Raw genomic sequence first — 99770 nt, 5'->3', positions numbered from 1 at the left:
AGGGCGACAGCGCGCTGTCGCACATCCTGGAGAACGTCATCTCCGAGAACTTCAGCACCGCCATCGACTGAAACCGGAGCACGTCTCCAGCGGAATGACCCCAGGGGCGGGTCCGGCAGCCGAAGCAACGGCTGCGGGGCCCGCCCCCGTCGTACCGCTCGGCCCCCTCGCTCCGTCATGGCACGGCCCCGGCTGCCGCGTCTCACTTCGCGTCGGCGTAGCACTCCACCGTCGCCGTCGTGAACGGGAACCGCACCGGGGTGTCCCCGAACGCGATCCGGCCCGCCGCGTCCCCGGCCGCACGGATGGCCTCGGCGACGGCCGGCGCCTCCTCGGCGGGGCAGTGCACGATCACCTCGTCGTGCTGGAAGAACACCAGCTCCGCCCGCATCCCCGTCAGCGCCCGCCGCAGCGCGGCCAGCACCAGAAGGGCCCAGTCCGCGGCGCTGCCCTGCACCACGAAGTTCCGTGTGAAACGGCCCCGCGCACGGGAGTTCACCGACGCGTACCCCGGCGTGAACTCCCCCTCGGCCACCGCTTCTTCGGGGCCCTCCTGGGGGATCCCCGCCTCGTCCGCCTCCGCAGCGCCCGCCGCCCGCGGGCTCGTCCGGCCCAGCCAGGTGCGCACCAGCAGCCCCTCCTCGCCCGCCTTCGCCGCATCGTCGACGTACGCCACCGCCCGGGGGAAGCGACGGCGCAGCGCCGCCAGGTTCTTCAGGCCGTCACCGCTGGTCTGCCCGTAGATCGCACCCAGCAGGGCGAGCTTGGCATGCGCCCGGTCGCCGGAGAACGCCCGGTCGGACAAGCGCGTGTACAGGTCGTCGTCATGGGCCGCCACCTCCATCAGGCCCGGGTCGCGGGAGATCGCCGCCAGTACGCGCGGCTCCATCTGGTCCGCGTCCGCCACCACCAGCCGCCAGCCCTCGTCGGCGACGACCGCGCGGCGGATCACCTTCGGGATCTGCAGCGCTCCGCCGCCGTTGGTGGTCCAGCGTCCGCTGACCGTGCCGCCCGGCAGGTACTCGGGCCGGAAGCGCCCGTCCCGCACCCAGTCCTGGAGCCAGCCCCAGCCGTGCGCCGTCCAGATCCGGTACAGCTTCTTGTACGCGATCAGCGGCTCGACCGCCGGATGGTCGATCCCGGCGAGCTCCCAGCGGCGCGTCGAGCGCACCTTGATGCCGGCTTGCGCGAACGCCTTCACCACGTCGGCGGGCAGGTCGGGCCGCACCCGGCGCCCGAACGCCGACGACACCTCGTCCGCCAGCTCCGCGAGCCGCCGCGGTTCGCCCCCGCCCGCGTACCGCTCGCCCAGCAGCTCGTGCAGCACCGCCCGGTGGACGTCCGCCCGCCACGGCAGCCCGGCGCGGGTCATCTCGGCGGACACCAGCATCCCCGCCGACTCCGCCGCCGTCAGCAGCCGCATCCTGCCGGGGTGCTCGGCGGCGCCGTGCCGTCGCTGCTGGTCCGCGTACACCTCCAGCAGGCCCTCGAAGGGCACCTCCAGGCCGGACCGCGGCTCGAAGAGCGGTGACTGCGCGCCCGGCTCCGCCCCTCTGAGCGGCGGATCGGGCGGTACGGGCCGGTCGTGCAGCCGGGCCCAGGCGGCCGCCGCCGAGCGGGGCTCGCCCAGGCGTCCCTCGTGCCCGAGCAGCAGCTGCTCGGCGGCCTCGAGGTCGTAGCACCGCTCCACCCGCACCCCCGACGCGAGCAGCCGCGGGTACACCCCGGACGTGGCGCGCCACACCCACCGGTCGACGTGCGGCCGCGACCGCACGGCCTCGACGAGGTCGGGCTCGGTCAGCACGGGACCGGCGGGCAGCCCGTCCCCGCCGAGGGGGACGAGGCGCGCCCCGCCGCCCTCGGTGCCGTCCAGGAACCAGCGTTCGCTCACCCGAGCGAGTCTGGCACCCACCACTGACAACGGGCGGGATCAGCCCCTCACGCCGCGGCGTGGAACAGTGCCGCCGCCTCGCCCCGCGAGCCGACGCCGAGCTTGGTCAGGATGTTGGCCACGTGGAACTTCACCGTGGACTCGCTGATGTGCAGCTCCTGGGCGATCGCCCGGTTGCGGTGCCCGAGTGCGAGGTGCGTCAGCACCTCCAGCTCGCGTTCGCCCAGCGAGGTCAGGGGGTGCGGGGCCGGTTCCTGGGCCGCACGCAGCGGGACGGTGGCGGTGACGGTCGTGCCCCAGCCGGGCACGGCGTCCACGTCCAGGCGCCCGTCGAGGACGTCGAGCCGCTCCCGGACCCGGCCGGGGCTCAGGGTGCAGAGCGAGAGCGTGCCGGGTCCGTCGTCGCGCACCGCGGCCCGCAGCTCGTCGTCGGTGATCTGCCAGCCGATGTGGACCCGGCTCACCGCCTCCTGCTCCAGCACCTTCATCAGCACCGCCAGGACGACCGCGCGGGCCGTGTGCGCCACGTCCGCGGCCAGCGGCCGGGTGGACCCCGGCCCGCCCAGCTCCAGGCGCACCGGGCTGTAGCGCACGAGCGGACGCAGCGAATCCGCGAGCCGGGCGAACGCCTGGTCGGCCGGCTCCTCGGCGATCCGCTGGTCCCGCTCGGCCGTGGCCCGCAGTTCGACGAGCGCCGAGACGGCCAGGTCGGTGGCGGCGGCGCGGGCGGCCGCGTCGTCCAGGGTGCGGCTGCGCAGCACCCCGAGCAGGCTCGTCAGGGCCGCCGCGTGGGCCTCGCCCAGCTCGGCGATCACCCGGGCCCGCGTCCCGGCTGCGGTGCGCGAGCGGGCGAGCGCCCCGGGCACCGCCTCGGCGGCCAGCCGGTCGAAGTGGCTGGTCACCAGGTCCCACAGGGCTTGCACGAGGGCGACGGCGGCCTCGTCGGAACCGGGCTGCCCGGCCGCCCCGGGGCCCAAGGGTTCCCCGGGGTCTCCCGCTTCCCCGGCTGCTCCGGTTCCCCCGGCTTCCCCGTGAGCGGTGCTCTCGTCGCGGATCACCAGCAGCACCGCGCCGCGGGGCGTCGCGTCGCTGCGTACCGCGAGCACCGGTCGGTCCGCGCCCGCGAGGTGCAGCGTGCCCTGCCACGGGCGGCCCGCGACACCGGAGGCCAGCAGCGGGGCGAGGTCGGCGGTGGTGAGCCGGTCGGTGATCTCCGCCTCGCCGTACGTCTTGAACGGCGAGTGCGCGCAGTGCGTCGACAGCTCGGCGACCGCCCGGTGCGGGACGACGTCGGCCAGCACCCGGGACAGCCGGGGCAGGATCTGCCCGAGCGGCTGCCGGATCACGTCGTACGCGGAGGACAGGGCGGTGAGGGCCGTCATCGCTTCCATGCGCCTCAGCCTAGAGAGCCGGACGGAGCCCCGCCCTGTCCTTTCGGACAGGTCCGACTGTCCCGAGGACCGGCCCGGTCCGGCGGCCGGCTCCCCGAGGCTTGAGTCGTCAACACGACGAGTCCTACGGGGAGAAGACATGAAGGCGATCATCTACAACGAGTTCGGCGGCCCGGACGTCCTCACCTTCGGGGAGGCCGGCAAGCCCGTCCCGGGCACGGGGGAGGTGCGGGTCCGGGTGGTGGCGGTCGGCGTCAACCCGCTCGACTACAAGCGCCGTTACGGGTGGGTGGAGGAGTTCTACCCGACGACCTTCCCCGCGGTGCCCGGCCTGGAGTTCGCCGGCGTCGTGGACGCGCTCGGCGACGGTGTCACCGAATTCGCCGTCGGCGACGAGGTGTTCGGCTGGACCAGGACCGGCGCGTACGCCGAGTACGCCATCGCCGGCGACATCGTGCACAAGCCCGCCGGGCTCTCCTTCGAGTCCGCCGCCACGCTGCCCGTCGCGGGGGAGACCACCCAGCGCGTCTTCGGCCTGCTCGGGCTCAAGGCCGGCGAGACCCTGTTGCTGCACGGCGCGGCCGGTGCGGTCGGGCAGGTCGCGGTGCAACTGGCGGTCGCGCTCGGCGCGACCGTGATCGGCACCGCGTCGCCCGCCAACCACGACTTCCTGCGCGGCCTCGGCGCGATCCCGGTGGCGTACGGGGACGGGCTGGCCGACCGTGTCCGCGCGGCCGCGCCGCAGGGCGTCGACGCGGTGTTCGACGCGGCCGGGCACGGCACCCTGCCCGCCTCGATCGAGCTGCTCGGCGGCCGGACCGACCGGATCATCACCATCGCGGCGACGGACGCCGCATCCCACGGGGTGGTCTTCTCGGGCGGCGGCACCCCGCCGGAGGCCGTCCGGGCGGGTCTCGCCGAGCACGGCCGCCTCGCCGCCGAGGGACGGCTGCACGTGCCGGTCGTCGAGACCTTCCCGCTCGCCGACGCGGCGAAGGCGCAGGAGCTGAGCGAGGCGGGTCACGTGCGCGGCAAGCTGATCATCACCGTGTGAACCGGGTCGCCTCCGGGCGCCCTGCGAGCCGGAGGTGAGGCCGGGTGACCCGGGGGCCGTGACCAGGGGCGGGCCGCGTGGTCCGTGGCGGGGGGCGGGTGACCCGGGGAGGGGCCGGGTGAGCCGTGCAGGGGGCCGGGTGACCCGGGGTGGGTAAGGTGGCCCGGCCCCCGGGAACCCCCGTTCCCGCCCCACCGGCCGGATGAAGGATGAGTCATGGCGCGTGCCGGTCTGACGGCCGACCGACTGACGCAGGCGGCGGCGGATCTGTCGGACGAGGTCGGCCTGGACAAAGTCACCGTGTCCGCGCTGGCGCGGCGCTTCGGCGTCAAGGACGCGAGCCTGTACTCGCACATCAAGAACCTCGCCGATCTGCGCACCCGGGTCGCGGTGCTCGCCGCCCGCGAGTTCGCCGACCGGCTCACCGCGGCGGTGGCCGGCCGCGCGGGGGGTGACGCACTGCGGGCGTTCGCCGACGCGTACCGGCGGTTCGCCGTGGAGCACCCCGGGCGGTACGCGGCGTACCAGCTGCGGCTCGACCCGGAGGTCGTCGCCGCGTCGCCCGGGCACCTGCGCAGCATCCAGGCCACGACCGCCGTGCTCACCGGGTACGGCCTGGCCGAGCCCGACCTCACGGACGCGGTGCGGCTGCTGCGCAGCACGTTCCACGGGTGGGCCGGTATCGAGGGGGCCTCGGGCTTCGCCCACCCGCGGGACGTCGACGCCTCGTGGTCGCGCGCGCTCGACGCGCTCGACCTGGTGCTGCGCAACTGGCCGCGCGACACGTAGGGCCGGGGCGCGGTGCCGCGCCCGTTGGGGGGGCACGGTCGGGAGGGTCGGGTGCGGGGTCGCGGGGTGAGGCTCGTGGGCCGGGGCCCCGGCCACGGCCCGGGCCGTGGCCGGGGCCGGAGCCGCGGGGACGTGACCGGCGGTCAGCGGGCGCGGCGGCACATCAGCAGCGCGGACGGGACCGCGACCAGGGCACAGGCCGCCAGGGCGGCGGCGAGCACCGTCCAGGGGAGCGCGAGGGTCACCGGGGCCGACAGGGCCGCGAGCGCCGCGGCGAGCCCCGACAGGTTGACGGCGGTCACCGCCGCCCCCAGCACGGCCCCGATCCCCACCGCCACCAGCGTCTCGACGGCCACGACCCGCAGGACCTGGGCGCGCGTCGCGCCGGCCAGCCGGAGCGAACGCAGTTCCCGGCCGCGTACCGACGTCGCCATCAGCAGCGTGCTGGCGAGCGAGATCACCGTGTAGAGCAGGGCGATGCCGAGCACCACCAGCAGGCCCAGCCGGGTCTGCGGGCTCGTGGCCGGAGCAGCCCGGGCGTCGGCCGGGGTCACCGTGCCGCCGGTGGCCTCCCGCAGCGCCGCCGTCACGGCTGCCGGGTCGGCGTCCGGTGCGAGGCGTACGTCGATGCGGTCGACCGCCGCCGCGGGGGCGTTCGCGGCGGTGACGTACGGGCCGTTGCCGCCGGTACCGAGCGCCAGGACGGCCGCGATCCGCAGCGACGCCCGCCGTCCGTCGCCGAGCCGCACGTCCACCCGTTCGCCGACCGTCCGCCGCTCCCAGTCCTCGTTGACGATGATCGATCCGTCGTTCAGGTCCCGTACGTCACCCGCCACCACCGGCAGCCGCGCCAGCTCGGCGAAGGCCGCCGGGTCGGCGACCGCCCGCGTCTCGTACCGGACGACGGCCACGTCCCCGTCCCGTACGAAGACGGCGGTGGACGCCGTGGGCGAGAGCGTGGCGCCGGGCACGGGCGCCGGCGTCAGCGCGTCACCGGTCACGACGAGGTCCGCGGCCGTCTGCCCGCGCGCCTCCGCCGCCTCGGACGCCGTCACCGTCTCCGCCGAGCCGATCAGGGACCCGGCCATCGCGACCGTCACCAGGACGGGTGCGGCGACGGCCGCGGTACGGCGCAGAGCGGCGGTGGTGCTCGCGCGCACCAGCATGCCCGTGACGCCGGGGAGCGGCAGGGCGCGGGCCACCGGGCGTACGAGCAGCGGCGCCAGCAGGGCCACCGCGGTGATCAGGATCATCGGCTGGGTCGTGTACGTCTTGCGCTTGAGCAGGTCCGACGGGTCGGTGAGCAGCGTCCAGCCGAGGAGACCGAGGCCCGTCAGCAGCAGGGCCGCGCCCAGCAGACGCCGGCTCACCGGCAGTACGCCCTGATCGACGTCCGCCTCGCGCAGTGCCTCGACGGGGCCCGTCCGCCCGGCCCGGCGCGCCGCCGCCCACGCGCCCGTGACGGCGACCAGCAGCCCGGTCCAGAAGGCGGTGTGGAACGGCCAGCCGGCGTCGCCGATCGCGAACCAGGCGGGCGCGATGCCGCCGTCCACCAGGACCCGGGCCAGGACGGGAGCGCCCCACGCGCCGAGCGCGCACCCCGCGGCCGACGCGGCGATTCCGACGATCGCCGCCTCGGCGAGCAGCGCGCGGCGCACCTGGCCGGGTGTCGCGCCGGCCAGCCGCAGCAGGCCGAACTCCCGGCGGCGCAGCGCGACCGCGAAGGCGGACGTCGAGGCGACCACGAAGACCGACACGAAGGCGGTGACGCCGCCGGCAGTGCCCAGCAGGGCGTTCACCATGACGAGCGCCTCCGCGTCCCGCTCCGGCTCCGGGTCGGCCTGCCGCCGCTCGTCACCGGTCAGCACCCGCCCGCGGTCGCCCACGACACGGCGTACCGCGCCGGGGTCGGCGTCGACCCCCACCGCGTCGACTCCTCTCGCGTCGACCGGCGCGCCGGGGCGCCCGCCGGTCCGCACCTCGCCGAGCGCGCGCAGGTCGCGCAGCAGACCGGCATCCACAGGGTGTGGATGAGCCAGCTCGTGCGTGCGCCCCCCGGCCGTGAAGGTGTCCTGGCCGATGACCACCACCGGCGACGCCGCGAAGCGCTGCGGCGCCCGCTCGGGTGCCTCGAACGTCGAGGCCAGGCCGAGCCCCATCGTCGCAAGCAGTCCCACCCCCAGCGCGAGGGCGATGAAGCCGCCCACGAACGAGGCCCACCGGCTGCGCAGTCCGCTGATCGCGAGCCTCAGCACGAGACACGCTCCGGCCCGGTGCCGTACGGATCGGCTCCGTTCGGCCCGGCTGCATCCAGCCCGGTGCCGTCCGGCGCGGCTCCGTTCCGCCCGGCGCCGCCGCCGTCCGTTTCGGTGCCGTCCGTTTCGGTGCCGTCCGCACCGGCGCCGTTCGCCCCGGCGTGCTCCAGGCGCGCCATCCGGCCGGCGACCTGCTCGGCGGTGGGCGCGGTGAGTTCACCGTTCACCCGCCCGTCGACCAGGAAGACCACCCGGTCCGCGTGGGCCGCCGCCACCGGATCGTGCGTCACCATGATGATCGTCTGGCCGTCCCGGTCCACCAGCTCCCGCAGCATCCCCAGCACCTGACGGCTGGTCGTGGTGTCCAGGGCCCCCGTGGGCTCGTCCCCGAAGAGCACGGCCGGCCGGGTGATCAGCGCCCGCGCGATGGCCACCCGCTGCTGCTGGCCGCCCGACAGCTCACCCGGCCGGTGTCCCGCCCGGCCCTCCAGGCCCACCCGCGCCAGTGCCGCCCGGACCTCCGCCCGCGACGGGCGCCGCCCGGCGAGCCGCAGCGGCAGCGCGACGTTCTGCGCCGCGGTCAGCGACGGCAGCAGGTTGAACGCCTGGAAGACGAAACCGATCCGCTCCCGCCGCAGCAGTGTCAGCCGCCGCTCGCCGAGCCCGCCCAGGTCGACGCCGTCGATCTCCACGCGCCCGCTCGTGGGCCGGTCGAGCCCGGCGGCGCACTGCAGCAACGTCGACTTGCCGGACCCGGAGGGCCCCATCACGGCCGTGAAGGTACCGGTACGGAAGGCGAGGTCCACCCCGTCGAGCGCGCGGACGTCGTGGTGGAGCCGGCGCAGCGCGGTGAGCCGCACGGCCGGTGCGGCGGTCGTCGCCACGGGTGCCGTCGATGCGGTCGATGCCGTGGGCGCGGTGGATGTCGTGGGTGTCCAGGTCATGGAGCAAGCCAACCGCCGCGGGGCGTCCGGGACACGACCACTGCCGGGCGTCCCGGGGGTAGGGCCGGCCCTACCCCCGGACGAGCTCCGCGTACACCTCCAGCGCCGGTCGCGGCTCGCGTCCGAGCAGGCGGCGCAGGTCGCCCTGGAGCCCGGCGCCGTCCAGGAAGCCGTGGGCCACGGCCGAGCAGGTGCCGGTGAGCATCGGTATCCGGAACGGGGCCGCGCCCGACGCGGCGAGGGCGGCACGGGCCGAGGCGAGGCTCACCGGTTCGTACGAGGCGGAGACCGCGTCGGCCAGGTCCGCGCCGCCCAGCGGCCGCTCGCCGACCAGCTCGTAGACGCGGCCCGTGTGCGGCGCCGGGTCCGTGGCGACGCGCACCGCGACCTCGGCGAGGTCCGCGCGGGCCACCGCCGCCAGGCGGCCGTCGCCCAGGGGCGCGGTGATACGGCCGTCCTCACCGGGCGCCGCGAGGCGGGCCAGCAGCTCGGCGTACAGGCCGTTGCGCAGGATCGTCCAGCGGACCGCCGACCGGCGCAGGCGGCGCTCGGTCCAGCGGTGGGCGAGCGCGTACGGAAGGTGGTCGCCGTCCCCGGAGAGGCTCGTGTAGACGATGTGGGCCACACCGGCCTTCTCGGCCGCCGAGATCGCCGCCTCGTGACGGGCGACGACGGTGTCGTCCTCGCCGTACCCCGCCGAGATCAGCAGCAGGGTGTCCACGCCGGCGAAGGCGTCCGGGAGGGAATCCGGGTCGTCGAAGTCGACCCGCCGGCCGGCACCCGGGACGCCGGCCGGGGCCCGGGTGCCGAGGAGGACGTCCGGTCGCCCCTCGAGCCGCTCGGCGATCAGCCGGCCGAGTCCGCCCGAGGCCCCCGTGATCAGCAGCATGGCAAGGTCCTTCCGCTCATGGTCGCAGTCGCTGCCGCGCCCGTTGTCGGAGGCGGCTGCGACCATGGTGTTCGGGTGGCAGGGGTTCGCGTAAGGAGGCACTTCGATGTCAGTCGGGCACACGGAGGTAACCGGGGGCACCACCGGCCCAGTGGTCAGCTGCGCCGAGGAGTGCGGCGTCCGCGACGTCCAGGACCGGCTCGGCGACAAGTGGACGGTGCACGTCGTGGTGGAACTGGCCGCGGGCGTCCGGCGTTTCAAGGAGCTCCAGCGGCTGGTCCCCGGCATCTCGCAGCGCATGCTGACGCTGACCCTGCGCCGGCTGGAGCGGGACGGGCTGGTGACGCGGACCGTGTACGCGACCGTGCCGCCGCAGGTGGAGTACGAGCTGACCGAGACCGGGCACAGCATGACGCACCTGATCAAAGCGCTGGTCGACTGGTCGCTGGAGCACCGCCCGGTGATAGCGCAGGCGCGCCGTGACTTCGACGAGCGGCAGCCGTGAGCGGCACGGTCGAGCGGGCGCTGGCCGCCGCGCTGTACGCCGAGGAGGACACCGCCCTCGACACCGGCGCGTCACTCCTCGCCGCCGATCCGGGCGCCGATGCGGAACTCGCGCGGCGGGGGCGGGAGTTCCTGCGGCGTGCCTGGGAGCGCGGCTGGCAGCCGGCCGATGTCGTCCGGCTGGTCCGGCGCGATCTCGACGAGCACCATGTGCGGCTGGCCGCTGCCCTGATCACCGCCGAGACCCGGGCGTACCGCGAGTTGCCGCCCCGCTGGTCCGCGCAGCTCGCCGAGCTGGACCCGGAGCCCTGGCGCACGGACCGGTTCGGGTACGCCACGGCCGTGCTGGAGCTGTACCGGCTGCTCGCCCGGCTGCCCGCGATCGAGCCGGTCGGCCCGGTCCCGGGCGGTGCAACCCCGCACACGGCGCCCGTGCACGGCGAGCCGCGGACGCTCGCGCGCATCCGGGCCCTGCTGGCCAAGGCGGAGGCGACCGGCTTCCCGGAGGAGGCGGAGGCGTTCACCGCGAAGGCGCAGGAGCTGATGGCCCGGCACAGCCTCGACGAGGCGGCGCTCGCGGCGCGCACGCACAGCACGGACGAGCCCGCGGCGGTGCGGATCGGCGTGGACGCGCCGTACGAGACGGCGAAGGCGATCCTGCTGGACGCGGTCGCCGCGGCGAACCACTGCCGCGCGGTGTGGAACGAGGCGTTCGGCTTCTCGACGGTCGTCGGGTACGAGCCCGACCTGGAGGTCGTGGAGCTGCTCTACACCTCGCTGCTCGTGCAGGGGACGGGCGCGATGACGAAGGCGGAGGCCGCGCAGCGGGCCGGGGGCCGCAAGCGCACGAAGACGTTCCGCCAGTCGTTCCTGCTGGCGTACGCGCAGCGCATCGGCGACCGGCTGGCGTCCACCTCCCGCCGCGTCTTTGCCGGGGAACCGACGCTGCTGCCGGTGCTCGCCGCACGGGACGTGGCGGTGACCTCCCGCGCCGAGACCATGTTCCCGGAGACCACCACGACCCGCGTGCGCGGCGCGACGGACCTCGCGGGCTGGGAGCACGGCACGGACGCCGCCGACCGGGCGCGGACGTCGCCACCGGGTGGTGCGCTGCCCGGCTAGTCGCGTCCGCGACGCACCCCGCGGGCCGGCTGCGGTGACGACCTCGCGGGACGCCCCATCCGGGGCCGCCGCGACGGAACCTTACGGCTGCGTCGGCAGGGACGGCAGCGACGTCGGCAGGTCCTCGCCCAGCGGCGACTTGGCCAGCGTGTCCTTCTTGCCGCTGTCCCACGTGACGACGATCTTCCGGCCGTCGCTCGTCTCGGCCGAGCCGCTCGCCCGGTCCGTGCTGCCGTCGTGGCACTTGAGGGCCAGCACGACCTTGCCGCCGTCCGCGCCCTTCGCGGTGCCCTGGCAGACCCGCGAGTCGGCGAGGACGACGGCGTGCCCCTTCTTGATGGTCAGGTTCACGGCCTTGCCGTCGGTCCTGCCGAGCCAGGCACCCTCCACCTCCGCCGGAGTGCCGGCTCCGGAGCCGGACCCCGTGCCGGAGTCGGTGCCGGAGCCCGGCGACGGGCCGGCCGTGGCCGCGCCGCCGGTGTCCGGGCCGCCCTTGTCCTTGCCCGGGTCGCCGCCCTTGTCGTCGCTCCCGCCCCCGCCGCAGCCGGTCAGCGCGAGTGCGGCGGCGAGACCCGCCACCGCCACGAACCCGTTCCGTACGAACCCGTTGCGTACCAGCTCGTGCACGTCCCTGTCCCCCTTGGTCGGCTTCGATGCCGCGCCAAGCTACCAGGCGGTACCGCCGGTATCACCAGGAGGACTTGGTGACCCCGGGCAGGAATCCGGCGTGTGCCTGCCGACGCACGTTCACCCGGGAGAGGCCGAACTTCCGCAGGTGTCCACGGGGCCGGCCGTCCACACCGTCCCGGTTGCGTACCCGGGTGGCGCTGGCGTCGCGCGGCTGGCGCCGCAGCTCCGCCTGGGCGGCGAGGCGTTCGTCCCGGGACGTCGAAGGGCGCCGGATGATCTCCTTCAGCTCGGCGCGCCGGGCCGCGTACCGCGCGACGACCTCCTTGCGCCGCTCGTTGCGCGCGATCTTGCTCTTCTTCGCCATCAGACCTTCACCCCCCGGGCGCGGATGCGGGCCACCGCGGCCTCGACGCCGATGACGTCGACCGTCTTGACGCCCTTGGCCGACAGCGTGAGGCGGACGTACCGGCCCTCACTCGGCAGCCAGTAGCGCTTGCGCTGGATGTTGGGGTCGAAGCGGCGTGACGTACGCCGGTGGGAGTGGGAGACGCGGTTGCCGAAGCCGGGCTTCGCGCCGGTCAGCTGGCAGTGGGCGGACAAGGGTGACCTACCTCTCGGGAGACTGTCTTGGTAATGGAAACCATTTCCATTTACTCTAACCCCATGGCCCGCAACGAACTCCGACCGGTCATCAAGCTCCGGTCCACCGCCGGCACCGGCTACACCTACGTCACCCGCAAGAACCGCCGTAACGACCCCGACCGCCTGACGCTGCGCAAGTACGACCCGGTCGCCGGGCGGCACGTCGACTTCCGAGAGGAGCGCTGAGCCCCGCGATGAAGCCCGGCATCCACCCCCCTTACGCGCCCGTCGTCTTCCGTGACAAGGCGGGCGGCTTCGCCTTCCTCACCCGCTCCACCGCGACCAGCGACAAGACGGTCGAGTGGGAGGACGGCACCACGTATCCCGTCATCGACGTGGAGATCTCCTCCGCGAGCCACCCCTTCTACACGGGACAGGCACGCGTGCTCGACACGGCCGGGCGCGTGGAGAAGTTCGAGAAGCGATACGGCGGCGGGTCCGGCGGAGCCTCCGGCCGGCGCCGCGAGGGACGCTGATGCTGTCCGTCGCCATCGTCGGCGGGCTGCACTCCGACGCGCGCGCCGCCGCGGTGGCGCGGCTGCTCGCCACCGTCCCCGACAGCGTGGCGCTCCATCACGACCTGTCCACCGCGGCCACGGGCACGGTGCGGCGCACGGTGCGGGACGCCACCGGGGTCCTGTCGTCCGGTGGGACGCCGCTGGTCAACGACTGCGCGTGCTGCGCGCTGCGCGAGGACCTGGTGCCGGAGCTGGAGCGGCTGGCGGACGCCGGGCTGACCCGGCTCGCGGTGGTCGAGCTGTGGGACTCGGTCGAGCCCAGGGCGATGGCCGAGGTCGTCGCGGCTGCCGGTTTCACCGTCACGTCCGTGATCACGGCCGTCGACCCGGCGCTGCTCCTGCCGTACCTCGGAAACGGCGACGACCTGATGGAGGCCGGTCTCGCCGCGGCCGCCACCGACCGGCGCACGGTCGCCGACACCTGGGCCCGTCAGCTGGAGTACGCGCCCGTGCTCGCGGTGCTGGACAGCCCCGAGGCCGACGACGAGGACCGCGCGCTGCTGGCCCAGCTGCACCCGACCGCCCGGCGGGTGCGTCTGGAGGGCGGCGAGCTCGCGGCCGCCGCGCTGGCCGGCTTCGACGTGGAGGCGGCCGCGGCCGCGCAGCACCCGGCGTGCGCGCTGCTGCCGCAGGAGGCGGATGCACACGGCGTCGGCACGTACGTCTGGCACCGGCGCCGCCCGTTCCACCCCGAGCGGCTCTACGCGGCGCTGGAGGACCTGTGCTGCGCGGCCGCCCGCAGCCGGGGCCGGTTCTGGCTGGCGGACCGGCCCGACACGCTGCTGGCCTGGGACGCGGCGGGCGGGGCGCTGTGCGTCGAGCCGGCCGGGCCGTGGCTCGCCTCGCTGCCGGACGCCGCCTGGGAGATGGTTCCACCGGTGCGCCGGGCGGCGGCCGCGATGGACTGGGACCCCGAGCACGGGGACCGCTGCCAGCACCTCGTCTTCACCTCACCGGGCCTGGACCGCGAGCGTCTCGCCGAACTCCTCGACTCCTGTCTGCTCACCGACGCCGAGTACGCCGCGGGCCGCGAGGCCTGGAAGCGGCTGCCGCCCGCCTTCGACACCCTCCTGGAGGTCTGATCCCATGTCCCCCCGCCGCTCCGCGGACCGCAAGCCCGCCAAGAACCGGCCCAACCCGCTGGACCGCGACGGCATCACGTACATCGACTACAAGGACACCGATCTGCTGCGGAAGTTCATCTCGGACCGCGGGAAGATCCGCAGCCGCCGTGTGACGCGTGTCTCCGCCCAGCAGCAGCGGCTGCTCGCGCGCGCCATCAAGAACGCCCGCGAGATGGCCCTGCTGCCCTACGGGTCCACCGCGCGCTGACGGTCCGTAGGCACCTGCCCCGTCCGTCCCGCCCGCCTCACCACAGGCCCCCTGCCCCCTGGGCGGGGGGCCTGTGGCGTACGGAGGAGAGGTACGACCGCAGGTACGGGAGCCGGAAAGGCCTTTCGTGCGTCTTTACTCGTGGACGGGGGGTGTAATCAAGGGACCACCCGGCGTGCACGTGCATCTGCTCATGCAGTTGCATTTGAACGAAGCTATGATCACGCATAGTTGACACCTGCACCATGTATCTCGGGGAGCGTCCTGTGCACCACGTGTACAACGGCATGGCGGCCACAGAGCTTCACGGGGTCGTCTGGCAGAAGAGCAGGCACAGCAATTCGCAGGGCTCCTGCGTGGAGTTCGCCAAGCTGCCGGGCGGCGATGTCGCCATGCGCAATTCACGGCACCCCGACGGGCCGGCCCTGGTCTACACGCCGGCGGAGATAGAGGCGCTGTTGCTCGGCGTGAAGGACGGGGAGTTCGACCACCTGGTCGGCGGCTGACCCGCCGGCCCCCGCGCCGCGAACCGGCCGTACCGGGACGTGCGGCGGGACGTGCGCCGCTCCGCGGGCCGTTGCCACGGCCGCTTGCTCCGGCCCGCGTGCCGCGTGAACCGGGCAGTCACGGGTCGCTCGCCGGCGGGGGGCCGTTCCGCGGCCGGGCGCTCCCGCCCGTTGACGGAAGCCGGCTGCCACCAGCCGCGGATGCCGCTGCCGCCCAGGGTCCCGGCGGGCGGGCGCACGCGGAGGCGGCCCCGGGGGGTGTGCGCGCACGCGGAGGCGACCCCGCGGGAGGTCGCGGGGCGGAGGGCCGTGCGCAGTGAGGGCCGGGCCGCGAGGCTAGGCCGCGGGGCCCGCGGTCGGACGTGCGGGCGCGGGTGGCTCGGGCAGCCGGAACAGCGCCCAGACCACCTTGCCGCGCAGCGTCCCGGCCAGCGGGTGCCAGCCCCAGCTGTCACTGAAGGTCTCGACCAGGAACAGGCCGCGGCCCGACTCCGCGGCGAAGTCCTCCTCGCACTCGCGCGTGGCGGGACTGTCCGGGCTGGGGTCGCGCACCGCGCAGACGAGCCGGCTCGCCCAGCGCATCAGATGCAGGCGCACCGGGGAGTCGTGCGGGTTCTCGCGCGCGGGCGGGTCCGTGGGCAGTGCGTGCCGCAGGGCGTTGGTGACGAGTTCCGAGACGACCAGCGCCACGTCGTCGAACCGCTCGCTCAGGTCCCACTGGGCGAGCGTGGCACTGGTGAACTGGCGGGCACCGCGCACCGCTTCGTACCGGGCGGGCAGCGCGCAGGAGGCGGAGCTGGAGACGGATGTGGCGTCGATCGGCGGAAGCCCCTGCCTTAACGGCTCGAGCATGGTCGATCCATTCGTCCCCATGCGAGGCACTCCCGGGATTCGCGGCTGTGGTGCGACAACACGAACGAGTACGCAGGTGCGCGAGGTCCATGGTTCCGAATGCGACCAGCTGATGCAAGGGCAGATGCACGTGCACGCGCCCGACCTGTCCACCCCCGTGCCGGTTGTGGACCATATCTTCCTGCGACGGATTTCACCCGGTACCGGCCAGGCTTCGGCTATCCGTAATCGTATGAGTACACGCTGAAGCGTTTAGTGGCAGAATCCGGCATCGCGGGGCTCGGGGGTGCTCCTTCGTACACATCAGCGATGGGGAGGGTTGGAAACGTGACCGCAAGCGAATCGAGCGGTTCCGTGGTGCGACGCATCCTGCTGGGCTCACAGCTGCGACGGCTGCGGGAATCGCGTGGCATCACGCGCGAGGCCGCCGGCTACTCGATCCGGGCGTCCGAATCCAAGATCAGCCGTATGGAGTTGGGACGGGTGAGCTTCAAGGCGAGGGACGTCGAGGATCTGCTCACGCTCTACGGCGTCATCGACGAGACCGAGCGCGCCTCGCTCCTCGGGCTCGCCCGCGAAGCCAACATCGCCGGCTGGTGGCACAGTTACGGCGACGTGCTCCCGGGCTGGTTCCAGACGTACATCGGACTGGAGGGCGCCGCCTCCCTCATCCGCATCTACGAGGTCCAGTTCGTGCACGGACTGTTGCAGACCGAGGCGTACGCCCACGCCGTCGTCACCCGCGGCATGCCCGACGCGCCGCGCGCGGAGATCGACCGCCGGGTCGCCCTGCGCCTGGAGCGGCAGAAGATCCTCGTCTCGGAGCGCGCGCCGCACTTCCACGCCGTCCTCGACGAGGCCGCGCTGCGCCGCCCGTACGGCGACCGCGAGGTCATGCGCGACCAGCTCAAGCACCTGATCGAGGTATCCGAGCGTCCCAACGTCACGCTTCAGGTCATGCCGTTCAGCTTCGGCGGCCACGCGGGCGAGAGCGGTGCCTTCACCATGCTGCGCTTTCCCGAGTCCGACCTCTCCGACATCGTCTACCTGGAGCAGCTGACCAGCGCGCTGTACCTGGACAAGCGCGAGGAGGTCGCCCAGTACGAGCGGGTGATGGAGCGGCTGCACCGGGACAGCCCGGGCCCGGAGGAAAGCCGGGATCTCCTCAGGGGACTCCTTCAACTCACGTGACGCGTCAGTACGATGACGTCTCGTCATGAAGACCTCATGAGCGATGAAGCGAAGAAGCGAAGAAGCGATGAGCGCTGCGCGTTGACCAGCCCGCACGCCTGCCGGAAGGGATGGCATGTCCTACTTCACAGACCTGGCCCTGCAGTACATAGACGGTGAGTGGCGGGCCGGAGGCGGCTCGTGGGACATCATCGACTTCAATCCGTACAACGAGGAGAAGCTCGCCTCCATCACCGTGGCCACGGTCGACGAGGTCGACCAGGCCTACCGGGCCGCCGAGCGCGCCCAGCGGGCGTGGGCGGACACCAATCCGTACACGCGCCGCACCGTCTTCGAGCGCGCCGTACGGATCATCGAGGAGCGCGAGGAGGAGATAACCGAGGCGATCATCGCCGAGCTCGGCGGCACGCGCACCAAGGCCGCCTTCGAGCTGCACCTCGCGAAGGAGTTCCTGCGCGAGGCGATCCACCTGGCGCTGCGCCCGGAGGGCCGGATCCTGCCGTCGCCCATCGACGGCAAGGAGAACCGCCTCTACCGCGTCCCGGTCGGCGTGGTGGGCGTGATCAGCCCCTTCAACTTCCCCTTCCTCCTGTCGATCAAGTCGGTCGCGCCGGCGCTCGCCCTCGGCAACGCCGTCGTCCTCAAGCCCCACCAGAACACGCCCATCCTCGGCGGCAGCATGGTCGCGAAGGTCTTCGAGGACGCGGGTCTCCCGCCCGGCCTGCTCAACGTCGTCATCACCGACATCGCGGAGATCGGTGACGCGCTCATCGAGCACCCGGTGCCCAAGGTCATCTCCTTCACCGGATCGGACCGCGTGGGCCGGCACGTCGCCACCGTCTGCGCCGCGAACTTCAAGCGGGCCGTGCTGGAGCTGGGCGGCAACAGCGCACTCATCGTGCTGGACGACGCGGACCTCGATTACGCGGTCGACGCGGCGGTCTTCAGCCGTTTCGTGCACCAGGGGCAGGTCTGCATGGCCGCCAACCGGGTGCTGGTGGACCGCTCGGTCGAGAAGGAGTTCACCGAGAAGTTCGTCGCCAAGGTCCGCACCCTCAAGGCCGGCGACCCGGCCGACCCCGCCACCCATCTGGGGCCGCTCATCAACGCCACGCAGGCGGAGGCCGTCTCCTCGCTCGTCGACCAGACCGTCGAGGCGGGCGCGACCGCACTGGTGCGCGGGAGGACCGAGGGCAACGTGGTGACCCCGACCGTGCTGACCGGCCTTCCGGCCGACTCCCCGGTGCTGGGGCAGGAGATCTTCGGCCCGGTGGCGGTCATCATCCCCTTCGACGGGGAGGACGAGGCGGTACGGATCGCCAACGACACCCCGTACGGGCTGAGCGGCGCCGTCCACACCGGGAACGTGGAGCGCGGCGTGCGGATCGCCCAGCGCATCCACACGGGCATGATCCACATCAATGACGGCACCGTGCACGACGAGCCCATCGTGCCGTTCGGCGGCGAGAAGCACTCGGGCGTCGGGCGGCTGAACGGCGAGTCGACGGTCGACGCGTTCACGACGTACAAGTGGATCTCCATCCAGTACGGCCGGAGCGGCTTCCCCTTCTGATCGCCCTGGTCCCCGGAGTTCCCGGAGTTCCCGGAGTCCCCGGAGCTCCGTCCGGGGTACCCGGATTCTCCCTGTCCTTCCGGTCCTTCCTGCCTTTCCTCGACTTCTCTCCGATTCCCCTGCCGGGGCCGGTGATTGAGGACAGGATCTGACCGCAAGGGTCCGTAGCGTGTGTGGTGTCGGAACGGCGCAGGAACCCCCCTGAAAGGCGGACGGTCATGGTCACTCTCGTACCCGCGGAGGCACACGGCGATGAGCGGGGCGCGCTGCTGTCCTTCATCGAGGCGCAGCGCGGCAGCCTGCGCCGCTCGGTCCTCGGGCTGACGGAGGAGCAGGCGGCGTCGCGGCCGAGCGCCAGCGAGCTGTCGCTGTCCGGGCTGCTCAAGCACGTCGCCGAGGTGGAGCTGAACTGGCTGCGGCTGGCCCAGCAGCGGCCCAACGAGCGGCAGCGGAGCCGGGAGACCTGGGCGGAGGGCTTCCGGCTGACCGACGAGGAGTCGGTCGGCGACGTGCTCGCCTTCTGGGACGGGGTGACGAAGGAGACCGAGGAGTTCCTGCGGTCTGTGCCCAGCCTGGACGACACCTTCCCCTTGCCCGAAGCGCCCTGGTTCCCCAAGGACGGCCGGGTGTCGATGCGCTGGATGGCGATGCATCTGGTGCAGGAGATGGCTCGGCACGCCGGGCACGCGGACGTCATCAGGGAGTCGCTGGACGGGAAGACGTCCTTCGAGCTGGTGGCGATGGAGGGGGAGCAGTCGCCCTGACGCCGCTCGTCCCGCCGCCCGTGCCCGTCACCGCGCGCTGCGCGGGGCGGGCGCCTGCGTAGCCTGGTCGGAATCGACGAGGAGGCACAGGCGATGTCAGCAATCCGGCTGCTGGTCCTCGGGGCCGTGCGCCAGCACGGGCGGGCGCACGGCTACCAGGTGCGCAACGACCTGGAGTACTGGGGCGCGCACGAGTGGTCCACCGCCAAGCCCGGCTCGATCTACCACGCGCTCAAGCAGATGGCCAAGCAAGGGCTGCTGTACGCGTACGAGACCGCGCCGAGCACGGCCGGCGGGCCGCCGCGTACGGAGTACGAGCTCACCGAGAAGGGCACCGAGGAGTTCTTCGCGCTGCTGCGCGAGTCGCTGACCTCGTACGACCAGAAGATGGACGTCCTGTCGGCGGCGGTCGGCTTCCTCGTCTGCCTGTCGCGCGAGGAGGCGGTGGCACTGCTGAAGCAGCGCGTGGCGGGCATCGAGCGGTGGAAGGCCGGTGTCCTGGAGCACTACACCCCGGCCGAGGGGCCGCAGACGCTGGGGCACATCGGAGAGATCATGCACCTGTGGGTGCACTCCGCGGACGCGGGCGCGGAATGGACGCGCGGTCTGATCGAGCGGATCGAGGGCGGCGCCTACACCTTCGCGGGGGAGGGCGAGCCGTTCGTCGGGGTCCTGGGGCCGGACGAGGAGAACCCGTACGCGACGGGCGTGCCGCACCCCGGGGACGCGCGGTAGGGGCTGCTGCCGAGCGGACGACCGGGCCGGAGCGCGAGCCCCGTGGCCTGGCGGGCAGCGTCCTCGCGGGGCCGGCCGGCCGGGGTCCTGAACGCGACCCGACCTTGGGGTTGCACCTCACGTGGCGTGAGGATCCAGGCTGGCATGCGTACCGACAACAGGAGGAGCGGGAAGCCATGAGCTACTCCGTGGGACAGGTCGCCGGCTTCGCCGGAGTGACGGTGCGCACGCTGCACCACTACGACGAGATCGGGCTGCTCTCCCCGAGCGGCCGCAGCCACGCGGGACACCGGCGTTACGACGACGCCGACCTCGAACGGCTGCAGCAGATCCTGTTCTACCGGGAGCTCGGCTTCCCGCTCGAGGAGGTCGCGGCCCTGCTCGACGATCCCGACGCGGATCCGCAGGAACACCTGCGGCGCCAGCACCGGTTGCTGACCGCGCGGATCGCCGACCTGGAGAAGATGGCCGCGGCCGTCGAACACGCCATGGAGGCGAGGAAGATGGGCATCAACCTCACGCCCGAGGAGAGGTTCGAGGTCTTCGGCGACCACGACCCGGAGCAGTACACCGAGGAGGTGGAGCAGCGCTGGGGCGACACGGACGCGTACCGCGAGTCGCAGCGCCGCGCCGCGCGCTACACCAAGGCGGACTGGGAGCGCATGCAGGCGGAGGCCGCGGACTGGGCCGTCCGCTACCAGGAGCTGATGGCAGAGGGTGAGCCGCCGACCGGCGAGCGCGCGATGGACCTGGCGGAGGAGCACCGCTTGCACATCGGCGGCTGGTTCTACGAGTGCGGTCACGAGATGCACCGGTGCCTGGGGGAGATGTACGTCTCCGACGAGCGCTTCACGGCCCACTACGAGGCGATGCGCCCCGGCATGGCGGCCCACCTCCATGCCGCGATCGTCGCCAACGCGGCCCGCCACGGCTGACGTCCCCGCGGCAGCGGGGGGGCCGTGGGGACGGGGGCCGGAGCACCGGGGCCAAGGAACCGGAATGAGGTAGTCCGTTTTGGGCACTTCGTCGCATACGCCATCGAAAGGAGTCGCCATGGTGATCCGGAAGTTGCACGAGATGGGCGTACGCAGCGAGCACGCGTACCTGGCCGCCTTCGCGTCCATCGGTCTCTCCGTGGCCAGCTGGGCCGGGTCCCTGAGGCTGGAGTCCGGTACCGGCCTGGCCCGTGCCGACCGGTGGGGCATCTTCGTGGGCGAATGGGCACCCACGTTCTTCGGCCTCGGACTCGCCCTCTCCCACTACGAGCAGCACGACGGCACCCTGATCGTCGACACCCGGGAGTACCGCGGCGCGTCCGCGTAGCGCGCGTACCGCACGCGACGCGGGGAGCACGCGTACCGCACGAAACGGCGGCTACGGGCCTCCCGGGCCGCCGTAGGGGGCGGTGGAACCGGGACGGCGCACAAAGCGTTGATAGCTTTGGGCAGCCGTCCCGCCCACCGACCCAGGAGCCCCGGAACCGTGAATACGCTTGCGCTCGGACCGAGCTGGCTGGACCCGGACTATCTGATCCAGACCTTCGGTCTGATCGGCGTCCTGGTCATCGTCTTCGCCGAGTCCGGCCTCCTCATCGGGTTCTTCCTGCCCGGTGACTCCTTGCTGTTCACCACCGGCCTGCTGGTGACCACCGGCAAGCTGGACACCCCGCTGTGGCTGGTGTGCACGCTCGTCGTGCTCGCCGCGATCATCGGCGACCAGGTCGGCTACCTCTTCGGCCGGAAGGTCGGCCCCGCGCTCTTCAAGCGCCCGGACTCCCGGCTGTTCAAGCAGGAGAACGTCGAGAAGGCGCACGAGTTCTTCGAGAAGCACGGCCCCAAGTCGCTGATCCTGGCCCGCTTCGTCCCGATCGTGCGGACGTTCACGCCGATCATCGCCGGTGTGAGCCGGATGAACTACCGCTCGTTCATCACGTTCAACATCATCGGTGGTGTTCTGTGGGGCGCCGGGGTGACGCTCCTCGGAGCGTCGCTCGGCAAGATCGACTTCGTGCACCAGCACATCGAGAAGATCCTGGTGCTGATCGTGCTGATCTCGGTCGTCCCGATCGTCATCGAGTACCTGCGGGCCCGTTCCCAGGGCAAGAAGCAGCAGCAGGAGCAGCCGGAGACGGACGAGTCGGACGGCCGCCCGCCGGCCCAGCGCGGGCGCCACGCCAAGCGCTGAGGCGGCGCCCACCCCGCCCGGAGGCTCGTCCCTTGCGCGGCGGGCGTCGGCTGGTCCCGCGGCTGAGGCTCGTCCCTTCCGCCGCGGGCGCCGGCTGCTCCAGTGGCCGAGGCTCTTGCCACCGGGGGGGCGCGCACCCACAGCGCGGCGGACCCCCACGCCTCGCGGCAGGAGCCCGCCCTTCCTGCGGCAGGCGCTCACCGCTCCCCTGCGGATCCCCTCACCGCTCCCGTACCAGCGGGGACAGCATCATCCCCAGGACCGTCGCCGTGGCGATGGCGCCCAGGGCGATGCCCCAGCCCACCGGGCCCAGTGGCGTGCAGCCGAAGAACTGGCTCACTCCGGGCGTCTGGATGACCGCGGCCAGGACAGCCGCCGAGCCCAGGCTCGCCGCCAGCACGTTCCGGTCCAGGCCGCCGGTCGCCAGGGTCTGGGCCAGCTGCGTCCCGACCACCGCGGCGAGGGCGACCGTGCCGGCCCGCCTGCCGCGTCCGGTCAGCCGCGCACCGGTCCACGCCAGCCCCGCGCCGGTCGCGGTGATGGCGCCGCGCAGCAGCATCTCGTTCGTCAGGGCGCTGCCGAGCGAGCGGCTCGGGCCCTCCGCCATCAGCCGTTCGGCGGTCTGGCCCGCCGGCTGGCGCACCGCGATGGCGAGCGACGGCGCCAGGTCCGTCAGCAGGTTGACCAGCATGATCTGCCGGGCGTTGAGCGGCGTGGAGCCGGTCAGGGTGGAGATCAGCACGCTGAAGGTGACCTCGCCGAGGTTGCCCCCGATGAGGATGCCGAGCGCGGCCCGTACCGACGCCCACATGGCGCGGCCCTCCATCAGCGCCGAGACGATGGTCTCCAGCCGGTCGTCGCCGACGACCAGGTCCGCCGCGGCCGTCGCGGCGGGCGTGCCGCGCCGCCCCAGGGCGATGCCGATGTCGGCGAGCCGGATGGCGGGCGCGTCGTTCGCGCCGTCACCGGTCATGGCCACGACCCGGCCCGTCCGCTGGTACGCCTGGACGATGCGGACCTTGTGGTGCGGGCTGCACCGGGCGATCACGTCCACGTCCGGCAGCAGCTCGTCCAGGGCGTCGTCGTCGAGCTCGTCCAGTTCCGCGCCCGTGCAGACCTTCGGGTCGGTGACCTCGCTGATGGTGGAGGCGATGGCGTCCGCGGTGGCCGGGTGGTCCCCGGTCAGCATCACGGTGTGCACCCCGGCCTCCCGCAGGCGCGCCGTCGCGGGCGCCGCCCCGGCCCGTACCGGGTCGGCCAGCGTGAGGAACCCGAGGAACACCAGGTCCCGCACGCTGTCGTCGGTGAGCTCCTCGTCCGCGTCCATCCGGCGCTCCGCGACCGCCAGGACCCGCCGCCCCGCGCCCGCGAGCTGCTCCGCCTCGGCGTTCAGACGTGCCAGGCCCGCCGCGTCCAGGGGCGTGTCGCCGTCCGGTCCGCCGCGGTGCCGGGCGCAGCGGTCCAGCACGTTCTCGGGCGCGCCCTTCACGCTGAGCAGCACCCCGTGCGCCGCCTGGCCGGACGTCGCGTGATAGGCCCGCGACGGCTCGAACGGCAGCGTGTCCCGGCGCCGCCAGCGCGCCGCACCGTGCCGGACGGTCACCTTGGCGCTCCGCGCGCCGGCCGTCACGGCCCGGTCGGTCTGGTGGGCCATGGGCTCCGCCTGCCGGGCGGGCGGGGTGGCCCGTAGCGCCGCCGCCAGGACGTCCTTGCCCGGCCCGTCCAGCCAGCCGGGCGGCAGGACACCGTCCCCGTCGCCGACCCCCACCAGCTGGAGCCTGCCCTCCGTCAGCGTGCCGGTCTTGTCGAAGCACAGCACGTCCGCGCGGCCGAGCGCCTCGATGGTGCGCGGATTGCGCACCAGCGCGCCGACGTCCGCGAGCCTCCGGGCGGCGGCCAGCTGGGCGGCGTTCACCAGGAACGGCAGCCCTTCCGGTACGGAGGCGACGGCCAGGTTCACCGCCGAGGCGAGGTTGTCGGCGAGCGGCCGCCCGTGCACCAGGCCCGACGCGGCCACGGCGCTGGCCGAGCCGATCGCGACGGGCAGGCTGGTGCGGGTGAGCGAGGCGAGCCGTGCCTCCACGCCGGTCTCGGGGGCCGCCTGGCGGGCGGTGGCGAGGCTGCGCCCCACCTCGGTGCTCGAACCGGTGGCGACCACGACCGCCACCCCACGTCCGGAGGACACCGTCGTGCCCTCGTACACCATGGAGCGGCGTTCGGTGAGGTGGGTGGCGACGACCGGCGCCGGGTCCTTGTGGACGGCGAGGGACTCGCCCGTCAGGGACGACTCGTCCACCTCCAGGCCCTCCGCCTCCAGCAGCCGGCAGTCCGCCGGTACGACGTCCTCCGGCCGCAGCAGGATCACGTCGCCCTCGACCAGGTCGCCGGCCGTCACCAGCCGGTCGCGCCCCCCGCGGCGTACCCGCGCGCCGATGGCGGAGCGGCGGAACAGCTCGGCGAGGGCCCGTTCGGTGCGTACCCGCTGGAAGCCGCCGATCAGGGCGGAGGTGCCGGTGATGGCCGCCACCAGCAGGGCATCGGTGCGCGAGCCGACCGCGGTGGCGAGGGCGGCGCCACCGGCGAGGACGGGCGTCAGGGGGTTGGCCAGCTCCTCGACGAAGGCGGACGGCAGGGTGAGGCGGGCCGGTTCGTTGCCGCCGCCCGTGCGGGCGGCGCCGCGGCCGGCCGCCTCCTCGGGGGTGAGGCCGTCGGCGGTGGTGCGCAGCCGCTCCAGCACCCGCTCGGTGGGCATCAGGTGCCACGGCACGCTGGTCACGGGCGGGGCGAGGGGCCGCGCGAGCAGCTGCCTGGTGCGCCAGGCGCCCATGCAGAACGCGACGGTCGCCGCGGTGGTCCCGGCGGCCATGCCGTGGGCGGTCGCCTGCGCGGGCGTGGCCTGGAGCGCGGCGACCGCGCCGACGCCGCTGCCGCCCGCGGCGAGCACGGCGCTGTCCCGGTCCACGCGCGCGGCCACGCCGACGGCGTCCACGACGATGCCCGCCGATTCGAGGTCGGAGCCGACGATCAGGTGCGCGCCCCAGGCGGGCGGCTCGCCGTCCCGGTGCACCCCGACACCGCAGTCCGCCGCGCCGAGCGCCCGCCGGTTGCCGGAGACCAGCAGCACCACCGCGCCGTCGGCCTGCAGGCCGCGGACGGAGGCGACCAGGCGCCGGCCCGCCGGCACCACCGCGTCGGCGAACGTGAACGCCGGCGACTCCCGGTCGGTCGCCAGCACCACCCGGGCGCCCGCGCGCCGGGCCGCCGCCGCGACCGCCTCGGCGCCCGGCGCCGTCTGCGTCCCGAGGCCGGCGACCGCCTGGAGCCGGCGCCCCTTGGCCAGGCCGAGGGTCCGCTCGGCGCCCCGGCGCCGCAGCCGGGAGTCGGCCTGCCGCCCCGTACGTCCGGAGAGCTCCAGTTCGTCCAGCGGGCCGAGGGACCAGCCGTGGTCGTCGCGGGAGGTCCGCAGGGGCGCGTCCGCGTCGAAGAGCGCGAAGAGCCGCCCGGCGGTCGTCTCCGGGTCGGCGCCGGCGAGCAGCTCCAGGTCCACCGGTTCGTAGCGGTCGCTGCGCAGGGCGTCCTCCTCCAGGACGACGGTGTCCACCTGGCCGAGCCGCCGCAGGGCGCCCCGGTCCATGGTCACGACGCCGCGCAGGGCCAGGGCCCGGCCCAGGCTGGTGGCGAAGCCCTCGCGGCCGGCCTCCGGTGCCTTCGGTACGGAGGCGAGGGCGACGGCCAGGCCCCGGCGCAGGCCCGCGAAGGGCGCGGTGAGCGCTCCGGCCGCCAGGCCCGCGGCCATGGCGCGCTCGGCGTAGCGGTCGACCGAGTCCTCGGGCGTCGGCCCGGCACGGTCCACGACGAGCGGTTCGGCTCCGGCGTCCGCGGGCCCGTGGACGAGGTCGGGCTCGGCGTCGGCCCACGCCGTGCGCTCCGCCGTGGCCTCCCGCCACTGGGCGACCCGCTCGAGCACGTCGAGGGCGAGCCCGCCGCCGCGGGTGGCGACGCCCTGGGTGAGGGCGTTGATCACCGGCAGGAGCGACTCGGCCTGCTCGGCGCTGCTGAGGTCGGCGACCAGGTGGCGCAGCCGCGGATGGTGCTGGAGGGCGCCGACGAGGGCCGCCGCCTCGGGCGGCAGCCGGAACCAGGGCGCGAGCTGCCGTACGGCCGTGATGCCGAGGCCGACCGTGTCGGCCGCCAGCGCGGGCACCGACTGGCCGGTCCGGGGGCCCTCGCTCGGGTGGTGCGGCTCGGGGCACCACTCGTCGAACTCGTCCGGACGGCCGCCCAGGTCCTCCTCCGCGCGCTTGACCAGGGCGACGAGCTCCCGCTCGGCGGGCGGCGGCGCGGCGACGGCCACGACCACGCGCTCGGACGGCGCGTTCACGCGGGCCCACAGCACGCCGGGGTGGCCTTCCAGGGCTTGTTCCACGCGTGTGGCGAGCCGCTCACCGCCGGCGCCGTGCACCCCGTGGACCTCGATGTAGCAGCGGCCGGGCCGCCACCACACGCCGCGCTGCGGCATGCCCAGGAGCCGGCCGGCCACATCGGCGGCGCCCCGGACGCCGGCGGCGACGCCGTACGTGACGCCGGACGCCGCCGGCCCGAGCAGTGAGGGCGCCCACAGGCGCACACCTGGCAACGGTGACATGGGCGGGTGCCTCCGTCCGTCTCAGCGACGCGAACGAGGCCCGAGTAGCCGCTCGGGGCCGCTTCAACCGCTCCGCAATGGCTACTCTGAAATGTAGACAAATTGCCCATACGTACACCACATGTGCGGATGTGAGAGCTGTGGCCACATCGTCAACACCTCGTAAGCGCACAGCGTCGAAGGCCGCCCCCCGGAAGGCGGCTGCGAAGCCGGACACGGCGTCCTCGGGTACGGCGTCCTCGGGTACGGCGTCTTCGAGCAGGGCCGCATCGGGCACAGGCACCGCGAAGCGGGACACCACCGCGGCGGCCGCCGAATCGGCGACGGAATCGGCCCCTGCCCAGGGCCCCGGCCCCGTCCCGCGGAGCGGAGGCGGCGGCCGCACCATCACCTTCACCCTCCCCTCCATGGACCGGGTGGCGAGCGGCGCGGCCGAGGCGGCGATGCTGCCGGTGACGGTGGCGCGCCAGGTCATCCCCGGCAACCGCGGCCTGCCGGTCTACCTCGGCCTGGGGGTCCTGGGCGCCGCGGACGTCATCGAATGGCCCCTCGCCATCGGTCTCGGCCTCGGGTACGCGGCCCTGCGCCGCGGCGGCCTCCTCCCGCGGGCATCCACCTCGCCGGCCCGCCCGGCACCCGCGGCCTGACGCCCCGCCGGCACCCGGGCCCACCGGACCTGCTCCGGCCCGGCACCCGCGGCCCCGGCGCCCGCCCGGCCCGCCCGGCGCCTCCACGGCGAAGGGCGGCCCCGTGGCCCCGTGCGGTCCCGTGCGGCGACGTGGCCTCAGAAGCCGCGGGTGCGCTTGGCCGCGCGCCGGGCGGCCGCCGAACCGGGCGCCCGGATGAACAGACGGGCCATCTCGCCGCCCAGGTTGACGCCGATCGCGATCGCCAGCGCCAGCGCCGCCGCCCTGGCCAGCGAGGCGAACCCGGCGTCCAGGTTGTTCTGGGCGATGTTCAGCACACCGAGGTACGTCGCGGAACCCGGCAGCAGCGGCCCGATCGCCGCCGTCACGTACGGCATCGACGAGGTGTGCTCGTACCGGGCCATCAACTGCCCGAACAGGCCCACCAGACCGGCCGCGACCGCGGTCGCCAGCACCGTGGGTCCGTTCGCGGTCACCGCGATCGACGCGTAGACCACCCACGCCACCCCGCCGTTCAGCGCCACGAACAGCACCGTGGAACGTTCCTGCTGGAGCAGCACCGCGAACGTCACCGACAGCAGCACCGCCGCCAGGATCTGGAGCCCGGGCCGCTCCACGGCCTGCAGCGCGCCCTCCGGGTTCAGCTTCGCCTGGAAGAACTGCACGCCCACGTACAGCACGGTCAGCACGCCCACCACGATGGCGACGAAGAAGTACGCCACCTCCAGCAGTCGCGCCGACGCGGTGATGTAGAAGCCGGTGAGGCCGTCCTGGACCGCCGCCACGAGCGCCCGCCCCGGGATCAGCGCGAACAGACCACCGGTGATCACCGCGTTCGGCTGGAGCCCGGCGTGCAGCAGGCTCACCACCACACCCAGCGCCGCCGGCGGCACGGCCGCCACCGCGAACTGGTAGAACTCCGGCAGTCCGCGCCCCGCGCAGAACCACGCCAGCCGGTCGCCGAGCATCGCGCCGGCCGCCGCGACCGCGAACACGGCCATGTCGCCGCCCAGCAGCATCGAGGCCGCGCCGGCCAGCAGACCCGCGGCCAGCGTGAGGACCCACCCCGGGTAGGGGTGCCGGTTGCGCCGGATCTCCGCGAGGCGCCGGTACGCCTCCTCCAGCGTGATCTCGTAGTCCTCGGTGTTGATGTCGGCCACCAGGCTGTAGACCGCCGACAGCCGGGTGTAGTCCGTGCCGCGCCGCCGCACGGTCCGGTTCGCCGTCACCGGGTCGTCCACCAGGGACGGCTGGTACGTGATCGACAGCAGCGTGAACGTCACGGTGGGCTCGCAGCGGTCGAGCCCGTACGAGCGGCAGATCGCGAACATCGCCGCCTCGACGTCCTCCGCGCCCTCGCCGCCCGCGAGCAGCAGCTCCCCGATGCGCAGCGTCAGGTCGAGCACGCGCGGCACGGCCGGGCGCACCTCGTCCTGCCGCTGCACCGGCTCGGGCACCGGGCGCTCGCTCACCGGCATGCGCAGCATGGTGCGCATCCGGTCCTGCCAGGGCGCGTCCTTCGACAGCCGCACCGCGGGGAAGCCTTGCGCGGGTGTGAACGCGGGCGGGGACTGCTTCGCCCCGTACGTGGAGGGCGGGGCGAACGCCGATCCCTCCGGCTCGGCCGGCCCCTCGGGGGCCAGGCCCTCCGGAAGGGCGAATTCCGAGGTCGGCTGGTCCTCCTCGGGCCCGGCGGGCTGGTCCACCCCCGGTGGCGGCGTGAAGGCGCTGTGCGCCTCGTCCGACTGAGGCTTCCGGTCCTCCGGAACGCCCGCTTCCTCCGCCGCCACAGTCCTGTCCCTCACTCCCATCCGGCCCGCCTGCCCAGTATGAGCGCGACCAAGGGCGGCGACGCACGGCGGCCGGGAACGCACGACGGGCGGCGCACCCGCGAAGGTGCGCCGCCCGCCGGACGACGAAGGGGCGTCAGTGAGCGCCGCCCTGCGCCTCCAGGCGCTTGATGGAGGCCTCGATCTCGGCCTCGGCCTCGGCGCGGCCGACCCAGTTGGCACCCTCGACGGACTTGCCGGGCTCCAGGTCCTTGTAGACCTCGAAGAAGTGCTGGATCTCCAGGCGGTCGAACTCGGAGACGTGGTGGATGTCGCGCAGGTGCTCCATGCGCGGGTCGGAGGCCGGCACGCACAGCAGCTTGTCGTCGCCGCCCGCCTCGTCCGTCATCCGGAACATGCCGATGGCGCGGCACTTCACCAGCACGCCCGGGAAGGTCGGCTCGTCCAGGATGACCAGCGCGTCCAGCGGGTCGCCGTCCTCGCCCAGGGTGCCCTCGACGAAGCCGTAATCGGCCGGGTAGACGGTCGACGTGAAGAGGTGGCGGTCCAGCCGGATACGGCCGGTCTCGTGGTCCACCTCGTACTTGTTCCGCGATCCCTTCGGGATCTCGATGGTGACGTCGAACTCCACGGGTGGCTCCTCCAAGATCAACACAAACCGGGGGTGCCGTGTGCACGGCACAGCTCAGTGGTTAAGTGTCCCTCACGCAACTGTGTGCTCGCGAAAGGGGCTGGTCGGCCGTGCCGGAGCCGAAGGTGTTGCAGCTCGCCGCCGGTTCCGCGGTGCTCGGCCTGGTCCTGTCGGCCGGTGTGGTGACCGCGACCGGGCCCTGGGACTCGGGTCAGCGTACGGCGGAGCGCGCCCGCGCCGCCGCCCAGGCCCCCACAGGTGGCGCACATCACGGTTCCGGGGCCCCCGGCGGCCCCGACCGCCCCGAGGCACCCGCCCCCGCGCCCAGTGCCCCCGGGGTGCTCACGGCCCTCGGCAAGGCCGCCGCCCGCCCGCAGAACCCCGCCCTCGCCACCGTCCTGGAGCCGCTGCTCGCCTCGCCGGACCTGGGCCCGCTGCGGACCGGCGCCGTCGTCGACGTCGCCACCGGCGAACAGCTGTACGGCAACGGCGCGGCCGCCCCGATGGTGCCCGCCTCGACCGTCAAGATCGCCACCGCGGCCGCCGCGCTCTCCGCCCTCGGCCCGGACCACCGCATCCCCACCACCGTCGTCGCCTCGCCGGACTTCCGCCGCGTCACGCTGGTCGGCGGCGGCGACCCCACGCTCGACGGGCCGCGGCTGCGCGCCCTCGCCCGCGACACCGCCCGCGCCCTGCGCGACCGCGGTGTCAGCACCGTCCAGCTGGCCTACGACACCTCGCTCTACTCCGGCCCGGAGCGCCACCCCATCGGCGTCAACGACAACATCGCCCCGGTCACGGCCCTGATGACCGACGAGGGCAGGATCGGCGGTGCCGGGGCCGCGGGCCCGCGGGGCGAGCCGGCGAACGGCCCCGCCGCCCGCTCCGCCGACCCGGCCGGCGACACCGCCCGCGCCTTCGGCGACCTGCTCGCCGAGCACGCCGTCACCACCGGCCGGCCGCCCGTCCGCGCCAAGGCGCCCGGCCAGGGGAAGCGACTGGCCCGGACCCGTTCGGCGCCCCTGTCCTCGCTGGTCGAGCGCACCCTGACCCACAGCGACAACGACATCGCCGAGGCGCTCGCCCGCCAGACCGCCCTCGCCACGGGCAAGCCCGCCAGCTTCGACGGCGCCGCCCGTGCCGTGCGCGCCGAACTGGGGAAGCTCGGCGTCCCGCTGGCGGGGGCGCGGTTCGCCGACGGCAGCGGCCTGGACCGCCGCGACCGGCTCTCCGCCGCCTCCCTGGCCGCCCTGCTCGTCCGTGCCGCCGACCCCGCCCGCCCCGAGCTGCGCCCGGTCCTCACCGGCCTGCCCGTCGGCGGCTTCAGCGGCACCCTGCGGGAGCGCTACGCGGCCGGGTCCCCGGGCGCCGGGGTGATCCGCGCCAAGACCGGCACCCTGACCGGCGTGAACACCCTCGCCGGGACGGCGGTGACCGCGAACGGCCGACTGCTGGCGTTCGCGTTTCTCGCCGGTGAGACCCCGTCCCCGTACACCGCCCAGCCCGCCCTCGACCGCCTCGCCGCCGCCCTCACCCGCTGAGCGGCCCGGCGACGAGCGGCGTCCCATCCCTCACCCATCCGCGCGCCGAGCACGTACGGTTGACGCATGACGAGCATCGGTGGTGCGGAGATGGTCGACTGGAGCCTCGCGGTGGCGACCGCGACCCGGCTGGTACGCCCCGGGCCCGAGGTGAGCCGCGACGAGGCCCGCGCGGTCGTGGCCGAGCTGCGGCGGCACGCGAAGGCGTCCGAGGAGCACGTCCGGGCGTACACCCGGATGATCCCCGAGGGCCACGAGCCGGAGGACACCCCGATCCTGGTCGTGGACCGCCCCGGCTGGATCAGGGCGAACGTCGCGGGCTTCCGCGAGCTGCTCAAGCCGCTGCTGGAGAAGATGCAGGAGCGCCGCGCCGCCTCGCCCGGCGGGGCCGTGCTGGGCGCGGTCGGCGGCAAGGTGACCGGCGTCGAGCTGGGCATGCTGCTGTCGTTCCTGGCCTCCCGGGTCCTCGGGCAGTACGAGACGTTCGCCCCGGCCACGCGGGAGCTGCCCGCCGGCGAGCACGGCGGCGGACGCCTGCTGCTCGTCGCGCCGAACATCGTCCACGTGGAGCGCGAGCTGGACGTGGCGCCCCACGACTTCCGGCTGTGGGTGTGCCTGCACGAGGAGACGCACCGTACCCAGTTCACCGGGGTGCCCTGGCTGCGCGACCACCTCCAGGGCGAGATCCAGTCATTCCTGAGCGCGACCGACGTCGACCCCATGACGGTCCTGGAGCGGCTGCGCGAAGCCGCCCAGACGCTGGCCGGCGCCCGCCCGGAGGGCGAGGAGGACGAGGACGGCGGCCGCTCGCTGGTGGAGCTGGTCCAGACGCCGGAGCAGCGCGAGATCCTCGGCCGCCTCACCGCCGTGATGTCGCTCCTGGAAGGGCACGCGGACTACGTGATGGACGGCGTGGGACCGCAGGTCGTGCCGTCGGTGGCGGAGATCCGCGAGAAGTTCCAGCAGCGCCGGGCCCGCGGCGCGTCCCGCCTGGACCTGGCGCTGCGCAAGCTGCTCGGCCTGGACGCCAAGCTGCGCCAGTACCGGGACGGCGAGAAGTTCGTCCGCGCGGTCGTCGACGAGGTCGGCATGGACGGCTTCAACCGCGTGTGGACCTCCCCCAACACGCTGCCCACCAAGGCGGAGATCGCCAAACCGGCGGATTGGGTCGCGCGGGTGCACCGCAAGGCGGAGTGAGCGGCCCGTTCCGGCCCGACGGCGTGAACGGCGCCCCTCCAATCACCCATCCGAGGGACCGTGGGCCGTGGGTGGGCGTGCGATGCTCGGGTATCGGCCGGGTTCTGTCACGATCGATGCACCCTGAGTGACCAAACCCTCCGGTCCGGCCGTTAAGACTCCGACCGAGGCACCCCCTTACTTCACACACGAAGGGCACCGGACATGGGTCCCCATCCTGCGGTCGCGGCGATACGCCTGGCGGTCCGCCGCGTCCTCCACGACGTCCTCACCCAGTACGCCGTCCCCGAGATCAGCACCACGGCACACGGCTCCCCGGGAGTCACCACCGACCCCGGGCCCGGCGCCGGCGCACCGCCGGAGCCGCCGCTCGTGCTGGTCGCCTGCTCCGGCGGCGCCGACTCCATGGCGCTCGCGTCGGCCCTCGCCTTCGAGGCCCGCAAGCTCCCCGTCCGGGCCGGCGGCATCACCGTCGACCACGGCCTCCAGCCCGGCTCCGACCTGCGCGCCACCGAGGTCGCCGCCCGCCTCGCCGTGATGGGGCTGGACCCGGTCGAGGCCGTCACCGTGACCGTCGGCCGCGACGGCGGACCCGAGGCCGCCGCCCGCGACGCCCGGTACGCCGCGCTGGACGAGGCCGCCGACCGGCTGGGCGCCGCCGCCGTGCTGCTCGGCCACACGCGCGACGACCAGGCCGAGACCGTGCTGCTCGGACTCGCCCGGGGCTCCGGCATCCGCTCGCTGTCCGGCATGGCCGCCGTCTCCGGCGCCGAAGGCCGCTACCGCCGCCCGTTCCTCCAGCTCGACCGGCAGACGGCCCGCAAGGCCTGCATGGTCCAGTCCCTGCCCGTCTGGGACGACCCGATGAACGCCGACCCGGCCTACACGCGCTCCCGCCTGCGCCACGAGGGCCTGCCCGCCCTGGAGAAGTCCCTGGGCAAGGGCGTCGTCGAGGCCCTCGCCCGGACGGCCCAGCTGTGCCGGGACGACGCCGACGCGCTGGACGCGTGGGCGGCCGACGTCGAGGCGTCCGTACGGGACGAGACCGGCCACCTGGTGTGCGCCAGGCTCTACGCGCTGCCGCCCGCCGTGCGCCGTCGCGTGCTGCGCCGCGCGGCCATCGCCGAGGGGGCCCCCGCCGGCTCGCTGTTCGCCCGCCACATCGAGGAACTGGACCGGCTGATCACCAGCTGGCGCGGTCAGGGAGCCATCAATCTGCCCGGCCGCGTCGAGGCACGCCGCCAGGGTGGCAGACTGGTCATTCGGCAAGGCTGACGCAGGCTGCAACGAAAGTGACCCGGGTGAACGAGAAAGACATGGGCGCCGACCTCCAGTCGGTGCTCATCACCAAGGAAGAGATCGACGCGAAGCTGGCCGAGCTGGCCGCGAAGATCGACGCGGAGTACGCGGGCAAGGACCTGCTCATCGTCGGTGTCCTCAAGGGCGCCGTGATGGTGATGGCGGACCTGGCGCGCGCGCTGTCCACCCCCGTCACGATGGACTGGATGGCCGTCTCCTCGTACGGAGCGGGCACCCAGTCCTCCGGCGTCGTCCGGATCCTCAAGGACCTGGACACCGACATCAAGGGCAAGCACGTCCTGATCGTCGAGGACATCATCGACTCCGGTCTGACGCTGTCGTGGCTGCTGTCGAACCTCGGCTCGCGGGAGCCGGCCTCCCTGGAGGTCTGCACCCTGCTGCGCAAGCCGGAGGCGGCGAAGGTCGCGATCGACGTCAAGTGGATCGGCTTCGACATCCCCAACGAGTTCGTCGTCGGGTACGGCCTGGATTACGCGGAGAAGTACCGCAATCTCCCCTTCGTCGGGACGCTGGCGCCGCACGTGTACGGCGGCTGATCAGCCGATGCCCCGGCCCGCACGGGAACCCCGGCCTCCTTCCCGCCGTTGAAGCATGGGAAGGCGGTCGCGGGTGACAATGCTGGGGTACCGTCCGAAGAACAGTCTTTTCTCATAGCAGCATTTACCTACGGGCAGGAGGGACGGGGCGTCATCGCTCCGTATGGATGGACGTGAAGCGATACTTCCGTGGGCCGGTCATGTGGATCGTGCTGGCCGTCCTCGCCGTGGTCGTGTTGATGCAGGTCGTCGGCTCGTCGGGCGGCTACAAGACGGTGGACACCGGCAAGGTGATCCAGGCGATCGACAAGAACCAGGTCGAGCAGGCCAAGCTCACCACCGGCGACGAACAGATGATCAAGATCGACCTGAAGGGCAGCTTCAAGGTCGACGGTGCCGACAAGGTCCAGGCGAGCTACATCGGAACGCAGGGCTCCGACCTGGCTGCCACGCTGCAGAAGAAGTACGAAGCGGGCGACATCGAGAAGAGCTACACCGTCTCGCCGTCGAAGCAGTCCCCGTTCGTCTCGGTTCTGCTCTCGCTGCTGCCGTTCGTGCTGATCGTCGTGGTCTTCCTGTTCCTGATGAATCAGATGCAGGGCGGCGGCTCCCGAGTGATGAACTTCGGGAAGTCCAAGGCCAAGCTGATCACCAAGGACACCCCGAAGACGACGTTCGCCGACGTGGCCGGGTCCGACGAGGCCGTCGAGGAGCTCCAGGAGATCAAGGAGTTCCTGCAGGAGCCGGCGAAGTTCCAGGCCGTCGGCGCCAAGATCCCCAAGGGTGTGCTGCTGTACGGCCCGCCCGGTACGGGCAAGACGCTGCTCGCGCGCGCCGTCGCGGGCGAGGCGGGCGTGCCCTTCTACTCCATCTCCGGCTCCGACTTCGTCGAGATGTTCGTGGGTGTCGGCGCCTCCCGCGTCCGTGACCTGTTCGAGCAGGCCAAGGCGAACGCTCCGGCGATCGTCTTCGTCGACGAGATCGACGCCGTCGGCCGGCACCGCGGCGCGGGCCTCGGCGGCGGCCACGACGAGCGCGAGCAGACCCTGAACCAGCTGCTCGTCGAGATGGACGGCTTCGACGTGAAGGGCGGCGTCATCCTGATCGCCGCCACCAACCGGCCGGACATCCTCGACCCGGCGCTGCTGCGCCCGGGCCGCTTCGACCGGCAGATCGCCGTCGACCGCCCCGACATGCAGGGCCGTCTGGAGATCCTCAAGGTCCACCAGAAGGGCAAGCCGGTCGCCCCGGACGTCGACCTGTCCGCGGTGGCGCGCCGTACGCCCGGCTTCACGGGTGCCGATCTGTCGAACGTCCTGAACGAGGCGGCGCTGCTGACCGCCCGCTCGGACAAGAAGCTGATCGACAACCACATGCTGGACGAGGCGATCGACCGTGTGGTCGCGGGCCCGCAGAAGCGGACCCGGATCATGTCGGACAAGGAGAAGAAGATCACCGCGTACCACGAGGGCGGTCACGCCCTGGTCGCGGCGGCCTGCCCCAACTCCGACCCGGTGCACAAGATCACCATCCTGTCGCGGGGCCGGGCCCTGGGCTACACCATGGTCCTGCCGGACGAGGACAAGTACTCGACCACGCGCAACGAGATGCTCGACCAGCTGGCGTACATGCTGGGCGGCCGCGCGGCCGAGGAGCTCGTCTTCCACGACCCGACCACGGGCGCGGCGAACGACATCGAGAAGGCGACCGCGACCGCGCGGGCCATGGTCACGCAGTACGGCATGACCGAGCGGCTCGGCGCGATCAAGTTCGGCGGCGACAACAGCGAGCCCTTCCTGGGCCGCGAGATGGCGCACCAGCGCGACTACTCGGAAGAGGTCGCCGCGCTCGTCGACGAAGAGGTCAAGAAGCTCATCGAGACCGCGCACAACGAGGCCTGGGAGATCCTCGTCGAGAACCGTGACGTCCTCGACAACCTGGTCCTGCGGCTGCTGGAGAAGGAGACGCTCGGCAAGGAGGAGATCGCCGAGATCTTCGCCCCGATCGTCAAGCGCCCGGCCCGCCCGGCGTGGACCGGCTCCTCGCGGCGCACGCCGTCGACGCGGCCTCCGGTGCTCTCGCCGAAGGAGCTGGCGCTGACGAACGGCGCTGCCGGTACGGTCGGGGCGAACGGCTCCGGACCTGCCTCCGACGCCTCTCCGGCGGCGGAGCCGGTGACGGAGGAGCGCCCCGAGGCGTGAGGGACCGCCGTCGGCCTGCGGCCGTCGGCCCCGGAATGAAAGCCGCGCCCCCCAGGTTCTAGCCTGTGGGGGCGCGGCTTTGCGTGTGCTGTGTACGCGCGTACTGAAGGCAAAACGGAACGAGGCACAGAATGACCGACCCGGTGACGCTGGACGGCGAGGGCAGGATCGGCGACTTCGACGAGAAGCGCGCCGAGAACGCCGTACGCGAACTCCTCATCGCGGTCGGGGAGGACCCGGACCGGGAGGGCCTGCGGGAGACTCCGGCCCGGGTGGCGCGGGCCTACCGGGAGATATTCGCCGGTCTGTGGCAGGAGCCCGAGGACGTCCTGACGACGACGTTCGACCTGGGGCACGACGAGATGGTCCTGGTGAAGGACATCGAGGTCACCTCCTGCTGCGAACACCACCTCGTGCCGTTCCGCGGTGTTGCCCACGTCGGGTACATCCCGTCCACCACCGGCAAGATCACCGGTCTGTCGAAGCTGGCGCGGCTCGTGGACGTCTACGCCCGCCGGCCCCAGGTGCAGGAGCGGCTGACCACCCAGATCGCCGACTCGCTGATGAAGATCCTGGAGCCGCGGGGCGTGATCGTGGTCATCGAGTGCGAGCACATGTGCATGTCGATGCGCGGCATCCGCAAGCCGGGCGCCAAGACGATCACCTCGGCCGTGCGTGGTCAGCTGCGCGATGTGGCGACGCGCGCGGAGGCGATGAGCCTCATCATGGCGGACTGACCAACTCCGCTTCTCTGCTTGTCTTTTATGCCGGACAGGCGGTGGACGCGGGCGGGCCATGCCGTGAAGACTCACAGCATGACGATCACGAACAAGCAGGCGAAGTCCTTACCCGCACGCAGCCTCGGCGGCCTGGAGGTGTCCGCGCTCGGCTTCGGCGCGATGGTGCTGTCGCCGGGCGTGTACGGGGAGATCGACGACGAGCGCGGTGAGCGGGCGCTGCTCGCCGCGGTCGAGGCGGGCGCCACCCTGATCGACACGGCGGACGGGTACGGCGCCGACGGCCACAACGAGCGGCTCATCGGCAAGGCGCTGCGCGGGCGGCGGGACGAGGTGGCGATCGCCACCAAGTTCGGCTTCCGGCTGCCCGAGGGCGTGGAGCCGCACCCCTTCCCGGTCGGCTTCGCCTTCGGTGAGCTCGCCGTCAACGCCGACCCCAAGCATGTGCGCGGGTACGCGGAGGCGAGCCTGCGGGAGCTGGGGACGGACCGGATCGACCTCTACTACCCGCACTTCCCCGACCCGCAGGTGCCCCTGGAGGACACCGTGGGTGCGGTGGCCGACCTCATCCAGGACGGGCTGGTCCGGTACCTGGGCCTGTCGAACGTCACCGCCGACCAGCTGCGGGCCGCGCACGCCGTGCACCCCGTGGCGGCCGTGCAGACCGAGTGGTCCATGTGGCGCCCGGCCGACCCGGAGCTGCTCGCCGCCGCCCGGGAGCTGGGCGTCGGGCTGGTGGCGTGGTCGCCGCTGGGGGCGGGCTTCCTCACCGGCACGGTGAGCGAGGTGAAGGAGGGCGACTTCCGGCAGCAGATGCCGCGGTTCGCCGCGGAGAACCGGCAGGCCAACAACGACCGCTTCGCGCCGGTGCGGGGCATCGCCGCCGAGCTGGAGCTGACCCCGGCGCAACTGGCGCTGGCGTGGCTGCTGGCGCAGGACCCGCACGTGGTGCCGATCCCGGGCAGCCGTACCCCCGCGCACATCGAGGAGAACCTCGCCGCCGCGCGGGTGGAGCTGTCGCAGGAGGTGCTGGACCGGCTGTCGGCGATCCTCGCCACGACGGAGGTGGCGGGCGGCACGCTGCTGTAGGCGGCACACGCCCCGGGGCCGCTGTCCGCCGGATGGCGGCCCCGTCCCGTCCGGGGTGTCAGCCCCGGGAAGGGACCTCGTCGTCGTCCTCGGGGAGCTTGCAGACCCGCTCGAGGAAGACCGCCGCCGCGATCACCGCGATGCCCGCCGCCATCGAGAAGCCGGCGTAGATCGCCTGGTCCCGGCGGGGCGGGATGTCGAGCGAGCCGAGCAGGAAGACGCCCACCCCGCCGTACATACCGCTCACCAGCGCGGCGACCAGGGCGCTGGCCTGGCCGAAGACGACCGCGCGGGCGGCCATCAGGGGCTCCACGCCCTTCGCGCCGGGACGGCGCTCGCGCTGGGCGCGCAGCCGGGCCCGCAGCGACAGGGCCGTCGCCATGAGGACCACCGCGATCACGGCGAGGACGATCGGCGCGGCCAGGGGCACGCTCGGCACGGTGCCGAACGCCTCCCACAGCCGGGCGCCTCCCCAGGAGAGGATGCCCGCGACGACGAAAAGACCCGCCAGTACCTTGAGCCTCAGTTGCTTCACCGGGGGTCCTTCGCGCTCGTCGCCGTACGATCTTCGTCGAGGTTAACGACTACTCGGGCAGCCGCAGTTCCAGGTCCTCGCGGGCGAGGACGCCGGACCGGCCCACGCCCGTCAGCAGATCGGCGACCGCACCGACGCCCGGGACCTGGGCCTCCGGGTCGACGTCGTGCCACGGCGCCAGGACGAAGGCCCGCTCGTGGGCGCGCGGGTGCGGCAGGGTGAGGACGGGGTCGTCGGAGACCAGGTCCGCGTACGCCACGATGTCGACGTCCAGGGTGCGGGCGCCCCAGCGCTCGTCGCGGACCCTGTGGAACGCCTCCTCCACGGCGTGCGCCCGCTCCAGCAGCGAGGCGGGCGGCAGGGTGGTCTTCACCACGACCACCGCGTTGAAGTACGAGGGCTGCGAGCCGGGGTCGACGCCCCACGGCTCCGTCTCGTACACCGGGGACACCGCCTTGACCCGGACGCCCGGCGTGTCCTCCAGGGCGTCGATGGCGCCCTGGAGGGTCTCCAGGCGGTTGCCGAGGTTGGCCCCGAGGGCGATCACGGCCCGCTTCGGGTTGGAGAGCGTGATGTCCGCGGCGTCGACCTGCTCCACCACGGAGGCGGGCACCGGCTGTACCGTCGGGTCGCTCTGCGTGCTGTTCATGCGCGCCTCCGTGTGATGGTGATGGTGACGTCGTCGAAGGGCACGGTGATCGGGGCGTCCGGCTTGTGGACGGTCACCTCCACCTCCTGGACCCCGTCGTGCTTGAGGCACTGGTGGGCGATGCGCTCGGCGAGCGTCTCGATCAGGTCGACCGGCTCCCCCTGCACCACGTCCACGACCTCCTCCGCCACGATGCCGTAGTGCACCGTCTTCGCCAGGTCGTCGTCGGCCGCCGCCGGGCGCGTGTCGAGGCCGAGCACCAGGTCCACGATGAAGGTCTGGCCCTCCTCGCGCTCCCGGGGGAAGACGCCATGGTGCCCACGGGCCTTGAGGCCGCGCAGCGCGACACGGTCCACGCGAATCACTCCTGCTGTCGTTGGTCTGGCGGGCACACGGCCGGGTGCGGTCGACGCGCGTTGCCACCACTCGAATCTACCTGCGAGCGCTGACAACGCCCGACCATGGGGCCGGTTCACCGCTCGCCTACCCACTCAGGAGGGGTTCTCGTCGTCCTCGTCGTCACCCGATTCGGCCAGAACGGGTGAACCGTGGTGCGACCAGACCCGCCATCCGTCCGGTGTGCGGCGGAACACGTTCGTCGCGACGACCAGCTGGCCGACGAGCGGTCCCAGCTCGGCGCCGTCCTCGGCCGGGCCGCCGCTGAGGATGTTCTCCGTGCAGGTCACCAGGGCCGTGTCACCGGCGACGGACACCTTCACATCGGTCAGGAAGAACTGGATGTACTCGGTGTTCGCCATGATCAGCGCGTACGAGCGGAGCACCTCGCCCCGGCCCGTCAGCACCGGCCAGCCGGGGTGCACGCAGGAGATCCCGCCGTGCGGTTCGGCCAGCCACAGCTCGGAGATCGCCTCGAAGTCGCCGCGTTCCATCGCCTCGTAGAAGGCGGTGTTGGCCAGCTCGACCGCTTCGGTGTCGCGGGTCCGCGCGTCGCTCACAGGGCACCCTCGACGGCGCGGGCCACGCGGACCGCGTCCGCCGTCGCCCGTACCTCGTGCACGCGCACGGCCCAGGCGCCCGCGTGCGCGGCGATGGCCGAGACGGCGGCGGTGGCCGCGTCCCGCTCCCGCGCGGGCGGTGGCGCCGAGCCCTCGGCGGCCAAGACGTGGCCGAGGAACCGCTTGCGCGAGGCGGCCACCAGCAGCGGGCGGCCGAGCGCCCGCAGGTCGGCGAGGTGGGCGATGAGCGCCAGGTCGTGCGGGGCCTGCTTGGCGAAGCCGAGGCCCGGGTCGACGATGATCCGCTCGGGGTCGACACCCCCGGCGACGACCGCTTCCACGCGCGCGTGGACCTCGGCGACGACCTCCGCCACGACGTCGTCGTACACGGCGAGGCTGTTCATGTTCTCGCTGAAGCCGCGCCAGTGCATGACGACGAACGGCACCTCGGCGGCGGCGACGGACGGCACCATCTCCGGGTCGGCCAGACCGCCGCTCACGTCGTTGACCAGCACCGCGCCGGCCTCCACGGCGCGGCGGGCGACCGAGGCGCGCATGGTGTCGACCGAGACGGTGACGCCCTCGGCCGCCAGGCCGCGCACGACGGGGACGACCCGCCGCAGCTCCTCGTCCTCGTCCACGCGGGTGGCGCCCGGCCGGGTCGACTCGCCGCCGACGTCGACCAGGTCGGCGCCCTGGGCGACGAGTTCCAGACCGTGCTTGACGGCGGCCGTGGTGTCGAACCAGCGACCACCGTCGGAGAAGGAGTCGGGGGTCACGTTGACGACTCCCATGACCGCACAGCGGTCCCACTCCGGCAGGCCCCGGGCCGTGCCACGCGCGCGCAACGTACTCATGCGTCCAGCCTAGGGGGTGCCGCTCCGGCAGGGCGGGTCAGGCCGCGCGGACCTCGTGCTCCCCGTGCGACGGGGAGATGTGCGCACAGGGCCGGGCCGGGCGGGCGGCGCGCCGGCGGCGGAACGGGCGCGGCGGCTCGATGTTCACGAAGCCCTCCGCCTGCATCGCCGCGAAGCCGATGCGCGGCAGGTCGCGGGCGTTGCGGTAGACGACGAAGCGGGGCTCCCAGCGCGGCTGGAACTTCGCGTTGAACTTGTACAGCGACTCGATCTGGAACCAGCGGGAGAGGAACACCAGCAGTCCGCGCCAGATCCGCAGGACCGGGCCGGCGCCGAGCTTCTCGCCGCGGGCCAGGGCCGAGCGGAACATCGCGAAGTTCAGCGAGACCCGCTCGATGCCCAGTTGGGGGGAGGCCTGGAGGGCGGCGACGATCAGCAGTTCGTTCATGCCCGGGTCGGCGGAGCGATCGCGGCGCATCAGCTCCAGCGACATCCCGTCCGTCCCCCACGGCACGAAGTGGATGATCGCCTTCAGGTCCCCGTACGGGGCATCCGGGTCCTCCTTGTGGGCGGTGGCGATCACCGCGTCACCGTCGGCCGGGTCGCCGATGCGGCCCAGCGCCATGGAGAAGCCGCGCTCGGTGTCGGTGCCGCGCCAGTCGGCGGCGGCCTGCCGTATGCGCTCCAGCTCGCCGTCCGAGAGGTCACGGGCGCGCCGGACCCGGGTCGTGTACCCATTGCGCTCGATGCGCTTGACCATCTGGCGCACGTTGCGCATGGCGCGCCCGGTGAGCGAGAAATCCGGGACGTCCACCACCGCCTCGTCGCCGAGCTCCAGCGCGTCCAGACCGGTCTCCCGGGTCCACACCTCGCCGCCGGTCTCGGAGCAGCCCATGACGGCAGGGGTCCAGGAGTGGGCCTTGGCCTCGTCCATGAACCGCTCGATGGCGCCGGGCCAGGCCTCGACGTCGCCGATCGGGTCACCGCTGGCGAGCATCACGCCCGAGACGACGCGGTAGCAGACGGCGGCCTTGCCACTGGGGGAGAACACGACGCCCTTGTCGCGGCGGAGCGCGAAGTGGCCGAGCGAGTCGCGCCCGCCGTGCCGGGCGAGCAGCTCGCGCAGCCGCGTCTCGTCGTCCTCGGTGAGCCGGGCGACCGGGTGCTCGGGGCGGAGGGCGAGGTACACGGTGGTGATGGCGGTCAGCAGACCGAGCGCGCCGAGCGAGTAGCCGACGGTCCAGTCGACGCCACCGCGGTAGCCGATGGGGCCCTCCATGCCGAACAGGCCGTAGAGGACGTGCTCCAGGCGGTCGCTCAGGCCCGGGCTGCCGACCACCCTGCGGGGGTGGGCGCTGACGATGATCAGGCCGAGCCCGATCGAGCCGGCGCCCATCACCACGAAGTTGGCCAGTGCCTTCCAGCGGCTGCGCGGATCGGGCAGCGCCGCGAACTCGCCGCGGTGGCGCAGCAGCAGGGCGAGCAGGGCCAGGGAGAGCAGGGCGCCGATGACGGAGTGGCGGTAGACGAACTGGGCCGCGGCCCCGACGGGCAGCAGGATCACGGCCGCGCGCCAGGCGCGGCGCTTGTGGCGCTTCAGGCCGTGCGCGAGCAGCAGGAGCAGGACGCCGGCGCTGACGGAGAGGGCTGCCGAGAGGGGGCCGAGGGTGCCCGGCAGGACCTCCGCGACGGCGTGCATGCGGCTGGCGCGGAACCGGGGGAAGACCCCGGCGGCGATGTCGATCAGACCGATGACCGTGCAGGCCGTGCCCACCAGCGAGGGAACCGTTTCGGCACGCGGCCCGCGCAGGACGCGGCGCAGCCGGCCAGGAACCGATCCCGACTTATCCCCATCTACCGTGACAGACATTGCTTCCCGTAGCTCCGCGAGAGATTGACCTGTGTCCCCTGGGGCCGGAAACGGCTCGGCCGGACAGCGTGCGCTCTCTAGGACGGCACACGGGGGAGACGGGTTCATTCCGCCCCCGGGAAAATCTCGACGAAGAGGACTGGCACGACTCATGGGTCTCACCAGCAACAAGGTCCTGGCGCTGGCATCGCTCCTGGCCATCGGCCTGTTCGCGGCGACCGTCCTGCTGTGGCCGCGGCTCGCCCGCCGGGGCCTGCGGCCGGTGCTCGCCCGGGTGGGGCTGCTGCTGGCGACCCAGCTGGCCCTCTTCGCCGCGGTCGGCCTGGCCGCGAACAACCAGTTCCTCTTCTACGGCTCGTGGGCCGACCTGTTCGGACGGGAGCAGGAGATGGGCGTCGTCGTCGACCACTCCGCGGGCGGCGCGGCGGGCATCACGGTGGTCGGCGAGCGCAAGCCCGAGGGCGTGCCGGGCGCCGCCCGCCCGGCGCTGGCCGGCCAGGTCCAGAAGGTCGTCGTCTCCGGCGGGAGATCGAAGATCCGGAGCACGGCCTACGTCTACCTGCCGCCGGAGTACTTCCAGCCGCGGTACGCCGGGAAGACCTTCCCGGCGGCCGTCGTGCTGACCGGCTACCCGGGCACCGCCGAGAACCTGCTCAAAGGGCTCAAGTACCCGCGCACCGCCCACGAGCAGGTGAAGCAGGGGAAGATGCGCCCCATGATCCTGGTGATGCTGCGCCCCACCGTGGCGCCGCCCAGGGACACCGAGTGCGTCGACGTCCCCGGCGGCCCGCAGACCGAGACCTTCTTCGCCGAGGACCTGCCCGAGGCCGTCTCCGGGACGTACCGGGTCGGCACGCACGCCCGGAACTGGGGCTTCATCGGCAACTCCACCGGCGGCTACTGCGCGCTGAAGATCGCCCTGCACCACCCCGGGCGGTACGCGGCGGCCGCCGGCCTGTCCGCGTACTACAAGGCGGCCGAGGACGTCACGACCGGGGACCTGTTCCACGGCGACCAGCGCCGCCGCGACCGGGCCGATCTGCTGTGGAGCCTGGACCACCTGCCGCAGGGCCGGTCGTCCTTCCTGGTCACCACCTCCCGGCAGGGCGAGGGCAACCGCCGGGGGACGCTCGACTTCATCAGCAAGGTGAAGGCGCCCGCCCGCGTCTCGTCGATCACCCTCGACAGCGGCGGGCACAACTTCAGCACCTGGAACCGGGAGATCCCGCCGGCCCTGGTGTGGCTGAGCGGCCGGCTCAGCGCCGGCTGACGGTCTCCAGGTCGACGTCGCCGCGCGCTACGTCCCGCGCATCGGCGGCGGTGGAGCGGCGCAGCGCCTCGTGCAGCCGCGCCGGGGTGAGCACGCCGAGGAAGCGGCCCTTCTCCTCGCGGTCGACGACCGCGATCCAGCCCGCGTCGTACTGGAGCATCGTGGCGAACGCCTGCTTCAGCGAGGCGCCGACGGGCAGCCACGCCTCCATCCGGCGGGCGTGGTCGCGCACCAGGCCGCTGCCGGCGCCGGCCTGTTCGGCGGAGATCCAGCCGTGCAGGCCGCCCTCCGCGTCCAGCACGACGGCCCAGTGCGCGCCCAGGTCGCGGGGCAGCGGGTCGTCGAGGCGGACGACCGGGGGCTGTTCGAGGTCGCCGGGCTCGATCGGGGTGACCGACAGGCGCTTCAGTCCGCGGTCGGCGCCGACGAACTCGGCGACGTACGGCGTGGCCGGGGCGCCCAGGACCGTGGCGGGCGCGTCCAGCTGCTCGATCCGGCCCTGCCCGAAGACCGCGATGCGGTCGCCCAGCCGGACCGCCTCCTCGATGTCGTGCGTGACGAACAGGACCGTCTTGCGCATCCGGGACTGGAGCTTGAGGAACTCGCTCTGCAGACGCTCGCGGACGACCGGGTCGACCGCACCGAACGGTTCGTCCATCAGCAGCACGGGCGGGTCGGCGGCCAGCGCGCGGGCCACGCCGACACGCTGGCGCTGGCCGCCGGAGAGCTGTTCGGGATAGCGGTCGCCGTACACGGCCGGGTCGAGGCCGACGAGGTCGAGGAGTTCGGCGGCGCGGTCACGGGCCGCGGACCGCTTGACGCCGAGGAGGTGGGGGACGGTCGCGGTGTTCTCCAGCACGGTCCGGTGCGGGAAGAGGCCGACCTGCTGGATGACGTAGCCGATGCCGCGGCGCAGCCGTACGGGGTCGGTGCCGGCGATGTCGTGGCCGTCGACGAACACCCGGCCCGAGGTCGGTTCGACGAGCCGGTTGACCATCTTCATCGTGGTGGTCTTGCCGCAGCCGGACGGTCCGACGAGCGTGACGAGTTCGCCCTCGGCGACCTCGAACGACAGGTCGTCGACGGCGGTCGTGCCGTCCGGGTACCGCTTCGTGACGTGCTCGAATCGGATCATGGTTCCCCATTGTGGCCGGTGCCGTGTGAAGGCGGTGTTGCCGTGGTGTGGCGGACCCCGGTGATTGTCGGTGGCGGGGGATAGGGTCGTCGGTGACTCGAACGCAGGAGCGGTTGCGGCCGTGGAACGGGGGTGGGGTGCGTGAGCGAGGCGCCGGGTTGTCTGGCGGCCAACGACTGGATCTGCGGGGAGTACGTCCGCTCGCGGGCCCAGGAGCTGACGGACGCGACGGTCCAGCACGTGTGGATCACGGTCGTGTCGGTGCTCATCGGGCTGGCCGTGGCCTTCCCGCTGGCCCTGCTGGTGCGCACCCGGCCGCGGTTCGCCGGGCCGGTGCTGGGACTGACGACCGTGCTCTACACCGTTCCGTCGCTGGCCATGTTCTCGCTGCTGCTGCCGTTCTTCGGGCTCTCGGCGGCCCTGGTGGTGACGGGCCTCGTGCTGTACTCGCTGACGATCCTCGTACGGAACATCCTGGCGGGGCTCGCGGCGGTGCCCGAGGAGGCGCGGGAGGCCGCGTACGGCATGGGGTACGGGCGCGGGCGGCTGCTGTGGGAGGTCGAACTGCCGCTGGCACTGCCGGCCGTGATGGCGGGCGTGCGGATGGCGACGGTGTCGACGATCGCCCTGACGACGGTCGGTGCGCTCGTCGACCACGGCGGGCTCGGCACGCTCATCACGAGCGGGCTGAAGAGTTTCTTCAAGGCGCAGGTGCTCACGGCGTCGGTGCTGTGCGTGCTGCTGGCGATGGCGGCGGATCTGCTGCTGCTCGGCGTGCAGCGGCTGCTGACCCCGTGGACGCGCATACCGGCACGGGCGGGCGGGGCGGGCTGAGCGATGGGTGCGGTGACCGACGCCTGGACCTGGCTGACGACCGGGGCCAACTGGCAGGGCGAGAGCGGAGTGTGGCACCGGCTCGGCGAGCACGTGTGGTTCAGCGGTGTCTGCCTGCTGATCTCGTGCCTCGTCGCGCTGCCCCTGGCGCTCTGGCTGGGGCACATCGGCAAGGGCGGCGCGCTCGCCGTGAACCTCTCCAACGTGGGCCGGGCGGTGCCCACCCTGGCGGTGCTCGTCCTGCTCACCCTCACTCCTCTCGGGCGCCACGGCGACCTGCCGGTGATCGTCGCCCTGGTGCTGTTCGCGGTGCCTCCGCTGCTCACCAACGCGTACCTCGGGATGCGGGAGGTCGACCGGGCGGTGGTCGAGGCGGCGCGCGGCATGGGGATGTCCGGCGGGCAGCTGTTCCGGAAGGTCGAACTCCCCCTGGCCTACCCGATGGTGATGACCGGGCTGCGGTCGGCGACCGTCCAGGTGATCGCCACCGCGACGCTCGCCGCGATGGCGGGACAGGGCGGGCTCGGCCGGATCATCACCGCGGGTTTCAACACGTACAACACCGCGCAGGTGGTCGCGGGGGCGCTGATCGTCGGGGGGCTCGCCCTGGCGGTCGAGGGTCTGCTGGTGCTCGCCGGCCGGGTGTTCGACCCGACGCGGCGGAAGGAAGTATCGACATCCGGACGGAGAACGTGATGAGCAGGACCTCGCGCAGGGCGGGTGTGGCGCTGGCCGTGGTGGCGCTGGGCGGCGGGCTCGTCGCATGCGGCGGCGACAGCCTGGAGAAGAAGGGCGGCGCGGACACCGCGTCGTCCGGCGGCGGTGCCAAGGGCACCCTGGTCGTCGGCTCGGCCGGCTTCACCGAGGCCAACGTGCTGGCAGAGCTGTACGCCCAGGTGCTGACGGATGCCGGGTACACCACCTCCATCAAGACGGTGGAGAACCGGGAACTGTACGAACCGTCCCTGGAGAAGGGCGAGATCGACGTCGTTCCGGAATACGCGGCTACGCTTGCGGAATTCCTCAACGCGAAGGTGAACGGACCGAAGGCGCCGGAGGAGAAGCCCGTCGCCTCGAGCGATGCCGGCGCCACCGTCGCTGCACTGGAGAAGCTCGCGGCACCGCGCGGACTGAAGGTGCTCCCGGCCGGTGCAGCGGTGGATCAGAACGCGTTCGCCGTGACGGAGGAATTCGCCGCGAAGAACAAGCTGAAGTCCCTTTCCGACCTCGGCGCCGCCAAGCTGAAGGTGAAGATCGCGGCGGGCGACGAGTGCGAGATCCGGCCGTTCTGCGCGCCGGGGCTGAAGAAGACGTACGGAATCGACGTGACGGGCATCGACCCCAAGGGGGTCGGTACGCCGCAGGCCAAGCAGGCGGTCAAGGACGGCATCGACCAGCTGGTGCTGACGACCACGACCGATGCCACGCTCGACCAGTTCGGGCTGGTGCTGCTGGCCGACGACAAGAAGCTCCAGAACGCAGACAATGTGCTGCCGGTCGTCAATGCGAAGGATGCCGGATCGGCGGAGATAGCCACCGCGCTCGGCAAGATCACCAAAGTCCTCACGACCGACGATCTGATCGACCTGAACAGGAAGGTGGACGCCGAGAGGGCAAAGCCGGCGGACGTGGCGAAGGCTTACCTGGAGGCCAAGGGGTTGATCGGCGGGTAACGGGGACGGGGAGAAGAGCGGACCGGCCCGGCGGGAACCGCCGGTCGAAGACTGGCAAAACATTGCCGGGCCGATGCCCCAAACAGCGTCTACGCACGGTAAATTTCAGGCCATGCCACGTGGACGCCACCGCCATTCCCCGCCTCTGCACAGGCTCCTGCCGCCGTCGGCGGTCGCCGGAGCGCCGGTTCTCTGTGCCGGAGGCGCCTGGCTCCTCGCGGATCCCCTGGTGCTGCGCCTGCTGGTCGCGGCCGCCGCGGCGGCCGCCGTCACCGGCGCCGTGCTCATGCGCAGTTGGGACCGTGCGGCAGGCCGTCGCGTCGCCGAGCTCACGCGGGCCCGGGCGGGCGACCAGTGGCGCACGGAGGAGCGGATAGCCGAGCTGGAGACCGACCTGGAGGAGTCGCGCGAGCTGCGCACCAAGCTGGAGGCCAAGCTGCGCGCCAAGCGCGTCGAGCTGGCCGGGCTGCGCAACGAGCACGCCGAGCTGCTGCGCCGGTACGCCACCGCCGAGACCGAGCGCGCCAGCGCCCTGGAGGGCCGCCGGCAGCTCGCCCTGGAGGCCGCCGTCCCCGCCAAGCAGCTGCCCGCCGCCGGATCCACCCCCACCGCGGCCGCCTACCTCCAGGCCGCCAAGGCCCTGGACGACCTCACGCGCAACGCCGCCGTGCAGGAGGCGAAGCGCACCGCCGAGGAGGCACGCCGCCGCGACCTGGCCGAGCGGGCCAGGGAAGCGGAGGCCGACGAGCCGCAGGGGAAGCACGCGGCGGCCGCCGGGCAGCCGCAGGGCCACCCGTCGTCCGCCGCCCCCTCCGTCCACGGCGTCTCCGCGATGCGCACGGTCCCGGCGGCGGCCGCGGTGGTGCCGCGCGCCGCGCAGCGCCGCCCGGCCCCCCGCCTGCAGGGCGGCTTCGACTTCTTCGGTACGCAGACGCAGAAGAGTCCCGCCGCCATCGAGGCCGTGCAGCACGAGGACCTGGCGGACGTCGTGGGCGAGGAGGCCCTCGCGGTACGGCGCAGGGAGGAGAACGCGGTCGGCAAGGTCATCGACCTGACGGCGCACGACGAGACCGAGCAGCTCGACGTGGTGGAGCTGCGGCGCGACGCCGTGTCCTAGGGTCTGTCGTTCGGACCAGGCCGGATCGGGGAGTGGTGTCCGCGACGTCCCGTCCGCCCGGCGGCCGAGCCCCGCGGGCGGACGACGCCGCTGCGCGGACACTCCGCAGGTCGTGCCCCGTCCGGGGCCGGCGTCACTTGTCGATGTCGCCCACGACGAAGAAGAACGACCCCAGGATCGCCACCATGTCCGCCACCAGCGTGCCCGGCAGCAGCTCGACCAGCGCCTGGATGTTGTTGTACGACGCCGAGCGCAGCTTGAGGCGGTACGGGGTCTTGTCGCCCTTGGAGACCAGGTAGTAGCCGTTGAGCCCGAGCGGGTTCTCGGTCCAGGCGTACGTGTGGCCCTCCGGCGCCTTGAGGACCTTCGGCAACCGCTGGTTGATCGGACCGGGCGGCAGCTCGGCGATCCGGTCCAGGCAGGCGTCCGCGAGGTCCAGCGAGTTGTGCGTCTGCCCCAGCAGGCACTCGAAGCGCGCCAGGCAGTCGCCGTCCGTGCGGGTGACGACCTCCAGGGTGTCCTGGAGCTCGCCGTACGCCAGGTACGGCTCGTCGCGGCGCAGGTCGAAGTCGACGCCCGAGGCGCGGGCGATGGGACCGCTGACGCCGTACGCGTGCACGATCTCCGGCGACAGCACGCCGACGCCCCGGGTGCGGCCGCGGAAGATCTCGTTGCCGAGGACGAGCCGGTCGTAGACGTCCATCCGGGAGCGGACCTCGGCGACCGCGTTCCGGGCCCGGCCGAGCCAGCCGGCCGGCAGGTCCTCCTTGAGGCCGCCGACCCGGTTGAACATGTAGTGCATCCGGCCGCCGGAAATCTCCTCCATGACGTGCTGGAGGTCCTCCCGCTCGCGGAAGGCGTGGAAGATCGGGGTGATACCGCCCAGTTCGAGAGGGTACGAGCCGAGGAACATCAGATGGTTCAGCACCCGGTTCAGCTCGGCGAGCAGCGTGCGCGTCCAGACGGCACGCTCCGGGACCTCCATGCCGAGCATCCGCTCGACGGCCATCACCACACCGAGCTCGTTGGAGAACGCGGACAGCCAGTCGTGACGGTTGGCCAGCATGATGATCTGGCGGTAGTCGCGCGCCTCGAAGAGCTTCTCCGCGCCGCGGTGCATGTAGCCGACGACCGGCTCGGCGTGCTGGATCAGCTCGCCGTCGAGGACCAGGCGCAGGCGCAGCACGCCGTGGGTGGAGGGGTGCTGGGGGCCGATGTTCAGCACCATGTCGGTGCTCTCCGCCGCACCGCCGATGCCGACCGTGGTCTGCCTGGGCTGCGTCCTGTCCGTCATGGCGGACAGTATCCCTCGCCGGGCACGGGCTGGAGCAGCCAGGTGAAGTCCCCGAGCCCGCCGCGCGCCGTCAGCTCGGCGGCCTCGCCGGCGGCGGCCAGAGCCCGTACGTAGCCGGCGGGATCGGTCCGCGCCGTCTCCAGGGGCGGCCGTGCCCCCGTGATCCCGAGCCGCCGCAGCGCCTCCCGTTGCGTGACCAGCTCGGCCCCGCGATCCGTGCCCGCGGCCGGCCCCGCGGCACCCGCGGCACCCGCCGCCACGGGCGCGCCCGCGGCCGCGCAGGCGTCCAGGGCCACGTGGGCCGTGATGTCGCAGGTGCCGTCCGGCACCGGGGGCACCTCGCGCCCCGCGCGGAAGCCGGTCAGCGTGCCGAAGGGCGGCCGCGCCCCCGCCGCGTGGGCGTAGTCGACCGCCACCGCCAGCCCCGCGGAGAGGGAGCCCACCGCGCCGGCCCACGCCGCGTCGCGGGGCCGGCCGATCTCGGCACGCTCGCCCGGCTCCCGCAGCGGCCACCAGCGCGCCAGCCACCGCGCGTCGGCCCCTGCCACCGGTGCGCCCAGCCGCTCGGTGCCGTCGGGTGCCACCTCGACGTACCGGGGCGTGCCCGACCCGTCGGCCTCGGCCACGTCCACCGGGACGTTGTCCAGCCACTCGTTGGCGAACAACACCCCGCGCACCCCGGCCGGGAGCCGCTCCGCCCAGGAGATCTGCGGGTCCAGCCCCGCCGGCCGGGCGGCCCGCTCGACGGCGTGCGCCCGTACCCGCAGACCGGCGGGTGCCGCCGCCAGCACGCCCGCGAGCAGCTCGCCCCGCCCCGCTCCCACGTCGACCAGGTCCACCTCGTCCGTCCCCAGCTCCTCCGCGACCCGCGCGAGCAGCCGGGCCACCGCCGCGGCGAAGAGCGGCGAGGCGTGCACGGACGTGCGGAAGTGCCCCGCCGGCCCCTCGGGCCGCAGGTAGAAGCCGTCGGGCCCGTACAGAGCGGACTCCGTGGCCGCACGCCAACCACGCCATTGACACGTCTCATCCGTCACGGGCACCAGTCTCCACCTTGGGGAGTAGGCCCTTTCGTTGCGGATGGGACCTCCGGTTGACCCCTGCACCTGTCCGTTTCCCTACGCTGGGTTACGTGCAGCGCCTCTACGACTTCATCCGCAGGCACCCCACGGGCGTCGACAGCTTCTGGGCCGTGATGCTCCTGGGTTTCTCCATGCTGTGGGTGGCCAACGAACCCGTCGGTGCCGACCCCCGAGCGGCGGCGGCCGGCATCGTCCTGCTGCTCTGCCTGGCCGTGGCGCTGCGCCGCCGCTCGCCCGAGAAGACGCTGCTGCTCGTCGCCGGCCTCGGGGTGGCGCAGCTGGCGCTCGACATCCAGACGAACCCGGCCGACTTCGCCATGCTGGTCGTCATCTACACGGTGGCCGCCCACGGCGACGGCGCCCGCTGGGCCTCCCGCCTCGCGCTGCTCGGCGGCGTGGCCGCGGCACCGCTGTCGCAGGTGCGCTGGCCGGCCGAGGAGGTGTCGACGGCCGGGCGGATCTTCTTCACCGTCGTGATGACCGTGCCGTTCGTCCTCGCCTGGGTGCTCGGCGACTCCATGCGCACGCGCCGCGCCTACTTCGCGCAGCTGGAGGAGCGCGCCACGCGCCTGGAGAAGGAGCGCGAGGCGCAGGCCAAGGTGGCCGTCGCCGCCGAGCGGGCCCGGATCGCGCGCGAGCTGCACGACGTGGTGGCCCACAACGTCTCCGTGATGGTCGTCCAGGCCGACGGCGCCGCCTACGTCCTCGACAGCTCGCCCGAGCAGGCCAAGCAGGCGCTGGAGACCATCTCCACCACCGGCCGCCAGGCCCTCGCCGAGATGCGGCGGCTCCTCGGCATCCTGCGCACCGGCGAGCCGCAGGACTCCGAGGACTACGTACCGCAGCCGGACGTCCAGCAGATCGGCGAGCTCGTCGAACAGGTCCGCACCGCGGGCCTGGCCGTGGACTTCCGGATCGAGGGCACCCCGCGCCCGCTGCCGAGCGGTGTCGAGCTCACCGCGTACCGCATCGTCCAGGAGGCCCTGACCAACACCCGCAAGCACGGCGGCCCGGACGTCGGGGCGAGCGTGCGGCTGGTGTACTTCGACGACGGCCTGGGCCTGCTGGTCGAGGACGACGGCCGCGGCGCGACGCAGGAGCTGTACCAGGACGGCGGCGCGGACGGGCGGGGCCACGGCCTGATCGGAATGCGCGAGCGCGTCGGTATGGTCGGCGGCACCCTGGATGCCGGGCCGCGGCCGGGCGGCGGCTTCCGGATCAGCGCCCTGCTCCCCCTCAAGCCCGCTCACTGACCCGTATCCCGAAGGAACCGCATGTCGATCCGTGTGATGCTCGTCGACGACCAGGTGCTGCTGCGCACCGGCTTCCGCATGGTGCTCGCCGCCCAGCCGGACATGGAGGTCGTCGCGGAGGCGGGCGACGGGGCCGAGGCCATCGAGGTCCTGCGCTCCACCGCGGTGGACGTCGTGCTGATGGACGTCCGCATGCCGCGCCTCGACGGCGTGGAGGCGACCCGCCGCATCTGCGGCGAGCCCGGCGCCCCGAAGGTCCTCATCCTCACCACGTTCGACCTGGACGAGTACGCCTTCTCCGGGCTGAAGGCGGGCGCGAGCGGCTTCATGCTCAAGGACGTGCCTCCGGGGGAACTGCTCACCGCCATCCGGTCGGTCCACAGCGGTGACGCGGTCGTCGCGCCGTCCACGACCCGGCGGCTGCTGGACCGCTTCGCCCCGATGCTGCCGTCCACGAGCGCGGAGCCGCGCAACACGACCCTGGAGAAACTGACGGAGCGCGAGCGCGAGGTGATGATGCTCGTCGCGCAGGGCCTGTCGAACGGCGAGATCGCGACCCGGCTGGTGCTGTCCGAGGCCACCGTCAAGACCCATGTCGGCCGCATCCTCACCAAGCTCGCGCTGCGGGACCGGGTGCAGGTGGTGGTCCTCGCGTACGAGACGGGCCTGGTGCGGGCCGGAGGCGGCGGGAAGTGAGCGGGATGCTGCTCTGGCTCAACGGCCCGTACGGGGGAGGCAAGACGCAGACGGCGTACGAGCTGCGGCGCCGCCTGCCGGGAGCGGTCGTCTGCGACCCCGAGCACGTCGGCTTCGGCCTGCACCGCATGACCCCGAAGCCGCTGCGCGGGGACTTCCAGGACCTGGCCGCCTGGCGGCAGGGTGTGTACGAGGTCCTCGACCTGGTGCTGCGGCGCCACGATGACGGGCCGGTCATCGTGCCGATGACGCTGACGCACCCGGCGTACTTCGCCGAGGTGGTCGGCCGGCTGCGCGACGCGGGACACGACGTCCACCACTTCGCGCTGCTGGCGGAGCGCGGCACCGTGCTGCGGCGGCTGAGGGAGCGGGGCCTGGGGCGCGGGCTGAAGCGGGAGAGCTTCGCGGTGCGCAAGCTGGACGAGTGTCTGGAGCGGCTGGCCGCCCCGGAGTTCGCCCGGCACCTGCGGACGGACCGGCTGACCGTGCCCGAGGTCGCGGACCGGGTCGCGGCAGCGGCCGGGCTGCGGCCGCTGCCCGACACGGACGGGCCGCTGCGGCACCGGCTGCGGCGGATCGGCGTGGGCCTGTCGCACATCCGCTTCGACTGAGGACGGCCCACGCACCCCCGGGGACCGTACGTCCAGAGCCTGTCGTGCGGAACAGGCCGCGCGCCCGGCAGGCTCCGTGCGACACGGCTCAGCGCAGCACCGTCTCCAGGAAGTCGCTGCCGATACGGGCCACGGCGGCCACGTCCAGCTGGTGCAGGACGTACCGGCCGCGGCGGCGCGTGGTGACCAGCTGCGCCTTCTTCAGCACCGCGAGGTGGCGGGAGACCTCCGGCGGCGTGATGCCGTACGACTCGGCCAGCTCGCTGGTGGTGTACGCGGCGCGCGCCAGCTGCCGGCACAGGCGCATCCGCATGGGGTGGGCCAGCGCCTCCATGCGCAGGTGGAGCAGTTCGACGGAGGCGGGGCCCGGCAGCTCGGGCGCGGCGATCGGGTAGTGCACCACGGGGCGCCAGCCCGGCGCGTGCAGCACCCACACATGGGGCCAGCCGAAGCTGGAGGGCACGAACGTCACGCCGCTGCCGGTCGCGGTGGTGCGGCCGTCCGACAGCTTGTCGACCGCGATGCGGCGCCGGCCGTCCTCCTCGTCGAGGCTCACGGCGGGCGAGACCGCGTGCAGCACCTCGGACAGGCCCTTGCGCCGCAGCAGCTCCGTCTTGTGGCGGGCGTCCGCGGCGAGCGCGGGCTGGACGCGCCGCCAGGTGTCGGCGAAGAACGCCCGGTCGCAGTCCTCGAAGAGCCGGCGCAGCCAGGCCCGTACCCCGACGGGATCGCTGAGCAGGCGGCGGGTGAAGTCCAGCTGCCGGGGCCCGCGGTTGGCCGCGAGTTCGAGCGCCCGCTCGGGGCGCACGGGCCCGCCGACCGCGTACTGCGCGGAGCAGGTGAACTCCAGGGCGGCCGCCATGAACCGGTCCTCGTCGAGCCGGTCGAGCAGGTCCAGCTCCTCGGCGAGCGTCGCTCCGGTGCGGCCGTCGCCGCCGCGGATGCCGGCGAACGGCGTCAGGACGTCCGAGAACGTCGTCGTCCACAGGAAGTCCGCCTCCAGCAGCCGGTCGGCGAGATCCGGCTTGAGCGCGGCGGCGGTGGCGGTGGCCCAGCCGTGCAGCCCGGGGTGGTGCCCCGGCTCCGACAGGGCGTGCAACGCCACGCCCAGCTCGGCGAGGGGCGAGGTCTCGAAGACGATGCGCTCGGGCGGCAGTCCGGTGATGTCGATGCTTACGCTCACGCCCCCATGGTGCGGGGTAAGGCGCCGGGCCTCCCGTCATTTGACGTCCCCCGTCAATCGGCGCGCCCGGGCGGGCCGGTGCGCCGACCCTGGAGGACATGAACGCCTTTCACCAGCACCTCCTCGACAGCTACCGCTCGGCGCAGCACGGCACCCCGCCGCCACCGCAGCCGGGCGCCCACGACTGGCGCGCGCTGCGGTCGGTCCGGGACCACCGCCGCCTGCTGAAGGTGCTGCGGGGTGTCCCGGTCCGCGCCGCACGCCCGCGGGGCGGAGTGCCGTCCTAGGCGTGCTGCGCCGGGGACAGGCCCCCGTCCCGGCCGGCGCGCCCGCCGGTCACGCGGGCCATGAAGTCCCGTACCGCCTCCACCACGTCCTCCCGCGACCACTCCAGCCCCGGGGCGGTGACCGAGACCTCCGTGACGGCGACGCCCGGCGGGCCCGCGGGACCGGGGGCGAACCAGGTGCGGAAGAGCGTGACGCCCGTGTCCTCGGCCTGGCGGACGGCGGCCTCCGTCAGGACGTCCGCCTCGTACGGCAGCCAGACCGTGAACTGGTGCGTGTGCGGGGGATCGGGGTGCACCCGGAACCAGGGGGCCGTCTCCGCCAGGCCGTCCCGCAGCGCGGCCGCCACCACGCGCGCGTGGGCCGCGTACGACGGCAGCCGCGGCAGCTCCCGCTCCAGGCCCAGCAGGGCCGCCAGCGCCGCCGGGAACTGCTGGAAGACCTGGCCCCCGTAGCGGTGCCGCCACGCCCGTGCCTCCTCGACCAGCTCCTCGGGACCGGCCAGCGCCGCGCCGGACAGGCCGCCGAGGGACTTGTAGAAGGAGACGTACACGCTGTCCGCCAGGCCCGCGATCTCGGGCAGTTCGCGCCCGAACCAGGGGGCGCATTCCCAGAGCCTCGCGCCGTCGACGTGCACCACCGCATCCCGTTCGCGCGCCGCGTCCACCACGTCCACCAGCTCCTCCCAGGACGGCAGGACGAACCCGGCCTCGCGCAGCGGCAGCTCCAGCATCAGCGTGCCGAAAGGCTCGTCCAGGCCCCGGACCTCGTCGGCGGTGGGCAGCCGGGGCGCCTGCGTCGCGTGGACCGTCCGCAGCCCGCTCACCACGGACAGCGCGTCGCGCTCGTGCTGCACCGGATGGGACTGCGGGTGCAGGGCCACGAGCGGGTTGCCCGTGCGCCCCGCCCAGCACCGCAGGGCGACCTGCTGGGCCATGGTCCCGCTGGGGAAGAACGCCGCGGCCGGGAAGCCCAGCAGCCCGGCCACCCGCCGCTCCAGCGCCTCGACGACGCCGTCGCCGTACATGTCCGCCCGGTCGGTGAGGTCGTGGACGGCCCCGGCGTCCCGCGCGAGCGCGGTCAGCCGTTCGCCCAGCGTCGGCTCGGCGGGCGAGCGCCACAGCACCTTCCCGGAGGCCCGCCACGCGGCCACCCTGCGTGCCTTCGCGGCACTCATGCCGCTCCGCCCGCCGCCATGGTCGTCGTCCCGCACGTCGCCCCCCTCGTCGCGCCGGTCCTCGTCACGGCCCTCGCTCCGGTCGTCGTCCCGGGCGCCCTCCCGGTCTTCACCCCTGTCGTCGCCCCCGTCCTCGTCCCGGACACCGTCCCGGTCCCCCTGCCGGACGCCGTCCCAGCCCTCGTGCCTGCCGTCGGTCTCGTCGTCACGCGCGTCGCTCATCGTCCGATCATCACACCGGCAGTCACCCCCTGTGGACAGTCGGCCAGCGGAGCGAAACGCTGGCGTAGCATGACCAGAAATCGTCCGGTACCCCCCGCGGACTGGAACGGAAGGCCGTCGCCCGCGTGAACGCATCACCACCCCGCCCCGCCCGGCTCACCGTCGGCGTCGTCGGCGCCGGCCGGGTCGGACCCGCCCTCGCCGCGTCCCTGCAGCTCGCCGGGCACCACCCGGTCGCCGTCTCCGGCGTGTCCGACGCGTCCGTGCGGCGCGCCGCCGAGCTTCTGCCCGGCGTGCCGCTCGTACCACCCGCCCAGGTGCTGGAGCGCGCCGAGCTCGTCCTGCTCACCGTCCCCGACGACGTCCTGCCCGGCCTCGTCCAGGGCCTCGCGGAGACCGGAGCCGTACGCCCCGGACAGCTCCTGGTGCACACCTCCGGGCGGTACGGCACGGCCGTGCTGGACCCGGCCCGCCGCGCCGGCGCGCTGCCGCTCGCCCTGCACCCCGTCATGACCTTCACCGGCACGCCCGTCGACGTGCAGCGGCTGGCCGGCTGCTCCTTCGGCGTCACCGCCCCCGAGGAGCTGCGCCTCGCCGCCGAGGCGCTGGTCATCGAGATGGGCGGCGAGCCCGAGTGGATCGCCGAGGAGGCCCGCCCGCTCTACCACGCCGCCCTGGCCCTCGGCGCGAACTACCTGGTCACCCTGGTGGCACAGTCCATGGAGCTGCTCCGCACGGCGGGGGTCGGCGCCCCCGACCGGATGCTCGGCCCGCTGCTGGGCGCCGCCCTCGACAACGCCCTGCGCTCCGGTGACGCCGCCCTGACCGGCCCCGTCGCGCGCGGCGACGCCGGCACGGTCGCCGCGCACGTCGCCGAGCTGCGCAAGCACGCCCCGGCCTGCGTCGCCGGGTACCTCGCCATGGCCCGTACGACCGCGGACCGCGCCCTCGCCCACGGCGTCCTCAAGGCGGAACTCGCGGAGGACCTGCTCGGCGTCCTCGCGGACGGCTCCGCCGGAGCCGACGGCGGCCCCGGCGCGGAAGGAGACAGCAACCGATGAGCCCCGAGTTCGAGCTGATCGAGACGTGCGACGAGCTGGACTACGCCCTGGGGCACTTCGCGCCCCGCGGCCGCACCGCGGTCGTCATGACCATGGGCGCCCTCCACGAAGGCCACGCCGCACTCGTCCGCGCGGCCCGTGCGCACGTCGGCAGGAAGGGCTACGTGCTGGTCACCGTCTTCGTCAACCCGCTCCAGTTCGGCGCGGGCGAGGACCTCGACCGGTATCCCCGCACCCTGGAGGCCGACCTCAAGACCGCCGAGCGCGCCGGCGCCGACGCCGTCTTCGCGCCCTCCGTGGCGGAGGTCTACCCCGGCGGGGAGCCCCAGGTCCGGATCGCCGCCGGCCCCATGGGGGAGCGCCTCGAGGGCGCCTCCCGCCCCGGCCACTTCGACGGCATGCTCACCGTCGTCGCCAAGCTGCTCCACCTCACCCGCCCCGATGTGGCGTTCTTCGGGCAGAAGGACGCCCAGCAGCTCGCCCTGATCCGCCGCATGGCCCGCGACCTGAACTTCCCGGTCGAGATCGTCGGCGTGCCGACGGTCCGCGAGCCCGACGGCCTCGCGCTCTCCAGCCGCAACCGCTACCTGTCGCCGGGCGAGCGCCGTACCGCCCTCGCCCTGTCCGCGGCCCTGTTCGCCGCCCGCGACCGGCTCGCCGCGCAGGCGGCGCTGCGGGCCCGCGCCGCGACCCTGCCCGCCTCCGAGAGCCGAGCCGAGGCGCTGTCCAAGCTGGGCGAGTCCCGCGCCGCGGCCGACGCCCACGCGGTGGCCGCGGCCGGCCCCGGTGGCGCGGACGCGGTTCGGGCGGCGGCCCGCGCGGTACTCGACGAGGCGGCCAAGCAGAATCCGCCCCTCGTCCTCGACTACCTGGCCCTGGTAAACCCGGCCGACTTCACCGAGGTGCCCGACGACCACGCCGGTGAGGCGATCCTCGCGGTCGCCGCGAAGGTCGGCACCACCCGGCTCATCGACAACCTTCCCCTCACCTTCGGAGCGCCCGCATGACCGGCATACGCCTCCAGGCCCCCGCCCCCGGCTGGGCCATCGACGCCGACGTCGTCGTGGTCGGCTCCGGCGTCGCCGGTCTGACCGCCGCCCTGCGCACCGCGGCCGCCGGGCTGCGTACGGTCGTCGTCACCAAGGCCCGCCTGGACGACGGCTCCACGCGCTGGGCCCAGGGCGGCATCGCCGCGGCGCTCGGCGAGGGGGACACGCCCGAGCAGCACCTCGACGACACGCTGGTCGCGGGCGCCGGGCTGTGCGACGAGGAGGCCGTCCGCACCCTGGTCACCGAGGGCCCGGACGCGGTCCGCCGCCTGATCGACACCGGTGCCCGGTTCGACACCGACGACGCCGGCACCATCGAGCTGACCCGCGAGGGCGGACACCACCGCCGCCGCATCGCCCACGCGGGCGGCGACGCCACGGGCGCCGAGATCTCCCGCGCCCTGGTCGACGCGGTCCGGGACCGCGGCGTGCGCACCATCGAGAACGCCCTGGTGCTGGACCTCCTCACCGACGCCGACGGCCGTACGGCGGGCGTGACGCTGCACGTCATGGGCGAGGGCCAGCACGACGGCGTCGGCGCCGTCCACGCGCCCGCGGTCGTCCTCGCCACCGGCGGCATGGGCCAGGTCTTCTCCGCCACCACCAACCCCGCGGTCTCCACCGGCGACGGCGTCGCGCTCGCGCTGCGCGCCGGCGCGGAGGTCAGCGACCTGGAGTTCGTCCAGTTCCACCCGACCGTGCTGTTCCTCGGCCCCGACGCGGAGGGCCAGCAGCCGCTGGTCTCCGAGGCGGTCCGCGGCGAGGGCGCCCACCTGGTCGACGCGGACGGCGTCCGCTTCATGACCGGTCAGCACGAGCTGGCCGAGCTCGCCCCCCGCGACATCGTCGCCAAGGGCATCATGCGCCGCATGCGGGAGCAGGGCGCCCGCCACATGTACCTCGACGCCCGGCACTTCGGCGCCGCGATGTGGGCGTCGCGCTTCCCGACGATCCTCGCCGCCTGCCGCGCCCACGGCATCGACCCGGTGACCGAGCCGATCCCGGTCGCCCCGGCGGCGCACTACGCCTCCGGCGGCGTCCGCACCGATCTGCACGGCCGTACGACGGTGCCCGGCCTGTACGCCTGCGGCGAGGTGGCCTGCACCGGCGTCCACGGCGCCAACCGCCTCGCGTCGAACTCGCTCCTGGAGGGGCTGGTCTTCGCCGAGCGCATCGCCGACGACATCGCCGCGCACACCCCCCGCGAGGCCGGCGCCCCCGCGCCGCACCCCGCCCCCAGCGTCCTGCCGCTGCTGGACCCCGCCTCCCGTACGCACATCCAGCACGTGATGACGCACGGCGCCGGCGTCCTGCGTTCCGCGACCAGCCTCGCCGAGGCCGCCGAGCAGCTCGAAGCCGTGCACGCGACCGCGGTCGCGGGTGAGGACGGCAAGGCCGCCGAGCCCGGCGTCGAGTCCTGGGAGACCACCAACCTGCTGTGCGTCGCCCGCGTCCTCGTCACCGCCGCCCGCCGCCGCGAGGAGACCCGCGGCTGCCACTGGCGCGAGGACCACCCCGACCGCGACGACGCGGCCTGGCGGCGCCACCTCGTCGTACGGCTGCGTCCCGACCGGACTCTGGACGTCCGCCCCACCGACAGCCAAGACTTCCCCCCGACCGTCGCCGACGCCCCCCAGGAGCCGTAACCGTGAGCACGCCCGAAGAACGTCCGGAGCCCGTGGACGTCCCCCTGATCAACATCACCGCACCGGCCGACCAGTCCGGTGGCGGATGCGGTGACGGCTGCGGCTGCGGCGGCGACGACGAGGTGTACGAGTGCGGGCTGGACCCCGCGCTCGCCGCGCTGCTGGTCAACGCCGGCCTCGACCCCGTACTCGTCGAGGACGTGGCGTACCGCGCGATCGAGGAGGACCTGGACGGCGGCGTGGACGTGACGACCGTCGCCACCGTCCCGGCGGACGCCGTGGCCACCGCCGACTTCACCGCCCGGGAGGCGGGCGTCGTCGCGGGCATCCACGTCGCCGAGGCGATCATGTCCGTGGTCTGCACGGAGGAGTTCGCCGTCGAGCGGCACGCCGAGGACGGCGACCGGGTCGAGGCGGGCCAGAAGCTGCTGTCCGTCACCACCCGCACCCGCGACCTGCTCACCGGCGAGCGCAGCGCGCTCAACATCATGTGCCGCCTGTCCGGCATCGCCACCGCCACGCGCGCGTGGGCGGACGCCCTGGAGGGGTACAAGGCGCAGGTCCGCGACACCCGCAAGACGACGCCGGGCCTGCGCGCCCTGGAGAAGTACGCCGTGCGCTGCGGCGGCGGGGTCAACCACCGCATGTCGCTGTCCGACGCCGCGCTGGTCAAGGACAACCACGTGGTCGCGGCCGGCGGCGTCGCGGAGGCCTTCAAGGCGGTGCGCGAGCAGTTCCCCGACGTGCCGATCGAGGTCGAGGTGGACACCCTCCACCAGGTCCGCGAGGTCCTGGAGGCGGGCGCCGACCTGATCCTGCTGGACAACTTCACGCCGGCCGAGACGGAGGAGGCCGTCACGATCGTCGCGGGCCGCGCCGCCCTGGAGTCCTCCGGCCGGCTGACCCTGGAGAACGCGGCCGCGTACGCCGCGACCGGCGTCGACTACCTCGCGGTGGGCGCCCTGACGCACTCCTCCCCGATCCTCGACATCGGCCTCGACCTGCGAGAGGCGGATCAGGGCTGATGCTGCTCACGATCGACGTCGGCAACACCCAGACCGTCCTCGGCCTGTTCGACGGCGAGGAGATCGTCGAGCACTGGCGGATCTCCACGGACCCCCGCCGCACCGCCGACGAGCTGGCCGTGCTCATGCAGGGCCTGATGGGCACGCACCCGCTGCTCGGCGACGAGCTCGGCGACGGCATCGAGGGCATCGCCATCTGTTCGACGGTCCCGTCCGTCCTGCACGAGCTGCGCGAGGTCACCCGCCGCTACTACGGCGACGTCCCGGCCGTCCTGGTCGAGCCCGGCATCAAGACGGGCGTGCCGATCCTCATGGACAACCCCAAGGAGGTCGGCGCGGACCGCATCATCAACGCGGTCGCGGCCGTCGAGCTCTACGGCGGCCCGGCGATCGTGGTCGACTTCGGTACGGCGACGACGTACGACGCGGTCAGCGCGCGCGGCGAGTACGCGGGCGGCGTCATCGCCCCGGGCATCGAGATCTCCGTCGAGGCGCTCGGGGTGCGCGGTGCCCAGCTGCGCAAGATCGAGCTGGCCCGCCCGCGCAGCGTGATCGGCAAGAACACGGTCGAGGCGATGCAGGCCGGCATCGTGTACGGCTTCGCCGGCCAGGTCGACGGCGTCGTCCAGCGCATGAAGCGCGAACTGGTTGGCCCGTCCGGCGACCCCGGCGAGGTCACGGTGATCGCCACGGGCGGCCTGGCCCCGATGGTCCTGGGCGAGGCCAAGGCCATCGACGAGCACGAGCCCTGGCTCACCCTCATCGGTCTGCGGCTGGTCTACGAGCGCAACGTCTCGCGCATGTAGCGGACGGGGGCGCGGCTGCCGCCGGGGTGCCGGGTCCGGCCCGCGCGGCAACGCGCCCACCATTGATCGCTTAAACAAATTTTGTCCGATAAGCACGTATCGTCGGGCCATGCCCACGCCATACGGATCCCGCGGCGGCCTGGCGTTCGGCGCAGATGAGCTGCGTGTGCTCCGACGCGCCCTCGCCCACGCCCTTCACCCGACCCCGCTCGACGACGAGGTCGTCCAGGACTGCCACCGCCTCGCCGGCTCCGTGGACGAGGCGGTCCGCGAGGCCGGACGGCTGCGCGCCTTCCTGCTGGCCGACCTCTCCCGGTACCGGGACGCCCTGCCCGGCTCCGCCACCGGGTACCTGGACCTGCTCCAGGACGCCCTGCTGACCGGCTACGACCCGCGACCCGAGGACCTCGCCGCGCTGCGCGGCCTGCGGCACACCGCGCAGGGCGCCGCGCTCCTGGCCCGCTGCCAGGTGCTGGCCGAGAAGTCCGTACGGGCCCGCCTCGCCGGGCAGCGGACCGGCCCGCCCGCGTGGCCGGCGGCGGCAGGGCCGCGCACCCGGCTGCTCGCGCTGCCGGGCGGCCGCGCCGCCGCCGACCCGCCGAAGCCCAAACCGGGGCCCTCGTCGCCGGACACGCCGCCGGCCGAGCGCCCGGTGCCCAAGCCGTCGGAGGTCTTCCCGCCGCGCCGGCGACCCGCGGCGCCCCCGCCCGAGAAGCGGGCGGCGAGCTAGCTACCCTGGACGCCATGGACTACGTATCCGCGCTCCTGCCCCCGGTGGTGATGGCCGCCTTCTTCATCGGCCTCGTCGTGACGATCGTCAAGAGCCAGGGCGGCCCCAACAAGGCCAAGGAGGACGCGGCCGTCGACGCGGCGCTCTCCCGCGCCGAGGCCACCCGCCAGGCGGACGGCTCCGCCACCCCCGGCACGGCCGGCTGAAGCCGCCCGCACCAAGGGCGTACGACCGCTTACGCGTCGTACGCCCTTTTTGTTACCTTTGATGGGTCAATAGCCAGCTATTCCGACATCCCCCACTATGGTGGCGACGTGCCCCGTCAATTGGGAGAGCTCGAAGACGCCGTCATGACGCGTGTGTGGCAATGGAACCGGCCGGTCACCGTCCGGGAAGTCCTGGAGGATCTCCAGCAGGAACGGTCCATCGCCTACACCACCGTCATGACCGTAATGGACAATCTCCATCAGAAGGGCTGGGTGCGCAGGGAAGTCTCCGGCCGCGCCTATCGATATACCGCGGTCTCCACCCGCGCCGCCTACTCGGCCGCACTGATGAACGAAGCGTGGTCGAAGAGCGACAACCCGGCCGCCGCTCTCGTGGCCTTCTTCGGCATGATGTCGTCCGAGCAGCGCGAGTCGCTGAATGACGCCATCCGCATCGTGCAGCGGGACACCCCGGAAGGGGGCTCCGCGGAGAGCCCCGAAGAGATGCGGGAAGGGGCACGGCAACAGGCCCGCGAAGGGGGCGGAGAACCCCCGCGAGCGGAACAGGAACAGGCCGGAGGAGAAGGCGCCGGCCCCGCGGCGGACCCCGAGGGTGCCGACGGCGAGGCCCGGACCGGACGATAGCGTCCAGCCATGTCGTCGACCGAGCTTCCGTCCCCGCAGCCCAATCCCGCCGCAAAAACCGTGACCGTCCGGCGGGCCCGTACCAGCGATGTGCCCGCCGTCCGCCGCCTGGTCGACCCGTACGTCTCGCGGGGCATCCTGCTCGACAAAGCCACGGTCACGCTTTACGAGGACATCCAGGAGTTCTGGGTCGCGGAACGCGACGAGGACGGCACGGTTGTCGGCTGCGGCGCACTCCACGTGATGTGGGAAGACCTCGCCGAAGTGCGCACTCTCGCGGTGGATCCGCACTTCAAGGGCGCCGGCGTCGGTCATCTGGTGCTGGACAAGTTGCTGGACACCGCCCGCTGGCTCGGTGTCCGCCGGGTATTCTGCCTGACCTTCGAAGTGGACTTCTTCTCGAAGCACGGCTTCGTCGAGATCGGTGAGACGCCGGTCGCCGGAGATGTCTACGCCGAGCTCCTGCGTTCCTATGACGAGGGCGTCGCCGAGTTCCTCGGTCTCGAACGAGTGAAGCCCAACACCTTGGGCAACAGCCGGATGCTTCTGCACCTGTGATCGGCCGATCGCCGGAAGGCGATCCCTATGTCCGAATCGCGTATGTTTCCCGCGTTCCCGGGGTTCCGAACCTCTCCCGGGGGTTTGTGTTTTCCAGGGAAAAGCGGTTTCCTTTCCGCGTACTGCATTTTCGATGAAAGGAAATCCGGTGGCACAGAAGGTTCAGGTCCTTCTTGTTGACGACCTCGACGGTGGCGAGGCGGACGAGACGGTGACGTTCGCTCTGGACGGCAAGACGTACGAGATCGACCTCACCACCGCCAATGCCGACAAGCTCCGCAGCCTGCTCGAGCCGTACACCAAGAGCGGTCGCCGCACCGGTGGCCGGGCCGCGGGCGGCCGTGGCAAGGGACGTGTCGCCACCGGCGGCAGCCCCGACACCGCGAAGATCCGCGCGTGGGCCAAGGAGCAGGGCTACAACGTGAACGACCGGGGCCGCGTCCCCGCCGACATCAAGAAGGCATACGAGGACGCCAACCACTGAGCGCGGCCGCGTCCCGGGCGCTCAGGAGCCGGACCCGGTGGCACGCCGTCGCCGCCGTGTCCACGAGTCGTACGAGACAGGGGGCACCCCCACTGCCCCCGGGAGCCGCACCCGCCGGCCCCGGCCCCGCCGCCAGGGCGGGCAGCGCCGGAAGCGTCGGCTCCACCTCGCGCCCCGGTACGGGGGCGCGCAGCCACACCGCGGCGCCCGGCGAGCCGGATCCGCTCCATCCTGGGGGAACCGGGGCGGAGATCCGGCCGCCCGCGCCCCGCGCGGACAGGTCGAGGGCGATCCCGCCCCATTCCAGCCAGTCGAGCAGCCCCGGCAGCTCCTCCGCGCCGCCCGCGGCGACCAGCATGTGCATCCGGTGACCCTCGACGGCGACGGGCCAGTGCCCGCCCAGGCGCCGTAGTACGGCGTCCCCCGCGGCGACCGGCAGCTCCAACACGTCGAAGCGGAACCCCGTCAGCAGCTCCGCCCGGCCGGAGCCCGCGTCGGCGGCGGCCCAGCCGAGTTCGTGCTCGTACCACCGCGCGGCGTCACCGCCGTCGAGCGGCAGGCGCGGGAGCGGGACGGTGATGGCCATACCCGGGGAACTTCCGAGCCGTCCATGAGGTTACGGAAAGTGCGCCGCTCGTCACCCTATGTGTCCGATCCGGGGACGTCCGGCGGTGTGGGGGTGCGCAAGGGTGTTCGCCCTTAGCTGAGGGAACCCGGGTTCACCGCATGGAGTGTCAGTGCTTACGGGTAAGACATCCCTAGTGGGGAGGGGCGACACGCAGGTCCGGGACGTCTCACGTTCGCCATCGGCGTACTGCCGGTGAGGGTAAGTACCTGGCCTGCGGGAACATCGTCTCGCACCATCGGGTTGGAGCATTTGTCGGCGTTCGGGTCAGGAGGCCAGAGACGGGTGTCGGCAGTTGGAATGAGCGGTCCCCGCTTGCGGGACTAAGCTGCGGAAGGACAGGGAGGGGACCGACCCCTTACTGCCTGACCGCTCTGAGGAGCGATTAACGATGTTCGAGAGGTTCACCGACCGCGCGCGGCGGGTTGTCGTCCTGGCTCAGGAAGAAGCCCGGATGCTCAACCACAACTACATCGGCACCGAGCACATCCTCCTGGGCCTTATCCACGAGGGTGAGGGTGTCGCCGCTAAGGCCCTGGAGAGCCTCGGGATTTCGCTCGAGGCGGTCCGCCAGCAGGTGGAGGAGATCATCGGCCAGGGCCAGCAGGCCCCGTCCGGGCACATCCCCTTCACGCCCCGTGCCAAGAAGGTCCTGGAGCTGTCGCTCCGCGAGGCCCTTCAGCTCGGCCACAACTACATCGGCACCGAGCACATCCTGCTCGGCCTGATCCGCGAGGGCGAGGGCGTCGCCGCCCAGGTCCTCGTGAAGCTGGGCGCCGATCTCAACCGGGTGCGGCAGCAGGTCATCCAGCTGCTCTCCGGCTACCAGGGCAAGGAAGCCGCCACCGCCGGTGGTCCTGCCGAGGGCACCCCCTCGACGTCCCTGGTCCTCGACCAGTTCGGCCGCAACCTCACCCAGGCCGCCCGTGAGTCCAAGCTCGACCCGGTCATCGGGCGCGAGAAGGAGATCGAGCGGGTCATGCAGGTGCTGTCCCGCCGGACCAAGAACAACCCGGTCCTCATCGGCGAGCCCGGCGTCGGCAAGACGGCGGTCGTCGAGGGCCTGGCGCAGGCCATCGTCAAGGGCGAGGTGCCCGAGACCCTCAAGGACAAGCACCTCTACACCCTGGACCTCGGCGCGCTCGTCGCCGGCTCCCGGTACCGCGGTGACTTCGAGGAGCGCCTGAAGAAGGTGCTCAAGGAGATCCGCACCCGCGGCGACATCATCCTGTTCATCGACGAGCTCCACACCCTGGTGGGTGCGGGTGCCGCCGAGGGCGCCATCGACGCCGCCAGCATCCTCAAGCCGATGCTGGCCCGCGGCGAGCTGCAGACCATCGGTGCCACGACGCTCGACGAGTACCGCAAGTACCTGGAGAAGGACGCGGCCCTGGAGCGCCGCTTCCAGCCCATCCAGGTCGCGGAGCCGTCGCTGCCGCACACCATCGAGATCCTCAAGGGTCTGCGCGACCGGTACGAGGCCCACCACCGGGTCTCCATCACCGACGAGGCGCTGGTCCAGGCCGCCACCCTGGCCGACCGGTACATCTCGGACCGCTTCCTGCCGGACAAGGCGATCGACCTGATCGACGAGGCCGGTTCCCGGATGCGCATCCGCCGGATGACCGCGCCGCCGGACCTCCGCGAGTTCGACGAGAAGATCGCGGCCGTCCGCCGGGACAAGGAGTCCGCGATCGACTCCCAGGACTTCGAGAAGGCGGCTTCCCTCCGTGACAAGGAGAAGCAGCTGCTGGCGGCGAAGGCCAAGCGGGAGAAGGAGTGGAAGGCCGGCGACATGGACGTCGTCGCCGAGGTCGACGGCGAGCTGATCGCCGAGGTCCTGGCGACCGCGACCGGCATCCCGGTCTTCAAGCTGACCGAGGAGGAGTCCTCGCGTCTGCTCCGCATGGAGGACGAGCTCCACAAGCGCGTCATCGGCCAGAAGGACGCCATCAAGGCACTCTCCCAGGCGATCCGGCGTACGCGTGCGGGTCTGAAGGACCCGAAGCGCCCCGGTGGCTCGTTCATCTTCGCCGGCCCGTCCGGTGTCGGTAAGACCGAGCTGTCCAAGACGCTCGCCGAATTCCTCTTCGGCGACGAGGACGCGATGATCTCCCTCGACATGTCGGAGTTCAGCGAGAAGCACACGGTTTCCCGTCTCTTCGGTTCCCCGCCCGGATACGTGGGTTACGAAGAGGGCGGCCAGCTCACCGAGAAGGTGCGCCGCAAGCCGTTCTCCGTCGTCCTCTTCGACGAGGTCGAGAAGGCCCACCCCGATATCTTCAATTCCCTTCTCCAGATCCTGGAGGACGGTCGCCTGACCGACTCCCAGGGCCGGGTCGTGGACTTCAAGAACACGGTCATCATCATGACGACCAACCTCGGGACCCGGGACATCTCGAAGGGCTTCAACCTGGGCTTCGCGGCACAGGGCGACGTCAAGACCGGTTACGAGCGGATGAAGGCGAAGGTCAACGAAGAGCTCAAGCAGCACTTCCGGCCCGAGTTCCTCAACCGCGTCGACGACACGGTCGTCTTCCACCAGCTCAGCCAGGAAGACATCATCCAGATCGTCGACCTGATGATCGCCAAGGTGGACGAGCGTCTGAAGGACCGCGACATGGGCATCGAGCTCAGCGGTGACGCCAAGAAGCTCCTGGCGAAGAAGGGCTACGACCCGGTCCTGGGCGCCCGGCCGCTGCGCCGGACGATCCAGCGCGAGATCGAGGACGTGCTGTCGGAGAAGATCCTCTTCGGCGAGCTGCGCCCCGGTCACATCGTGGTCGTGGACACCGAGGGCGAGGGTGAGGAGAAGAAGTTCACCTTCCGCGGCGAGGAGAAGTCGGCGCTGCCCGACGTCCCCCCGATCGAGCAGGCGGCCGGCGGCCCCGGCCCGAACCTCTCGAAGGACGCGTAAGCGACACCGCGTGCTGAAGGGGCTGTCCCGTCCGGGGCAGCCCCTTCGCCGTGCCCTCAGCAGGTAGCCGGCTTGCGCCAGGAGCATTCGAGGGCTGCGGGCACCTCCGGCGCCCGCAGGCGCTCCGGAGCCACCGCGGTGACCGTGCCCGCGGCCGTGTCGGAGCGGGCCAGCGTCACCACGATCGCGTCCTCGATGCCCTTCACGGAGGCCGCGAGGTAGTTGTTGAGGACGATCGCGTAGACGAGGCGGCGGCCGCCCGCGTCGGTGACGTACCCGGAGAGCGCCGAGGCGCCGGTGAGCGAGCCGGTCTTGGCGCGGGCGTTCAGGGCGGCGGGGGTGCCGCACATCCGGGTGCGCAGCGTGCCGCCCGTGGCGCGGTCGGGGCCGCAGGCGACCGGGAGGGACGCGTACCAGTCGTCGTACCAGGGCGCTTCCTGGACGGCGAGGAGCAGGCGGGCGAGCTGGGCGGCGGGGAAGAGGTTCATCCGGGACAGCCCGGAGCCGTCGACCTGCCGGATCACGTCCGGCTCCACGTCTTGCGTCTTCAGGTACGCGCCGATGGCGGCCAGCCCCGCGCTCCAGGTCCCGCGGCCGGACGTCTCGTACCCGATGGTCTTGGTCAGCGCCTCGGCGTGCATGTTGTTCGACAGCTTCATGAACGGGCGCAGGAGATCCCGCAGCGGCATGGAGGTGTGCGTGGCCACGACCCGTGCGGCGGCGGGGGTGCGCTCGCCCGTGCGGGGCGGGGCGGCGACGCGTACGCCGCGGGCGGCCAGGGCGTCGGCGAAGACGGCGGTGGCGTACCCGGTGGGCTCCTGGACGCTGATCCACTCCTTGACGGCGGGGGCGGCGAGGGGCAGCTCGCCGCTGATCACGATGGTGTTCGTGCCGTGCTCGCGCTCGACCGCCAGGGTGCCGGGCAGGCCTGCGGGGACGGTGGTGGCGCGGTTGTCGATGCGGACGTGGCGGGTCGCCGGGGTGAGGGTCACGCGCGGTGCGGCGCCCGCCTCGGCCGCCGGGGCGGCCTCCACGACGACGGTGCCGGAGTCGTAGTCGGTGTCGGGGGCGAGGGTGAGCGGTGAGATCGGCGCCGCGTAGTACGACGACTCGTCGTCGGCGGCCCAGGAACGGCCCAGCCGCCGGGTGTCGAAGCGGGTGTCGTCGGCGATGATCCGGCCGGTCACCCGGCGGATCCCCGCGGCTGCGACCCCGGCGGCCAGCGCGTCGTAGTCCTTGGCGAGGGTGGTGGGGTCGCCCGTCCCGCGCAGGTACAGGTCCCCGTGCAGGACGCCTCCCTTCGGACGGGCGGTGGACAGCACTTCCGTACGGAAGCGGTAGCCCGGCCCGAGCAACTCCATCGCGGCCGCCGAGGTCACGAGCTTGGTGTTGGAGGCGGGCATCAGCCGGTCGTCGCCGTCGCGCCGGTAGAGCGTCTCCCCGGTCCGGGCGTCGGCGACGACGACGCTCGCGGCGCCGCCGTCGAGCCGGGGGTCGCTGAGGATGGTGTCGACGGCCCCTTTGAGGCCGGTGTCGGAGGGGCCCGCCCCGGCGGGCAGGCTGCTCGCCCCGAGGAGTCCGGCGAGGCCGAGGGCGAGGGCGGTCACGCGCATCACGTGTCTGCTCATGGTGGGGAGCATGGCGGAGGGCCGGGGGGCTGGGAAGGAGGCATGAGGGAGGGAAAAGGGGCGTGTACCGGTCGCCCGGGTGAGCTGTCGGCGGAGTCTCCGTTTCCCGCACTTCCGTTCCCTTCGGCCCGAGTGAGGCGCCGGGAGGGGCCCCGGCCCGTGACAAGCCGCACAGGCGATTTGTGCGGTACTAGCCGGATTAGTGCAGTGCGCGGGGCGGCGACGCCCGCCCCGGGCGGGGTCGGCCGGGGAAGCGGGCGGGCGGCGCCGGGGGAGGCCCGGAAAGTGGCCGGAGAAACCCCAGGCCAGAGGCGCCCCCAGATGGACAAACCTTACTTTCTAAGGACATTTCGGACCTGCGCCCTGGGATGACGGGCGGCGTCAAGAGTCCAGGTCACACCCTGAGTGCTACGACGACATGTCGTAGATGGGTGGTTTGAGGCGAGATGGGTGGGCGGGTTACCAAGGATGAGCACTCGCCCGGCGCAACCACTCGCGTCGGGTCCGTTCTTGCCCGGAGGTCTTCCCCGTATGTCGAAGCGCATCAACCCCGCCCGTAACGCCGCCGTCGCCCTCGCTGCCGCCGGCATGGGAGCGACGATGGTGTTCGGAGCCGGTGCTGCGTTCGCCGCCCCGGGGCAGGCGGCGCCCGCCATGGACACCGCGGCCGCCGTCGCCGCGCAGGCCCAGTCCCAGACCGAGGCCGCCCAGAAGGCGGCGAAGGCCGCCCAGGCCGCCCAGGTCGCCGCTGCTGCGAAGAAGGCCGCTGCGGCCGAGAAGGCCGCGGCGAAGAAGGCCGCCGCCAAGAAGTCGGTGTCCTCCTGGGTCAAGCCGGTCGGCGGTTACACGCTGACCGCGTCCTTCAACCAGGGCGGCGCCATGTGGTCCCACAAGCACTCCGGCCAGGACTTCGCCGTGCCGGTCGGCACCCCGGTCAAGGCCGCGCACTCCGGTGTCGTCGTGAAGGCCGGCCCGAACGGCGGCGGCGACGGTCCCGCGTACGGCAACGCCGTCGTCATCAAGCACGCCAACGGCACCTACTCGCAGTACGCCCACCTGTCCAAGATCAACGTGGGCATCGGCAAGGCGGTGAAGACCGGCCAGGTCATCGCCAAGTCCGGCAACACCGGCAACTCGTCCGGCCCCCACCTGCACTTCGAGATCCGTACGACCCCGAACTACGGCTCGGCGGTCAACCCGGCGGCGTTCCTGCGCTCCGAGGGCGTCACCATCTGACGCTCCCCGAGGGGTTACGAGCGGGCCTGATGGGCCTGCGTCACCAGATCGATGGCGACTTCGAGGACGGCTGCGCGCTTCTCCTCGGGGTCGCCTTCGACGTTGTGGATGAAGAACATGCCCGCGTGCATGGTGAAGAGCGCGCTGGTGCACCGCATCCGGTCCGTCATGCTGAACCCCGGCTCCTGCACGAGCTTGAGCAGCGTGAGCATGCGCCTCTTGAACGTCTCGCCGATGCTCAGGTCCCGCACCGTGGCCTGGTTCTCCTGCATGAAGCGGAAGAGCGGGGCCGCCCCCAGCAGTGCCGCGTGGTAGCGGCGCAGGATCTCCTTCTTGGTCTCCAGGGTGCGCGGCTGGGCGGCGGCCCAGTCGATCAGCTCGTCGATCGGTCGCGTCAGGTCCCGGAAGAGGCTGATGACGATGTCTTCCTTGGTCTTGAAGTGGTAGTACAGCGCCGCCTTCGTGACGTCCAGGCGCTCCGCGATCTCGCGGAGCGAGGTCTTCTCGTAGCCCTGCTCGGCGAAGAGTTCGATGGCCACGTCCTGGATGCGCTGACGCGTGTTGCCTCTGGCCATGATCGGTCCTCTCCCAGCAAAACTTACTTGACGCCCGGCTAGTAGCCCTCTACCGTCTCCAGTGTAGTGAACTAGCCGGGCGGCAAGTAAGTGGAGTTTGGTATGACGGTGTCCGACATAGGACCGCAGGAGGCGCCGCACGAGCCGCGCGTCCGCAGTGTCCGCGTGGTGCTGCTCGCTCTGATGATCGCGATGCTGCTGGCCATGCTGGACAACATGATCATCGGTACGGCGATGCCGACGATCGTCGGCGAGCTCGGCGGCCTGGAGCACCTGTCGTGGGTGGTCACCTCGTACACCCTGGCCACCGCCGCCTCCACGCCCATCTGGGGCAAGCTCGGCGACCTCTACGGCCGCAAGGGCATCTTCCTCACCTCGATCGTGATCTTCCTGATCGGCTCCGCACTGAGCGGCATGGCCCAGGACATGGGTCAGCTCATCGGCTTCCGGGCCGTGCAGGGCCTCGGCGCCGGCGGTCTGATGGTCGGCGTCATGGCGATCATCGGAGACCTGATCCCGCCGCGGGAACGCGGCAAGTACCAGGGCATGATGGCCGGCGTCATGGCCCTCGCCATGATCGGCGGACCGCTGGTCGGCGGCACCATCACCGACCACTGGGGCTGGCGCTGGTCCTTCTACATCAACCTGCCGCTGGGCGCGGTCGCGCTCGCGATGGTCACCGCCGTCCTGCACCTGCCGAAGCGGGAACGCGACCGCGAGACGCGCATCGACTACCTCGGCGCCGCGCTGCTGACGGTCGGCATCACCGCCATCGTGCTGGTCACCACCTGGGGCGGTACGGAGTACGACTGGGACTCCGCCGTGATCATGGAGCTGATCGCGATCGGCGTCGCCGCCCTCGCCGGGTTCCTCTTCGTGGAGCGGCGGGCGGCCGAGCCGATCGTGCCGCTGCACATCTTCCGCAGCCGGAACTTCTCGGTGATGTCGGTGCTCGGCTTCCTGATCGGCTTCGTGATGTTCGGCGCCACCCTCTTCCTGCCGCTGTACCAGCAGGCCGTGCAGGGCGCCTCCGCCACCAACTCCGGTCTGCTGCTCACGCCCCTGATGCTCGGCATGATGCTGGTGTCGCTGATCGCCGGCCGCGTCACCACGAGCACCGGCAAGTACCGGATGTTCCCCATCCTGGGCGGCGCGCTCATGGTCGTCGGGCTCTTCCTGCTCTCGCAGATGGACATCGACACCACACGGGTCACCTCCGCCGTCTACATGGCGATCCTCGGTGCTGGCCTGGGCTGCCTGCTGCAGACGACCATGCTGGTCTCGCAGAGCAGCGTCGAGATGAAGGACATGGGCGTCGCCTCGTCCTCGGCGACCCTGTTCCGCACGCTCGGCATGTCCTTCGGCGTGGCCATCATGGGCGCGCTGTTCACCGACCGGGTGCAGGAGGAGATGCTGGCGCGCGGCGGCGGCGCCGCCACGGCGCAGTCCGCCCAGCTGGACGCGGCGAGCCTGGCGAAGCTGCCCGAGGCCGCACGTGAGGCGTACCAGTACGCGGTGGTCTCCGGCACGCACGCGGCCTTCCTGCTCGGTACGGGGGTCGCGGTCCTCAGCTTCCTGGTCGCCTTCTTCGTCAAGGAGATCCCGCTGAAGGGCGCGGCGCCCGACGACTCCGGTGCCGGCTCCGGCCAGGACGCCGGTCCGGACTCCCCTCCGCCGGCCCAGCACGACGGCGACGGTTCCGCCCGGACCGGCGCCGACCCGAAACCCGCTCCCACCCGAGCCTGACGGCACGGGCCCGCTGGCAGGGGGCCCGAGGGTGAGAGGACCGGGCCGTGACGGTGCGCCGGGCAGTACGGCTCTGACGCCGGGCGCACGACGGTACGGCTCCGACGGTACGGGCCCGGTGCTACGGGCCCGACCGTACGGAACCGACGCCACGGCCCCGCCCGGCCGCTCGACCGCTTTGCCCTACATCCCCCGGGGGCGAACCGGTCAGCGGCCGGGCCATTTTCGTGTGCGGGACCTCGGGGGGCCGGGGCGCGGGCGGGGGTGCTGGCTCAGGTGTCGGGGCCCGGGGCGGGGCCGGGGTGCGGGTGCGGGGGTGCGGGCCAGGTGCGGCCGGCGCGCTGGCCCGGGCGTCCGGGCAGCCGCGGCGGGTGCGGGTGCGGGTGCGGGCGTCCGGGCGGTGTGGCCGGGGTGTGGGCTCAGGTGGCCGTGCCAGGTGTGGTCGGCCGGCGCGCGGGCCCGGCGTCCGGGCCCGGGCGTCCGGGCTCAGGCGTCCGGGAACTGGATCATCGGGAAGCTGCCCGTGGCCGTCGGCGCGTGCTCCGGGAGCCAGAGCACCGCGATCGCGCCGCCCGCACCCGGTGCCGTGCCTTCCGGGGCGGCGTTGCGGAAGGTGAGCCGGGCGCCGAGCACGCGGGCCTGGCCCGCCGCGATCGTCAGCCCCAGCCCGTGGCCGTGGCCCGCGCGGTCGCTCGCGCCCGTGCGGAACCGGCTCGGGCCCTCGCGCAGCAACTCCTCGGGGAAGCCGGGCCCGTGGTCGCGCACCCGCAGCACACGTCCCTCCACCGTGACCTCGACCGGCGGCTTGCCGTGCTTGGCGGCGTTGGCGAGCAGGTTGCCCAGGATCCGCTCCAGCCGGCGCGGATCGGTGTTCACCCACGACTCGTGCACCACGCGCACGTCCACCGCCGGGTCCAGCACCCGCACCCGCCGGCTGACGAACTCGCCGAGCGCGATCTCCTGCAGCTCGGCCCGCTCCGACGCGCTGTCGAGCCGCGCCACCTCCAGCACGTCCTCGACGAGCGTGCGCATCGCCTGCGCCCGGTCCCGTACCAGCTCGCTCGGCCGTCCCGGCGGCAGCAGCTCCGCCGCGGTGAGCAGCCCGGTCACCGGCGTGCGCAGCTCGTGCGCGATGTCGGCGGTGACCCGGCGCTCGGCCTCGATCCGCTCGCCCAGCGCGTCGGTCAGCGCGTCCACCGCCCGCGCCAGCTCATCCGTCTCGTCCCGTACGACACCGCCGATGGCGTCCCGGACCCGGACCTCCGTGTTGCCCTGGGCGACCTTCCCGGCGGCGGTGGCGGCCTTGCGCAGCCGACGCGAGAGCTGCCCGCCGATCAGCACGCCGAGCGCGCACCCGCCGAAGACCACCGACACCGAGCCCACGACCAGCGCCTGGTCCAGGTCCTTCATGATCGTGGTGGAGCGGTCGGCGAACCGGGTGTGCAGCGACAGCACATCGCCGTTGGCCAGCGGCACCGCGGCCCAGACGTCGGGCGCCCCGGACTCCCGCTCCTGCACGTACGTCCCGCGCCGCCGCTCCCGCATCAGCGCGTCCAGCTCCGACGGCAGCGCCGGGTCGTTGAGCTTCGTGCCGAACCGCGGCTCGCCCTTCGGCTTGCCCCCCTCGTACAGCCGCTGCGCGAACAGCAGCCGCTCCATCTGCACCTCACGCGCGTTCTCCAGCATCGAGACACGGGCGGCGTTGTGGACGACGAGGCTGAGCGCGGCGGCGATCAGGGCGCCGACGGCCGCGATGGCGATGGAGATCTTCCAGCGGACGCCGGTGCGCAGGGCCGGCCGGCCGCGTCGCTCCCGAGGAGCGGACCGCTTCATGCCTTGAGCTTGTAGCCGAAGCCCCGGACCGTCTCGATCCGGTCCTGGCCGATCTTCGTCCGCAGCCGCTGCACGTGGACGTCCACGACCCGCGTGTCCCCGCCCCACCCGTAGTCCCACACGCGCTCCAGCAGCTTGTCGCGCGAGAGCACGGTCCCCGGCGCCGACGAGAACTCCAGCAGCAGCCGCATCTCCGTCGGCGTGAGCGCCACCGGCGCGCCGCCCCTGCGCACTTCCATGCCCTCGGTGTCGATCTCCAGGTCCCCGAAGGACAGCGCGCCGCCGTCCGGCCCGCCCTGCTGCGCGCCGTCGCCCGTGCCGCCCGCCCCGCTCGCGTGCCCGAAGCGGCGCAGCACCGCCCGGATCCGCGCCATCAGCACCGCCCCGTCGAACGGCTTGGTCACGTAGTCGTCGGCACCCGCCTCCAGGCCGAGCACCACGTCGATCGAGTCGGCCCGCGCCGACAGCATGATCACCGGGACGGTCGACTCGTCGCGGATCCGCCGGCACAGGCTCACGCCGTCCATGCCGGGCAGCATGACGTCGAGCAGCGCGATGTCCGGCCGCTGCGCACGGAACGACTCCAGCCCGGACAGGCCGTCCGGCATGGCGGTCACCGTGAAGCCGTCGCGCTCCAGGGCGAGCTGCGTGGCCTCACGGATGACGTCGTCGTCCTCGACGAACAGGACATGGGTCTCGGCCATCCCGCGCTCTCTCAGTCCTCGGTTGTCGTGTTCCGTCGTGCGTCAGTTCTCGGGGGGCGAGGTCGGCGCGGAGCCGTCGATGCCGCCGTCGCCGATCGCCTTGCTGTAGTCGTTGTGCACCCGGTCGTGCTCGCTGAACCTGTTCCCCACCCAGCGGTACGTGATGACGTCCTCGCCGGACGGGTACGCCACCGGGTCGCCCTCGTCGTACACCTGCTTGGTCAGGACGAGGTCGCCGCGGTCGATCGTGGAGTACACGGCGGGCTCCTCCAGCGCGAACACATTCTCGTACTTCGTGTCCGTCACGCGGTACACGTAGGTCCCCACGCCCACGGCGTCCTCGCACGTCATCACGTTGACGACGACGTCGGGCCGGTCGCCGCCGGTCAGGTTCCCGTACGACGTGTCCACCGGGTACGCGTCCGCCACGCACGGCTTGAGGTCGTCCTTGACGCGGTCGCTGACCTCGGGGTCGCTCTTGATCAGCTGGACCGGGTCGACCTTCTTGAGGGCCGACGAGCCGGCGGGCGGCGTCGGGGCGGTCGTCGACGTCGCCTGGTCGGTGCGGGCTGCACCCTCGTCCCGCATGCCCGTGCCGCCGGTGGAGCAAGCGGCCGTGAACAGGCCGAAGGCGGCGAGCACACCCATCGCCGCGGTGCTCGCCGCCCCCAACCTGCCGGTGGTGCCGTCGTCGTCTCTGGCGCTCAGGCCGCGCACCGCTCCCGCCCCCGCTCGTCACTGCGTTCCGTACGCTCCAGGGCGCGGGCGTCGATGTCCCGGCTCTCCAGCTCCTGGCGGAGCCGGGCGAGCGCCCGGTGAAGCGTGCTCTTCACGGTACCGGTCGACATGCCGAGCGCGGCGGCGGTCTCCTCGGTGCTCATCTGCTCCCAGTGGCGCAGCACGACCACGCTGCGCTGCTTGGGCGCCAGCACCTTGAGCACGTCCATCAGAAGGGCCCGGTCGGCGTGCTGCTCGGTGGCGTCGTCGACGGACGCGTCCGGCAGCTGCTCGGTGGGCACCTCCTCCAGCTTGCGGGCGCGCCACCACTCGGTCCGCGTGTTGATCATGACGCGGCGCAGGTACGCGTCGGCGAGGGCCTTGTCGGCTATGCCGTCCCAGCGGCCGTAGGTGCGCGCCAGCGCCGTCTGGAGCAGGTCCTGGGCGTCGACCGGATCCGGGACGAGACGCCGGGCGCTGCGCAGCAGTGCGTCCTGCCGCGTGCGTACGTATTCCTCGAATCCGAGCACCTCGCCGTGCGACATCCCGAACCGCCTCCATCCCCGTGACAAGCCCCGCTGTGGTCTACGCCAGGAGACGCTACGGAGCGGTTGTCACGGGGTTGTCCGAGGAAGCCGTCGGCGGACGCACGGCTGTCCATCGGTTGTGTAACAGCGGAGGTGTAACAGTCGCCGATCCGGGGAAAAGGGCGCCGCGCGGCCGGAGTTCCCACCGCTCTCCCGGCCGTCCGGGGTCCCGGACCCGGGCCGGGCGCCCGGTCAGACCGCCGGGGTGGCCGGGCCCGCCGGCAGCCGGTAGCGGCCGTCCTCCAGCGGCTCCACCAGGCCGTCAGCGACCAGGCCGTCCAGCGCCCGGGCCCGCTGCACCGGTTCGTCCCAGACGGCGTCCAGCGCCGCCTGCCCCACCGGCGCCACCGCCTCGCGCAGGACGGCGAGGAGTTTGCCGCGCACCTGGCGGTCGGTCCCCGCGTACGTCTGGCCGCGCCGCGCCGGGCCGTCGTGCGCGGGCTTGCCCGCCAGCCGCCAGGCGCACTGCCCGGCGATCGGACACCGCACGCAGGCCTCGTTCTTCGCGGTGCACACCAGCGCGCCGAGCTCCATGGAGGCCGCCGCCCAGCGGGCCGCGGTCGTCTCGTCCTCGGGCAGCAGCGCGCGGGCGAGCCTGCGCTCGGCGGCGGTCGTGGCGTTCGGCGGGTACTGCACGCCCGTGACGGACCGGGCGAGGACCCGGCGCACATTGGTGTCGAGCACCGCGTGGCGCTGCCCGTACGCGAACGACGCCACCGCCGCGGCCGTGTACTCGCCGATCCCCGGCAGGGCGAGCAACTGCGCGTGTTCGGTCGGTACGTCACCGCCGTGCCGCTCCGTTATCGCCACGGCCGCGCCGTGCAGCCGCAGGGCACGGCGCGGGTAGCCGAGGCGGCCCCAGGCGCGGACCGCCTCGCCGGGCGCCTCGGCGGCCAGGTCGGCGGGGCGGGGCCAGCGGGCCAGCCACTGCTCGTACACCGGGAGGACCCGGCTGACCGGCGTCTGCTGGAGCATGAACTCGCTGACCATCACCCCCCAGGCGCCCGCTTCGGGGCGGCGCCAGGGGAGGTCGCGGGCGTGCTGGTCGAACCAGGCGATGACGGGCGCGTGCAGGCGGACGGCGGAGTCGGCGGCCGGGCCGGCGGCCTCACCGGCGGCTGCGGTGGCGGTGGACTCGGTGCGTGAGGGGGTCGCAGTCATGGCACCCCCGATCCTGGCACGTTCCTCAGCCGCGACGGTGCATCGGCTCCCGGCGCCGCTGCGCCTGCCGCGGGACGCGGTGACCGGTTGCGGGCTCCACGACCGCCGGCCCGCGCCCGGCGAGCCAGATCGCGGCACCGGACCGGCTCGTGCGCATCGTGTCGACCAGCGCCGCGGTCGGCCGGGTCAGCAGCCGCACGAAGAGGACCGCCGCCAGGGCGCCGAGCACCAGGCCGGCCGCCACGTCGTGCGGGTAGTGCACGCCGACGAAGACCCGCGAGAACGCCATGAGCAGCGCCATGGGCACGGTGAGCCAGGCGATCCGGCGCCAGGCGAGGGCGAGCGCCACGGCGGCCGCGCCCGCGATGGCGGAGTGGTTGCTCGGGAAGGACCAGTCGCCGTAGGGCGGGCACTCCACCAGCGACGCGGCGGCACCGGCGACCGCGCGGCACGGCCGCTCCTCGTCGATCACCGACTTCAGCAACTCGCTGACGACGTAGCCGAAAGCGGTGCCGAGCGGGGCGAGGACGGCGAGCGCCATGGCCCGGCCGGCGTCCGGGCGGGCCCGCCACCAGCCGACGAGGAACAGCACGCCGAAGAGCAGCAGCCCGGCCTCCGTCCACAGTTCGGCGAGGAGGTGCACCCAGCCGGGCGTGCCGTGGGCGAAGTCGGTGATGTCGAGGTAGAGGTCCTGGCTCATGGTTACGGACGGTACCTGGCGCCGGGACCGGCCCCTGCGCCGCCATCGGCCGCCAGGAATGTGATCATCGGCAAAACTTGGTGCGCGGGCGGCGGGTGGGGCGGGAGTTGGCGCCGATCTCTCGTACAGTTTGGGCGTGGGATCTCTGCGCAATCCGGTCGGGCCGCTTCCCTCCTCCATCTACTGGCGACGGAGGGCAGTCGCGGCGAGCCTGGTCGCGCTGCTCGTGCTGCTGGTCGTATGGGTCGTCAGTTCCGGCGGCGGCGGGAACGGGGGCGGCGGAGGCGACGGCGCCAACGGGGCCTCGCCCGTGCCGTCCATCACGCCGGGGCCTTCCCAGCCGGGGCCGGCGATCAGCAATCAGCCCGGCGGGCGCGACGAGTCGGACGGCACCGGTGCCACCGGCGGCGCCGACGGCGGCGGCTCGGGCACGGGTGCGGACGACGGCAAGAACGGTGACACCTCGTCAGACGGCGGTACGGGGACGGGGGTGGGCGCGGTCGCGGGGACCGGCGACGGCTCCGCTTCCGGCTCCGGCAGCTCCGCCGCCCACCGCGTTCCGGCGGACTCGCCGCTGCCGAATTGCACCCCCGGCACCCTGCGGGTGACCCTGCGCAGCACGAAGGTGGCGTACGAGCCGGGCGAGAAGCCGCGGTTCGAGCTGGTCGCCCGCAACACCTCGGGCACGACCTGCAAGACGGACCTCGGGCCCCGCACGGCGGTCCTGACGATCAAGAACAGCGACGCCGACCAGGTGTGGTCCTCGAAGGACTGCCCGCGCGTCGCCGGTCCGCTGATGCTGCGCATCCCGGCGGGCGGCACCGTCACCCACACCGTCGAGTGGGACCGCCGCCGCAGCGCGCCGCAGTGCGCGACCCCGTCCGCGGCGCCCGCCGCGCCCGGCACCTACCTGCTGGAGATCGCGGTCCCGGGCCTGAAGGTCCTGCCCGCCTCGTTCACGCTCGCCAAGGACTGAGCCCGCCGCCGGACCCGGGTCCGGCGGCGGCGTGACGTGTTCGCGGGGCGCGGCGCCCGGCGGGCGCGGGCCCGCGGATGCCGCGGGCGCTGTCGGTGTCAGACGTAGCGTTCGAGGATCGAGGACTCGGCGAGGCGCGAGAGGCCCTCGCGCACGCTGCGGGCGCGGGCCTCGCCGACGCCGTCGACGGTCTGGAGGTCGTCCACGCTCGCCGCGAGCAGCTTCTGCAGTCCGCCGAAGTGTTCCACGAGCCGCTCGATGATCGCGCCGGGCAGCCGCGGCACCTTGGCCAGCAGCCGGTAGCCGCGCGGCGATACCGCCGAGTCGAGCGCTTCCGGCGATCCGGTGTAGCCCAGCGCGCGGGCCACGATCGGCAGCTCCAGCAGTTCGGCGTGGCTGAGCGCGTCGAGCTCGGTCAGCGCCTCGGCGACCGTACGGGACCGCTTGGCCGTCGGCTCCGGCACGTAGTCACGGACCACCAGCTCCCGCTCCGGCTCGACGCCCGCGATCAGCTCGTCGAGCTGGAGCGCGAGCAGCCGGCCGTCGGTGCCCAGCTCCACGACGTACTCGGCGATCTCGGTGGCGATCCGGCGCACCATCTCCAGGCGCTGCGCGACGGCGGTGACGTCCCGGACGGTCACCAGATCCTCGATCTCCAGCGCGGAGAGCGTGCCGGCGACCTCGTCGAGGCGGAGCTTGTACCGCTCCAGGGTCGCGAGGGCCTGGTTGGCGCGCGACAGGATCGCGGCCGACTCCTCCAGGACGCGGCGCTCGCCGTCGACGTACAGCGCGATCAGCCGCATCGACTGCGAGACGGAGACGACCGGGAAGCCGCACTGCTTGGACACCCGGTCCGCGGTGCGGTGGCGGGTGCCGGTCTCCTCCGTGGGGATGGACGCGTCCGGGACGAGCTGGACGCCGGCCCGCAGGATCTTGGTGATGTCCTTGTCGATGATCAGTGCCCCGTCGAGCTTGCACAGCTCGCGCAGCCGGGTCGCGGTGAACTCCACGTCCAGCACGAAGCCGCCGGTGCACATCGATTCGACCGTTTTGTCCATGCCGAGGACGATCAGGCCACCGGTGTTGCCGCGGAGGATGCGCTCCAGGCCGTCCCGCAGCGAGGTGCCGGGGGCGACGGCGCTGAGCGAGGCGCGCATGAGCGCCTCGTTGCCGGAGCCCGCGCCGGACTTTCCGGGAGCTGCTGCCCCGTCCTTGGCTGCCACTGCACTCCTCCGGCTCGTACGGATGGGCGAGACCAGGGCAAAGTCTAGCGACCCCGCCCACCGGCGGTCCCCGCAGCGGCCTGACGGCCCCCGGGCCCCCGCCCCGCGGGGCCGGCGGCCCGGGGCGTCATCCCAGCGGAACGCCCTCCGGAGCCGGCCCCGCCGCCCGGCCCGCCGCCCGCCCCCTGCCCGGCTCGGCGGCCCCGTCGGCCGCGGCCGCGCGGCGCCGCGTACGCGGCAGGACCCGCAGGGCGTCGCCCATGTCGGCGACCTCCGTCACCTTCATGCCGGGGGGCACCTTGCCCGGGTCGCCCGGGACCAGCGCGTGGGTGAAGCCCAGGCGGTGCGCCTCGGCCAGGCGCCGCTGGACGCCGGTCACGCGGCGGACCTCTCCCGCGAGGCCCACCTCGCCGATCGCCACGAGGTTCTTCGGCAGCGGGGTGTCGCTCGCGGCGGACGCGAGGGCGAGGGCGATCGCCAGGTCGGCGGCCGGCTCGGAGAGCTTCACGCCGCCGACCGTCGCCGAATAGATGTCGCGCTTGCCCAAGGCGCTGATGCGCCCGCGCTGCTCCAGGACCGCGAGCATCATCGACACCCGCGAGGTCTCCAGGCCCGAGGTGGTGCGCCGGGGCGAGGGGATCTGCGAGTCGACCGTGAGCGCCTGCACCTCCGCGACCAGCGGGCGGCGGCCCTCCAGCGTGACCGTCAGGCACGTACCGGGAACCGGCGCGTCCCGGCGGGTGAGGAACAGCCCGGACGGGTCGGCGAGGCCGATGATGCCCTCGTCGTGCAGTTCGAAGCAGCCGACCTCGTCGGTCGCGCCGTACCGGTTCTTGACGCCCCGCACCAGGCGCAGCCGCGCGTGCCGGTCGCCCTCGAAGTGCAGCACCACGTCCACCAGGTGCTCCAGCAGCCGGGGGCCGGCGATGGCGCCGTCCTTGGTGACGTGACCGACGAGCAGCGTGGACATGCCGCGCTCCTTGGACGCCCGGATCAGCGCGCCCGCCACCTCGCGCACCTGCGCCATGCCGCCCGGCGCCCCGTCGATCTCCGGGGACGCCACCGTCTGGACGGAGTCCAGCACCAGCAGCGACGGCTTGACCGCGTCCAGGTGCCCGAGGACCGCGGACAGGTCCGTCTCGGCCGCCAGGTAGAGGTGGTCGTTGATCGCGTGGATCCGGTCCGCCCGCAGCCGGACCTGGCTCGCCGACTCCTCACCCGTCACGTACAGCGTGCGGTGCTCGTCGCTCGCGGCCTTCGCCGCGACGTCCAGCAGGAGGGTCGACTTGCCCACGCCCGGCTCGCCGGCCAGCAGCACCACCGCGCCCGGCACCAGCCCGCCGCCCAGCACCCGGTCCAGCTCGTCGACGCCCGTCGACCTGGCCGTCGCCTGCCGCCCGTCGACCTGGCCGATCGGCAGGGCGGCGGTGGAGACGCGCCCCGCGGCGGTCGTCCGGACCGCGGGCGCGCCGTACTCCTCGACCGTCCCCCAGGCCTGGCACTCGGGACAGCGGCCGAGCCATTTGGCGGTCGTCCACCCGCACTCCGTGCAGCGGTAGGAGGGCCTGTCCTTGGCGGATTTCGTACGGGCAGCCATGCGCAAACCGTAGCGGCAGCCACTGACAATGCCGCGCTCCTATAGCGGGCCGCGCCAGACGGAAGCAAAACCTCGTGTCCTCTTTCGAGGGATACGTTCACCCGTAAGGGTTAAAAGAGCGGAAGCGGTACGAAGAGTGTGCCTTCGCCCGCCTACGGTCGCCGGGTGACGAGCAGCAGGCTGGAGCCCCCCACGTACACCACCGGCGCACACCGGGCGCAACGCGGTGCGCCCCGCAGCGGCTCCCGGGCCGCGGGCAGGAGCACGGCCGGCACTCTCGCCCAGTGCCCGCCCCCGCGGTACGAGCCGTACCTGGACGGGTTGTTCACGTACTGCCTGTCCGTGCTGTGCGACCACGACGCGGCGACCGCCGTGCTCGGTGACGTCCTCGCCGTCGCCGAGCGGCAGTCCGGGCGATGTCCCACCGGTGAGCCGGAGCGCAGGGCATGGCTGTACGCCCTCGCCCGCTGGGGGTGTCTGCGCGAGCTCGGCGAGCAGCGCGAACGCCGCCGCCGGCAGGGCGCGCAGACGGGCCGCCCGGCCGCCCGCCCTCCCGCCGCCCGGCAGGGAGCGCGGCCCGCCCGGGAGGAGACCCCGCACGTCGGCGAGGAGACGGCCGAGCTCCGGCGCCGCGAACTGGCCCGGCTCGCCTGGCCCGAGGCCGCCGGCACGACCCCCCAGCAGCGCGAGGCCCTGGAACTGGCCGTACGGCACGAGCTCGGCCACCGCGAGGTGGCCGCGGTGCTCGGACTGGAGCCCGTCGCCGCGCGGGAACTGCTGTCCGCGGCGGCGTGCGAGGTGGAGCGCACCCGCGCGGCCCTCGCCGTCGTCGAGACCGGCGGCTGCCCGGCCGTCGCCCGGCTCACCGGCGACCACCAGGTGATGCTGTCCGCGGCGCTGCGGCGTGAGCTCGTCCGGCACGTCGACGACTGCCCGCGCTGCCGCCGCGCCGCCGAGCGCGTCGGGGCCGGCGGCCCGTGGCCCGGCGCCTCGGTCACCCCGGCCCGGCTCCCCCTGGTCGAGGCGCCGCGCGCCGCGGTGTACGCGGCGATGACGCACGTGCCGCGCGCACGGGCGGCCGGGCCGCGGTTCGGCCGGGACGGCTTCCCGCTGGACCCCAAGGACCACGCGGCGCGGCGCGACCGGCTGCGGGCGCGGGCCGTGACGACCACCGTCGTCGCCACCGTCGTCGCGGCGCCGGTGCTGGCGCTGTGGGCGGCGTACCGCGGCGCGCCCCTGACCGGCGAGACGCGCGACGTGTCGACCATCAGCGCGAGCGAGATGGACGAGCGGAGCGGCGACGGCGCGTTCGCGGCCGGCCCGCACGACCGGTACGCCAACGCGGGCAACGCGCGCAGCGAGCCCGGCGGCCGCAGTGCCGTGTCCGTCGAGGTGATCAGCACCGGCGCGCCCGTGCCGCCGTCGCGCCCGGGCCGGCCGGGCCCCGGCCGCATCACCGTCGCGGCGCAGCCCGCAGGCGCCGGTACGACGATGCTCACGCTGACGGCGTCCGGGGGCACCCCGGTGGCGTGGTCCCTGTGGACCGATGCTCCCTGGCTCCACGCGAGCCGTTCCTCCGGCACGCTCGCCCCGGGCGGGTCGGTCACGGTGTACGTCTCCGTCGACCGCGCCCGCGAACCGTCCGGACCGTGGAGCGCGCGCGTGGGGGTGGACCCGGCGGGCGCGGTCATCGAGCTCGACGGCGAGGGCGCGCCGCGGCCCCCGGCGGACGACCCGACCCCGCCGCCCACCCCGCCGCCCGCCTCGACGCCGCCGCCGTCACCGGACCCCACGCCGTCGGCACCCTCGACCCCGCCCCCGGGCCCCTCCACGGACCCGGCCCCGACGGACCCCCCGCCGTCGACGACGTCCCCCTCGGAGCCGGCACCGAACTGAGGGACGGCAGACCGACGGCCGCGCCGCTCCACGGTTACTGCGGGGACTCCTGGGTGCGGCTCACACGGGTGGTCGCCCGTATCCGCGGCGCCGCTCCACGGTTACGGCGGCGGTCCACCGATGCCGCGGCGCTCCACGGACGCTGCGGCGCTCCACGGTTACGGGGGCGGCGCTCCACGACTACTGCGGGGCTCCCGCGCGCGGGACCGCTCGCCCGGTGGCTGCCGCCGTGGTCCGGTGCGAGTGCGGCCTCCGGTGGGGGGCGGCCGTATCCGCGGCGCCGGCCCTGGTGGGCCCGGGTGTGTTGTCCCGGGACGCTGGTGACACGCGTGCTCGCCGCGTCGTCGCCGGTCGCCGCCGGCTCCCGTTGCCCTCCGGGCACGGGAGGTGCCCCCAGCGCGGCGGCTCCCTCCTCCGCCGTGCGATCGCACGCACCGGACGCCGCCCGTCGCGCCCCGCGGGCGGACGACGCTACTTCTCGGACACCCCATGGCGGTCCGCCGGGGCCGGCGGGTCGACCGGGTCCGCCGGGTGAGGAGCCACCAGGGGCAGCTGCGCCGACAGGCGCGCCTCGCAGAGCTCGACCAGCACGTCGTACGCCGCCTTGCCCATCAGCTCCGTCAGCTCCGGCCGGTACGACACGTACACGGGCTCCCCGGCGCCGTGCGCCGACGTCGCCGAGGTGCACCACCAGTGCAGGTCATGGCCGCCCGGGCCCCACCCGCGGCGGTCGTACTCGCCGATCGAGATCTGCAGCACGCGTGTGTCGTCGGGGCGGTCGATCCAGTCGTACGTACGGCGGACCGGCAGCTGCCAGCAGACGTCCGGCTTGGTCTCCAGCGGCTCGCGTCCCTCCCGCAGCGCCAGGATGTGCAGCGCGCAGCCCGCGCCGCCCGCGAAACCCGGACGGTTCTGGAAGATGCAGGAGCCCTCCCAGCGCCGCGTCTGGCGCTCGCCGTCCTCGTCGAGCTGCACCCAGCCCGAGTCCGTACCGACGCCGTGGAACTGCCACAGCTCCGGTGTGAGACGGGCCACATGCCCGGCGACGCGCTGCTCGTCGTCCTCGTCCGAGAAGTGCGCGCCCAGCGTGCAGCAGCCGTCGTCCGCGCGCCCCGCCTGAATGCCCCGGCAGCCGCTGCCGAAGACGCAGGTCCAGCGAGACGTCAGCCAGGTCAGGTCGCATCGGAAGACCTGCTCGTCGTCGGCGGGGTCGGGGAACTCCACCCAGGCACGCGGGAAGTCCAGTCCCTTTTCATCCGGTACGACCGCTACGGCCGGCCCGGCGGGCGTGGGCTTCGCCTTTTTCGCCTTCTTCGTCTTTGGCACACACCAAGCGTATGCGCCGCGCGCAGTAGCGTTCAGGCATGAGACTCGGAGTCCTCGACGTCGGTTCGAACACGGTGCACCTGCTGGTCATGGACGCGCACCCCGGCGCCCGCCCCCGCCCCGCCCACTCCCACAAGGCGGAGCTGCGCCTGGCCGAACTGCTCGACGCCGACGGCGCCATCGGCGCCCGGGGCGTCCGGCGCCTGGTCACCATCACGGCCGACGCCCTGCGCACCGCCGAGGACAAGGGCTGCGAAGAGGTCCTCCCCTTCGCCACCTCCGCCATCCGCGACGCGGCCAACGCCGACCAGGTGCTGTGCCGCGTCAAGGACGAGACGGGCGTCGACCTGCAGGTCCTCAGCGGCGAGGAGGAGGCCCGCCTGACCTTCCTCGCCGCCCGCCGCTGGTACGGCTGGTCCGCGGGGAAACTGCTCGTCCTCGACATCGGCGGCGGCTCGCTGGAGATCGCGTACGGCATGGACGAGGAACCCGACGCGGCCGTGTCCCTCCCGCTGGGCGCCGGGCGGCTGACGGCCGGCTGGCTGCCCGGCGACCCGCCGGACCCGGACGACGTGAAGGCGCTGCGCCGCCACGTGCGCGCCGAGATCGCCCGTACCGTCGGTGAGATCGCCCGCTTCGGGCCGCCGGACCACGTCGTGGCGACGTCCAAGACGTTCAAGCAGCTCGCCCGGATAGCCGGCGCGCCCGGCTCGGGCGAGGGACCGTACGCGCAACGGGGACTGAGTCGTACGTCACTGGAGGAGTGGGTCCCCAAGCTCGCCGCCATGACCGCCGAGCAGCGCTGCTCCCTCCCCGGCGTGTCCGAGGGGCGCGCGCCGCAACTCCTGGCGGGAGCGCTGGTCGCGGAGGGCGCGATGGACCTGTTCGGCGTCGAGGATCTGGAGATCTGCCCGTGGGCGCTGCGCGAAGGGGTCATCCTGCGTCGCCTGGACCATCTCCCGGCCTCCTAGCCGCGGCCCGTACTCTGTCCTTCGTGGCGAAACCAGTGGTGCGCATCCCGGATGCGAAGGTCGCGCTGTCCACCGCATCGGTCTATCCGGAGTCGACGGCGACGGCCTTCGAGATCGCTGCACGCCTCGGCTACGACGGTGTCGAGGTCATGGTGTGGACCGATCCCGTCAGCCAGGACATCGAGGCGCTGCGGCGGCTCTCCGACTACCACCAGGTGCCGATCCTCGCGGTCCACGCGCCGTGCCTGCTGATCACCCAGCGGGTCTGGTCGACCGACCCGTGGGTGAAGCTCAAGCGTGCGCAGGCGGCGGCCGAGAAGCTCGGCGCGTCGACGGTCGTCGTCCACCCGCCCTTCCGCTGGCAGCGCCAGTACGCCCGCGACTTCGTCAGCGGCATCTGGCGGATGGCGGACGAGACGGACGTGCGCTTCGCCGTCGAGAACATGTACCCCTGGCGCTACCGGGACCGCGAGATGCTCGCGTACGCCCCCGAGTGGGACGTCACCAAGGACGACTACCGCCACTACACCGTGGACCTGTCGCACACCGCCACCGCGCGCGTGGAGGCGATGGACATGGTCGGGCGCATGGGGGACCGGCTCGGGCACGTGCACCTGGCCGACGGCCGGGGTTCCGCGAAGGACGAGCACCTGGTGCCGGGGCGCGGCACCCAGCCCTGCGCGGAACTGCTGGAGTACCTCGCCCGGTCCGGCTTCGACGGGCACGTCGTCATCGAGGTCAACACGCGGCGCGCCATGTCCGCCGCCGAACGGGAGGCCGACCTGGCGGAGGCGCTCGCCTTCACCCGGCTGCACCTGGCCTCGTCCGCCCGAACCTCATGAGGGCACGGTGACGCAGCCGCGCCGGGGGCGCGGGCGGCCGCCGCGGGACGCCGCCGCGGAGGGGCCCGGCGCCCGTGAACGGATCCTCGAAGCCGCGCGGGCCGAGTTCGCCGAGCGGGGGTACGACAAGACCTCGGTGCGCGGCATCGCCAGGGCGGCGGGCGTGGACGCCGCGCTGGTCCACCACTACTTCGGGACGAAGGACGAGGTCTTCGCCGCCGCCATCGAGATGTCCTTCGAACCCGCCCTGGTCGTCCCGGCCGTGCTGGGGGCGGGTACGGAAGGGATCGGGGAGCGGCTGGCCCGCTACTTCATCGGCGTCTGGGAGAACCCGGCGACCCGCGCCCCCCTGCTGGCGATCATCCGCTCGGCGCTGACGCACGAGGCGGCCGCCGCGGTCCTGCGCGGCTTCGTGCTGCGGCGGCTCCTGGAGCGGATCGCCGGCGAGCTGCACGTACCGGATCCGACGTTCCGGGCGGAGCTGGCCGCGTCGCACATGATCGGTATCGCCATCCTGCGGTACGTCGTCCGGGTGGAGCCGCTGGCGACGGCCGACCCGGAGGACATCATCGGGATGGTCGCGCCGACGCTGCAGCGGTACCTGACGGAGGCGTGAGGGCCTGGGCGCGAGGTCCGGGGCGTGAGGGCCGCCGGGGCCTGGGGTACGGGGCCGGCGCGCGGCGACCGAGGCGTGAGCCGGCCGTCCCGGTATCCGGACGCCTTGTCCAGATCTTGGAGCCGCGGCGTACGCTCGAAGAAGACACTTACCTGTCCTCCCCAAGGAGCTGAGCGACGATGCCCGAGCTGAGGTCCCGCACCGTCACCCACGGCCGCAACATGGCGGGCGCCCGCGCCCTTATGCGCGCCTCCGGTGTACCGGGCGCGGACATCGGCCGCAAGCCGATCATCGCGGTCGCCAACTCCTTCACCGAGTTCGTGCCCGGCCACACCCACCTCCAGCCGGTCGGCCGGATCGTCAGCGAGGCGATCAAGGAAGCGGGCGCCATCCCGCGCGAGTTCAACACGATCGCCGTCGACGACGGCATCGCCATGGGCCACGGCGGCATGCTGTACTCGCTGCCCTCCCGCGACCTCATCGCCGACAGCGTGGAGTACATGGTCGAGGCGCACTGCGCCGACGCCCTGATCTGCATCTCCAACTGCGACAAGATCACTCCGGGCATGCTGATGGCCGCCCTGCGCCTCAACATCCCCACGGTCTTCGTCTCCGGCGGCCCCATGGAGGCCGGCAAGGCCACGCTCGTCGACGGCACGGTCCGCACGCTCGACCTGGTCGACGCCATGTCGGACGCCGTCAACGACAAGATCTCCGACGCGGACATGCTCCGTATCGAGGAGAACGCCTGTCCGACCTGTGGGTCCTGTTCCGGCATGTTCACCGCCAACTCGATGAACTGCCTGACCGAGGCCATCGGCCTCTCCCTGCCGGGCAACGGCTCCACCCTGGCCACCCACACCGCCCGCCGCGCCCTGTACGAGAACGCCGCGCGCTGTGTCGTCGAGCTGACCGACCGCTACTACGCCCAGGGCGACGAGTCGGTCCTGCCGCGCAACATCGCCACCACGGCCGCCTTCGAGAACGCCATGGCCCTCGACATCGCCATGGGCGGCTCGACCAACACGATCCTGCACCTGCTGGCCGCCGCCCAGGAGGCGGACGTCCCCTTCGGGCTGGAGGAGATCGACGCCGTCTCGCGCCGCGTCCCCTGCCTGGCCAAGGTCGCGCCGAACGTCGCCAAGAACCGCACGTACTACATGGAGGACGTGCACCGCGCCGGCGGCATCCCCGCCCTGCTCGGCGAGCTGCACCGTGCCGGCCTGCTGAACGAGGACGTGCACAGCGTCCACAGCCCGTCCCTCTCCGACTGGCTCAAGACGTGGGACGTCCGGGGCGGGTCGCCGTCCGCGGAGGCCGTCGAGCTGTGGCACGCGGCCCCGGGCTGCGTCCGCTCCGCCGAGGCGTTCTCGCAGTCGGAGCGCTGGGAGTCGCTGGACACGGACGCCGTCGAGGGCTGCATCCGCTCCGCCGAGCACGCCTACTCCAAGGACGGCGGCCTCGCCGTGCTGAAGGGCAACCTGGCGGTCGACGGCTGCGTCGTGAAGACGGCCGGTGTCGACGAGTCGATCTGGACGTTCGAGGGCCCGGCGGTCGTCTGCGAGTCGCAGGAGGAGGCCGTCGAGAAGATCCTGATGAAGGAGATCAAGGAGGGCGACGTCGTCGTCATCCGCTATGAGGGCCCCAAGGGCGGCCCCGGCATGCAGGAGATGCTCTACCCGACCTCCTATCTGAAGGGCCGGGGCCTGGGCAAGGCCTGCGCGCTGATCACCGACGGCCGGTTCTCCGGCGGTACGTCGGGCCTGTCGATCGGCCACGCCTCGCCGGAGGCGGCCAGCGGCGGCACCATCGCCCTGGTCGAGGACGGCGACCGGATCCGCATCGACATTCCGGCCCGTTCCATCGAGCTGCTGGTCCCCGAGGAGGAACTGGCCGCCCGGCGCGAGGCCCTCGGCGGCGTGTACGCGCCGAAGCAGCGGGAGCGCAAGGTCTCCGCGGCGCTGCGGGCGTACGCGGCGATGGCGACCAGCGCCGACAAGGGCGCGGTGCGGGACGTCACGAAGCTCGGCTGATCCGCCGGCAGGGGGCCACCGGCCCGGCGGGGTGTCCGGCCGGGCGGGTGTCCCTGCTGGGCCGGTGTCCGGCTGGGCGGTTCACCCGTCGGGCCGTTCACGCCGGGGCCTGTCGGCAGGCCGCCGGGGTCGCCGAGCGGCAGGTCACGTCTCACCAGCCGGCCGGGTCCTTCGCCGGAACGGCGAAGACCGACCCGTCGGGCGCGGTCGCGACGACCGCGCCCTCCTCGGTGACGAGCGGCGCGGGCAGCGCGGCGGCATAGCCCAGCTTCCCGCCGCGCAGCCGCGGCGGCGTCTGGCCCAGCAGGGCTCCGCGCGCGGTGTCGACCGCGAGCAGCCGCCCGTCGGCGGCCGAGAAGTACAGCCGGTCGCCGTCCGCGGCCACGGGCCGGGACACCCGACCGGCGGCCGTCTCCAGCCGCCACAGCTCCCGTGCGCCGTGCGTGTCGACGGCGACGAGCGTGCCGTTGCGCGCCAACAGGTACGCCACGTCCTCCCGCAGCGCGACCTGCGGTTCCGCCATCGGGAACGGCAGCGGTACGCGGCGGACCTCGCGCTCGCCCGGCTCGTAGCGCACCAGCGCGTCCGTCTGCGAATCGCGGTCCCGTGACGTCAGCTGCAGCGCGTCACCGGACGTCCCCACGGGCGTCAGGTCACCCGCCAGCCGCCGCTGCCAGACCACGGCCCCGTCCCCGGGCCGTACGGCGCTGACCAGCGTGGTCGCACCCGACCCCGCGACTTCGAAGACGTACACGAGACCGGTGCTCGGGCTGTACGGGCCGAAGCGTGGTTGGCCGTGGCCGCGCAGCGCGTGATGCCAGCGCGTGCGGCCGGTCGTACCGTCGACGCCCTTCACCGTGCCGGACGGAGCGGCGAGCAGCACCGTCGCCCCGGCGTGGTGCACCTCGCCCCGGTACGCGGAGACGTCGGCGCTCCACGCGGGCCCGCCGTCGGCCGCCTCGTACGTGCCGAGGGTGGTACGGGCGGAGGCGTCCTGACCGGTGGGCTTCTTCCGCCGGGTCGTGTCCCGGGCGACGGTGTGCACGAGCCCACCGGAGACGACCGGCGCCGTCGGCTCCCCGGCCACACCGGTCGTCCGCGACCACAGGACCCGGCCGTCGCGCGGATCGAGCCGCGCCAGTCCGGCGCCGGGGGCCGCGCAGTACAGCTCGCCCCGCGTGTACGCGCACAGGGGCGCCGCATCCTGGGCGGCCGAGCCCAGCTCCGTCCGCCAGGGCGTGGCGGCGACCGTCGCGGCGGCCTCGCGAGCCGGGGCCTCCTCCGCTCCGCCGAGGCTCCACGTCGTCACCCCGCCGCTCACGACGAGCGCGACCGCGGCCGCGCCCACCAGGGGCCATCGGACGCGGTGCCGACGGCGGCCCGCACCGGCTGCCGCATCCGATCCCGCGGGCAGGGAAGCGGGCAGGGAAGTGGACGGGGACCCCGACGGCGACGGCGACGGGGGTGCGGGAGTCGCGCGGGAAGCGGGGAGGGACCGAGCCGACGCCCCCGGCTCGGCCTTGCCCACGGCCTTGGCATTCGGCGTGAAGGCGGGTGTCGGCTCCTGTGCCGGCGGGTGCGCCGGCGGGCCGGCCTCGCGGCGCCGCTGGGCAGGTATGAAGGCGGTCGCCTCGTACGACGGCGGACCCAGCTCCGCCATGATCTCGTCCGGCGTCGGGCGCCCGGCCGGATCCTTGGCCAGGCAGCGGCGGACCAGCGGTGCGAGCGCGGCCGGCACGCCGCTCAGGTCCGGCTCGTCGTGCACCACCTGGTACGCCACGATGTACGGGCTTCCGTCGTCGAAGGGGCCCTGCCCGGTCGACGCGTGCACCAGTACCGAGCCGAGCGCGAACACGTCCGCCGCCGGACCGACCTGCCGGGGCCGCTGGAACTGCTCGGGTGCCATGTACGGCGGCGAGCCGATGAGCTTGCCCGTCTCCGTGCGCAGGTCGCTGTCGACGGGGCGGGAGATGCCGAAGTCGATGACGCGCGGTCCGGTGTCCGTGAGGAGGACGTTGCCGGGCTTGAGGTCCCGGTGCACGACCCCGGCGCGGTGGATGTCGCGCAGCGCCTCCGCGAGTCCCGCCGTGAGCCGGCGCAGCTCGGCGGGGGCCATCGGGCCGTTCCTCTTCACCTGGTCGGCCAGCGTGGGGCCCGGCACGTACAGGGTGGCCATCCACGGGCGCTCGGCATCCGGGTCGGCGTCCACGACCGGGGCGGTGAACGCACCGCTCACCCTGCGGGCGGCGGCCACCTCCTGGCGGAAGCGGGCACGGAACTCCGGGTCGGCCGCGTACTGTTCGTGCACCACCTTCACGGCGAGGCGCAGTCCCGAGGCGGAGGTGGCGAGGTGCACGACACCCATCCCGCCCGAACCGAGGCGCGCCTCGAGGCGGTAGTGGCCGGCGTATCCCGGCAACGGCGGCATCGCCCCACCCCCGTGGTCCGCGTCGATTTTCGGCCGCGCACATGCGACGCACGGAGCCTAGTCGATGGTGCGGCCGATGTCGGTGGGGCTTGCTAGCCTGCGCGTCGCGCCCGGCGGCCGAAGCCCGGCGCACCGCAGGACCGCACGACCGCGCACCGTACGACTGCACACCGCACGACCGTACGGCTGCGCGCCGCACACCGCACAGCGCGACGAAGGTCGTCGCCACCACGCAACGCAACGGGGGAGACCGATCCATGGAAGCCACCACAGGCACCGCACCAGCCACGGAAACGACCGCAGGCACCGAGGTCACGGGACAGCCGACCGCGACGGCGTTCGCCGCCGACGTCGTGCGCTACCCCGTCGCCCCGGGCTACCGGGTCAACGTCCGCTCCGGCCCGGGGACCCAGTACCGCATCGTCCGGACCCTCGCCTACGACGTGAAGGTCCCCGTCTACTGCCAGAAGCCCGGTGAGCGCATCACCGGCCCGTACGGCACGACGGCCCTGTGGGACAACATCGCGGACGGGGAGTTCGTCTCCGACGCGTACGTGAACACCGGCAGCGACGGGTACGTCGCACCGCGCTGCTCCTGACCGCCGCCGCGCCGCTCCGGCGATAATCGAGCCCGTGAGCGACGAGCAGACGGACAAGACCACCCCCGGGCCGCAGCCCGAGCCCCTTCGTTTCTTCGGTACGACCTGGGTCGGCCACGACGGCGGATACGGGCTGCGGCGCGCCGGCGTCGCCATCGGCTCGCTCGTGGCCGCCGTCGCCGGCGCCTTCGTGCTGCGCTTCGCGTACCAGGGCCTGGCCATCGCCGACGTCGGCGGTTTCGTCAACGCCCTCCTCGTCGTCATGTTCGCCGTCTGCACGGCCATCGCCTTCCGCAAGACGTGGGAGAGCTTCACCCGCCGTCCGGCCGACCCCTCCCGCGAGGACGCGCTGCGCGGCCTGAAGGCCATCGGCTTCCTCGGCTCCCTCCTCGCGTACTTCGTGCGCTCCCTCACCGAGGCGCCCGGCGAGAAGCTGGTGCGCGCCGAGTACGAGGCCGCCCGCGTCCAGTACGAGAAGCGCCGCGCCACCCGCACCGGCAACCCCGCCGCCCGCCGCCGGAAGCGCAAGCACGCCTGACGGCGCCGATCGCGGCGCTCACATCCACCGCCGATTCCGCTTCCGCGTGTCCCGATGGTTGACCCGGGGACCCGCGCGCGCAATTATTCATCACATGGTGAATAAAAATGGTGCCGCCGTCGAAGCCCGGAACCTCACCGTCGTACGAGGCACCCGCACCGTCCTGCGCGGCCTGGACTTCGCCGTCGCTCCCGGGCGGATCACCGGCCTGCTCGGCCCCTCCGGCTGCGGCAAGACCACCCTCATGCGCGCCGTCGTCGGCACCCAGGCCAAGGTCACCGGCACCCTGACCGTCCTCGGGCGCCCCGCGGGCGACGCCTCCCTGCGCGCCCGCATCGGCTACGTCACCCAGGCCCCCTCCGTCTACGACGACCTCACCGTCCGCCAGAACCTCGACTATTTCGCCGCCGTGCTCCAGCCCGGCCGCGCCCGCCACGACACCCGCACCGCATCCGTGGCCCGTGCCCTCGCCGACGTCGACCTCACCACCCACGCCGACTCCCTCGCCGGCGACCTCTCCGGCGGCCAGCGCAGCCGCGTCTCGCTCGCCGTGGCCCTGCTCGGCACGCCCGAGCTCCTGGTCCTCGACGAGCCGACCGTCGGACTCGACCCCGTCCTGCGCCGGGACCTGTGGGAGCTGTTCCACCACCTCGCCGCCGACCGGGGGGTCACGCTCCTGATCTCCTCCCACGTCATGGACGAGGCGGAACGCTGCCACCGCCTCCTCCTCATGCGCGACGGCGAGATCCTGGGCGGGGCCGCATCCCCCGACGGCTACGGGGGAGACACCCCCGAAGCCCTCCGCCGCCGCCACGACACCGCCACCGTCGAAGAGGCATTCCTGCGTCTCGTCGACGCGGCCGACGCCCGTCAGGAGAGCCGACGATGAACGCCGCCCGCACCCTCGCCACCGCCACCCGCGTCCTGCGCCAACTCCGTCACGACCCCCGCTCGATCGCCCTCATGCTGATCGTCCCGTGCGTGATGCTCCTCCTGCTCCGGTACGTCTTCGACGGCAGCCCCCGCACCTTCGACTCCATCGGTGCCTCGCTGCTGGGCATCTTCCCGCTGATCACCATGTTCCTGGTGACCTCGATCGCCACCCTGCGCGAACGCACCTCCGGAACCCTGGAACGCCTTCTCGCGATGCCGCTCGGCAAGGCCGACCTCATCGCCGGTTACGCGCTCGCCTTCGGACTCCTCGCGATCGTCCAGTCGGCCCTCGCGACCGGTCGCGCCCTGTGGTTCCTCGACCTCGACGTCCTCGGCTCGCCCTGGCTCCTGCTCCTGGTCGCGCTCCTCGACGCCCTTCTCGGCACCGCCCTGGGCCTGTTCGTGTCGGCCTTCGCCGCGTCCGAGTTCCAGGCCGTCCAGTTCATGCCGGCCGTGATCTTCCCCCAGCTCCTGCTGTGCGGACTCTTCGCCCCTCGCGACCGGATGCAGCCGGTCCTCGAAGGCATCTCGAACGTGCTGCCCATGTCGTACGCCGTCGACGGCATGGCGCAGGTGCTGCACCACACCGACATGACCGCCGACTTCCTCCGCGACGCCCTGATCGTCGCCGCGTTCGCCCTGCTCGTCCTCACCCTCGGCACCACCACCCTCCGCCGCCGCACCCCCTGACCCCCGAGCTTCCGCGGCCCGCCGGCTCCTGGGCGCCCGGCCCTTGGCTTCGCGCTGCGAACTCCTGCCCCCGGTTTCGGGCTCCCGGCCCTCGAGCCCCAGACCTCCAGCCTCCGCGTCCCCGTGCTCCCGGCACCCGGGCTCTCGCCTGCGCGCGACCGGGTTCCTGCCGCCGGGCTCCCGGCTCCTCGCCCCGCCCTGTCAGCCGCCGCCCCCCGACCCACCGCGCACCTCCACGACGTCGCCCACCTCCACCGCGCGGTACAGCCACTGCGCATCCGCCTCGCCCAGCTCCACCACCCCCTCAGCAGCCCCCGCGCCCACGCGTCCGACCGGCCCGTCCGGTCCGGCGAGGTCCACCACCCACCTCGCACCATCCCGCCGGGCACTCTTCGCCGTGACCCTCATCCGCCCGGCCGGCAGCACGCGCTCCACGCTTCCCGCCGACAACACCGTCAGTACGCGGACCTGCTCACCACCGCGCTCCACCGTCAGCCGCCTCGCCCCGACGCCCACCGTCACGGCAGCCCCCGGCCCCGTCCGTGCACCGGCCGCCGACGATCCCGTCCCGCCAGGCTGCGCCCCCACCACCACCGCACCGAGCACGGCCACCGTGACCAGACCGGCTCCGACCGCGCGCCTGTGCCGCGCGCGCACCTCGTCCGGGCGCCGTACCTCACCCCCCGTACGGCCCAGATCCCGCAGGACGAAGCCGAGTTCCCCCAGCTCCTCCTCATCGGACACGCCACCTGACAGGTCACCGGACATCGCTGCCCTCCTTCCCGCCCCACCGGCCGCCCGATAGGACCGCCACCGCGAGAATTCGGTTCCGGCTCCCCGGCGCTCCCGGCCCTCCCGCTCCTTGGCGCGCCACGGAGCCGCACCGGCGGGCACCGGCCGTACCAGCGCCACCAGCCGTACCGGCCGCACGCAGCCGCGCCCGGCCGTACCGCTCCGCGGACACCTCACCCGCCACACCGCCGCCAGTGCGAGGATGGCGGCACGTACTTCCCCCGGCGAGGTGAACAGAGCCATGACCCAGACAGTCGCAGTCCTCGGCACCGGCAAGATCGGCGAAGCCCTGCTCAGCGGCATGATCCGCGCCGGCTGGCCGACCGGCCACCTCCTCGTCACCGCCCGCCGCACCGAGCGCGCCGAGGAGCTCCGCACCCGCTACGGCGTCGAGCCCGTCAGCAACGCCGACGCCGCCAAGCGCGCCGACACCCTCATCCTCGCCGTCAAGCCGCAGGACATGGGCAAGCTCCTCGACGAACTCGCCCCCCACATCACCCCCGACCGCCTCGTCGTCAGCGCCGCCGCCGGCATCACCACCACGTTCATCGAGGAACGCCTCGCCGCCGGCACGCCCGTCGTCCGCGTCATGCCCAACACCCCTGTCCTCGTCGACGAGGGCATGTCCGTGATCTCGGCGGGCAGCCACGCCACCCACGAGCACCTGGCCCACGCCGAGGAGATCTTCGGCGGCGTCGGCAAGACCCTGCGCGTCCCCGAGTCCCAGCAGGACGCCGCCACCGCGCTCTCCGGCTCCGGCCCGGCGTACTTCTACTTCCTCGTCGAGGCGATGACCGACGCCGGCATCCTCCTGGGGCTGCCCCGCGCCCAGGCCCACGACCTGATCGTCCAGGCCGCCATCGGCGCCGCGGTGATGCTGCGCGACAGCGGCGAGCACCCGGTCAAGCTCCGCGAAGCGGTCACGTCCCCCGCCGGCACCACGATCAGCGCCATCCGCGAGCTGGAGAACCACGGTGTGCGTGCCGCCCTGATCGCCGCTCTCGAAGCCGCCCGCGACCGCAGCCGCGAACTCGCCTCCGGCAACGGCTGACCCCCGGCCCTTCCGGTCCCGGAACCGGAGGCGGCGGAAGCGTCACCGCCCCGCTGCCTCCAGCACCTCCTCCGTTCCGTCGTCACGACCTTCGCGAACGCGCCGCCCTCCAGCGACACGGCCGTCGCCCTCGACGACTCGTCGGCTGTGGCCGTCCAGCCGAAAGGGCCCACCAGACCGAACGTGTGCATCGCGTCGAGCACACCATTCAACGAGCGCCCGCCCCCCAGGCGGACCGCGACGCCGGCACCCTCGCCTCCGTGCGCGACCACGCCCTCGCCCACCTGGACGCACTTCTCCACCCACCTCGCCACGAGCCCACGCGACCACCGCGCGGCCTTCCGTCACCCCGCGGGCAGAAGCCCGATCGCCCGATAGGCCCGGTCCACCACCGGCCGGGCGATGCACCGGGCCCGCTCAGCCCCCTCCCTCAGTACCTTGTCCACCGCCCCCGGATCGGCCGCCAGCTCCGCATGCCGCTCCCGCAGCGGCCTCAGCAGCTCCACCACCGCGTCGGCCGCGTCCTTCTTGAGTGCGCCGTACGACTCGTACGCACCGGCCAGTGCCTCCGGGTCCCCACCCGTGGCGGCCGCCAGCACATCGAGCAGATTCGCCACGCCGGGCCGGGCCTCCCGGTCGTACACGACCTCCCGCCCGCTGTCGGTCACCGCCCGCATGACCTTGCGCCGCACCACGTCGGGCTCATCGAGGAGATAGACGATCCCCGCCCCGTTCGCGTGCGACTTCCCCATCTTCGCCGTCGGGTCCTGCAGGTCCATGACCCGCGCCGCCACCTGCGGGTGCGTCGCCTTCGGCACCGTGAAGGTGTGCCCGTACCGCTGGTTGAACCGCACCGCCAGATCCCGGGTCAGCTCGACGTGCTGCGTCTGGTCGTCCCCCACCGGCACCTCGTCGGTCTCGTACGCCAGGATGTCCGCCGCCATCAGCACCGGGTACGTCAGCAACGACACCCGCACGCTCTCCCCGGCCGCCCGCGCCGCCGCGCCCTTCTCCTTGTACTGGATCATGCGCCGCAGCTCCCCGTCCGAAGCCGTGCACTCCAGGAGGTAGGACAGCCGCGCGTGCTCGTCCACATGACTCTGTACGAAGAGGGTGCACCGCTGCGGATCCAGTCCCGCCGCCAGCAACAGGGTCGCCGCCTGCCGGCTCAGCCGCCGCACCCGCGCCGGATCGTGCTCCACGGTCAGCGCATGCAGGTCGACCACGCTGAACAGCGCGTCCGCCCGGTGCTGGTCCACCTCCACCCACCGCCGGACGGCTCCGAGGTAGTTGCCCAGCGTCAGGTGGCCCGTCGGCTTGATCCCACTGAAGATCCGCGTCATCGCGCTCTCGTCTCCCGTTCCACTGATCGAGGCCACCGCCACCCGCGGCCCGGCCTCCCGGAGGGAGAAACACGAACGGCCGCCGAGGCGGCGGCCGTTGCGTGCATGCGTGTCTGCCGGCCGCCGTCAGGCGGCCCACCACTGAAAGGTGCACACATGCGCTGTCATGCCCCCCAGGCTACGGGACCCGCACCGAGTTGACACGGGATTGCCTGCTCCGTAGTGTTCTCCGGGTTGTCCGACGTGAGCACCGACTCCGGTCGGCCCCGGACAGCCATTCCGCAAGAACCACTCAAGGCGATCGACGCCGTACCTGCGTCGTCGTTTCGCTTTTCGTGTGCTTTTGCGAAATGAGGAATCCGCGTTCGATCGAGCGCAGCCCGGATTAGCGTCCGGGCAAGGGATTCGCTAAAGTCTCACTCGTCGGAACGGCCCAACGGGTCGGGAGGACAAACCCGCTGACTGGGAATCAGGCCCGAAA

At 73.2% G+C, this 99770-nt stretch carries 95 protein-coding genes; 57 read left to right on the top strand and 38 right to left on the bottom strand.

The window, feature by feature from the left end; all coding sequences use genetic code 11:
• Positions 1-202: 202 nt before the first annotated feature.
• Together IH00_RS0125470 and IH00_RS45280 are read right to left on the bottom strand one after the other, a co-directional pair.
• On the bottom strand, positions 203-1891 hold the full coding sequence (locus tag IH00_RS0125470) for a bifunctional 3'-5' exonuclease/DNA polymerase (RefSeq protein WP_031077455.1): 1689 nt from the start codon (positions 1889-1891) through the stop codon (positions 203-205).
• Between the two features lie 47 nt (positions 1892-1938).
• Positions 1939-3282, bottom strand: coding sequence for a LuxR C-terminal-related transcriptional regulator (locus IH00_RS45280; RefSeq protein ID WP_324615800.1), 1344 nt, complete (start codon positions 3280-3282; stop codon positions 1939-1941).
• A gap of 139 nt (positions 3283-3421) precedes the next feature.
• Between IH00_RS45280 and IH00_RS0125460 the strand changes: the two genes are divergently transcribed.
• Both IH00_RS0125460 and IH00_RS0125455 read left to right on the top strand, forming a co-directional pair.
• Complete coding sequence (locus tag IH00_RS0125460; protein ID WP_031077452.1) at positions 3422-4336, top strand: NADP-dependent oxidoreductase; 915 nt, start codon at positions 3422-3424, stop codon at positions 4334-4336.
• 216 nt (positions 4337-4552) lie between these two features.
• Entirely contained in the window at positions 4553-5125 is a 573-nt protein-coding gene (locus IH00_RS0125455) for a TetR/AcrR family transcriptional regulator (RefSeq protein ID WP_031077450.1), read from the top strand.
• A gap of 143 nt (positions 5126-5268) precedes the next feature.
• Here the strand turns inward: IH00_RS0125455 and IH00_RS0125450 are convergent, their stop codons facing one another.
• The 3 genes from IH00_RS0125450 to IH00_RS0125440 form a co-directional block, all read right to left on the bottom strand.
• A complete protein-coding gene (locus IH00_RS0125450; protein WP_031077448.1) occupies positions 5269-7380 on the bottom strand; it encodes an ABC transporter permease in 2112 nt (703 codons plus the stop codon).
• Positions 7374-8324: an ABC transporter ATP-binding protein gene (locus IH00_RS0125445; RefSeq protein ID WP_078887949.1), complete on the bottom strand. Its 951-nt coding sequence runs from the start codon at positions 8322-8324 to the stop codon at positions 7374-7376. The genes IH00_RS0125450 and IH00_RS0125445 overlap by 7 nt, the downstream gene beginning before the upstream one ends.
• 70 nt (positions 8325-8394) lie before the next feature.
• Positions 8395-9213: an NAD(P)H-binding protein gene (locus IH00_RS0125440; RefSeq protein ID WP_031077445.1), complete on the bottom strand. Its 819-nt coding sequence runs from the start codon at positions 9211-9213 to the stop codon at positions 8395-8397.
• Positions 9214-9319: 106 nt separating this feature from the next.
• Between IH00_RS0125440 and IH00_RS0125435 the strand changes: the two genes are divergently transcribed.
• Both IH00_RS0125435 and IH00_RS0125430 read left to right on the top strand, forming a co-directional pair.
• Positions 9320-9718, top strand: a complete 399-nt coding sequence (locus IH00_RS0125435) for a winged helix-turn-helix transcriptional regulator (protein WP_031077444.1) — start codon at positions 9320-9322, stop codon at positions 9716-9718.
• Positions 9715-10839 carry a DUF2786 domain-containing protein gene (locus IH00_RS0125430; protein WP_031077442.1) on the top strand — a complete coding sequence of 375 codons (1125 nt, stop codon included), beginning with the start codon at positions 9715-9717 and terminating at the stop codon, positions 10837-10839. Before IH00_RS0125435 ends, IH00_RS0125430 begins: the two co-directional genes overlap by 4 nt.
• 81 nt (positions 10840-10920) lie before the next feature.
• Here the strand turns inward: IH00_RS0125430 and IH00_RS0125425 are convergent, their stop codons facing one another.
• The 3 genes from IH00_RS0125425 to rpmB form a co-directional block, all read right to left on the bottom strand.
• Positions 10921-11466, bottom strand: coding sequence for a hypothetical protein (locus tag IH00_RS0125425; RefSeq protein ID WP_324615799.1), 546 nt, complete (start codon positions 11464-11466; stop codon positions 10921-10923).
• A 61-nt stretch (positions 11467-11527) separates the two neighbouring features.
• Entirely contained in the window at positions 11528-11833 is a 306-nt protein-coding gene (rpsN, locus tag IH00_RS0125420; RefSeq protein ID WP_031077438.1) for a 30S ribosomal protein S14, read from the bottom strand.
• Positions 11833-12069, bottom strand: coding sequence for a 50S ribosomal protein L28 (rpmB, locus tag IH00_RS0125415; RefSeq protein WP_031077429.1), 237 nt, complete (start codon positions 12067-12069; stop codon positions 11833-11835). The genes rpsN and rpmB overlap by 1 nt, the downstream gene beginning before the upstream one ends.
• A gap of 63 nt (positions 12070-12132) precedes the next feature.
• On the opposite strand from rpmB, the gene rpmG reads away from it, so the two are divergent.
• From rpmG to IH00_RS0125390, 5 genes are all read left to right on the top strand, one after another.
• A complete protein-coding gene (gene rpmG / locus IH00_RS0125410; protein ID WP_030361075.1) occupies positions 12133-12297 on the top strand; it encodes a 50S ribosomal protein L33 in 165 nt (54 codons plus the stop codon).
• An 8-nt stretch (positions 12298-12305) separates the two neighbouring features.
• Positions 12306-12587: a type B 50S ribosomal protein L31 gene (locus IH00_RS0125405; protein ID WP_031077427.1), complete on the top strand. Its 282-nt coding sequence runs from the start codon at positions 12306-12308 to the stop codon at positions 12585-12587.
• Positions 12587-13711 carry a CobW family GTP-binding protein gene (locus tag IH00_RS0125400; RefSeq protein ID WP_031077425.1) on the top strand — a complete coding sequence of 375 codons (1125 nt, stop codon included), beginning with the start codon at positions 12587-12589 and terminating at the stop codon, positions 13709-13711. Before IH00_RS0125405 ends, IH00_RS0125400 begins: the two co-directional genes overlap by 1 nt.
• Positions 13712-13715: 4 nt before the next feature.
• Positions 13716-13961 carry a 30S ribosomal protein S18 gene (rpsR, locus tag IH00_RS0125395; RefSeq protein WP_031077422.1) on the top strand — a complete coding sequence of 82 codons (246 nt, stop codon included), beginning with the start codon at positions 13716-13718 and terminating at the stop codon, positions 13959-13961.
• Positions 13962-14227: 266 nt separating this feature from the next.
• Positions 14228-14467, top strand: a complete 240-nt coding sequence (locus IH00_RS0125390; protein ID WP_031077420.1) for a DUF397 domain-containing protein — start codon at positions 14228-14230, stop codon at positions 14465-14467.
• 336 nt (positions 14468-14803) lie between these two features.
• Here IH00_RS0125390 and IH00_RS0125385 read toward each other — a convergent pair whose 3' ends face one another.
• The gene (locus IH00_RS0125385) at positions 14804-15340 is read right to left on the bottom strand and encodes an ATP-binding protein (protein ID WP_039947407.1); all 537 of its coding nucleotides are present in this window, start codon (positions 15338-15340) and stop codon (positions 14804-14806) included.
• A gap of 306 nt (positions 15341-15646) precedes the next feature.
• Here IH00_RS0125385 and IH00_RS0125380 point away from each other — a divergent pair, with 306 nt between their 5' ends.
• The 7 genes from IH00_RS0125380 to IH00_RS0125350 all read left to right on the top strand — a co-directional run bounded on the left by IH00_RS0125380 (position 15647) and on the right by IH00_RS0125350 (position 21766).
• On the top strand, positions 15647-16510 hold the full coding sequence (locus tag IH00_RS0125380) for a helix-turn-helix domain-containing protein (RefSeq protein WP_031077416.1): 864 nt from the start codon (positions 15647-15649) through the stop codon (positions 16508-16510).
• Between the two features lie 115 nt (positions 16511-16625).
• Positions 16626-18083 carry an aldehyde dehydrogenase family protein gene (locus IH00_RS0125375; RefSeq protein WP_031077414.1) on the top strand — a complete coding sequence of 486 codons (1458 nt, stop codon included), beginning with the start codon at positions 16626-16628 and terminating at the stop codon, positions 18081-18083.
• A gap of 218 nt (positions 18084-18301) precedes the next feature.
• Positions 18302-18847 (top strand): DinB family protein, encoded by a 546-nt coding sequence (locus tag IH00_RS0125370; RefSeq protein ID WP_031077412.1) that lies wholly within the window; start codon positions 18302-18304, stop codon positions 18845-18847.
• 93 nt (positions 18848-18940) lie between these two features.
• Complete coding sequence (locus IH00_RS0125365; RefSeq protein WP_031077411.1) at positions 18941-19582, top strand: PadR family transcriptional regulator; 642 nt, start codon at positions 18941-18943, stop codon at positions 19580-19582.
• Between the two features lie 176 nt (positions 19583-19758).
• On the top strand, positions 19759-20517 hold the full coding sequence (locus tag IH00_RS0125360) for a MerR family transcriptional regulator (RefSeq protein ID WP_031077409.1): 759 nt from the start codon (positions 19759-19761) through the stop codon (positions 20515-20517).
• A gap of 118 nt (positions 20518-20635) precedes the next feature.
• The gene (locus tag IH00_RS0125355; RefSeq protein WP_031077407.1) at positions 20636-20905 is read left to right on the top strand and encodes a hypothetical protein; all 270 of its coding nucleotides are present in this window, start codon (positions 20636-20638) and stop codon (positions 20903-20905) included.
• Between the two features lie 159 nt (positions 20906-21064).
• Positions 21065-21766, top strand: a complete 702-nt coding sequence (locus IH00_RS0125350) for a DedA family protein (RefSeq protein WP_031077405.1) — start codon at positions 21065-21067, stop codon at positions 21764-21766.
• A 220-nt stretch (positions 21767-21986) separates the two neighbouring features.
• On the opposite strand, the gene IH00_RS0125345 is transcribed toward IH00_RS0125350, so the two are convergent.
• On the bottom strand, positions 21987-26411 hold the full coding sequence (locus IH00_RS0125345) for a cation-translocating P-type ATPase (protein ID WP_031077403.1): 4425 nt from the start codon (positions 26409-26411) through the stop codon (positions 21987-21989).
• A gap of 407 nt (positions 26412-26818) precedes the next feature.
• Between IH00_RS0125345 and IH00_RS0125340 the strand changes: the two genes are divergently transcribed.
• Positions 26819-27058: a hypothetical protein gene (locus tag IH00_RS0125340; protein ID WP_052411623.1), complete on the top strand. Its 240-nt coding sequence runs from the start codon at positions 26819-26821 to the stop codon at positions 27056-27058.
• 137 nt (positions 27059-27195) lie between these two features.
• Here the strand turns inward: IH00_RS0125340 and IH00_RS0125330 are convergent, their stop codons facing one another.
• Together IH00_RS0125330 and IH00_RS0125325 are read right to left on the bottom strand one after the other, a co-directional pair.
• Positions 27196-28848 carry a threonine/serine exporter family protein gene (locus tag IH00_RS0125330; protein WP_031077400.1) on the bottom strand — a complete coding sequence of 551 codons (1653 nt, stop codon included), beginning with the start codon at positions 28846-28848 and terminating at the stop codon, positions 27196-27198.
• A 136-nt stretch (positions 28849-28984) separates the two neighbouring features.
• Positions 28985-29479 carry an inorganic diphosphatase gene (locus IH00_RS0125325; RefSeq protein WP_031077398.1) on the bottom strand — a complete coding sequence of 165 codons (495 nt, stop codon included), beginning with the start codon at positions 29477-29479 and terminating at the stop codon, positions 28985-28987.
• A 110-nt stretch (positions 29480-29589) separates the two neighbouring features.
• Between IH00_RS0125325 and dacB (IH00_RS0125320) the strand changes: the two genes are divergently transcribed.
• The 7 genes from dacB (IH00_RS0125320) to IH00_RS0125290 all read left to right on the top strand — a co-directional run bounded on the left by dacB (IH00_RS0125320) (position 29590) and on the right by IH00_RS0125290 (position 38100).
• Positions 29590-31020: a D-alanyl-D-alanine carboxypeptidase/D-alanyl-D-alanine endopeptidase gene (gene dacB, locus IH00_RS0125320; RefSeq protein ID WP_031077396.1), complete on the top strand. Its 1431-nt coding sequence runs from the start codon at positions 29590-29592 to the stop codon at positions 31018-31020.
• A 66-nt stretch (positions 31021-31086) separates the two neighbouring features.
• On the top strand, positions 31087-32217 hold the full coding sequence (locus tag IH00_RS0125315; protein WP_031077395.1) for a zinc-dependent metalloprotease: 1131 nt from the start codon (positions 31087-31089) through the stop codon (positions 32215-32217).
• Between the two features lie 204 nt (positions 32218-32421).
• A complete protein-coding gene (gene tilS / locus IH00_RS0125310; protein ID WP_031077394.1) occupies positions 32422-33492 on the top strand; it encodes a tRNA lysidine(34) synthetase TilS in 1071 nt (356 codons plus the stop codon).
• Positions 33493-33533: 41 nt separating this feature from the next.
• Positions 33534-34073: a hypoxanthine phosphoribosyltransferase gene (hpt, locus tag IH00_RS0125305; protein WP_031077393.1), complete on the top strand. Its 540-nt coding sequence runs from the start codon at positions 33534-33536 to the stop codon at positions 34071-34073.
• A 167-nt stretch (positions 34074-34240) separates the two neighbouring features.
• On the top strand, positions 34241-36274 hold the full coding sequence (gene ftsH / locus IH00_RS0125300) for an ATP-dependent zinc metalloprotease FtsH (RefSeq protein WP_031077391.1): 2034 nt from the start codon (positions 34241-34243) through the stop codon (positions 36272-36274).
• Between the two features lie 131 nt (positions 36275-36405).
• The gene (gene folE, locus IH00_RS0125295) at positions 36406-37011 is read left to right on the top strand and encodes a GTP cyclohydrolase I FolE (protein ID WP_031077390.1); all 606 of its coding nucleotides are present in this window, start codon (positions 36406-36408) and stop codon (positions 37009-37011) included.
• Positions 37012-37089: 78 nt separating this feature from the next.
• Positions 37090-38100 (top strand): aldo/keto reductase, encoded by a 1011-nt coding sequence (locus IH00_RS0125290; RefSeq protein WP_031077388.1) that lies wholly within the window; start codon positions 37090-37092, stop codon positions 38098-38100.
• A 58-nt stretch (positions 38101-38158) separates the two neighbouring features.
• Here IH00_RS0125290 and IH00_RS0125285 read toward each other — a convergent pair whose 3' ends face one another.
• The 6 genes from IH00_RS0125285 to IH00_RS0125260 all read right to left on the bottom strand — a co-directional run bounded on the left by IH00_RS0125285 (position 38159) and on the right by IH00_RS0125260 (position 42967).
• On the bottom strand, positions 38159-38635 hold the full coding sequence (locus tag IH00_RS0125285; RefSeq protein ID WP_031077386.1) for a DUF3180 domain-containing protein: 477 nt from the start codon (positions 38633-38635) through the stop codon (positions 38159-38161).
• Positions 38636-38684: 49 nt separating this feature from the next.
• A complete protein-coding gene (gene folK / locus IH00_RS0125280) occupies positions 38685-39284 on the bottom strand; it encodes a 2-amino-4-hydroxy-6-hydroxymethyldihydropteridine diphosphokinase (protein ID WP_031077384.1) in 600 nt (199 codons plus the stop codon).
• Positions 39281-39640 carry a dihydroneopterin aldolase gene (gene folB / locus IH00_RS0125275; RefSeq protein WP_031077382.1) on the bottom strand — a complete coding sequence of 120 codons (360 nt, stop codon included), beginning with the start codon at positions 39638-39640 and terminating at the stop codon, positions 39281-39283. The genes folK and folB overlap by 4 nt, the downstream gene beginning before the upstream one ends.
• Positions 39641-39775: 135 nt before the next feature.
• Positions 39776-40240, bottom strand: a complete 465-nt coding sequence (locus IH00_RS0125270) for a nuclear transport factor 2 family protein (RefSeq protein WP_031077380.1) — start codon at positions 40238-40240, stop codon at positions 39776-39778.
• Positions 40237-41097, bottom strand: a complete 861-nt coding sequence (folP, locus tag IH00_RS0125265) for a dihydropteroate synthase (RefSeq protein ID WP_078887948.1) — start codon at positions 41095-41097, stop codon at positions 40237-40239. Before folP ends, IH00_RS0125270 begins: the two co-directional genes overlap by 4 nt.
• A gap of 37 nt (positions 41098-41134) precedes the next feature.
• The gene (locus IH00_RS0125260; RefSeq protein ID WP_052411622.1) at positions 41135-42967 is read right to left on the bottom strand and encodes a phosphatidylglycerol lysyltransferase domain-containing protein; all 1833 of its coding nucleotides are present in this window, start codon (positions 42965-42967) and stop codon (positions 41135-41137) included.
• A 151-nt stretch (positions 42968-43118) separates the two neighbouring features.
• Between IH00_RS0125260 and IH00_RS0125255 the strand changes: the two genes are divergently transcribed.
• Complete coding sequence (locus tag IH00_RS0125255; protein ID WP_031077375.1) at positions 43119-44237, top strand: alpha/beta hydrolase; 1119 nt, start codon at positions 43119-43121, stop codon at positions 44235-44237.
• On the opposite strand, the gene IH00_RS0125250 is transcribed toward IH00_RS0125255, so the two are convergent.
• Positions 44224-45372 carry an ABC transporter ATP-binding protein gene (locus tag IH00_RS0125250; protein ID WP_031077372.1) on the bottom strand — a complete coding sequence of 383 codons (1149 nt, stop codon included), beginning with the start codon at positions 45370-45372 and terminating at the stop codon, positions 44224-44226. The genes IH00_RS0125255 and IH00_RS0125250 overlap by 14 nt on opposite strands.
• Before the next feature lie 141 nt (positions 45373-45513).
• Here IH00_RS0125250 and IH00_RS0125245 point away from each other — a divergent pair, with 141 nt between their 5' ends.
• The 4 genes from IH00_RS0125245 (at position 45514) to IH00_RS0125230 (ending at position 48996) form a co-directional block, all read left to right on the top strand.
• A complete protein-coding gene (locus IH00_RS0125245) occupies positions 45514-46206 on the top strand; it encodes an ABC transporter permease (RefSeq protein ID WP_031077370.1) in 693 nt (230 codons plus the stop codon).
• Between the two features lie 3 nt (positions 46207-46209).
• Complete coding sequence (locus IH00_RS0125240; RefSeq protein ID WP_031077368.1) at positions 46210-46902, top strand: ABC transporter permease; 693 nt, start codon at positions 46210-46212, stop codon at positions 46900-46902.
• Complete coding sequence (locus IH00_RS0125235) at positions 46902-47879, top strand: ABC transporter substrate-binding protein (protein WP_031077366.1); 978 nt, start codon at positions 46902-46904, stop codon at positions 47877-47879. The genes IH00_RS0125240 and IH00_RS0125235 overlap by 1 nt, the downstream gene beginning before the upstream one ends.
• A 112-nt stretch (positions 47880-47991) precedes the next feature.
• Positions 47992-48996 carry a hypothetical protein gene (locus IH00_RS0125230; RefSeq protein WP_031077364.1) on the top strand — a complete coding sequence of 335 codons (1005 nt, stop codon included), beginning with the start codon at positions 47992-47994 and terminating at the stop codon, positions 48994-48996.
• 133 nt (positions 48997-49129) lie between these two features.
• On the opposite strand, the gene IH00_RS0125225 is transcribed toward IH00_RS0125230, so the two are convergent.
• Positions 49130-50290, bottom strand: a complete 1161-nt coding sequence (locus IH00_RS0125225; protein ID WP_031077362.1) for an NADH-quinone oxidoreductase subunit D — start codon at positions 50288-50290, stop codon at positions 49130-49132.
• On the bottom strand, positions 50287-51324 hold the full coding sequence (locus IH00_RS0125220) for an SAM-dependent methyltransferase (RefSeq protein ID WP_031077360.1): 1038 nt from the start codon (positions 51322-51324) through the stop codon (positions 50287-50289). The genes IH00_RS0125225 and IH00_RS0125220 overlap by 4 nt, the downstream gene beginning before the upstream one ends.
• Positions 51325-51419: 95 nt before the next feature.
• Between IH00_RS0125220 and IH00_RS0125215 the strand changes: the two genes are divergently transcribed.
• Genes IH00_RS0125215 through IH00_RS0125205 form a run of 3 tightly spaced genes read left to right on the top strand, consistent with a single transcriptional unit; the run spans position 51420 to position 53929 of the window.
• The gene (locus tag IH00_RS0125215) at positions 51420-52622 is read left to right on the top strand and encodes a sensor histidine kinase (protein ID WP_031077358.1); all 1203 of its coding nucleotides are present in this window, start codon (positions 51420-51422) and stop codon (positions 52620-52622) included.
• A 21-nt stretch (positions 52623-52643) separates the two neighbouring features.
• Positions 52644-53318, top strand: coding sequence for a response regulator transcription factor (locus IH00_RS0125210; protein WP_031077355.1), 675 nt, complete (start codon positions 52644-52646; stop codon positions 53316-53318).
• Positions 53319-53323: 5 nt separating this feature from the next.
• Complete coding sequence (locus IH00_RS0125205) at positions 53324-53929, top strand: AAA family ATPase (RefSeq protein WP_031077354.1); 606 nt, start codon at positions 53324-53326, stop codon at positions 53927-53929.
• A gap of 88 nt (positions 53930-54017) precedes the next feature.
• On the opposite strand, the gene IH00_RS0125200 is transcribed toward IH00_RS0125205, so the two are convergent.
• The gene (locus IH00_RS0125200; RefSeq protein WP_031077352.1) at positions 54018-55112 is read right to left on the bottom strand and encodes a DUF5937 family protein; all 1095 of its coding nucleotides are present in this window, start codon (positions 55110-55112) and stop codon (positions 54018-54020) included.
• 98 nt (positions 55113-55210) lie between these two features.
• On the opposite strand from IH00_RS0125200, the gene IH00_RS37685 reads away from it, so the two are divergent.
• Positions 55211-55399, top strand: coding sequence for a hypothetical protein (locus IH00_RS37685; RefSeq protein WP_039947406.1), 189 nt, complete (start codon positions 55211-55213; stop codon positions 55397-55399).
• Here IH00_RS37685 and IH00_RS0125190 read toward each other — a convergent pair.
• On the bottom strand, positions 55396-56574 hold the full coding sequence (locus IH00_RS0125190; protein ID WP_052411638.1) for a threonine aldolase family protein: 1179 nt from the start codon (positions 56572-56574) through the stop codon (positions 55396-55398). The two genes, IH00_RS37685 and IH00_RS0125190, sit on opposite strands and share 4 nt — an antisense overlap.
• Before the next feature lie 347 nt (positions 56575-56921).
• Here IH00_RS0125190 and IH00_RS0125185 point away from each other — a divergent pair, with 347 nt between their 5' ends.
• The 10 genes from IH00_RS0125185 (at position 56922) to IH00_RS0125140 (ending at position 65006) form a co-directional block, all read left to right on the top strand.
• On the top strand, positions 56922-57857 hold the full coding sequence (locus IH00_RS0125185) for a Rossmann-like and DUF2520 domain-containing protein (protein WP_031077348.1): 936 nt from the start codon (positions 56922-56924) through the stop codon (positions 57855-57857).
• Positions 57854-58864 (top strand): pantoate--beta-alanine ligase, encoded by a 1011-nt coding sequence (panC, locus tag IH00_RS0125180; RefSeq protein ID WP_031077346.1) that lies wholly within the window; start codon positions 57854-57856, stop codon positions 58862-58864. The genes IH00_RS0125185 and panC overlap by 4 nt, the downstream gene beginning before the upstream one ends.
• On the top strand, positions 58861-60552 hold the full coding sequence (locus tag IH00_RS0125175) for an L-aspartate oxidase (protein WP_031077344.1): 1692 nt from the start codon (positions 58861-58863) through the stop codon (positions 60550-60552). Before panC ends, IH00_RS0125175 begins: the two co-directional genes overlap by 4 nt.
• Before the next feature lie 2 nt (positions 60553-60554).
• Positions 60555-61577 carry a carboxylating nicotinate-nucleotide diphosphorylase gene (gene nadC, locus IH00_RS0125170; protein WP_031077342.1) on the top strand — a complete coding sequence of 341 codons (1023 nt, stop codon included), beginning with the start codon at positions 60555-60557 and terminating at the stop codon, positions 61575-61577.
• Positions 61577-62383 (top strand): type III pantothenate kinase, encoded by an 807-nt coding sequence (locus IH00_RS0125165; RefSeq protein ID WP_031077340.1) that lies wholly within the window; start codon positions 61577-61579, stop codon positions 62381-62383. Before nadC ends, IH00_RS0125165 begins: the two co-directional genes overlap by 1 nt.
• 139 nt (positions 62384-62522) lie before the next feature.
• Positions 62523-63113, top strand: coding sequence for a hypothetical protein (locus IH00_RS0125160; RefSeq protein WP_031077339.1), 591 nt, complete (start codon positions 62523-62525; stop codon positions 63111-63113).
• Positions 63114-63127: 14 nt separating this feature from the next.
• Positions 63128-63319 (top strand): hypothetical protein, encoded by a 192-nt coding sequence (locus IH00_RS0125155; RefSeq protein WP_031077338.1) that lies wholly within the window; start codon positions 63128-63130, stop codon positions 63317-63319.
• A 108-nt stretch (positions 63320-63427) separates the two neighbouring features.
• On the top strand, positions 63428-63964 hold the full coding sequence (locus IH00_RS37680) for a BlaI/MecI/CopY family transcriptional regulator (protein ID WP_078887946.1): 537 nt from the start codon (positions 63428-63430) through the stop codon (positions 63962-63964).
• Positions 63965-63973: 9 nt separating this feature from the next.
• Positions 63974-64522: an amino-acid N-acetyltransferase gene (locus tag IH00_RS0125145; protein WP_078887945.1), complete on the top strand. Its 549-nt coding sequence runs from the start codon at positions 63974-63976 to the stop codon at positions 64520-64522.
• A 148-nt stretch (positions 64523-64670) separates the two neighbouring features.
• Positions 64671-65006: a histone-like nucleoid-structuring protein Lsr2 gene (locus IH00_RS0125140; protein ID WP_031077335.1), complete on the top strand. Its 336-nt coding sequence runs from the start codon at positions 64671-64673 to the stop codon at positions 65004-65006.
• On the opposite strand, the gene IH00_RS0125135 is transcribed toward IH00_RS0125140, so the two are convergent.
• On the bottom strand, positions 64975-65592 hold the full coding sequence (locus IH00_RS0125135) for an SCO3374 family protein (RefSeq protein WP_031077334.1): 618 nt from the start codon (positions 65590-65592) through the stop codon (positions 64975-64977). The genes IH00_RS0125140 and IH00_RS0125135 overlap by 32 nt on opposite strands.
• 430 nt (positions 65593-66022) lie before the next feature.
• Between IH00_RS0125135 and IH00_RS0125130 the strand changes: the two genes are divergently transcribed.
• On the top strand, positions 66023-68548 hold the full coding sequence (locus tag IH00_RS0125130; protein WP_031077332.1) for an ATP-dependent Clp protease ATP-binding subunit: 2526 nt from the start codon (positions 66023-66025) through the stop codon (positions 68546-68548).
• 56 nt (positions 68549-68604) lie between these two features.
• Here IH00_RS0125130 and dacB (IH00_RS0125125) read toward each other — a convergent pair whose 3' ends face one another.
• On the bottom strand, positions 68605-70176 hold the full coding sequence (dacB, locus tag IH00_RS0125125) for a D-alanyl-D-alanine carboxypeptidase/D-alanyl-D-alanine endopeptidase (RefSeq protein WP_052411637.1): 1572 nt from the start codon (positions 70174-70176) through the stop codon (positions 68605-68607).
• Positions 70177-70707: 531 nt separating this feature from the next.
• Between dacB (IH00_RS0125125) and IH00_RS0125120 the strand changes: the two genes are divergently transcribed.
• Positions 70708-71412 carry a M23 family metallopeptidase gene (locus tag IH00_RS0125120; RefSeq protein ID WP_031077330.1) on the top strand — a complete coding sequence of 235 codons (705 nt, stop codon included), beginning with the start codon at positions 70708-70710 and terminating at the stop codon, positions 71410-71412.
• A gap of 14 nt (positions 71413-71426) precedes the next feature.
• Here IH00_RS0125120 and IH00_RS0125115 read toward each other — a convergent pair whose 3' ends face one another.
• Positions 71427-71987: a TetR/AcrR family transcriptional regulator gene (locus IH00_RS0125115; protein WP_031077329.1), complete on the bottom strand. Its 561-nt coding sequence runs from the start codon at positions 71985-71987 to the stop codon at positions 71427-71429.
• Positions 71988-72089: 102 nt separating this feature from the next.
• Between IH00_RS0125115 and IH00_RS0125110 the strand changes: the two genes are divergently transcribed.
• Positions 72090-73733 (top strand): MDR family MFS transporter, encoded by a 1644-nt coding sequence (locus IH00_RS0125110; protein WP_078887944.1) that lies wholly within the window; start codon positions 72090-72092, stop codon positions 73731-73733.
• A gap of 486 nt (positions 73734-74219) precedes the next feature.
• Here IH00_RS0125110 and cseC read toward each other — a convergent pair whose 3' ends face one another.
• The 6 genes from cseC to IH00_RS0125080 form a co-directional block, all read right to left on the bottom strand.
• The gene (gene cseC / locus IH00_RS0125105; RefSeq protein WP_031077327.1) at positions 74220-75566 is read right to left on the bottom strand and encodes a two-component system sensor histidine kinase CseC; all 1347 of its coding nucleotides are present in this window, start codon (positions 75564-75566) and stop codon (positions 74220-74222) included.
• Positions 75563-76270: a two-component system response regulator CseB gene (gene cseB / locus IH00_RS0125100; protein ID WP_031077326.1), complete on the bottom strand. Its 708-nt coding sequence runs from the start codon at positions 76268-76270 to the stop codon at positions 75563-75565. Before cseB ends, cseC begins: the two co-directional genes overlap by 4 nt.
• Before the next feature lie 42 nt (positions 76271-76312).
• The gene (locus IH00_RS0125095) at positions 76313-76987 is read right to left on the bottom strand and encodes a hypothetical protein (RefSeq protein ID WP_031077323.1); all 675 of its coding nucleotides are present in this window, start codon (positions 76985-76987) and stop codon (positions 76313-76315) included.
• On the bottom strand, positions 76975-77532 hold the full coding sequence (locus IH00_RS0125090; protein WP_031077322.1) for a SigE family RNA polymerase sigma factor: 558 nt from the start codon (positions 77530-77532) through the stop codon (positions 76975-76977). The genes IH00_RS0125095 and IH00_RS0125090 overlap by 13 nt, the downstream gene beginning before the upstream one ends.
• A 234-nt stretch (positions 77533-77766) precedes the next feature.
• Entirely contained in the window at positions 77767-78735 is a 969-nt protein-coding gene (locus IH00_RS0125085) for an HhH-GPD family protein (protein ID WP_031077320.1), read from the bottom strand.
• A gap of 25 nt (positions 78736-78760) precedes the next feature.
• Complete coding sequence (locus tag IH00_RS0125080) at positions 78761-79435, bottom strand: phosphatase PAP2 family protein (protein WP_052411621.1); 675 nt, start codon at positions 79433-79435, stop codon at positions 78761-78763.
• A 136-nt stretch (positions 79436-79571) separates the two neighbouring features.
• Here IH00_RS0125080 and IH00_RS0125075 point away from each other — a divergent pair, with 136 nt between their 5' ends.
• Complete coding sequence (locus tag IH00_RS0125075) at positions 79572-80411, top strand: hypothetical protein (protein ID WP_039947405.1); 840 nt, start codon at positions 79572-79574, stop codon at positions 80409-80411.
• A gap of 98 nt (positions 80412-80509) precedes the next feature.
• Here the strand turns inward: IH00_RS0125075 and disA are convergent, their stop codons facing one another.
• Together disA and radA are read right to left on the bottom strand one after the other, a co-directional pair.
• On the bottom strand, positions 80510-81634 hold the full coding sequence (gene disA, locus IH00_RS0125070; RefSeq protein ID WP_031077317.1) for a DNA integrity scanning diadenylate cyclase DisA: 1125 nt from the start codon (positions 81632-81634) through the stop codon (positions 80510-80512).
• 127 nt (positions 81635-81761) lie between these two features.
• Positions 81762-83231 carry a DNA repair protein RadA gene (radA, locus tag IH00_RS0125065; protein ID WP_031077316.1) on the bottom strand — a complete coding sequence of 490 codons (1470 nt, stop codon included), beginning with the start codon at positions 83229-83231 and terminating at the stop codon, positions 81762-81764.
• Between the two features lie 165 nt (positions 83232-83396).
• On the opposite strand from radA, the gene IH00_RS0125060 reads away from it, so the two are divergent.
• Entirely contained in the window at positions 83397-85127 is a 1731-nt protein-coding gene (locus tag IH00_RS0125060; RefSeq protein ID WP_078887943.1) for a BACON domain-containing protein, read from the top strand.
• A 471-nt stretch (positions 85128-85598) separates the two neighbouring features.
• On the opposite strand, the gene IH00_RS0125055 is transcribed toward IH00_RS0125060, so the two are convergent.
• Complete coding sequence (locus IH00_RS0125055; RefSeq protein WP_031077313.1) at positions 85599-86453, bottom strand: DUF3109 family protein; 855 nt, start codon at positions 86451-86453, stop codon at positions 85599-85601.
• A gap of 38 nt (positions 86454-86491) precedes the next feature.
• On the opposite strand from IH00_RS0125055, the gene IH00_RS0125050 reads away from it, so the two are divergent.
• The 4 genes from IH00_RS0125050 to ilvD all read left to right on the top strand — a co-directional run bounded on the left by IH00_RS0125050 (position 86492) and on the right by ilvD (position 90915).
• Complete coding sequence (locus IH00_RS0125050) at positions 86492-87424, top strand: Ppx/GppA family phosphatase (protein ID WP_031077312.1); 933 nt, start codon at positions 86492-86494, stop codon at positions 87422-87424.
• A gap of 23 nt (positions 87425-87447) precedes the next feature.
• Entirely contained in the window at positions 87448-88266 is an 819-nt protein-coding gene (locus IH00_RS0125045; protein WP_031077310.1) for a sugar phosphate isomerase/epimerase family protein, read from the top strand.
• A 7-nt stretch (positions 88267-88273) separates the two neighbouring features.
• The gene (locus IH00_RS0125040; RefSeq protein ID WP_031077309.1) at positions 88274-88882 is read left to right on the top strand and encodes a TetR/AcrR family transcriptional regulator; all 609 of its coding nucleotides are present in this window, start codon (positions 88274-88276) and stop codon (positions 88880-88882) included.
• A gap of 179 nt (positions 88883-89061) precedes the next feature.
• Positions 89062-90915, top strand: a complete 1854-nt coding sequence (gene ilvD, locus IH00_RS0125035) for a dihydroxy-acid dehydratase (protein WP_031077307.1) — start codon at positions 89062-89064, stop codon at positions 90913-90915.
• A gap of 151 nt (positions 90916-91066) precedes the next feature.
• Here the strand turns inward: ilvD and IH00_RS0125030 are convergent, their stop codons facing one another.
• Positions 91067-93343: a protein kinase domain-containing protein gene (locus IH00_RS0125030; RefSeq protein ID WP_031077305.1), complete on the bottom strand. Its 2277-nt coding sequence runs from the start codon at positions 93341-93343 to the stop codon at positions 91067-91069.
• A 257-nt stretch (positions 93344-93600) separates the two neighbouring features.
• On the opposite strand from IH00_RS0125030, the gene IH00_RS0125025 reads away from it, so the two are divergent.
• The 4 genes from IH00_RS0125025 to IH00_RS0125010 all read left to right on the top strand — a co-directional run bounded on the left by IH00_RS0125025 (position 93601) and on the right by IH00_RS0125010 (position 96103).
• Positions 93601-93942 carry an SH3 domain-containing protein gene (locus IH00_RS0125025; protein WP_031077303.1) on the top strand — a complete coding sequence of 114 codons (342 nt, stop codon included), beginning with the start codon at positions 93601-93603 and terminating at the stop codon, positions 93940-93942.
• 34 nt (positions 93943-93976) lie between these two features.
• Positions 93977-94480 carry a hypothetical protein gene (locus IH00_RS0125020; protein WP_107064513.1) on the top strand — a complete coding sequence of 168 codons (504 nt, stop codon included), beginning with the start codon at positions 93977-93979 and terminating at the stop codon, positions 94478-94480.
• 94 nt (positions 94481-94574) lie between these two features.
• Positions 94575-95369, top strand: a complete 795-nt coding sequence (locus IH00_RS0125015) for an ABC transporter ATP-binding protein (protein WP_031077301.1) — start codon at positions 94575-94577, stop codon at positions 95367-95369.
• The gene (locus IH00_RS0125010; RefSeq protein ID WP_031077300.1) at positions 95366-96103 is read left to right on the top strand and encodes an ABC transporter permease; all 738 of its coding nucleotides are present in this window, start codon (positions 95366-95368) and stop codon (positions 96101-96103) included. The genes IH00_RS0125015 and IH00_RS0125010 overlap by 4 nt, the downstream gene beginning before the upstream one ends.
• A gap of 201 nt (positions 96104-96304) precedes the next feature.
• Here IH00_RS0125010 and IH00_RS42890 read toward each other — a convergent pair whose 3' ends face one another.
• Entirely contained in the window at positions 96305-96871 is a 567-nt protein-coding gene (locus IH00_RS42890) for a L,D-transpeptidase family protein (protein WP_031077298.1), read from the bottom strand.
• A gap of 265 nt (positions 96872-97136) precedes the next feature.
• On the opposite strand from IH00_RS42890, the gene proC reads away from it, so the two are divergent.
• On the top strand, positions 97137-97946 hold the full coding sequence (gene proC, locus IH00_RS0125000; RefSeq protein WP_031077296.1) for a pyrroline-5-carboxylate reductase: 810 nt from the start codon (positions 97137-97139) through the stop codon (positions 97944-97946).
• 344 nt (positions 97947-98290) lie between these two features.
• On the opposite strand, the gene trpS is transcribed toward proC, so the two are convergent.
• Positions 98291-99289 (bottom strand): tryptophan--tRNA ligase, encoded by a 999-nt coding sequence (gene trpS / locus IH00_RS0124995; RefSeq protein WP_031077294.1) that lies wholly within the window; start codon positions 99287-99289, stop codon positions 98291-98293.
• Positions 99290-99770: the final 481 nt, after the last annotated feature.

It is taken from the genome of Streptomyces sp. NRRL S-118 (assembly GCF_000716335.1).
In the GTDB taxonomy this organism is placed as follows: Bacteria; Actinomycetota; Actinomycetes; order Streptomycetales; family Streptomycetaceae; genus Streptomyces.
Note: the sequence above shows the minus strand (reverse complement) of the source record. Positions and strands in the feature narration are given on the sequence as shown.

Bases quoted from the DNA above. Each gene is read 5' to 3' on its own strand.
- IH00_RS45280 (WP_324615800.1), bottom strand. From the start codon at position 3,282: ATGGAAGCGATGACGGCCCTCACCGCCCTGTCCTCCGCGTACGACGTG.
- IH00_RS0125460 (WP_031077452.1), top strand. From the start codon at position 3,422: ATGAAGGCGATCATCTACAACGAGTTCGGCGGCCCGGACGTCCTCACC.
- IH00_RS0125455 (WP_031077450.1), top strand. From the start codon at position 4,553: ATGGCGCGTGCCGGTCTGACGGCCGACCGACTGACGCAGGCGGCGGCG.
- IH00_RS0125445 (WP_078887949.1), bottom strand. From the start codon at position 8,324: ATGACCTGGACACCCACGACATCCACCGCGCCCACGGCATCGACCGCA.
- IH00_RS0125440 (WP_031077445.1), bottom strand. From the start codon at position 9,213: ATGCTGCTGATCACGGGGGCCTCGGGCGGACTCGGCCGGCTGATCGCC.
- IH00_RS0125435 (WP_031077444.1), top strand. From the start codon at position 9,320: ATGTCAGTCGGGCACACGGAGGTAACCGGGGGCACCACCGGCCCAGTG.
- rpsN (WP_031077438.1), bottom strand. From the start codon at position 11,833: ATGGCGAAGAAGAGCAAGATCGCGCGCAACGAGCGGCGCAAGGAGGTC.
- rpmG (WP_030361075.1), top strand. From the start codon at position 12,133: ATGGCCCGCAACGAACTCCGACCGGTCATCAAGCTCCGGTCCACCGCC.
- IH00_RS0125405 (WP_031077427.1), top strand. From the start codon at position 12,306: ATGAAGCCCGGCATCCACCCCCCTTACGCGCCCGTCGTCTTCCGTGAC.
- IH00_RS0125400 (WP_031077425.1), top strand. From the start codon at position 12,587: ATGCTGTCCGTCGCCATCGTCGGCGGGCTGCACTCCGACGCGCGCGCC.
- rpsR (WP_031077422.1), top strand. From the start codon at position 13,716: ATGTCCCCCCGCCGCTCCGCGGACCGCAAGCCCGCCAAGAACCGGCCC.
- IH00_RS0125385 (WP_039947407.1), bottom strand. From the start codon at position 15,340: ATGGGGACGAATGGATCGACCATGCTCGAGCCGTTAAGGCAGGGGCTT.
- IH00_RS0125375 (WP_031077414.1), top strand. From the start codon at position 16,626: ATGTCCTACTTCACAGACCTGGCCCTGCAGTACATAGACGGTGAGTGG.
- IH00_RS0125370 (WP_031077412.1), top strand. From the start codon at position 18,302: ATGGTCACTCTCGTACCCGCGGAGGCACACGGCGATGAGCGGGGCGCG.
- IH00_RS0125365 (WP_031077411.1), top strand. From the start codon at position 18,941: ATGTCAGCAATCCGGCTGCTGGTCCTCGGGGCCGTGCGCCAGCACGGG.
- IH00_RS0125360 (WP_031077409.1), top strand. From the start codon at position 19,759: ATGAGCTACTCCGTGGGACAGGTCGCCGGCTTCGCCGGAGTGACGGTG.
- IH00_RS0125355 (WP_031077407.1), top strand. From the start codon at position 20,636: ATGGTGATCCGGAAGTTGCACGAGATGGGCGTACGCAGCGAGCACGCG.
- IH00_RS0125345 (WP_031077403.1), bottom strand. From the start codon at position 26,411: ATGTCACCGTTGCCAGGTGTGCGCCTGTGGGCGCCCTCACTGCTCGGG.
- IH00_RS0125340 (WP_052411623.1), top strand. From the start codon at position 26,819: ATGGACCGGGTGGCGAGCGGCGCGGCCGAGGCGGCGATGCTGCCGGTG.
- IH00_RS0125315 (WP_031077395.1), top strand. From the start codon at position 31,087: ATGACGAGCATCGGTGGTGCGGAGATGGTCGACTGGAGCCTCGCGGTG.
- tilS (WP_031077394.1), top strand. From the start codon at position 32,422: ATGGGTCCCCATCCTGCGGTCGCGGCGATACGCCTGGCGGTCCGCCGC.
- hpt (WP_031077393.1), top strand. From the start codon at position 33,534: ATGGGCGCCGACCTCCAGTCGGTGCTCATCACCAAGGAAGAGATCGAC.
- ftsH (WP_031077391.1), top strand. From the start codon at position 34,241: ATGGACGTGAAGCGATACTTCCGTGGGCCGGTCATGTGGATCGTGCTG.
- folE (WP_031077390.1), top strand. From the start codon at position 36,406: ATGACCGACCCGGTGACGCTGGACGGCGAGGGCAGGATCGGCGACTTC.
- IH00_RS0125290 (WP_031077388.1), top strand. From the start codon at position 37,090: ATGACGATCACGAACAAGCAGGCGAAGTCCTTACCCGCACGCAGCCTC.
- folK (WP_031077384.1), bottom strand. From the start codon at position 39,284: ATGAACAGCACGCAGAGCGACCCGACGGTACAGCCGGTGCCCGCCTCC.
- folP (WP_078887948.1), bottom strand. From the start codon at position 41,097: ATGAGTACGTTGCGCGCGCGTGGCACGGCCCGGGGCCTGCCGGAGTGG.
- IH00_RS0125260 (WP_052411622.1), bottom strand. From the start codon at position 42,967: ATGTCTGTCACGGTAGATGGGGATAAGTCGGGATCGGTTCCTGGCCGG.
- IH00_RS0125255 (WP_031077375.1), top strand. From the start codon at position 43,119: ATGGGTCTCACCAGCAACAAGGTCCTGGCGCTGGCATCGCTCCTGGCC.
- IH00_RS0125250 (WP_031077372.1), bottom strand. From the start codon at position 45,372: ATGATCCGATTCGAGCACGTCACGAAGCGGTACCCGGACGGCACGACC.
- IH00_RS0125240 (WP_031077368.1), top strand. From the start codon at position 46,210: ATGGGTGCGGTGACCGACGCCTGGACCTGGCTGACGACCGGGGCCAAC.
- IH00_RS0125235 (WP_031077366.1), top strand. From the start codon at position 46,902: ATGAGCAGGACCTCGCGCAGGGCGGGTGTGGCGCTGGCCGTGGTGGCG.
- IH00_RS0125230 (WP_031077364.1), top strand. From the start codon at position 47,992: ATGCCACGTGGACGCCACCGCCATTCCCCGCCTCTGCACAGGCTCCTG.
- IH00_RS0125225 (WP_031077362.1), bottom strand. From the start codon at position 50,290: ATGACGGACAGGACGCAGCCCAGGCAGACCACGGTCGGCATCGGCGGT.
- IH00_RS0125210 (WP_031077355.1), top strand. From the start codon at position 52,644: ATGTCGATCCGTGTGATGCTCGTCGACGACCAGGTGCTGCTGCGCACC.
- IH00_RS0125205 (WP_031077354.1), top strand. From the start codon at position 53,324: ATGCTGCTCTGGCTCAACGGCCCGTACGGGGGAGGCAAGACGCAGACG.
- IH00_RS37685 (WP_039947406.1), top strand. From the start codon at position 55,211: ATGAACGCCTTTCACCAGCACCTCCTCGACAGCTACCGCTCGGCGCAG.
- IH00_RS0125190 (WP_052411638.1), bottom strand. From the start codon at position 56,574: ATGAGTGCCGCGAAGGCACGCAGGGTGGCCGCGTGGCGGGCCTCCGGG.
- panC (WP_031077346.1), top strand. From the start codon at position 57,854: ATGAGCCCCGAGTTCGAGCTGATCGAGACGTGCGACGAGCTGGACTAC.
- IH00_RS0125175 (WP_031077344.1), top strand. From the start codon at position 58,861: ATGACCGGCATACGCCTCCAGGCCCCCGCCCCCGGCTGGGCCATCGAC.
- IH00_RS0125165 (WP_031077340.1), top strand. From the start codon at position 61,577: ATGCTGCTCACGATCGACGTCGGCAACACCCAGACCGTCCTCGGCCTG.
- IH00_RS0125155 (WP_031077338.1), top strand. From the start codon at position 63,128: ATGGACTACGTATCCGCGCTCCTGCCCCCGGTGGTGATGGCCGCCTTC.
- IH00_RS0125145 (WP_078887945.1), top strand. From the start codon at position 63,974: ATGTCGTCGACCGAGCTTCCGTCCCCGCAGCCCAATCCCGCCGCAAAA.
- IH00_RS0125135 (WP_031077334.1), bottom strand. From the start codon at position 65,592: ATGGCCATCACCGTCCCGCTCCCGCGCCTGCCGCTCGACGGCGGTGAC.
- IH00_RS0125130 (WP_031077332.1), top strand. From the start codon at position 66,023: ATGTTCGAGAGGTTCACCGACCGCGCGCGGCGGGTTGTCGTCCTGGCT.
- dacB (WP_052411637.1), bottom strand. From the start codon at position 70,176: ATGAGCAGACACGTGATGCGCGTGACCGCCCTCGCCCTCGGCCTCGCC.
- IH00_RS0125120 (WP_031077330.1), top strand. From the start codon at position 70,708: ATGTCGAAGCGCATCAACCCCGCCCGTAACGCCGCCGTCGCCCTCGCT.
- IH00_RS0125115 (WP_031077329.1), bottom strand. From the start codon at position 71,987: ATGGCCAGAGGCAACACGCGTCAGCGCATCCAGGACGTGGCCATCGAA.
- IH00_RS0125110 (WP_078887944.1), top strand. From the start codon at position 72,090: ATGACGGTGTCCGACATAGGACCGCAGGAGGCGCCGCACGAGCCGCGC.
- cseC (WP_031077327.1), bottom strand. From the start codon at position 75,566: ATGAAGCGGTCCGCTCCTCGGGAGCGACGCGGCCGGCCGGCCCTGCGC.
- cseB (WP_031077326.1), bottom strand. From the start codon at position 76,270: ATGGCCGAGACCCATGTCCTGTTCGTCGAGGACGACGACGTCATCCGT.
- IH00_RS0125090 (WP_031077322.1), bottom strand. From the start codon at position 77,532: ATGTCGCACGGCGAGGTGCTCGGATTCGAGGAATACGTACGCACGCGG.
- IH00_RS0125085 (WP_031077320.1), bottom strand. From the start codon at position 78,735: ATGACTGCGACCCCCTCACGCACCGAGTCCACCGCCACCGCAGCCGCC.
- IH00_RS0125080 (WP_052411621.1), bottom strand. From the start codon at position 79,435: ATGAGCCAGGACCTCTACCTCGACATCACCGACTTCGCCCACGGCACG.
- radA (WP_031077316.1), bottom strand. From the start codon at position 83,231: ATGGCTGCCCGTACGAAATCCGCCAAGGACAGGCCCTCCTACCGCTGC.
- IH00_RS0125050 (WP_031077312.1), top strand. From the start codon at position 86,492: ATGAGACTCGGAGTCCTCGACGTCGGTTCGAACACGGTGCACCTGCTG.
- ilvD (WP_031077307.1), top strand. From the start codon at position 89,062: ATGCCCGAGCTGAGGTCCCGCACCGTCACCCACGGCCGCAACATGGCG.
- IH00_RS0125030 (WP_031077305.1), bottom strand. From the start codon at position 93,343: ATGCCGCCGTTGCCGGGATACGCCGGCCACTACCGCCTCGAGGCGCGC.
- IH00_RS0125025 (WP_031077303.1), top strand. From the start codon at position 93,601: ATGGAAGCCACCACAGGCACCGCACCAGCCACGGAAACGACCGCAGGC.
- IH00_RS0125015 (WP_031077301.1), top strand. From the start codon at position 94,575: ATGGTGAATAAAAATGGTGCCGCCGTCGAAGCCCGGAACCTCACCGTC.
- IH00_RS0125010 (WP_031077300.1), top strand. From the start codon at position 95,366: ATGAACGCCGCCCGCACCCTCGCCACCGCCACCCGCGTCCTGCGCCAA.
- IH00_RS42890 (WP_031077298.1), bottom strand. From the start codon at position 96,871: ATGTCCGGTGACCTGTCAGGTGGCGTGTCCGATGAGGAGGAGCTGGGG.
- proC (WP_031077296.1), top strand. From the start codon at position 97,137: ATGACCCAGACAGTCGCAGTCCTCGGCACCGGCAAGATCGGCGAAGCC.
- trpS (WP_031077294.1), bottom strand. From the start codon at position 99,289: ATGACGCGGATCTTCAGTGGGATCAAGCCGACGGGCCACCTGACGCTG.